The organism is Streptomyces durhamensis (assembly GCF_000725475.1).
GTDB classification, from domain to species: Bacteria; Actinomycetota; Actinomycetes; order Streptomycetales; family Streptomycetaceae; genus Streptomyces; species Streptomyces filipinensis.
Genome location: NZ_JNXR01000009.1, coordinates 1 through 112,570, shown reverse-complemented (window position 1 = coordinate 112,570; position 112,570 = coordinate 1). Strand labels below are relative to the sequence as shown.

The 112,570-nt window shown below is 71.1% G+C and carries 103 protein-coding genes, 1 tRNA gene and 4 pseudogenes (1 of these 108 cut by a window edge); 36 read left to right on the top strand and 72 right to left on the bottom strand.

The features are described 5' to 3' along the window. The 4 genes in view from IO33_RS44165 to ssd are tightly spaced (at most 37 nt apart) and all read right to left on the bottom strand, a layout consistent with a single transcriptional unit that may run on beyond the window. Window positions 1-608, bottom strand: partial view of a type II secretion system F family protein gene (locus IO33_RS44165; protein WP_031164954.1) — the 5' portion only. It extends 172 nt beyond the left edge of the window; only the first 608 of its 780 coding nucleotides appear in the window; its start codon is at window positions 606-608; its stop codon lies off the left edge, out of view. A gap of 37 nt (window positions 609-645) precedes the next feature. After that, window positions 646-1,491, bottom strand: a complete 846-nt coding sequence (locus IO33_RS0115415; protein ID WP_031164952.1) for a type II secretion system F family protein — start codon at window positions 1,489-1,491, stop codon at window positions 646-648. Between the two features lie 7 nt (window positions 1,492-1,498). Beyond that, window positions 1,499-2,722: a TadA family conjugal transfer-associated ATPase gene (locus IO33_RS0115410; RefSeq protein ID WP_051926753.1), complete on the bottom strand. Its 1,224-nt coding sequence runs from the start codon at window positions 2,720-2,722 to the stop codon at window positions 1,499-1,501. Beyond that, window positions 2,719-3,825 carry a septum site-determining protein Ssd gene (gene ssd, locus IO33_RS0115405; protein ID WP_031164948.1) on the bottom strand — a complete coding sequence of 369 codons (1,107 nt, stop codon included), beginning with the start codon at window positions 3,823-3,825 and terminating at the stop codon, window positions 2,719-2,721. The genes IO33_RS0115410 and ssd overlap by 4 nt, the downstream gene beginning before the upstream one ends. A 592-nt stretch (window positions 3,826-4,417) precedes the next feature. Between ssd and IO33_RS0115400 the strand changes: the two genes are divergently transcribed. Continuing rightward, on the top strand, window positions 4,418-5,248 hold the full coding sequence (locus IO33_RS0115400) for an HAD family hydrolase (protein ID WP_031164946.1): 831 nt from the start codon (window positions 4,418-4,420) through the stop codon (window positions 5,246-5,248). Window positions 5,249-5,608: 360 nt separating this feature from the next. On the opposite strand, the gene IO33_RS0115395 is transcribed toward IO33_RS0115400, so the two are convergent. Next, the gene (locus IO33_RS0115395) at window positions 5,609-6,433 is read right to left on the bottom strand and encodes a Fic family protein (RefSeq protein WP_031164944.1); all 825 of its coding nucleotides are present in this window, start codon (window positions 6,431-6,433) and stop codon (window positions 5,609-5,611) included. A 101-nt stretch (window positions 6,434-6,534) separates the two neighbouring features. Between IO33_RS0115395 and IO33_RS0115390 the strand changes: the two genes are divergently transcribed. Further along, window positions 6,535-7,527 carry an ATP-binding protein gene (locus tag IO33_RS0115390; RefSeq protein ID WP_209438860.1) on the top strand — a complete coding sequence of 331 codons (993 nt, stop codon included), beginning with the start codon at window positions 6,535-6,537 and terminating at the stop codon, window positions 7,525-7,527. A gap of 43 nt (window positions 7,528-7,570) precedes the next feature. Here the strand turns inward: IO33_RS0115390 and IO33_RS0115385 are convergent, their stop codons facing one another. Beyond that, entirely contained in the window at window positions 7,571-8,836 is a 1,266-nt protein-coding gene (locus IO33_RS0115385; RefSeq protein ID WP_031164940.1) for a polysaccharide deacetylase family protein, read from the bottom strand. Window positions 8,837-9,118: 282 nt separating this feature from the next. On the opposite strand from IO33_RS0115385, the gene IO33_RS0115380 reads away from it, so the two are divergent. From IO33_RS0115380 to IO33_RS52415, 6 genes are all read left to right on the top strand, one after another. Beyond that, a complete protein-coding gene (locus tag IO33_RS0115380) occupies window positions 9,119-11,464 on the top strand; it encodes a SulP family inorganic anion transporter (protein ID WP_031164938.1) in 2,346 nt (781 codons plus the stop codon). Between the two features lie 116 nt (window positions 11,465-11,580). After that, complete coding sequence (acs, locus tag IO33_RS0115375; RefSeq protein ID WP_031164936.1) at window positions 11,581-13,536, top strand: acetate--CoA ligase; 1,956 nt, start codon at window positions 11,581-11,583, stop codon at window positions 13,534-13,536. Between the two features lie 184 nt (window positions 13,537-13,720). Next, on the top strand, window positions 13,721-15,175 hold the full coding sequence (gene nhaA / locus IO33_RS0115370; RefSeq protein ID WP_031164934.1) for a Na+/H+ antiporter NhaA: 1,455 nt from the start codon (window positions 13,721-13,723) through the stop codon (window positions 15,173-15,175). Between the two features lie 126 nt (window positions 15,176-15,301). Next, window positions 15,302-15,790, top strand: coding sequence for a phage holin family protein (locus IO33_RS0115365; protein WP_031164932.1), 489 nt, complete (start codon window positions 15,302-15,304; stop codon window positions 15,788-15,790). Then, the gene (locus IO33_RS0115360) at window positions 15,787-16,719 is read left to right on the top strand and encodes an alpha/beta fold hydrolase (protein ID WP_031164930.1); all 933 of its coding nucleotides are present in this window, start codon (window positions 15,787-15,789) and stop codon (window positions 16,717-16,719) included. Before IO33_RS0115365 ends, IO33_RS0115360 begins: the two co-directional genes overlap by 4 nt. Window positions 16,720-16,891: 172 nt before the next feature. Beyond that, the gene (locus IO33_RS52415; protein WP_078963655.1) at window positions 16,892-17,071 is read left to right on the top strand and encodes a hypothetical protein; all 180 of its coding nucleotides are present in this window, start codon (window positions 16,892-16,894) and stop codon (window positions 17,069-17,071) included. 36 nt (window positions 17,072-17,107) lie between these two features. Here the strand turns inward: IO33_RS52415 and IO33_RS0115355 are convergent, their stop codons facing one another. From IO33_RS0115355 to nth, 3 genes are all read right to left on the bottom strand, one after another. Then, window positions 17,108-18,307 (bottom strand): MarP family serine protease, encoded by a 1,200-nt coding sequence (locus IO33_RS0115355; RefSeq protein ID WP_031164928.1) that lies wholly within the window; start codon window positions 18,305-18,307, stop codon window positions 17,108-17,110. 95 nt (window positions 18,308-18,402) lie between these two features. Next, a complete protein-coding gene (locus IO33_RS0115350) occupies window positions 18,403-19,128 on the bottom strand; it encodes an NUDIX hydrolase (RefSeq protein ID WP_037685484.1) in 726 nt (241 codons plus the stop codon). 54 nt (window positions 19,129-19,182) lie between these two features. Further along, the gene (gene nth, locus IO33_RS0115345) at window positions 19,183-20,175 is read right to left on the bottom strand and encodes an endonuclease III (protein ID WP_245235797.1); all 993 of its coding nucleotides are present in this window, start codon (window positions 20,173-20,175) and stop codon (window positions 19,183-19,185) included. A 276-nt stretch (window positions 20,176-20,451) separates the two neighbouring features. On the opposite strand from nth, the gene IO33_RS0115340 reads away from it, so the two are divergent. The 4 genes from IO33_RS0115340 to IO33_RS0115325 all read left to right on the top strand — a co-directional run bounded on the left by IO33_RS0115340 (window position 20,452) and on the right by IO33_RS0115325 (window position 23,616). Continuing rightward, the gene (locus tag IO33_RS0115340) at window positions 20,452-21,126 is read left to right on the top strand and encodes a Crp/Fnr family transcriptional regulator (RefSeq protein WP_030734182.1); all 675 of its coding nucleotides are present in this window, start codon (window positions 20,452-20,454) and stop codon (window positions 21,124-21,126) included. 159 nt (window positions 21,127-21,285) lie between these two features. Further along, window positions 21,286-22,110, top strand: a complete 825-nt coding sequence (locus IO33_RS0115335) for a nucleotidyltransferase domain-containing protein (RefSeq protein WP_031164922.1) — start codon at window positions 21,286-21,288, stop codon at window positions 22,108-22,110. Window positions 22,111-22,219: 109 nt separating this feature from the next. Beyond that, window positions 22,220-23,131, top strand: coding sequence for an RNA polymerase sigma-70 factor (locus IO33_RS0115330; protein WP_031164921.1), 912 nt, complete (start codon window positions 22,220-22,222; stop codon window positions 23,129-23,131). Next, a complete protein-coding gene (locus IO33_RS0115325; protein WP_051926751.1) occupies window positions 23,119-23,616 on the top strand; it encodes an SRPBCC family protein in 498 nt (165 codons plus the stop codon). The genes IO33_RS0115330 and IO33_RS0115325 overlap by 13 nt, the downstream gene beginning before the upstream one ends. On the opposite strand, the gene IO33_RS0115320 is transcribed toward IO33_RS0115325, so the two are convergent. The 4 genes from IO33_RS0115320 to sp36 form a co-directional block, all read right to left on the bottom strand. After that, on the bottom strand, window positions 23,613-24,443 hold the full coding sequence (locus IO33_RS0115320; RefSeq protein ID WP_031164919.1) for an MBL fold metallo-hydrolase: 831 nt from the start codon (window positions 24,441-24,443) through the stop codon (window positions 23,613-23,615). The genes IO33_RS0115325 and IO33_RS0115320 overlap by 4 nt on opposite strands. Next, a complete protein-coding gene (locus tag IO33_RS0115315; protein WP_031164918.1) occupies window positions 24,440-25,381 on the bottom strand; it encodes an NUDIX hydrolase in 942 nt (313 codons plus the stop codon). The genes IO33_RS0115320 and IO33_RS0115315 overlap by 4 nt, the downstream gene beginning before the upstream one ends. A gap of 78 nt (window positions 25,382-25,459) precedes the next feature. Next, the gene (locus IO33_RS0115310; protein ID WP_031164917.1) at window positions 25,460-25,924 is read right to left on the bottom strand and encodes a RidA family protein; all 465 of its coding nucleotides are present in this window, start codon (window positions 25,922-25,924) and stop codon (window positions 25,460-25,462) included. Beyond that, window positions 25,921-26,091: a Sp36 family protein gene (sp36, locus tag IO33_RS49345; RefSeq protein ID WP_107069317.1), complete on the bottom strand. Its 171-nt coding sequence runs from the start codon at window positions 26,089-26,091 to the stop codon at window positions 25,921-25,923. The genes IO33_RS0115310 and sp36 overlap by 4 nt, the downstream gene beginning before the upstream one ends. Before the next feature lie 117 nt (window positions 26,092-26,208). Between sp36 and bagA the strand changes: the two genes are divergently transcribed. Then, window positions 26,209-27,186 (top strand): ATPase BagA, encoded by a 978-nt coding sequence (bagA, locus tag IO33_RS0115300; RefSeq protein ID WP_031164916.1) that lies wholly within the window; start codon window positions 26,209-26,211, stop codon window positions 27,184-27,186. Next, on the top strand, window positions 27,183-28,550 hold the full coding sequence (bagB, locus tag IO33_RS0115295) for an ATPase BagB (RefSeq protein ID WP_031164914.1): 1,368 nt from the start codon (window positions 27,183-27,185) through the stop codon (window positions 28,548-28,550). Before bagA ends, bagB begins: the two co-directional genes overlap by 4 nt. A gap of 480 nt (window positions 28,551-29,030) precedes the next feature. Here bagB and wblA read toward each other — a convergent pair whose 3' ends face one another. After that, the gene (gene wblA, locus IO33_RS0115290) at window positions 29,031-29,369 is read right to left on the bottom strand and encodes a transcriptional regulator WblA (protein ID WP_031164912.1); all 339 of its coding nucleotides are present in this window, start codon (window positions 29,367-29,369) and stop codon (window positions 29,031-29,033) included. Window positions 29,370-29,865: 496 nt separating this feature from the next. Here wblA and IO33_RS0115285 point away from each other — a divergent pair, with 496 nt between their 5' ends. Further along, window positions 29,866-32,190 carry a transglycosylase domain-containing protein gene (locus IO33_RS0115285; protein ID WP_031164909.1) on the top strand — a complete coding sequence of 775 codons (2,325 nt, stop codon included), beginning with the start codon at window positions 29,866-29,868 and terminating at the stop codon, window positions 32,188-32,190. 35 nt (window positions 32,191-32,225) lie between these two features. Here the strand turns inward: IO33_RS0115285 and IO33_RS47320 are convergent. Then, window positions 32,226-32,675 (bottom strand): annotated as a pseudogene (locus IO33_RS47320) (GatB/YqeY domain-containing protein); the annotation flags it as partial. Window positions 32,676-32,876: 201 nt separating this feature from the next. Here IO33_RS47320 and IO33_RS0115275 point away from each other — a divergent pair. From IO33_RS0115275 to IO33_RS0115265, 3 genes are all read left to right on the top strand, one after another. Beyond that, window positions 32,877-33,803 (top strand): metallophosphoesterase, encoded by a 927-nt coding sequence (locus tag IO33_RS0115275; RefSeq protein ID WP_031164905.1) that lies wholly within the window; start codon window positions 32,877-32,879, stop codon window positions 33,801-33,803. A 288-nt stretch (window positions 33,804-34,091) separates the two neighbouring features. Next, entirely contained in the window at window positions 34,092-34,850 is a 759-nt protein-coding gene (locus IO33_RS0115270; RefSeq protein ID WP_031164903.1) for a Pr6Pr family membrane protein, read from the top strand. 65 nt (window positions 34,851-34,915) lie between these two features. Continuing rightward, a tRNA-Pro gene (locus IO33_RS0115265) sits at window positions 34,916-34,989 on the top strand. Window positions 34,990-35,105: 116 nt separating this feature from the next. Here the strand turns inward: IO33_RS0115265 and IO33_RS0115260 are convergent. From IO33_RS0115260 to IO33_RS0115240, 5 genes are all read right to left on the bottom strand, one after another. Continuing rightward, complete coding sequence (locus tag IO33_RS0115260) at window positions 35,106-36,617, bottom strand: LacI family DNA-binding transcriptional regulator (RefSeq protein WP_031164900.1); 1,512 nt, start codon at window positions 36,615-36,617, stop codon at window positions 35,106-35,108. Window positions 36,618-37,148: 531 nt separating this feature from the next. After that, window positions 37,149-38,414, bottom strand: coding sequence for a DUF3631 domain-containing protein (locus IO33_RS0115255; protein ID WP_031164898.1), 1,266 nt, complete (start codon window positions 38,412-38,414; stop codon window positions 37,149-37,151). Further along, on the bottom strand, window positions 38,411-38,827 hold the full coding sequence (locus IO33_RS0115250) for a hypothetical protein (RefSeq protein WP_245235796.1): 417 nt from the start codon (window positions 38,825-38,827) through the stop codon (window positions 38,411-38,413). Before IO33_RS0115250 ends, IO33_RS0115255 begins: the two co-directional genes overlap by 4 nt. Then, window positions 38,824-39,744 carry a bifunctional DNA primase/polymerase gene (locus tag IO33_RS0115245; protein ID WP_031164894.1) on the bottom strand — a complete coding sequence of 307 codons (921 nt, stop codon included), beginning with the start codon at window positions 39,742-39,744 and terminating at the stop codon, window positions 38,824-38,826. The genes IO33_RS0115250 and IO33_RS0115245 overlap by 4 nt, the downstream gene beginning before the upstream one ends. After that, on the bottom strand, window positions 39,741-40,442 hold the full coding sequence (locus tag IO33_RS0115240) for a DNA cytosine methyltransferase (protein ID WP_037685476.1): 702 nt from the start codon (window positions 40,440-40,442) through the stop codon (window positions 39,741-39,743). Before IO33_RS0115240 ends, IO33_RS0115245 begins: the two co-directional genes overlap by 4 nt. Window positions 40,443-40,704: 262 nt before the next feature. Here IO33_RS0115240 and IO33_RS0115235 point away from each other — a divergent pair, with 262 nt between their 5' ends. Then, window positions 40,705-41,682 (top strand): HNH endonuclease, encoded by a 978-nt coding sequence (locus tag IO33_RS0115235; RefSeq protein ID WP_031164889.1) that lies wholly within the window; start codon window positions 40,705-40,707, stop codon window positions 41,680-41,682. A gap of 26 nt (window positions 41,683-41,708) precedes the next feature. Here the strand turns inward: IO33_RS0115235 and ssb are convergent, their stop codons facing one another. From ssb to IO33_RS52410, 5 genes are all read right to left on the bottom strand, one after another. Further along, window positions 41,709-42,173, bottom strand: coding sequence for a single-stranded DNA-binding protein (ssb, locus tag IO33_RS0115230; protein ID WP_031164887.1), 465 nt, complete (start codon window positions 42,171-42,173; stop codon window positions 41,709-41,711). A 15-nt stretch (window positions 42,174-42,188) separates the two neighbouring features. After that, window positions 42,189-42,692: a hypothetical protein gene (locus IO33_RS0115225; RefSeq protein WP_031164885.1), complete on the bottom strand. Its 504-nt coding sequence runs from the start codon at window positions 42,690-42,692 to the stop codon at window positions 42,189-42,191. A gap of 19 nt (window positions 42,693-42,711) precedes the next feature. Then, window positions 42,712-42,903, bottom strand: a complete 192-nt coding sequence (locus IO33_RS0115220) for a hypothetical protein (RefSeq protein WP_031164883.1) — start codon at window positions 42,901-42,903, stop codon at window positions 42,712-42,714. A 224-nt stretch (window positions 42,904-43,127) separates the two neighbouring features. Next, window positions 43,128-45,215: a hypothetical protein gene (locus IO33_RS0115215; protein WP_031164880.1), complete on the bottom strand. Its 2,088-nt coding sequence runs from the start codon at window positions 45,213-45,215 to the stop codon at window positions 43,128-43,130. A gap of 2 nt (window positions 45,216-45,217) precedes the next feature. Further along, window positions 45,218-45,571 carry a hypothetical protein gene (locus IO33_RS52410; RefSeq protein ID WP_245235795.1) on the bottom strand — a complete coding sequence of 118 codons (354 nt, stop codon included), beginning with the start codon at window positions 45,569-45,571 and terminating at the stop codon, window positions 45,218-45,220. 30 nt (window positions 45,572-45,601) lie between these two features. On the opposite strand from IO33_RS52410, the gene IO33_RS52405 reads away from it, so the two are divergent. After that, window positions 45,602-45,913 carry a hypothetical protein gene (locus IO33_RS52405; RefSeq protein WP_245235794.1) on the top strand — a complete coding sequence of 104 codons (312 nt, stop codon included), beginning with the start codon at window positions 45,602-45,604 and terminating at the stop codon, window positions 45,911-45,913. A gap of 960 nt (window positions 45,914-46,873) precedes the next feature. On the opposite strand, the gene IO33_RS0115205 is transcribed toward IO33_RS52405, so the two are convergent. From IO33_RS0115205 to IO33_RS51185, 5 genes are all read right to left on the bottom strand, one after another. Beyond that, on the bottom strand, window positions 46,874-47,212 hold the full coding sequence (locus IO33_RS0115205; protein WP_031164875.1) for an RRQRL motif-containing zinc-binding protein: 339 nt from the start codon (window positions 47,210-47,212) through the stop codon (window positions 46,874-46,876). Beyond that, a complete protein-coding gene (locus IO33_RS0115200) occupies window positions 47,212-48,219 on the bottom strand; it encodes a hypothetical protein (RefSeq protein WP_031164874.1) in 1,008 nt (335 codons plus the stop codon). The genes IO33_RS0115205 and IO33_RS0115200 overlap by 1 nt, the downstream gene beginning before the upstream one ends. Continuing rightward, a complete protein-coding gene (locus IO33_RS0115195; RefSeq protein ID WP_031164873.1) occupies window positions 48,216-48,812 on the bottom strand; it encodes a hypothetical protein in 597 nt (198 codons plus the stop codon). Before IO33_RS0115195 ends, IO33_RS0115200 begins: the two co-directional genes overlap by 4 nt. Then, window positions 48,809-49,066, bottom strand: coding sequence for a DUF6284 family protein (locus tag IO33_RS0115190; protein WP_031164872.1), 258 nt, complete (start codon window positions 49,064-49,066; stop codon window positions 48,809-48,811). Before IO33_RS0115190 ends, IO33_RS0115195 begins: the two co-directional genes overlap by 4 nt. Window positions 49,067-49,153: 87 nt before the next feature. After that, a complete protein-coding gene (locus IO33_RS51185; protein ID WP_167349452.1) occupies window positions 49,154-49,309 on the bottom strand; it encodes a hypothetical protein in 156 nt (51 codons plus the stop codon). Window positions 49,310-49,876: 567 nt separating this feature from the next. On the opposite strand from IO33_RS51185, the gene IO33_RS0115180 reads away from it, so the two are divergent. After that, window positions 49,877-50,212 (top strand): GntR family transcriptional regulator, encoded by a 336-nt coding sequence (locus IO33_RS0115180; protein WP_245235793.1) that lies wholly within the window; start codon window positions 49,877-49,879, stop codon window positions 50,210-50,212. Window positions 50,213-50,370: 158 nt separating this feature from the next. Further along, complete coding sequence (locus tag IO33_RS0115175; RefSeq protein ID WP_031164867.1) at window positions 50,371-51,618, top strand: NsdA family TPR-like regulatory protein; 1,248 nt, start codon at window positions 50,371-50,373, stop codon at window positions 51,616-51,618. Window positions 51,619-51,947: 329 nt separating this feature from the next. Here the strand turns inward: IO33_RS0115175 and IO33_RS0115170 are convergent, their stop codons facing one another. After that, the gene (locus IO33_RS0115170) at window positions 51,948-53,531 is read right to left on the bottom strand and encodes a hypothetical protein (RefSeq protein ID WP_245235792.1); all 1,584 of its coding nucleotides are present in this window, start codon (window positions 53,529-53,531) and stop codon (window positions 51,948-51,950) included. Between the two features lie 165 nt (window positions 53,532-53,696). On the opposite strand from IO33_RS0115170, the pseudogene IO33_RS0115165 reads away from it, so the two are divergent. Then, a pseudogene (locus tag IO33_RS0115165) lies at window positions 53,697-53,924 on the top strand (hypothetical protein); the annotation flags it as partial. Between the two features lie 51 nt (window positions 53,925-53,975). On the opposite strand, the gene IO33_RS50405 reads toward IO33_RS0115165, so the two are convergent. From IO33_RS50405 to IO33_RS53790, 4 genes and pseudogenes are all read right to left on the bottom strand, one after another. Continuing rightward, window positions 53,976-54,785 carry a hypothetical protein gene (locus IO33_RS50405; protein ID WP_157857854.1) on the bottom strand — a complete coding sequence of 270 codons (810 nt, stop codon included), beginning with the start codon at window positions 54,783-54,785 and terminating at the stop codon, window positions 53,976-53,978. Window positions 54,786-54,963: 178 nt separating this feature from the next. Beyond that, a pseudogene (locus IO33_RS47310) lies at window positions 54,964-55,756 on the bottom strand (IS5 family transposase). A gap of 397 nt (window positions 55,757-56,153) precedes the next feature. Continuing rightward, window positions 56,154-56,546 carry a hypothetical protein gene (locus IO33_RS44160; protein ID WP_342448269.1) on the bottom strand — a complete coding sequence of 131 codons (393 nt, stop codon included), beginning with the start codon at window positions 56,544-56,546 and terminating at the stop codon, window positions 56,154-56,156. 60 nt (window positions 56,547-56,606) lie between these two features. After that, window positions 56,607-56,795: pseudogene (locus tag IO33_RS53790) on the bottom strand (bifunctional DNA primase/polymerase); the annotation flags it as partial. Between IO33_RS53790 and IO33_RS44155 the strand changes: the two are divergent. After that, complete coding sequence (locus tag IO33_RS44155) at window positions 56,782-57,162, top strand: hypothetical protein (protein ID WP_051926743.1); 381 nt, start codon at window positions 56,782-56,784, stop codon at window positions 57,160-57,162. The pseudogene IO33_RS53790 and the gene IO33_RS44155 overlap by 14 nt on opposite strands. 499 nt (window positions 57,163-57,661) lie before the next feature. Here the strand turns inward: IO33_RS44155 and IO33_RS50400 are convergent, their stop codons facing one another. The 5 genes from IO33_RS50400 to IO33_RS0115120 all read right to left on the bottom strand — a co-directional run bounded on the left by IO33_RS50400 (window position 57,662) and on the right by IO33_RS0115120 (window position 63,369). Next, window positions 57,662-58,051, bottom strand: a complete 390-nt coding sequence (locus IO33_RS50400) for a hypothetical protein (RefSeq protein WP_157857853.1) — start codon at window positions 58,049-58,051, stop codon at window positions 57,662-57,664. 1,445 nt (window positions 58,052-59,496) lie between these two features. Beyond that, window positions 59,497-60,297, bottom strand: a complete 801-nt coding sequence (locus IO33_RS0115135) for a DUF5707 domain-containing protein (RefSeq protein ID WP_031164853.1) — start codon at window positions 60,295-60,297, stop codon at window positions 59,497-59,499. Between the two features lie 530 nt (window positions 60,298-60,827). Then, on the bottom strand, window positions 60,828-61,598 hold the full coding sequence (locus IO33_RS0115130) for a hypothetical protein (RefSeq protein WP_031164851.1): 771 nt from the start codon (window positions 61,596-61,598) through the stop codon (window positions 60,828-60,830). A 102-nt stretch (window positions 61,599-61,700) separates the two neighbouring features. Further along, window positions 61,701-63,026 (bottom strand): diaminopimelate decarboxylase, encoded by a 1,326-nt coding sequence (gene lysA, locus IO33_RS0115125; RefSeq protein ID WP_031164848.1) that lies wholly within the window; start codon window positions 63,024-63,026, stop codon window positions 61,701-61,703. 13 nt (window positions 63,027-63,039) lie between these two features. Next, window positions 63,040-63,369 carry an SAV_915 family protein gene (locus IO33_RS0115120; RefSeq protein ID WP_031164846.1) on the bottom strand — a complete coding sequence of 110 codons (330 nt, stop codon included), beginning with the start codon at window positions 63,367-63,369 and terminating at the stop codon, window positions 63,040-63,042. A 274-nt stretch (window positions 63,370-63,643) separates the two neighbouring features. Between IO33_RS0115120 and IO33_RS0115115 the strand changes: the two genes are divergently transcribed. Continuing rightward, window positions 63,644-64,177 (top strand): universal stress protein, encoded by a 534-nt coding sequence (locus IO33_RS0115115; RefSeq protein WP_031164844.1) that lies wholly within the window; start codon window positions 63,644-63,646, stop codon window positions 64,175-64,177. Window positions 64,178-64,184: 7 nt separating this feature from the next. Here the strand turns inward: IO33_RS0115115 and IO33_RS0115110 are convergent, their stop codons facing one another. From IO33_RS0115110 to IO33_RS50395, 6 genes are all read right to left on the bottom strand, one after another. Next, complete coding sequence (locus tag IO33_RS0115110; protein WP_031164842.1) at window positions 64,185-64,868, bottom strand: response regulator; 684 nt, start codon at window positions 64,866-64,868, stop codon at window positions 64,185-64,187. A gap of 92 nt (window positions 64,869-64,960) precedes the next feature. Beyond that, a complete protein-coding gene (locus IO33_RS0115105) occupies window positions 64,961-65,593 on the bottom strand; it encodes a potassium-transporting ATPase subunit C (protein ID WP_031164840.1) in 633 nt (210 codons plus the stop codon). 24 nt (window positions 65,594-65,617) lie between these two features. Next, window positions 65,618-67,747 (bottom strand): potassium-transporting ATPase subunit KdpB, encoded by a 2,130-nt coding sequence (kdpB, locus tag IO33_RS0115100; protein ID WP_031164838.1) that lies wholly within the window; start codon window positions 67,745-67,747, stop codon window positions 65,618-65,620. Then, complete coding sequence (gene kdpA, locus IO33_RS0115095) at window positions 67,747-69,408, bottom strand: potassium-transporting ATPase subunit KdpA (RefSeq protein WP_031164835.1); 1,662 nt, start codon at window positions 69,406-69,408, stop codon at window positions 67,747-67,749. Before kdpA ends, kdpB begins: the two co-directional genes overlap by 1 nt. Window positions 69,409-69,416: 8 nt before the next feature. Continuing rightward, window positions 69,417-69,506, bottom strand: coding sequence for a K(+)-transporting ATPase subunit F (gene kdpF / locus IO33_RS46620; RefSeq protein WP_009326374.1), 90 nt, complete (start codon window positions 69,504-69,506; stop codon window positions 69,417-69,419). Continuing rightward, a complete protein-coding gene (locus tag IO33_RS50395; RefSeq protein ID WP_157857852.1) occupies window positions 69,503-69,676 on the bottom strand; it encodes a hypothetical protein in 174 nt (57 codons plus the stop codon). Before IO33_RS50395 ends, kdpF begins: the two co-directional genes overlap by 4 nt. Window positions 69,677-69,781: 105 nt before the next feature. Here IO33_RS50395 and IO33_RS0115080 point away from each other — a divergent pair, with 105 nt between their 5' ends. After that, window positions 69,782-72,937: an ATP-binding protein gene (locus tag IO33_RS0115080; RefSeq protein ID WP_031164832.1), complete on the top strand. Its 3,156-nt coding sequence runs from the start codon at window positions 69,782-69,784 to the stop codon at window positions 72,935-72,937. Between the two features lie 70 nt (window positions 72,938-73,007). Here IO33_RS0115080 and IO33_RS0115075 read toward each other — a convergent pair whose 3' ends face one another. Further along, window positions 73,008-73,802 (bottom strand): ABC transporter permease, encoded by a 795-nt coding sequence (locus tag IO33_RS0115075; protein WP_031164830.1) that lies wholly within the window; start codon window positions 73,800-73,802, stop codon window positions 73,008-73,010. Next, complete coding sequence (locus IO33_RS0115070; protein ID WP_031164827.1) at window positions 73,799-74,770, bottom strand: daunorubicin resistance protein DrrA family ABC transporter ATP-binding protein; 972 nt, start codon at window positions 74,768-74,770, stop codon at window positions 73,799-73,801. Before IO33_RS0115070 ends, IO33_RS0115075 begins: the two co-directional genes overlap by 4 nt. A gap of 159 nt (window positions 74,771-74,929) precedes the next feature. Here IO33_RS0115070 and IO33_RS0115065 point away from each other — a divergent pair, with 159 nt between their 5' ends. Then, a complete protein-coding gene (locus tag IO33_RS0115065; RefSeq protein ID WP_031164825.1) occupies window positions 74,930-76,972 on the top strand; it encodes an NAD(+) synthase in 2,043 nt (680 codons plus the stop codon). Between the two features lie 10 nt (window positions 76,973-76,982). Here the strand turns inward: IO33_RS0115065 and IO33_RS0115060 are convergent, their stop codons facing one another. Both IO33_RS0115060 and IO33_RS0115055 read right to left on the bottom strand, forming a co-directional pair. After that, window positions 76,983-77,696, bottom strand: a complete 714-nt coding sequence (locus tag IO33_RS0115060) for a TIGR03943 family putative permease subunit (RefSeq protein WP_031164823.1) — start codon at window positions 77,694-77,696, stop codon at window positions 76,983-76,985. Beyond that, window positions 77,693-78,712, bottom strand: coding sequence for a permease (locus IO33_RS0115055; RefSeq protein ID WP_031164821.1), 1,020 nt, complete (start codon window positions 78,710-78,712; stop codon window positions 77,693-77,695). The genes IO33_RS0115060 and IO33_RS0115055 overlap by 4 nt, the downstream gene beginning before the upstream one ends. Before the next feature lie 171 nt (window positions 78,713-78,883). Here IO33_RS0115055 and IO33_RS0115050 point away from each other — a divergent pair, with 171 nt between their 5' ends. After that, window positions 78,884-80,698, top strand: coding sequence for an NAD-binding protein (locus IO33_RS0115050; protein WP_031164819.1), 1,815 nt, complete (start codon window positions 78,884-78,886; stop codon window positions 80,696-80,698). 117 nt (window positions 80,699-80,815) lie between these two features. Here IO33_RS0115050 and IO33_RS0115045 read toward each other — a convergent pair whose 3' ends face one another. Then, complete coding sequence (locus IO33_RS0115045) at window positions 80,816-82,630, bottom strand: S9 family peptidase (protein WP_031164817.1); 1,815 nt, start codon at window positions 82,628-82,630, stop codon at window positions 80,816-80,818. Between the two features lie 83 nt (window positions 82,631-82,713). Here IO33_RS0115045 and IO33_RS0115040 point away from each other — a divergent pair, with 83 nt between their 5' ends. Beyond that, window positions 82,714-83,553 (top strand): class I SAM-dependent methyltransferase, encoded by an 840-nt coding sequence (locus IO33_RS0115040; protein WP_031164815.1) that lies wholly within the window; start codon window positions 82,714-82,716, stop codon window positions 83,551-83,553. A gap of 63 nt (window positions 83,554-83,616) precedes the next feature. Continuing rightward, window positions 83,617-84,411, top strand: coding sequence for an SURF1 family protein (locus IO33_RS0115035; protein WP_209438859.1), 795 nt, complete (start codon window positions 83,617-83,619; stop codon window positions 84,409-84,411). Window positions 84,412-84,460: 49 nt separating this feature from the next. On the opposite strand, the gene IO33_RS0115030 is transcribed toward IO33_RS0115035, so the two are convergent. From IO33_RS0115030 to IO33_RS0115000, 7 genes are all read right to left on the bottom strand, one after another. After that, window positions 84,461-85,525: a hypothetical protein gene (locus IO33_RS0115030; RefSeq protein ID WP_031164811.1), complete on the bottom strand. Its 1,065-nt coding sequence runs from the start codon at window positions 85,523-85,525 to the stop codon at window positions 84,461-84,463. Between the two features lie 128 nt (window positions 85,526-85,653). Continuing rightward, the gene (locus IO33_RS0115025; protein ID WP_078963645.1) at window positions 85,654-86,337 is read right to left on the bottom strand and encodes a SigE family RNA polymerase sigma factor; all 684 of its coding nucleotides are present in this window, start codon (window positions 86,335-86,337) and stop codon (window positions 85,654-85,656) included. 317 nt (window positions 86,338-86,654) lie between these two features. Further along, entirely contained in the window at window positions 86,655-87,716 is a 1,062-nt protein-coding gene (locus tag IO33_RS0115020) for an aspartate-semialdehyde dehydrogenase (RefSeq protein WP_031164807.1), read from the bottom strand. A 28-nt stretch (window positions 87,717-87,744) separates the two neighbouring features. Further along, the gene (locus IO33_RS0115015; protein ID WP_031164805.1) at window positions 87,745-89,016 is read right to left on the bottom strand and encodes an aspartate kinase; all 1,272 of its coding nucleotides are present in this window, start codon (window positions 89,014-89,016) and stop codon (window positions 87,745-87,747) included. A 348-nt stretch (window positions 89,017-89,364) separates the two neighbouring features. Beyond that, window positions 89,365-90,027, bottom strand: coding sequence for a DUF5063 domain-containing protein (locus tag IO33_RS0115010; protein WP_031164803.1), 663 nt, complete (start codon window positions 90,025-90,027; stop codon window positions 89,365-89,367). Further along, a complete protein-coding gene (gene recR / locus IO33_RS0115005; RefSeq protein ID WP_031164801.1) occupies window positions 90,020-90,619 on the bottom strand; it encodes a recombination mediator RecR in 600 nt (199 codons plus the stop codon). The genes IO33_RS0115010 and recR overlap by 8 nt, the downstream gene beginning before the upstream one ends. A gap of 51 nt (window positions 90,620-90,670) precedes the next feature. Then, entirely contained in the window at window positions 90,671-91,015 is a 345-nt protein-coding gene (locus IO33_RS0115000) for a YbaB/EbfC family nucleoid-associated protein (RefSeq protein WP_031164799.1), read from the bottom strand. 255 nt (window positions 91,016-91,270) lie between these two features. Here IO33_RS0115000 and IO33_RS0114995 point away from each other — a divergent pair, with 255 nt between their 5' ends. Next, window positions 91,271-92,020, top strand: coding sequence for an SLATT domain-containing protein (locus IO33_RS0114995; RefSeq protein WP_031164796.1), 750 nt, complete (start codon window positions 91,271-91,273; stop codon window positions 92,018-92,020). Window positions 92,021-92,074: 54 nt separating this feature from the next. Here IO33_RS0114995 and IO33_RS0114990 read toward each other — a convergent pair whose 3' ends face one another. Then, window positions 92,075-93,994, bottom strand: a complete 1,920-nt coding sequence (locus IO33_RS0114990) for a serine/threonine-protein kinase (RefSeq protein WP_031164794.1) — start codon at window positions 93,992-93,994, stop codon at window positions 92,075-92,077. 86 nt (window positions 93,995-94,080) lie between these two features. Then, complete coding sequence (locus IO33_RS54080; RefSeq protein ID WP_051926740.1) at window positions 94,081-94,353, bottom strand: hypothetical protein; 273 nt, start codon at window positions 94,351-94,353, stop codon at window positions 94,081-94,083. Window positions 94,354-94,397: 44 nt separating this feature from the next. Here IO33_RS54080 and IO33_RS0114980 point away from each other — a divergent pair, with 44 nt between their 5' ends. The 3 genes from IO33_RS0114980 (at window position 94,398) to IO33_RS0114970 (ending at window position 97,303) form a co-directional block, all read left to right on the top strand. Continuing rightward, window positions 94,398-95,753, top strand: coding sequence for an aspartate aminotransferase family protein (locus tag IO33_RS0114980; RefSeq protein ID WP_031164792.1), 1,356 nt, complete (start codon window positions 94,398-94,400; stop codon window positions 95,751-95,753). Window positions 95,754-95,908: 155 nt separating this feature from the next. After that, a complete protein-coding gene (locus tag IO33_RS0114975) occupies window positions 95,909-96,604 on the top strand; it encodes a GntR family transcriptional regulator (RefSeq protein WP_031164789.1) in 696 nt (231 codons plus the stop codon). Between the two features lie 48 nt (window positions 96,605-96,652). After that, complete coding sequence (locus IO33_RS0114970; RefSeq protein WP_031164782.1) at window positions 96,653-97,303, top strand: hypothetical protein; 651 nt, start codon at window positions 96,653-96,655, stop codon at window positions 97,301-97,303. Here the strand turns inward: IO33_RS0114970 and IO33_RS0114965 are convergent. The 4 genes from IO33_RS0114965 to IO33_RS0114950 form a co-directional block, all read right to left on the bottom strand. Continuing rightward, window positions 97,296-97,784: a hypothetical protein gene (locus IO33_RS0114965; RefSeq protein ID WP_031164780.1), complete on the bottom strand. Its 489-nt coding sequence runs from the start codon at window positions 97,782-97,784 to the stop codon at window positions 97,296-97,298. The genes IO33_RS0114970 and IO33_RS0114965 overlap by 8 nt on opposite strands. A gap of 185 nt (window positions 97,785-97,969) precedes the next feature. Further along, window positions 97,970-99,787 carry a bifunctional metallophosphatase/5'-nucleotidase gene (locus tag IO33_RS0114960; RefSeq protein WP_031164778.1) on the bottom strand — a complete coding sequence of 606 codons (1,818 nt, stop codon included), beginning with the start codon at window positions 99,785-99,787 and terminating at the stop codon, window positions 97,970-97,972. A 208-nt stretch (window positions 99,788-99,995) separates the two neighbouring features. Further along, window positions 99,996-100,208, bottom strand: coding sequence for a hypothetical protein (locus IO33_RS0114955; protein ID WP_031164775.1), 213 nt, complete (start codon window positions 100,206-100,208; stop codon window positions 99,996-99,998). A 38-nt stretch (window positions 100,209-100,246) separates the two neighbouring features. Continuing rightward, a complete protein-coding gene (locus tag IO33_RS0114950) occupies window positions 100,247-101,530 on the bottom strand; it encodes an adenylosuccinate synthase (RefSeq protein ID WP_031164772.1) in 1,284 nt (427 codons plus the stop codon). A 197-nt stretch (window positions 101,531-101,727) separates the two neighbouring features. Here IO33_RS0114950 and IO33_RS0114945 point away from each other — a divergent pair, with 197 nt between their 5' ends. Continuing rightward, entirely contained in the window at window positions 101,728-102,564 is an 837-nt protein-coding gene (locus IO33_RS0114945; RefSeq protein WP_031164770.1) for a diacylglycerol kinase family protein, read from the top strand. A gap of 150 nt (window positions 102,565-102,714) precedes the next feature. Continuing rightward, complete coding sequence (locus tag IO33_RS0114940; protein ID WP_031164768.1) at window positions 102,715-104,226, top strand: APC family permease; 1,512 nt, start codon at window positions 102,715-102,717, stop codon at window positions 104,224-104,226. Window positions 104,227-104,270: 44 nt separating this feature from the next. On the opposite strand, the gene IO33_RS0114935 is transcribed toward IO33_RS0114940, so the two are convergent. The 8 genes from IO33_RS0114935 to IO33_RS0114900 all read right to left on the bottom strand — a co-directional run. Continuing rightward, a complete protein-coding gene (locus IO33_RS0114935; protein WP_031164765.1) occupies window positions 104,271-105,491 on the bottom strand; it encodes a cytochrome P450 in 1,221 nt (406 codons plus the stop codon). 85 nt (window positions 105,492-105,576) lie between these two features. Beyond that, window positions 105,577-106,038 carry a hypothetical protein gene (locus IO33_RS0114930; RefSeq protein ID WP_031164762.1) on the bottom strand — a complete coding sequence of 154 codons (462 nt, stop codon included), beginning with the start codon at window positions 106,036-106,038 and terminating at the stop codon, window positions 105,577-105,579. A 36-nt stretch (window positions 106,039-106,074) separates the two neighbouring features. Beyond that, on the bottom strand, window positions 106,075-106,740 hold the full coding sequence (locus IO33_RS0114925) for a response regulator (RefSeq protein ID WP_031164759.1): 666 nt from the start codon (window positions 106,738-106,740) through the stop codon (window positions 106,075-106,077). Next, window positions 106,737-108,089: a sensor histidine kinase gene (locus tag IO33_RS0114920; RefSeq protein ID WP_031164757.1), complete on the bottom strand. Its 1,353-nt coding sequence runs from the start codon at window positions 108,087-108,089 to the stop codon at window positions 106,737-106,739. The genes IO33_RS0114925 and IO33_RS0114920 overlap by 4 nt, the downstream gene beginning before the upstream one ends. A gap of 156 nt (window positions 108,090-108,245) precedes the next feature. After that, complete coding sequence (locus IO33_RS0114915) at window positions 108,246-108,926, bottom strand: response regulator (RefSeq protein WP_031164755.1); 681 nt, start codon at window positions 108,924-108,926, stop codon at window positions 108,246-108,248. A gap of 76 nt (window positions 108,927-109,002) precedes the next feature. Continuing rightward, window positions 109,003-110,454, bottom strand: coding sequence for a sensor histidine kinase (locus tag IO33_RS0114910; protein WP_078963666.1), 1,452 nt, complete (start codon window positions 110,452-110,454; stop codon window positions 109,003-109,005). A gap of 13 nt (window positions 110,455-110,467) precedes the next feature. After that, on the bottom strand, window positions 110,468-111,637 hold the full coding sequence (locus IO33_RS0114905) for an acyltransferase family protein (RefSeq protein WP_037685466.1): 1,170 nt from the start codon (window positions 111,635-111,637) through the stop codon (window positions 110,468-110,470). A gap of 76 nt (window positions 111,638-111,713) precedes the next feature. Further along, a partial coding sequence (locus tag IO33_RS0114900) for an alpha/beta hydrolase (RefSeq protein WP_031164748.1) occupies window positions 111,714-112,570 on the bottom strand: 857 nt, incomplete at its 5' end.

The following is a 112,570-nucleotide window of genomic DNA, read 5'->3' as shown; positions in this document are numbered from 1 at the left end:
CGGGCGGCCGGACCGGCCGCCGGGAGCCCGGACTCGTCGGCCCGCTGCAGCAACCGCGCCAGGGCTGCCGCGTCGGGCAGATCCACCAACGAGCGCCAGGCGTCCGTCGGTTCACCGCCGAGCCGCACCTCCGCGGCGCCCCGTGCCAGCGCCTGCCCGACGGGTCCGCCGAGCGCCTCCCCCACCGCCTGGGCGGCCACCACCGGGCCGGCACCGGCCGCGATGCAGGCGGCCAGCAGGTCGGCGGCGAGCGGGAGTTGGCGCGCGGCCGCGACGGTGTCGACCCGCTCCGCCCGGCCGGCTGCCAACTGGCGGCCACGCCACCGCCACAGCACGACGCCGGCCCCCAGCCCCAGCACGGCTCCGGCCGCACCGCCGACCAGAACCCACGCCCCGCATGCGGCCCCGGCCGGTGGCAGCCACCGCCGTACCGCGGCTCCAGGCGCGAACCGCCCTCTGGTGAGCGGCACTTCACGGCCCAGCAGTCCCGCCACGCGCCGTCGCGCCTGGTGCCGCCGCCGGGCCAGATCCAACCGCCGAACCACCCAGCCGAGGACCAGCGCCGCGACCTCCACCATCCCCAGCCTGTGGACAACTTCCCCGCTCATACCGCCCACTCCCCCGAGGGCACACACCGCTGCCCGTTCACACCGCCCCCGCTCCCCGCACGATCCGCACGGCCCACCACAGCCCGGCTGCCTCGAACGCCGATCCGATCGCCAGGCAACCGAGGCCGGCGCCGGTGTGGAGGAGGACGTGGAGAGGGTCCGCCCCCATGGCCGAGCCGAGGAGCAGGCCGAGGGCGGGCAGTACGGCCAGCAGCACGGTGGTCGCCCGGGCGCCCGCCAACTGCGCGTGAAGGTCGGCGCGTTGGTCGCGCTCGGCACGCAGGGCCGCGTCCAGCCGGTCCAGGCCGGCCGCGAGTCCGGCACCCTGGTCCACGGCCACCCGCCAGCACGCGGCCAGCCCGAGGAGGCCCTCGGCGCCCGGCTGCCGGGCCGCCGCGGCGAGCGCACCAGGCACGTCCCCGCCGAACCGTGCCGCCGCGACCACGGCCGCCTGCGCCTCGCCGAGCCCCCCGGAGTCCCGCGCCGCCCGCAGCAGCGCCTCGCCGGGCTGCCGTCCGGCGCGCACCTCCCCGGCGAGGGCACCGCACAGGGCGATCACCGCGTCCGCCCGGCGCTCCCGGCCGCGCCGGGCCTGACGGGCCAGCCGTGCCCGGCGCAGCACCGGGACCCCGGCCGCCCCCGCGACGACCGGAATCAGCGAGGCCCCCAGCAGTCCGAGCAGCAGGCCGGCCGCGAGCGCCCACCACTCGGCGCCCAGCCGGTCACGCCACCGGCGCAGCTCCGCGAGCGTCTGGTCCCAGGCAGGCGGGCCGGCCGGCAGCTCCCCACCGCCCGCGAGCAGCAGCCGCGCCCGCCGGATCCCGTAGTGCCGCCCGCCCAGCAGCCAGGCCAGCGCGCCGAGACAGACCAGCGCGGCCCCCATGGACGTCTCACCGATCACTTCGCTCTCCCCTCTCGCTCGTCCCACCGGATTCCACGTCCGCTCGGACGTGCAGGAGTCGCTCCAGCCGCTCCCAGCCGCGCTCCCGTACGAAGGCCCGTCGCCCCCACCGCAGCGCCGGCACCGTGCGGACCAGCCCCGTGGCGTCCCGCTCCAGCACGTGCACCTCGGCGATCCGGCGCCGCCCGGACCGGTCCCGTGCGAGGTGCAGGACCACGGAGAGCGCGGCCGCCAACTGGCTGTGCAGCGCGGCCCGGTCGAGCCCCGCGGCCGTGGCCAGCGCTTCCAGGCGGGCGGGCACATCCGCGGCGGCGTTGGCGTGGATCGTGCAGGCGCCGCCCTCGTGGCCTGTGTTGAGAGCCGCCAACAGATGCACGACCTCGGGTCCGCGGACCTCTCCGACGACCAGCCGGTCGGGCCGCATCCGCAGCGCCTGCCGGACGAGGTCCTCCAGCGTGACCAGGCCGGCGCCCTCCTGGTTGGCGGGCCGGGTCTCCAGCCGGACGACGTGCGGGTGGTCCGGTCGCAGCTCGGCCGAGTCCTCGGCGAGCACGATCCGCTCGCCCGCACCGACCAGGCCCAGCAGAGCGCTGAGCAGGGTGGTCTTGCCGCTTCCGGTGCCGCCGCTGACCAGGAAGGACAGCCGGGCCGCCAGCAGCGCCCGCAAGACCCCCTCGCCGCCGGGAGGCACGGTGCCGGCCCCGACCAGCTCCTCCAGCGTGAACGCCCGGGGCCGTACGACCCTGAGGGCCAGGCAGGTGCAGCCGACGGCGACCGGCGGCAGCACCGCGTGCAACCGGGTCCCGTCGGGCAGCCGGGCGTCCGCCCACGGCCGGGCGTCGTCCAGCCGGCGTCCGGCCACGGCGGCCAGCCGCTGCGCGAGGCGTCGTACGGCCGCGGCGTCGGGGAAGGTCACCGTGGTCAGCTCCAGTCCCCCACCGCGGTCCACCCACACCCGGTCCGGGGCGGACACGAGGACGTCGGTGACGTCCGGGTCGGCGAGCAGCGGCTCCAGCGGCCCGGTGCCGACGAGTTCTGACCTCAGCTGCCGGGCCGCGCCGAGAACCTCGGCGTCGCCGAGCACCCGGCCCTGTTCGCGCAGGGCCTGCGCGACGTGCGCCGGGGTGGGCTCGGCACCGCTTTCCGCGAGCCGGCGCCGTACGCCGTCGAGCAGGGCCGCGCCGTCCGCGCGGTCGAGTCCGGGGAGGGTCATCGCCGGCCCCCGGCCTCGACCAGCGCGCGCTCCCAGAAGGTCACGCAGAAGCGGGCGAGCGGTCCGTGTGCGGCCACGCCCGGCGGTTTCGCGCCGCCCCGCGGGTGCAGCAGCGGCGGCTCGACCGGCACCTCGCCGGCCAGCGGGAGGCCGAGCAGCTGTGCCACCTCCTGGCCGTCCAGGCCCGGTGCGTACGGCCCGCGCACCGCCGCGCGCAGGTCGCGCACGACCATGCCGACGGCGGAGGCGACCCGCCCGGCGGCCGCGATCGCGCGCAGTTCGGCGGGGACGACGAGCAGCGCCAGGTCGAGCTGGGCGAGGGCTTCGGCGACCCCGTCGTCCAGGCGGCGGGGCAGGTCCACCACGACGGTGCCGCCGCGCCGCCGGGCTGCGGCGAGCACCGCGCGCACCGCCTGCGGCGGGATGGCGACGCAGTCCCCGCGGTCCCAGCTGAGCACCCGCAGGGAGTGCAGTTCGGGCAGCGACTCCTCCAGGGCGCCGCCGCCGACCCGCCCGCGGGAGGCGGCGAAGGCGGGCCAGCGCAGTCCGTCGGCGCTCTCGCCACCGAGGAGTACGTCGAGTCCGCCGCCGAGCGGATCGGCGTCCACGAGGAGGGTGCGCAGTCCCTCGCGCGCGGAGGTGACGGCGAGCGCGCACGCGAGCGTGGAGGCTCCGGCGCCTCCCCGGCCGCCGATCACCCCGACGGTGAGGGCCGGGCGGCCCACGCCCTCGGCGACGTCGGCGATCCGGTCGACGAGCCACTGCTCGCCGTCCGGCAGCATCAGGACGTGGTCGGCGCCGATCAGTACGGCGCGTTTCCACACGCCCGGATCGTCCTGGTCGTGGCCGACCAGCACCACGCCGGGCCGGCGCGGGGCCCCGCCGATCCGGCGTGCGGCGTCGTCGCCGACGAGGACCAGCGGGGCCGATTCCCAGCCGTCGCCGTGTTCCGGTACGCCGTGGTGGACCTGGGGTGTGGCGCCGGCGGCCGCGCACAGGCGCAGCAGGTCGTCCAGGAGTGCGGCGTCCTCGGTGACGATGAGCGGCCGGCCCGGCCGGTCTCCGGTGCCGGGCGGCGGGTCGTGGGTGACGGCTGCGGTCACGCGTGTTCCCCCTTCGCTGCGTGGGCCGCGCAGCCCCTGCGGCCACGCGATTCCCAAAGGTGTGAAGAACCGGCGAGCGGCCTCCCGTATGAGCGGCCGGCAGAAACCGGTGGTACGCGCTCCGGCAATGGGAACCGGCCATGAACTCGCCGTGGCCCGAGCGCATGGGAATCACGGTGCAGCGATCCGCGAAATCAAGTGGATCTTGGTCGAAAACTGTGGACAACTCAGGGGCTGTGAATATCGCCGTCACCCATACCGGTGACCTCTGTGCTGATGCCTGTGCGACTTCCACAGAGCAGTGTGATGATTACCCGGAGTAACGAATCACGGGCACACCGGAGCCGCGGTCGCGGCGGCGTGCCGCCATGGCCGCGGCCGCGGAAGGAAGGGGAGGGAGGGGCAAAACCCATCCGGACATGCGACGACCCCCGCCGGGGGGGAGAGCGGGGGTCGTCCCCACGGCCGACTCGGGGGGGAGGAGTCGGGCCGGGTTAGCACGGTCGCGAACGATCCGTGACTTCCATGGTGTACCCGAGAGCCCTCTCAGGCAAACCCACGCGCCCCACCTTACGCCGAATGGTGGGCGCCTATGCTCAGGGGCGTGGAAAACCACTCCTTGCCCCGCGCAGCAGCCTTCTTTGACCTGGACAAGACGGTCATTGCGAAGTCGAGCACGCTCACCTTCAGCAAGTCCTTCTACCAAGGCGGGCTGATCAACCGCAGGGCCGCGCTGCGTACCGCATATGCCCAGTTCGTCTTCCTGGCCGGTGGCCTGGATCACGACCAGATGGAGCGCATGCGCGAGTACCTGTCCGCCCTGTGCCGCGGCTGGAACGTGCAGCAGGTCCGCGAGATCGTCGCCGAGACGCTGCACGACCTCATCGACCCGATCATCTACGACGAGGCCGCCTCCCTCATCGAGGAGCACCACGCGGCCGGGCGGGACGTGGTGATCGTGTCGACCTCGGGCGCCGAGGTGGTGGAGCCCGTCGGTGAACTGCTCGGCGCCGACCGGGTGGTGGCGACGCGCATGGCCGTCGGCGAGGACGGCTGCTTCACCGGCGAGGTGGAGTACTACGCCTATGGCCCGACCAAGGCCGAGGCGATCCGGGAACTGGCCGTGTCCGAGGGCTACGACCTCGAACGCTGTTACGCCTACAGCGACTCCGCGACCGATCTGCCGATGCTCCAGTCGGTCGGGCATCCGCACGCGGTCAACCCGGACCGCGCGCTGCGCCGCGAGGCGGCCGCTCAGGGCTGGCCGGTTCTGGAGTTCCGTCGGCCGGTCCCGCTGAAGAAGCGGCTGCCCACGTTCTCCGTACCGCCCCGCCCCGCGCTGGTCGCGGCGGCGGCCGTAGGAGCGGCGGCCGCGACGGCGGGCCTCGTCTGGTACGCCAGCCGGCGCCGGAGCACCGCCTGAGCCGGAGCGCCACCCGAACGGTGCCCGTTTCACCCTCGTTTGAAGGTAAAAGTAAAGAACCGCAGGCAGGGGTTTCGCTTCTTCCCGGCTCGCGGTACAAAGGCTTTAGGCCCGCGAGACCAAAGGACATCCGCGAGGATCACCTACCACTACGCACTTGGCCACACGGACCCCGCATGGACATCGGGCACCCACGCGACGTCGACCCGTCGATTACGGGCCAGCCGCACCAGGTGACGGGCGAAGTTCCCGACCTGATGGGCACATATCGAGGACGCTTGGTAACCCGGTGAGCATGCCAGCGGCGGTACGAGCACTCGTACCGCCGCAACCCTTGTCCGGGCCCTTCCGGGAAACGAATCAGGCCGCGCCGCGCTGCAGCGCCTCGCACACCGCCGTCGACTCGCGCGCTCCCAGCTCGACCGCCCTGCCGCAGTGCGCGATCCAGGCCGCCATGCCCTCGGGGGTGCCGGAGGCGTAGCCGTCCAGCGCCGCCAGGTAGGAGGCGCGGCCCAGTTCGGCGTGCCCGACCTCGGCCGGGCAGATCGACTTCGGGTCCAGGCCGCTGCCGATCAGGACGATCCGCTCGGCCGCGCGCGCGACCAGACCGTTGTGGGACACGAAGGGCCGCAGCGCGAGCAGCTCGCCGTGCACCACCGCGGCCGTCACCAGCGCGGGCGCGGACGTGCCCGCGATGATCAGTTCCGCGAGCCCCTCCAGCCGGCCGGAGACCTCCTGGGCGTCCGGCAGCGGCAGCTCGACCAGCGGCTCGTCCACCGCCTCACCGGCCTGGCGCGGCCTGCCGACCTCCGTGCCCTGGCTCGCCGCGGCCACCAGGTGCAGCCGGGCCAGCACCCGCAGGGGCGACTGCCGCCAGATGGACAGCAGCTGTCCTGCCTCCGCCGACAGCCTGAGGGCCGCACCCACGACCTGCGCCTCGGGGTCGGCGCCGAAGTCGGTGCGCCGCCGCACCTCCTCCAGGGCCCAGTCGGCGCCCGACAGCGCCGCGGACCCGCGGGCGCCGCGCAGGGCCGCCTCGGAGGTGACCGCGGTGCCGCGACGCCGCATGATCCGGTGCCCGTAGACCCGGTCCACGGCCTTGCGCACGGACTCCACGGAGTCGGCCACACCGGGCAGCGAGCCCAGGGCCGCGAGCGGGTCGGCGTTCGCGCCTGTCGTACTCATGAGTACGACCCTACGCACCCCACCGGCCCGCCCCTCGAAGGAGTGGTCTTCTTCACTTCCACGTGACACATACAGCTATCGCCTGACTACTGTTGGTGAACATGAAAATTGCTTTCGTCGGGAAGGGCGGCAGTGGCAAGACCACGCTCTCCTCCCTCTTCATCCGCCACCTCGTGGCGACAGGCGCCCCGGTGGTCGCCATCGACGCCGACATCAACCAGCACCTCGGGCCGGCGCTCGGCCTCGACGAGGCGGACGCCGCCGCACTGCCCGCCATGGGCGAGCGGCTGCCGCTGATCAAGGACTACCTGCGGGGCGCCAACCCGCGGATCCCCTCCGCCGCCACGATGATCAAGACGACCCCGCCCGGCGAGGGCTCCCGGCTGGTCCGGGTGCGCGAGCCGAATCCGGTCTACGACGCGTGCGCGCGTCCGGTGGAACTCGACGGCGGCGCCGTCCGTTTGATGGTCACCGGCCCCTTCACGGACGCCGACCTGGGGGTCGCCTGCTACCACTCCAAGACCGGAGCGGTGGAGCTGTTCCTGAACCACCTCGTCGACGGCCCCGACGAGTACGTCGTGGTCGACATGACGGCGGGTTCGGACTCCTTCGCCTCCGGCATGTTCACCCGCTTCGACATGACGTTCCTCGTCGCCGAGCCGACCCGGAAGGGGGTCTCCGTCTACCGCCAGTACAAGGAGTACGCCCGCGACTTCGGCGTCGCCCTGAAGGTCGTCGGCAACAAGATCCAGGAAGAGGACGACATCGACTTCCTGCGTGCGGAGGTCGGGGACGACCTGCTCGTGACGGTCGGGCGCTCGGACTGGGTGCGCGCCATGGAGAAGGGCCGCCCGCCCCGGTTCGACCTCCTGGAGGAGGCCAACGCCCGCGCCCTGCACATCCTGCGGGCCACCGCGGACGCCACGTACGAGCTGCGGGACTGGGAGCGCTACAGCCGCCAGATGGTGCACTTCCACCTGAAGAACGCCGAGGCGTGGGGCAATGAGCGCACCGGGGCCGACCTGGCGGCGCAGGTCGACCCCGCCTTCGTGCTCGGCGAAGACATGGGCGTGGGGGTCACGACAGCCGTGTGAGACGCACCGCTCGTAGGTGACGCCCGCCGCTCGCGTACGACGCCTACTGCCGGACCGCCGGCGCCCCGGGCACGCCCTTCGGCGCCGGGGCCGGGCGGCCGGAGAGGAAGGACGCCCAGCCCTGCCTGGGAGCCTCGCCCACCTTCAGGGTGCGCAGCTTCTCCAGGGTCTTCGGATCCTGGGCGTCCAGCCAGTCGACCAGCTGGTGGAAGGACACACAGCGCACGTCGGGCTTGTTGCACACCTCCTTCACGGTGTCCTCGACGGCGCGCATGTAGGTGCCGCCGTTCCAGGACTCGAAGTGGTTGCCGATGATCAGCGGCGCGCGGTTGCCGTCGTAGGCCCGGTAGAAGCCCTTGATGAGGCCGTCGCGCATCTGGTCGCCCCAGTAGTCGAACTTGTCCGGGTCGCCCTGGGTCTCGGTGCCGGACTGGTTGACCATGAAGTTGTAGTCCATGGTCAACTGCTCATAGGTGTGCCCGGGGAAGGGCACCAGCTGCATGGACACGTCCCACAGTCCCTCCTTCTTCTTGGGCCAGATCTGGTCGTTGACTCCACTGGAGTCGTAGCGGAAGCCCAACTGGCGGGCCGCCTTCATGAAGTTCTGCTGGCCTTCGAGGCAGGGGGTGCGGGCGCCGATCAGCTCCTTGTCGTAATCGAAGGGCAGGGGAGCCGACTTCTTCATGCCGGCGTTGGTCTTCCAGGACTTCACGAACTGCTTGGCCTGGCTGATCTCGCTCTTCCACTCCTCCACCGACCAGGTGCCGACCCCGCCGTCGGGTCCGCAGAAGTGGCCGTTGAAGTGGGTACCGATCTCGTTGCCCTCCAGCCAGGCCAGCCGTGCCTGCTGGGCGGTGTCCGCGATTCCCTTCTCGTCGTTGAAACCGATGTCGGAGCTGCCCGGCGCGTGCTGGGGCGGCTTGTACAGGTCGCGCTTCTCCTCCGGCAGCAGGTACACGCCGCTGAGGAAGAACGTCATGTTCGCGTGGTTGTCCTTGGCGACCTTGCGGAAGTGCGAGAACAGCTTCTGACTGTCCTCACCCGCTCCGTCCCAGGAGAACACGACGAACTGCGGAGGCTTCTGACCGGACTTGAGCCGCTCGGGTCTCGGCAGGTGCGGCTGTGCGCCGGTGTACGCCGTGGATCCGTCCCCGATCAGCCGGACCACGCTCTCGGGGGCCGCCGCCCCCTTCTGCGGGCCGGACGCCCCTTCCTTCGAACCGTTGGAGCCGGTCGCGCAACCGGCGAGCGATGAGGCACAGGCCGCGGCGACCACGGCGCCGACGGCGATCCTCTGGGTGGCGGCCATGTTCCGCCCACCTTCTTCCTTCTCTCAGGCAAACGCTGACGAGGGCCGTTTTCTGGTGATGTGCCGGGCTGGCAGGCCGGCAGCGCCGCCAAGGTCGCACAGGAGCGAGAAGGAATTAGTACGACAAGCCGATCAAATGATTAGTTCACCCCGGTGAGCGATCGACTGCCCCATTTGCCCCGAAAAGTTATGCCTCATCTTTACTCTTCATTACGGTTCATTTACCGACAGTGACCCATCCCGCCCGATCCGCGACCGTGCCGCCCCGGAGGAGACAGGACCATGTCAGCCTGCGCACTCCCGCACACCCCGCCCCCGCCGCACAGGCCTTCGCCGGGCCGCCGGCGTCGCTCGCCTGTGGCGGGCGCCGATCTGTCCGCGTCCATCGCGGTCTTCCTGATCGCCCTGCCCCTGTCCCTCGGTATCGCCCTGGCCACCGGCGCTCCGCTGCAGGCCGGACTCGTCGCCGCCGCCGTGGGCGGAATCGTCGCCGGCCGGCTCGGCGGCTGCCCGCTCCAGGTCAGCGGCCCCGCCGCCGGACTCACCGTGGTCACCGCCGACTTGATCCACCGCTACGGATGGCGGACGACCTGCGGCATCACCGTCCTCGCCGGGCTCGCCCAGCTCGGCCTCGGCTGTCTGCGGGTGGCACGCGGCGCGCTCGCGGTCAGCCCGGCCGTGGTGCACGGCATGCTCGCCGGCATCGGCATCACCATCGCCGTCGCCCAGCTGCACATCGTCCTCGGCGGCAGCCCGGACAGCTCCGTCCTCGCCAACCTGCGCGCGCTGCCCGCCCAGTTGGCCCGGCTGCACCCGGCCGCCGTCTCGATGAGCGCGCTGACGCTCGCCCTGCTGCTGGCCTGGCCCCGCCTGCCCGGCCGCGCCGGCCGGCTGCTCCGGAACGTGCCGGCCGCCCTCGTCGCCGTCACCGGGGCCACCGCCACGGCGGCTCTGACCGGGCTGTCCCTGCCCCGGGTCGACCTGCCCTCCTGGCGCAGTCACGCCCTGGCCGGACTGCCCGAGGGTCCGGCACTCGGCCTCGCCGCCGCCGTGCTCACCACCACCCTGGTGTGCAGCGTGCAGTCGCTGCTCGGCGCGGTGGCCGTGGACAAGCTGATCGCGGGCCGCCCCGGCCCGGTCCCGCCGATCGCCCGTTCCGGCCTGGACCGGGAGCTGCTGGGCCAGGGCGCCGCCAACATCGTCTCCGGTGCGCTCGGCGGACTGCCGGTCGCCGGGGTGGCCGTGCGCAGCACCGCGAATGTGAAGGCAGGTGCCGTGAGCCGGAACTCCACGATGCTGCACGGCGTTCTCGTAGTAGTCGCCGCGCTGCTGATGGTCCCGGCCCTGGAGGAGATCCCGCTCGCCTCCCTCGCCGCCCTGGTCATGGCCGTCGGTATCCAGATGGTGTCCCTGCACCACATCCGCACGGTGACGCGCCACCGCGAAGTGCCGGTCTACGCCGCGACCACACTCGGCGTGGTGCTCCTCGGCGTCCTGCAGGGCGTGTTCCTCGGGGTCGCCGTGGCGGTCGCCCTCGCCCTCAGCCGCCTCGCCCGCACCCGCATCACCCACGAAGAGAAGGAAGGAGCCCATCACGTACGTGTCCGAGGTCAGTTGACGTTCCTCGCGGTCCCCCGGCTCAGCCGCGCGCTGCATCTCATCCCCCAAGGCGCCTCCGCCGTCGTGGAGTTGGACGGGTCGTTCATGGACCACGCGGCGTACGAGTCACTGCAGGACTGGCGCAGCACCCACACCGCCCGGGGTGGTACGGCCGAGCTGTCGGGCCGGCGCGGCGGAATCCGGACCGCCGGGCCGGCCTCCTCCGCAGGGTGCCGGTGCCGGCCCTGGACGCCCTGGCGCAACCACCAGTCCTGCCTCCCGGAAGCCGCCGCCCCGGCAGACCGGAAGGCGGGTCAGGGCGCGGGGCGGGAACTGGCCCGTGGGATCAGCTCGTTCCAGCGCAACACCGCGCCGCTGGTGCGGGAGGAGCTGGCGCGGCTCGCCCGGGAGGGCCAGCGGCCCACGCAGCTCTTCCTCACCTGTGCCGACTCCCGGCTCGTCACGTCGATGATCACCGCCAGCGGTCCGGGCGACCTGTTCGTCGTCCGCAACATCGGCAACCTGGTGCCGCCGCCGGGCGAGAAGCACGGCGACGACTCGGTGGCGGCCGCCGTCGAATACGCGGTGGACGTGCTCGGCGTGCGCTCCATCACCGTGTGCGGACATTCGGGGTGCGGGGCGATGCAGGCGCTGACGGCCGCGACCGACGCGGGCGAGGACCTCCCCGGCACCCCGCTGCGGCGCTGGCTGCGGCACGGACGGCCGAGCCTTGCGCGGATGACCGGGGACCGCCGTGCCCGGCCCCGGCTGGCCGGGCGGGCGGCGGCGGACGCGGTGGAGCAGCTGTGCCTGGTCAACGTCGTCCAGCAGCTGGAACACCTGCGGGCGCACGGGCCGGTGGCCCGGGCGCTGGGCAGGGGCGAGCTGGAGCTGCACGGGATGTACTTCCACGTGGGCGAGGCCCAGGCGTATCTGCTCACGCGCACAGAAGAGGGCGAGGTGTTCGTGGAGGTCACGGAAAGTGTCATGGAAGGGGTACCCGCAGGACGGGCACACAGCCCGGTCTGAGAGAGCGACGTCCAACAGGTCTAAACCAATTTACCGGTCGACCCTTGTCATCGGACCCCCGCGTCTGATGAGCTGTGGCCTGGGACACAACGGACACCCTTGGAAAGGGAGATGTCGTGAGCAACGAAAGCCTGGCCAACCTGCTCAAGGAAGAACGCAGGTTCGCGCCCCCCGCCGACCTGGCAGCGGACGCCAATGTCACAGCGGAGGCGTATGCACAGGCCAAGGCTGACAGGCTCGGCTTCTGGGCCGAGCAGGCCCGCCGGCTGACCTGGGCCAAGGAGCCTGCCGAGACGCTGGACTGGTCGAACCCGCCGTTCGCGAAGTGGTTCAAGGACGGCGAGCTGAACGTCGCGTACAACTGCGTGGACCGGCATGTGGAGGCCGGACACGGAGACCGTGTCGCCATCCACTTCGAGGGTGAGCCCGGTGACAGCCGATCCATCACCTACGCCGAGCTGAAGGACGAGGTCTCCAGGGCGGCCAACGCCCTGCTGGAACTGGGTGTGCAGAAGGGCGACCGGGTCGCCATCTACATGCCGATGATCCCGGAGACGGCGATCGCGATGCTGGCCTCGGCCCGGATCGGCGCCGCGCACTCGGTGGTCTTCGGCGGCTTCTCGGCGGACGCGCTCGCGACCCGCATCCAGGACGCGGACGCCAAGGTCGTCATCACCGCCGACGGCGGTTACCGGCGCGGCAAGCCGTCCGCGCTGAAGCCGGCCGTGGACGAGGCGATCAGCAAGGTCGACAACGTCGAGCATGTGCTCGTCGTCCGCCGTACCGGCCAGGACGTGGCCTGGAACGGCGAGCGGGACGTCTGGTGGCACGAACTGGTGGACCGGCAGTCCGCCGAGCACACCCCGGAGGCGTTCGAGGCGGAGCACCCACTGTTCATCCTCTACACCTCCGGCACGACCGGTAAGCCGAAGGGCATCCTGCACACCTCCGGTGGCTACCTCACCCAGACGGCGTACACCCACTGGGCGGTCTTCGACCTCAAGCCGGAGACGGACGTGTACTGGTGCACGGCCGACGTCGGCTGGGTCACCGGCCACTCGTACATCGTGTACGGCCCGCTGGCCAACGGCGCGACGCAGGTCATGTACGAGGGCACGCCGGACACCCCGCACCAGGGCCGGTTCTGGGAGATCGTCCAGAAGTACAAGGTCACGATCCTCTACACCGCGCCGACGGCGATCCGGACGTTCATGAAGTGGGGCGACGACATCCCCGCCAAGTTCGACCTGTCCTCCCTGCGGGTCCTCGGTTCGGTGGGCGAGCCCATCAACCCCGAGGCATGGATCTGGTACCGCAAGAACATCGGCGCCGACGCGACGCCCGTCGTGGACACCTGGTGGCAGACCGAGACCGGCGCGATGATGATCTCGCCGCTGCCCGGTGTCACGGCCGCCAAGCCCGGCTCCGCGCAGACCCCGCTGCCCGGCATCAGCGCGACCGTCGTCGACGACGAGGCGAACGAGGTGCCCAACGGCGGCGGTGGCTACCTGGTGCTGACCGAGCCGTGGCCGTCGATGCTGCGCACCATCTGGGGCGACGACCAGCGGTTCATCGACACCTACTGGTCCCGCTTCGCGGGCAAGTACTTCGCCGGTGACGGCGCGAAGAAGGACGACGACGGCGACATCTGGCTGCTGGGCCGGGTGGACGACGTGATGCTCGTCTCCGGGCACAACATCTCCACCACCGAGGTGGAGTCGGCGCTCGTCTCGCACCCGTCGGTCGCCGAGGCGGCCGTCGTCGGTGCCGCCGACGAGACGACCGGCCAGGCCATCGTCGCGTTCGTGATCCTGCGCGGTACGGCCGCGGAGACCGACGCGCTGGTCGGCGAGCTGCGCGACCACGTGGGCGCCACGCTCGGGCCGATCGCCAAGCCCAAGCGGATCCTGCCGGTGGCGGAGCTGCCCAAGACCCGCTCCGGGAAGATCATGCGCCGTCTGCTGCGGGACGTGGCGGAGAACCGTCAGCTCGGTGACGTCACCACGCTGACGGACTCCGCGGTCATGGACCTCATCCAGGCCAAGCTGCCCGCGGCGCCCAGCGAGGACTGAGCAAGTCCGCGTGAAATCCCGCGTCCCTTCGGGGCGCGGGATTTTCCTTCGCCTTGCTAACCTCCGGCGTCAAAGTCGAGTAAAATGACGATCTCAGGGTGTGCCGGGAAGTCTGGTCGGCGGCGCCGTCGGCGATCCCGCGCGACGGCGTGATCAACGCCGTACCGACCCGGAGGTCCCCGCCGTGGCCGCGCCCCGCTCCCAGGAAATCCCCGGCAAAGCCCCCCGCAAGGCACTGGGTCGCCTCTCTCTGCCCGAGCGGGCCCTCGTCGCGGACGCGCTGCGCACCGAGACCGTCGGCGGCGTTCTGCTGCTCGTCGCCGCCGTGGCGGCGCTGCTGTGGGCGAACATCCCCGCCCTCCGCGCCGGCTACGAGTCGGTCAGCCATTTCCGCCTCGGCCCCGGCGCGCTCGGCCTGAACCTGTCCGTGGCCCACTGGGCCGCGGACGGCCTTCTCGCGGTGTTCTTCTTCGTCGCCGGCATCGAGCTGAAGCGCGAGCTGGTCGCCGGAGACCTGCGCGAACCCCGGGCCGCCGTACTGCCCGTGGTCGCCGCGCTGTGCGGCATGGCCGTACCGGCACTCGTCTACACCCTCACCAACCTCACCGGACACGGCTCCCCACAGGGCTGGGCCGTGCCCACCGCCACCGACATCGCCTTCGCGCTCGCCGTCCTCGCGGTCATCGGCACCTCCCTGCCCAGCTCACTGCGCGCCTTCCTGCTCACCCTCGCGGTCGTCGACGACCTCTTCGCGATCCTGATCATCGCGGTCTTCTTCACCGACCGGCTGGACTTCGCAGCGCTGGGCGGGGCCGCCGCCGGGCTGGTGGTCTTCTGGCTGCTGCTGCGCAAGGGCGTGCGCGGCTGGTACGTGTACGTGCCACTGGCCGTGGTGATCTGGGCGCTGACCTACACCAGCGGCGTGCACGCCACCATCGCCGGCGTGGCGATGGGCCTGATGCTGCGCTGCACCACCCGGGAGGGTGAGCAGCACTCGCCGGGCGAGCACATCGAGCACCTGGCGCGGCCCCTGTCCGCGGGCCTCGCCGTGCCGATGTTCGCGCTGTTCAGCGCCGGGGTCACCCTCTCCGGCGGGGCGCTCGGGGACGTGTTCAGCAAGCCGGAGACGCTCGGTGTGGTGCTGGGACTCGTCCTCGGCAAGACGCTCGGCATCTTCGGCGGCACCTGGCTCACCGTCCGCTTCACCCGCGCCTCCCTCAGCGAGGACCTCGCCTGGGCCGACGTCTTCGCGGTGGCCTCCCTCGCCGGTATCGGTTTCACCGTCTCCCTGCTCATCGGCGAGCTGGCCTTCGCCGGCGACACCGTCCTCACCGACGAGGTCAAGGCCGCCGTCCTCACCGGGTCGCTGATTTCGGCGCTGTGCGCGACGGTGCTGCTGAAGATACGCAACGCCAGGTACCGCAGGCTGTGCGAGGCGGAGGACCGCGACGAGGACCACGACGGCATCCCGGACGTCTACGAGCAGGACGACCCCGCCTATCACCTCCGTATGGCCGAGATCCACGAGCGCAAGGCCGCCGAACACCGGCGGATCGCCGCCGAGCGGGTAGCCGCGACGCGCCACGGGCTTCAGGAAGTAGCGGGCGGGGCAGGCGAGGAGGACGACAGTCCGGCATGATCTGACGAGACGGTACAAAACAAGACGGCCACTTGATGCAGGACGGCCGGACAGGACGGCCGCGCCGCGGGGCGGCCGTACCCGACGGAACGCCTGCGGCACGAGAGATTTCTGAGGGAGAACGCGATGAGCGCACCCGACGGCAGCCCGGTCGGCGCCGAACGCAGTATCGGCCAGCTGTTCGCCTCGGCGACGACCGAATTGTCGGCACTGGTGCACGACGAGATCGCCCTGGCCAAGGCCCAGCTGAAGCAAGACGTGAAGAAGGGCGCGGTGAGCGGCGGCGCCTTCTCGATGGCGGGCGCCGTGCTGGTGTTCTCCCTGCCGATGCTCAACTTCGCGCTCGCGTACGGCATCCGGACCTGGAGCGGCTGGAACCTGGCGGTCTGCTTCCTGCTGTCCTTCGCGGCCAACGTGCTGGTCGCCGGTCTCCTCGCGCTGATCGGCGTGGCGTTCGCGAAGAAGGCCAAGAAGAGCCAGGGTCCGCAGAAGGTGGCCGCCTCGATGAAGGAGACGGCGGGCGTCCTGCAGAACGCCAAGCCGCACCCGCGCCCGGAGCTGCCCGAGGACCGGGGCCCCGCGGCCATCGAGGCTGTGGCACGCTCGTCGTCATGACGGACCCCGCCCCCTCGGCCGTACGGCTCGACCTCCCCCACGGGACAAAGGTGACGCACCGGGACGTCGCTGCCAACGGCGCGCGCTTCCACATCGCCGAACTCGGCGACGGCCCCCTGGTGCTGCTGCTGCACGGCTTCCCGCAGTTCTGGTGGACCTGGCGGCACCAGCTGGTGGCGCTCGCGGACGCGGGCTACCGGGCGGTGGCCATGGACCTGCGGGGTGTCGGCGGCAGCGACCGCACGCCCCGCGGGTACGACCCCGCCAATCTCGCGCTCGACGTCACCGGCGTGATCCGCTCGCTCGGCGAGCCGGACGCGGCACTGGTCGGCCACGACCTGGGCGGCTATCTGGCGTGGACGGCGGCCGCTATGCGGCCCAAGCTCGTACGGCGGCTCGCGGTCGTCTCCATGCCGCATCCGCGGCGCTGGCGCGCGGCCATGCTGCGCGACGCCCGGCAGACGGCCGCCAACTCCTACATCTGGGGCTTCCAGCGGCCGTGGATCCCGGAGCGTCAACTCACCGCGGACGGCGGGGCGCTGGTGGGCCGGCTCATCCGCGACTGGTCCGGGCCGCAGCCGCCGGAGGACGAGGCGGTGGAGACCTATCAGCGGGCCATGTGCATCCCGTCGACGGCGCATTGCGCGATCGAGCCGTACCGCTGGCTGGTGCGCTCGCTGGCCCGCCCGGACGGCATCCAGTTCAACCGCCGGATGAAGCGGCCGGTGCGGGTGCCCACGCTGCATCTGCACGGCTCCCTGGACCCGGTGACACGCACGCGCAGCGCCGCCGGTTCGGGCGAGTACGTCGAAGCCCCGTACCGCTGGCGGCTGTTCGACGGCCTCGGCCACTTCCCGCACGAGGAGGACCCGGCGGCGTTCTCCCAGGAACTCGTCAACTGGCTCAAGGACCCCGAGCCGGACCGGTGACCCGCACGCGCCGGCAGGCGTGTGGATTTGTGACCGTTCGGTGACGGGCTCGATGCGTGGAGTATCCGGATCGTGAACGCTTGTCCCCCGAACGGCCACATGCCTGCCGCATAGGCCAATTGGGCGGCGCTCAAGCGGTTATCGACCTTCGGGCGGGGGCACACGTCGGGGTATGGGCTGGACGCACGACTACAGTGACGCACCCCGCAACCGCCGCTCGGCCACAGGCCTGAGCACGCCTCAGCGAGGCAACCCGCAACTCGCGGAAGCGGATCTCCGGGTGGGGATCCCGCACATCCTGCGCCGCCGCGCCCGCTGGGTGTCGGTGCGCCTGCGTCACCCGCGCGGCTGACCCTTCCTGCGGAGCGTCACAGGCGCTCCGCAGGTGTCACAGGGCGCAGCTGTCGGTGTCCACCTGCTCGTTCGCCGTACGACCCTGCTCGATGTCGGGCTGGATCTCGTCGGCCGTGAGGGCGTAGCCCGTCTCGGCGTCGTCGAGTGACTTGGCGAACACCACGCCGTACACCCGTCCGGCGGGCGTGAGCAGCGGGCCACCGGAGTTGCCCTGACGGACGGTCGTGAACAGCGAGTAGACGTCGCGGCGGACCGTGCCCCGGTGATAGATGTCCGGGCCGTTGGCCGTGATGCGCCCGCGCACGCGCGCGGCGCGCACGTCGTACGAGCCGTTCTCGGGGAAGCCCGCGACGATCGCGCCGTCACCGCCGCCCGCGTCCTGCGCGGAGAACCGGAGGGCGTTCGCCTTCAGGTCGGGTACGTCGAGCACGGCGATGTCCCGCTTCCAGTCGTACAGGACGACCTTGGCGTCGTACTTGCGGCCCTGGCCGCCTATCTGCACGGTCGGCGCGTCGACGCCGCCGACCACGTGCGCGTTGGTCATGACCCGGCGGTCGGCGAAGACGAAGCCGGTGCCCTCCAGGACCTTGCCGCAGCTCTGGGCGGTGCCGGTGACCTTGACGATGGAGCGCTGCGCGCGCAGGGCCACCGGGCTGTTCGCGAGCGCCGGGTCGGGCGGCTGGACGTCCTTGATCGGCTCGTTGGCGAACGGGCTGAAGACCTGCGGGAAGCCGTTCTGCGCGAGGACGGAGGAGAAGTCCGCGAACCAGGTGTCGGCCTGCGCGGGCAGCGCCCGGGAGACGCCGAGGAGCACCTTGGAGCCGCGCACCTCCTTGCCGAGCGTCGGCAGGGTGGTGCCGGCGAGGGCGGAGCCGATCAGCCAGGCCACCAGCAGCATGGCGACGACGTTGACCAGGGCGCCGCCGGTGGCGTCCAGGGCGCGGGCCGGCGACCAGGTGATGTACCGGCGCAGCTTGTTGCCGAGGTGGGTGGTCAGGGCCTGGCCGACGGAGGCGCAGACGATGACGACGACCACGGCGACCACGGCGGCGGTGGTGCCGACGTCCGCGTTGTCGGTCACGGCGTCCCAGAGCACGGGCAGCGCGTAGACGGCGACGAGGCCGCCGCCCAGGAACCCGATCACCGACAGGATGCCGACGACGAAGCCCTGGCGGTAGCCGACGACCGCGAACCACACAGCCGCGACCAGCAACAGGATGTCCAGCACGTTCACTGCTTCAGGCCTCGCCTACTCCATTCCGCTCCCCGCGGCCCGGCCGGGGGCCCGGGGGTCGGCCCCCGGAAAGACACAGCACGGACGACACCCTGTCATGAGTGCCAGTCGAGCGGGACCTGTCTTTCCCTGTCCCAGGGGCGCTCCCAGCCCGCGAAATGGAGCAGGCGGTCGATCACTCCGGCCGTGAAGCCCCATACCAGAGCCGATTCGACCAGGAATGCCGGACCTCGGTGACCACTGGGGTGAACGGTGGTGGCGCGGTGCGCGGGGTCCGTGAGATCCGCCACGGGGACCGTGAAGACCCGTGCGGTCTCGTTCGGGTCGACGACGCCGACCGGGCTGGGCTCGCGCCACCAGCCGAGGACCGGCGTGACCACGAAACCGCTGACCGGGATGTACAGCGCGGGCAGCACGCCGAAAAGCTGGACGCCCGACGGGTCCAGGCCGGTCTCCTCCTCGGCCTCGCGCAGCGCGGCCCGGAGCGGCCCGTCGGCGTGCGGGTCGCCGTCCTCGGGGTCGAGCGCGCCGCCCGGGAAGGACGGCTGCCCGGCGTGCGAGCGCAGCGAGCCGGCACGCTCCATGAGCAGCAGCTCCGGGCCGCGCTCGCCCTCGCCGAAGAGGATCAGCACGGCCGACTTGCGGCCCGAGCCGTTCTCCGGCGGCAGGAAGCGGCTCAGCTGGACCGGCTCGACCGTCTCGGCCGCCCGCACCACCGGCCCCAGCCACTCCGGCAGCCCCTCCTTGCTCAGGGTCACCGGGCCGCGCGCCGCCGCACCGCGCGCCACCGGACCGCCCCGCGTCTCACTGGTCCTCGCCATCGCCACCCCCGTCGCTCTGCCTGTCCAACGCCCGAGGGCCCCGAGATCGTTCCGTCACGCGGCCCCCAGCGGCGGGGCCGGCTTGCCGCCCGCGTCGAGGTACGCCTGCGGGGGCTTGAGCCGCTGGCCGGGGAAGCCGCCCTTCTCGTACTTCAGGAGCTTTTTCGCCTTGTCCGGGTCGGTCTCGCCCTCGCCGTAGGCCGGGCAGAGCGGGGCGATGGGGCAGGCGCCGCAGGCGGGCTTGCGGGCGTGGCAGATACGGCGGCCGTGCCAGACCACATGGTGGGACAGGTCGGTCCAGTCGCTCTTCGGGAACAGCGCGCCGACGGCGGCCTCGATCTTGTCGGGGTCGGTCTCCTCGGTCCACTGCCAGCGCTGGACCAGCCGCTGGAAGTGGGTGTCCACGGTGATCCCGGGCCGCCCGAAGGCGTTGCCGAGCACGACGAAGGCGGTCTTGCGGCCGACACCGGGCAGCTTGACCAGGTCCTCCAGCCTGCCCGGGACCTCACCGCCGAAGTCGTCGACGAGCGCCCTGGACAGCCCCATCACCGACTTGGTCTTGGCCCGGAAGAAGCCGCAGGGGCGCAGGATCTCCTCGACCTCCTCCGGGTTGGCGGCGGCCAGGTCCTCGGGGGACGGGTACCTCGCGAAGAGCGCGGGGGTCGTCTGGTTGACGCGCAGGTCGGTGGTCTGGGCCGACAGCACGGTGGCGACCAGCAGCTGGAAGGGGCTCTCGAAGTCCAGCTCGGGATGGGCGTACGGGTACACCTCGGCGAGCTCGCGGTTGATGCGGCGGGCGCGGCGGACCAGCGCGGTGCGGGACTCGTCCCGCGGTGGCTTCGCGGCGACCTTCTTGGCGGGTGCCGCCTTCTTCACCGCCACGGCCTCGCCGGTCGCGACCACCTTCTTCGCGACGGTGGCCTTCTTCGCGGAGGTGGTCTTCTTCGCCGAGGCGGCCTTCCCGGCAGAGTCGGCCCCCTTGGCGGAGATGACCTTTTTGGCCGCTTTTCCGGTTTTCTTACCGTCACCGGACCCTTGTTCGCCCACAGCAGAATCGCGACGTGCAACCACCCGCTGAACCCCCTTGGCCTGTGCTGTCACCGGCGAATTGGACACCCGGCCAGCCTAGAGCCCGGCACCGACATCCGCCCCGGACCCTGTTGATCGGACTCCGATTGGACCCCTGACGCTTACCCCGGGACACCTGTGCGGCATCCTTGTGACAGATCACACTGTTTGGACCGTCCGGCAAAATGGGGAACACGGTCCCCTGGCACTCGGGGGAGCAAGATCCCCTGAGCAGGTCGACAAGGAGAGAACTCAGTGGACGACGTTCTGCGGCGCAACCCGCTCTTCGCGGCTCTCGACGACGAGCAGGCCGCGGAGCTTCGCGCCTCCATGAGTGAGGTGACCCTCGCACGCGGCGACTCCCTGTTCCACGAGGGCGACCCGGGCGACCGGCTGTACGTCGTCACCGAGGGCAAGGTCAAGCTGCACCGCACCTCCCCCGACGGCCGCGAGAACATGCTCGCCGTCGTCGGTCCCGGCGAGCTGATCGGTGAGCTGTCGCTCTTCGACCCGGGCCCGCGCACGGCCACCGCGACCGCGCTGACCGAGGTCAAGCTGCTCGGTCTCGGCCACGGTGACCTCCAGCCCTGGCTGAACGTCCGCCCGGAGGTGGCCGGCGCCCTGCTGCGCGCCGTCGCACGGCGACTGCGCAAGACCAACGACGCCATGTCCGACCTGGTCTTCTCGGACGTCCCCGGCCGTGTGGCCCGCGCCCTGCTGGACCTCTCGCGCCGCTTCGGCGTGCAGTCCGAAGAGGGCATCCACGTCGTCCACGACCTCACGCAGGAGGAGCTGGCCCAGCTGGTCGGCGCCTCGCGCGAGACCGTGAACAAGGCGCTGGCGGACTTCGCGCAGCGCGGGTGGCTCCGCCTGGAAGCGCGTGCGGTGATCCTGCTCGACGTGGAGAGGCTGGCCAAGCGGTCGCGCTGACGCCGTTGTCGGCCGTACGACCTGGGGTCCCGCTTCTCCCGGAGCCGGACCCCGCTGTCGTGGCCGCCCCACCCGGGGGACGCCACCCCGGACCCCCGCTTCGGCCCGGACGGGCTCGTGCGCACCCTCCGGGCAGACTGAGGCCGGCACGGACGGCCCATGGCTGAAACGATCCGTCGGCCCGGCCTCGACGACCAGGGCTTCATCGCGCGCGAAGGCTCCCTCGCGCGCGTGCCCGCCGCCTTCCGCCCGGTCGTGGCCGCCGCGCGCGACCGGCTACCGGAGGTGTTCGGGACGCGGCTGCACAGCGCCTACCTCTACGGGTCCGTCCCGCGCGGCACCGCGCGCGTGGGCCGCAGCGACCTGGACCTGCTGGTGGCGCTCCGGGACGAGCCGGCCGGCGCCGACCGGGATGCCGTCCGCGCGCTCGGCGAGGCGGTCGACGCGCGGTTCCCGCAGATCGACGGCGTCGGCATCCTGCTGTACGGCAGGGACCGGCTGCTGAGCGAGCTGGAGCGGTACGACCTGGCCTGGTTCGTCGCCTGCCTGTGCACCCCGCTGCTCGGCGAGGACCTCGCCGAGTACCTGCCGCGCTACCGCCCCGACTCCCTGCTCGCCCGCGAGACCAACGGCGACCTGGCGCGGTGGCTGCCCCGCTGGCGGGAGCGGATCGCCGGCGCGGACGCCACCGAGGAGGCCCGGCGGCCGCTCGTGCGCTTCATGTCCCGGCATCTCGTCCGCACCGGCTTCACGCTCGTCATGCCCCGCTGGAACGGCTGGACCAGCGACCTGCGCGAGATGGCCGAGGCGTTCGCCGCCTTCTACCCCGAGCGGGCCGCACAGCTGCGCACGGCGGCGCGGTACGGCTACGAGCCCGTCGGCGACGCGGACGTGCTGCGGGCCGACGTGGACGACCTGGGGCCCTGGCTCGCCGTCGAGTACGCGCGCGTGCACGGCGTGAAGAACCCGCGCCCGGAGGACTGACCGAGACCCGCAGGGATCGCACTGTGACCCGAGTCACAGCCGCGGACTGTCACGCTTCGCCGCCCGGACGTGTCTCAGTGCCGTCCCGAGAGAGGAGCCGAGGCACATCATGGCCGACGACGCCTTCACCGAGCACCGTCCGCTGCTGTTCACCATCGCCTACGAGATGCTCGGCAGCGCCGCCGACGCCGAGGACGTGCTCCAGGAGAGCTATCTGCGCTGGCGGGAGGTCGATCAGGCCACCGTCGGGCACGCACGCGCGTACCTGGTGCGCACGGTCACCCGACAGGCGCTCAACCACCTGCGCGCGGTCCGGGCCCGGCGTGAGGAGTACGTGGGCCCGTGGCTGCCCGAGCCGATCCGCACCCAGCCCGACGTCGGCGAGGACGTGGTCCTGGCCGAGTCGGTGTCGATGGCCATGATGCTGGTCCTGGAGACGCTGAGCCCGACCGAGCGAGCGGTGTTCGTCCTGCACGACGTGTTCGGCTACACGCACGGGGAGATCGCCGCTGCGGTCGGCAAGGCCGAGGGCACCGTCCGGCAGATCGCGCACCGCGCCCGCGGCCACGTCCATGCGCGGCGCCGCCGCTTCGAGCCCGACTCCGCCGCCACCGGGGAGATCGTCGAGCGGTTCCTGCGGTCGGCGGCGAACGGCGACGTACAGGCGCTGATGGACCTGCTGGCGCCCGATGTCGTGGTGATCTCCGACGGCGGCGGAAAGGCCGTGGCCGCCCGCCGCCCGGTCACCGGACGCGACGACGTCGCCCGGTTCGTCCTCGGCGTGTACGGCACCAGCGCGACGACGGCCCGCGTCGAACCCGCCCTCTACAACGGCATGCCCGCAGCACGGTTCCTCACCGGCGACGCGCTGGACTGGCTGGTGGCGTTCGAGATCCGGGACGGACGGATCACCGGCCTCTACGGCATGCGCAACCCCGACAAGCTGGACCGCGCCGACGTGGTGCGGCCACTCGACAGAGGACCACTGGGCCGAGGAGGCCGACAGACATGGAGACCATGACCGTGGAACGCGTCATCGACGCCCCCGTCGATGACGTGTTCGCCTGGCTCACGACGACCACCCACTACACCGCCTCGCCCCTGGTGCTGCGCTGCCGGCTCACCCGGCAGGGCGAACAGGCGCCCTACGGCCTCGGCGCGGTCCGCAGCCACCTGTGGCTGATCGGCTGGTTCCGGGAGCGCATCACCTTGTACGACCCGCCGTACGCCACGGAGTACGTCGTGGAGCGCAGCGTGCCGTCGGCCCGGCACGAACTCGGCCGTATGACGTTCACGCGGACCGACCGAGGCACCCTGGTCCGCTGGACCACCCGGGCGGAGATCCCGCTGCCGCTGGTCGGCCCGCTCCTGACCCGGTTCCTGGCCCGGCCGGTCATCACCCGCGCCTTCCGGAGCATCCTCGCGGCGGCCGAGGAGGCGCTGACCAGTCCCCCCGCGGCGGATCCGGCGAGGCGGGAGGGGCCGCGCCGCACCGGCGCCCGCTAGATCAGCCCGTGCTCGCTCAGGTAGTCCATCTGGGCCCGCACCGACAGCTCCGCCGCCGGCCACAGCGAACGGTCCACGTCGGCGTACACGTGGGCGACGACCTGGGCGGGGGTGCGGTAGCCGTCCTCGACCGCCGTCTCCACCTGGGCGAGCCGGTGGGCGCGGTGCGCGAGGTAGAACTCCACGGCACCCTGGGCGTCCTCCAGGACCGGCCCGTGGCCCGGCAGAACGGTGTGCACGCCGTCGTCCACCGTCAGGGACCGCAGTCGGCGCAGGGAGTCCAGATAGTCGCCGAGACGGCCGTCGGGGTGCGCCACGACCGTCGTACCGCGCCCGAGGATGGTGTCGCCCGTCAGCACCGCCTGATCGGCCGGGAGATGGAAGCACAGCGAGTCCGCGGTGTGTCCGGGGGTCGGTACGACCTTCAGCTCCAGGCCGCCGACGGAGATCACGTCGCCGGCGGCCAGCCCCTCGTCGCCCAGGCGCAGCGCCGGATCGAGGGCACGCACGCGCGTGCCGGTCAGTTCCGCGAAGCGGCCGGCGCCCTCGGCGTGGTCGGGGTGGCCGTGGGTGAGCAGGGTCAGGGCTATGCGCTTGCCGGCCTTCTCGGCGGTGTCGGCGACGGCACGCAGATGGCCGTCGTCCAGCGGACCCGGGTCGATCACCACGGCGAGATCGGAGTCCGGCTCGGCGACGATCCAGGTGTTGGTGCCGTCCAGGGTCATCGCGGAGGCGTTGGGCGCGAGGACGTTGACGGCCCGTTCGGTGGCGGGGCCGGAGAGCACCTGGCCGCGGGGCTGGCCCGGCAGGGCGCTTGCGTCGGTCATGCGGGGCCTCCACCCGTCGTCTCGGCGGTCGTCGCGGCGCCGGTACCGGTGCCCGGCGCGGCGCTCGTGCCGGTGGCCGTCGGATCCTTCGGGATGCGCTTGGTGAACTCCTCGTGCCCCGGCCAGGACAGCACAACCTCGCCGTCCCTCAGGCGGGCGCGGGCCAGCACCGGCGTCATGTCACGCGCGGGGGCCGCCGCCAGCGCCTCGGCGGCGGTGGCGTACGGCAGCAGCTGGCGCAGGGTGGCGATGGTGGGCGGCATCATCAGCAGCTCGCCCGCGTCGTAGCCGGCGGCTGCCTCCTCGGGGCGGATCCACACCGTGCGGTCGGCCTCCGTGGAGGCGTTCCGGGTGCGCTGGCCCTCGGGCAGGGCGGCCACGAAGAACCAGGTGTCGTAGCGGCGGGCCTCGAACTCGGGGGTGATCCAGCGGGTCCAGGCGCCCAGCAGGTCCGAGCGCAGCACCAGAGCGCGCCGGTGCAGGAACTCCGCGAAGGACAGCTCGCGCGCGACCAGCGCGGCCCGGTCCGCCTCCCACTCCTCGCCGGTGGTGTCGCCGACGACCGACTCCGCGTCGGGCCCGGCGAGCAGCACGCCCGCCTCCTCGTACGTCTCCCGTACGGCCGCGCAGACGATCGCCTGGGCGCCCGGCTCGTCGACGCCGAGCCGGTCCGCCCACCACGCGCGCGTGGGGCCCGCCCAGCGCACCAGACGGTCGTCGTCCCGCGGGTCGACCCCGCCTCCGGGGTACGCGTACGCGCCTCCGGCGAAGGCCATGGAGGCGCGTCTGCGCAGCATGTGGACGGCCGGGCCGGACGCGGTGTCCTTCAGGAGCAGCACCGTGGCCGCGCGTCTGGGGGACACCGGGGTGAGCGTGCCGGCCGCGAGCGCGCGGATGCGGTCCGGCCACTCCGGGGGGTACCACTGACCGTTCGCCATGGCCGGAGGCTATCCCGTGTAGGGCGAATGTTCGAGAGGTACCCGAGGTCAGCGGTGTTCCGGTGGGTTCCGGTGCGGTTACGGGACGAGTTCCACCTGGATCTCGACCTCGACCGGCGCGTCCAGCGGCAGCACCGCGACGCCGACGGCGCTGCGGGCGTGCACGCCCTTGTCGCCGAGGACCTCGCCGAGCAGTTCGCTGGCGCCGTTGACGACACCGGGCTGCCCCGTGAAGTCGGCGGCGGAGGCGACGAAGCCGACGACCTTCACCACGCGTGCGATGCGGTCCAGGTCGCCGGTGACGGACTTCACCGCGGCCAGCGCGTTCAACGCGCACGTGCGGGCCAGGTCCTTGGCCTCCTCCGGCGTGACCTCGGCGCCCACCTTGCCGGTGACCGGCAGCTTGCCCTCGACCATCGGCAGCTGCCCGGCGGTGTAGACGTACACGCCGGACTGCACGGCCGGCTGGTACGCGGCCAGCGGCGGTACGACCTCGGGCAGGGTCAGTCCCAGCTCGGCCAGCTTGGCCTCGACCGCGCTCATGCGTGCTTCTCCCGCTTCTGGCGCTTCAGGTAGGCCACGAGCTGCTCGGGGTTGTTGGGCCCGGGCACGACCTGGACGAGCTCCCAGCCGTCCTCGCCCCAGGTGTCCAGAATCTGCTTCGTGGCATGGACGAGCAGCGGCACGGTCGAGTATTCCCACTTGGTCATGGGGGCGACTGTAGCCGCTGCGGCCCGGGGAACCTCACCTGTGACCCCTGGGACAGTGACCTGCGTTATCCACAGCCTCCCGCGTGAGTGTCGGCCGGACTGGTTAGGCTCGAAGACGTGAGCAGGCTCCAGGTCGTCAGCGGCAAGGGCGGGACCGGAAAGACGACGGTCGCCGCCGCACTGGCGCTGGCCCTCGCGACCGAGGGGAAGCGGACGCTTCTCGTGGAGGTCGAGGGCCGGCAGGGCATCGCCCAGCTCTTCGAGACAGAGGCGTTGCCGTATGAGGAGAGGAAGATCGCGGTCGCTCCAGGGGGCGGCGAGGTGTACGCCCTCGCCATAGACGCCGAACTGGCCCTTCTGGACTACCTTCAGATGTTCTACAAACTCGGTGGCGCGGGCCGGGCCCTGAAGAAGCTCGGCGCCATCGACTTCGCCACCACCGTCGCCCCGGGCATCAGGGACGTCCTGCTGACCGGCAAGGCGTGCGAGGCCGTGCGCCGCAAGGACAAGAGCGGCCGGTTCGCGTACGACTACGTCGTCATGGACGCCCCGCCGACCGGTCGCATCACCCGCTTCCTGAACGTGAACGACGAGGTGGCGGGCCTGGCGAAGATCGGCCCCATACACAATCAGGCGCAGGCGGTGATGCGGGTGCTGAAATCGCCGGAGACGGCGGTGCACCTGGTGACGCTGCTGGAGGAGATGCCGGTCCAGGAGACCGCCGACGGCATCGCCGAACTGCACGCCGCGCGGCTGCCGGTGGGCCGGGTCATCGTGAACATGGTCCGGCCGGAGGTGTTGGACGCGGGCAATCTGGAACTCGTACGGACCGTGGGGCGTTCCTCGGTCGCACGGGCGTTGTCGACGGCCGGTCTGGGCGGGGCCCGGCGCGGCGGGAACGCGGAGAAGCTGGTGGACCCGCTGCTGGCGCAGGCGGCGGAGTACGCCGAGCGGTACGCGCTGGAGCAGGAGCAGCGTGCGGTCCTGGGCGAGCTGGGCCTGCCGCTGGGCGAACTGCCGCTGCTCGCCGAGGGCATGGACCTGGCGGGCCTGTACGAACTCGCCACCGAGCTGCGGAAGCAGGGGTTGTCATGAGTCCGGACCCGGCCGAGGCACCCGAGACGGGCCAGGCGCCGCAGAGGGCCGACGGGCCGGAGAAGGCCCGCCCTCTCTCCCCGGTGCGCGCCCTCGACGTCGACCCACTGCTGGACGACCCGGAGACCCGGATCGTGGTGTGCTGCGGCTCGGGCGGGGTCGGCAAGACGACGACCGCCGCGGCTCTCGGCCTCCGGGCGGCCGAGCGGGGCCGCAAGGTGGTCGTGCTGACCATCGACCCGGCCAGGCGGCTGGCCCAGTCGATGGGCATCGACTCCCTCGACAACGTCCCGCGCCGGGTGAAGGGCACCGAGGGCGAGGGCGAACTGCACGCCATGATGCTCGACATGAAGCGCACCTTCGACGAGGTCGTGGAGGCGCACGCGGATCCCGAGCGGGCGGCCGCGATCCTGGCGAACCCCTTCTACCAGTCACTCTCGGCGGGCTTCGCGGGCACGCAGGAGTACATGGCGATGGAGAAGCTGGGCCAGCTGCGCGCGAAGGACGAGTGGGACCTGATCGTCGTCGACACCCCGCCGTCCCGCTCCGCGCTCGACTTCCTGGACGCGCCCAAGCGGCTCGGCTCGTTCCTGGACGGCCGGCTGATCCGCCTGCTGACGGCCCCCGCCAAACTGGGCGGCCGCGCGGGGATGGCCTTCCTCAACGTCGGTATGTCGATGATGACCGGCACGCTCGGCAAGCTGCTGGGCGGTCAGCTGCTGAAGGACGTCCAGACCTTCGTGGCCGCGATGGACACCACCTTCGGCGGGTTCCGTACCCGTGCGGACGCCACGTACAAGCTGCTCCAGGCACCCGGCACGGCCTTCCTGGTGGTCGCGGCCCCGGAACGGGACGCGTTGCGGGAGGCGGCGTACTTCGTGGAGCGGCTGGCCGCGGAGAAGATGCCGCTGGTGGGTCTGGTGCTGAACCGGGTCCACGGCAGCGGCGCCGGCCGGCTGTCGGCCGAGCGGGCCCTCGCCGCCGCCGAAAATCTTGAGGACCCCCGCATTGTGGATCAGGGGGGCGGGAAAGCTGGACTTCGTAACTCTCCCGACTCATACGGCAGTTCACGATCCATCGCATCCGCGGCCGCACCCGACGCCCCGGCTTCCGAGGAAGGCTCCCCCGCCGACGAGGAACGCTCCGTCGACCGGCTCACCGCCGGTCTGCTGCGACTGCACGCCGATCGCATGCACCTGCTCTCCCGCGAGCGGCGCACACGGGACCGTTTCACCGCCCGTCACCCCGAGGTGGCGGTGGTGGAGGTACCGGCACTGCCCGGTGATGTCCACGACCTCGCCGGCCTGCGCGACATCGGCACCCGGCTGGCAGCGGGCGCGACAGAGCACACGGAGCTGCCGTAGCGCGGTCACGGAAGGGGCGGCGGCGCACGCCGACAGGCGGTCGTCGCAAGCGCGTGGGTGGCACACGCGTGAACGACAGGGGGACGGAACGCGCAGCCGGGATGGCTGTGCGACACCCCGGCGAGCTCGGACCGTCTCCGCGGGCGGGGCCGCAAGGCCGATCGTGGCTGCCCCAGGCGCAGACCGGACCGGCGCTTTCCGGACCCTGCAGCTCCCGGGTCCGGCTTTCCGGACCCCATAGCCTCCCGGGCCCGGCTCCCCGGACCCCGATCGCTTCCCAGGCCCGGCTTCCCGGACCTCATGGCTTCCCGGGTCCCGGGCGTACCCGCTCGGCATCCCCTGGACCTGTGTCCGACCCGCTTCCCAGCACCGCGCCCGAACCGCGCACAGGGTGTGCCGGATCGGAACGGCCAGGCCGGAACCGCGGTGCCCCGGGGATGTACCAAGGGGCGCGCCAGGAATGTGCCGGGGGAAATGCCCTCAGCTCACCGCCGCGTAGTTCTCGTACACCTCGTCGCTGTCGAGGGGCACGATGCCCGTGCCGCGCTCGTACTCCGAGCGGGCGGTCTCCAGCAGCCTGCGCCAGGAGGACACGGTGGGCCGGCGGCGCAACAGTGCGCGGCGCTCCCGCTCCGTCATGCCTCCCCACACGCCGAACTCGACGCGGTTGTCCAGCGCGTCGGCCAGGCATTCCGTGCGTACCGGGCATCCGGTGCACACCGCCTTGGCCCTGTTCTGCGCTGCTCCCTGAACGAACAGTTCATCCGGATCGGTAGTGCGGCAGGCAGCCTGCGCACTCCAGTCGGTTACCCAGCCCATACCGGCGCCGTCCTCTCCCGAATCGAGGCTCCCCCACGGCGGCAGCGGCATATTCACCGCCGCCAGTTGAGGACGTTACGGAAGGTGGGCACAGCGCAACACCCCCTTCGGGCCCAATCTTGAATGGTCCGAACGGACTATGGGTAAGCGGCAGATCACCCGCGGGAGTGAGCTGACGACATACACGACCATCCCGACAAACCGGGGCAGCTGTGATGCGCCACACCGGGCGCGGGGTGACACACAAGGCGGATTCGGACACGCCCCCACCAAAAAGTCGGGGTACTTCCGGAACGATTCGGGATCGCCAGACGTATTGATACGTGACCGCGCTGCTGTGACAGTTGAGAGCAGCTTAGGCCAAGGCCTGCGCCCGTGTCCGGGAAATGGCAACGTAGGCAGGTCAGGTTGCGCTGCCGTCACGATCCGGCACCCGAACATCCCGAGAGGGAGCCGCTCCCTCGGAACGCTCATGAGTACGGATTAGGCTGCCCCCATGCCAAAGAAGCGCTCGGGTGGTGGCCTGTCGCCCATGCAGCAGGCCGCCAAGTTCCTCGGTGTCAGTGTGCTCGCCGGAGCCGTGATGGCGGGCATCGCGCTGCCCGCGGCCGGCGCGCTGGGTCTCGCGGCCAAGGGATCGGTCAAGAGCTTCGACGAGATCCCGGCCAACCTCAAGAGTCCCCAGCTCAGTCAGCGCACGACGATCCTGGACAACCAGGGCAGGCAGATCGCCTCCGTCTACTCCCGCGACCGCACGGTGGTGGACCTCAAGGACATCTCGCCGTACATGCAGAAGTCGATCGTCGCGATCGAGGACTCGCGCTTCTACCAGCACGGTGCGATCGACCTCAAGGGCGTGCTGCGCGCCGTGAACAAGAACGCGCAGAGCGGCGGTGTCGCGCAGGGCGCCTCCACGCTCACCCAGCAGCTGGTGAAGAACTACTTCATCGAGGAGGCCGGCGACGACCCGACGAAGGTCGCCGAGGCCACCCAGCAGACGCTCGGCCGCAAGATCCGCGAGCTGAAGTACGCGATCCAGATCGAGGAGAAGCTCGGCAAGAAGAAGATCCTCGAGAACTACCTGAACATCACCTTCTTCGGCGAGCAGGCCTACGGCGTCGAGGCCGCCGCCCAGCGGTACTTCTCCAAGCACGCCAAGGACCTGAACCTCCAGGAGTCGGCGCTGCTGGCCGGCATCGTGCAGTCCCCGAGCCGCTACGACCCCGTCAACGACGACGCGGAGGCCACCAAGCGGCGCAACATCGTCCTGCAGCGGATGGCGGAACTCGGCGACATCTCCCAGAAGGAGGCCGACCAGGCCAAGGAGCAGCCGCTCGGGCTGCACCCGAGCCGGCCGAAGAACGGCTGCATCACCGCGGTCCGCGGCGCCGGCTTCTTCTGCGACTACGTCCGCGACATCGTCCTGAACGACCCGGGCTTCGGGGCCACCAAGGAGGCCCGGGCGAAGCTGTGGAACCAGGGCGGTCTGACGATCCGTACGACGCTCGACCCGCAGGCACAGGACTCCGTGCAGGCGTCCGTCAAGGACCACGTCTACAAGTCCGACGCGGTGGCGACGGCCGCCACCATCGTCGAACCGGGCACCGGCAAGATCCTCGCGATGGGCCAGTCCCGCCCTTACGGCTTCGGCAAGAACGAGACGCAGATCAACCTCTCCGTCAACTCGGACATGGGCGGCGGCGCCGGCTACCAGCCCGGTTCGACGTTCAAGCCGATCGTCGCGGCGGCCGCGATCGAGGGCGGCAAGTCCCCGACACAGGAGTACTCCTCGCCGTACGAGATGGCGTACCCGAGCCCCGTGCAGGCGTGTGACGGCAAGGTCTGGCGGAACCGGCGGATCAACCCCGAGAAGCTGACGAACGAGAACGAGTCGGAGCACGGCCCGTACGGCATGAAGGAGGCGACCGCCAAGTCGGTCAACACCTACTACGTGCAGCTGATCAAGGACATCGGCATCTGCCCCGTCACCGAGATGGCGAAGAAGATGGGCGTGGAGCGCGCGGACGGCCGCAAGATCGTCCAGGCTCCCTCCATCGCGCTCGGCACGCAGGAGATGTCGCCGCTGACGATGGCCAACGCGTACGCCACCTTCGCCTCGCGCGGCACGTACTGCACCCCGGTCGCCATCGAGTCGATCACCCAGAAGGTCGGCAGCCGGGCGAGGTCCCTGCCGGTGCCGAAGTCGATCTGCTCGCGCGCGATGTCGCAGAAGACCGCGGACACCGTCAGCACGCTCCTCAAGGGCGTGGTCGAGGACGGTACGGGCCAGGAGGCCGGCCTCGGCGACCGCCCGAGCGCGGGCAAGACCGGTACGACGGACGAGCGCTTCGCGGCCTGGTTCGTCGGCTACACCCCGAACATGGCCGGCGCGGTCTGGGTCGGCGACCCGCAGCACAAGCGCAAGATGATCAACATCACCATCGGCGGCGTACCGCACGACAAGGTCTTCGGTGGTGAGGTGCCCGGCCCGATCTGGCGCGACATGATGAACGGCGCGCTGGAGGGCAAGCCGGCCGAGGACTTCCACCTGATCGACATCCCCGACGAGGACGACCACGGCAACGGCCGGGGAAAAGGACACGGGGGGAGGAACGGCGGCAAGAACGGGGACAGCACGGGCGGGATCGGGGGACTGATCGGCGGTCTGACGGACGGGGGCACGACGGACGGCGGCACGACGGACGGCGGCACGGGTGACACCATCGGCGGCACCGTCCCGGCGCCGACCTTCTCCCTTCCTGGCAACTTCATCCAGGGACAGGGCAACGGCGGCAACGGCAACGGCGGCCGACGGGGGTGACCCCGGTGGCCGGTGATGCGCCATCCCGGTGACACGCGTACGGCGGCGGCGACGCGGCCGCCCTCGGCCAGGCCGGCCACCTGCGGGTTCACGATCTTCATGACGGCGCCCATGGCCCGCGGCCCCTCGGCGCCGGCCGCCTTCGCCTCTTCCACGGCCTGGGCGACGATCGCGGTCAGCTCCTCGTCGGACAGCTGCTTGGGCAGGTAGTCGGCGAGCACCTCGCCCTCCGCCTTCTCCCGCTCGGCCTGCTCCGCGCGACCACCCTGCGCGAAGGCGTCCGCGGCCTCGCGGCGCTTCTTCGCCTCGCGGGTGATCACCTTGAGGACCTCGTCGTCGGACAGCTCCCGCTTCTCCTTGCCCGCGACCTCCTCCTTGGTGATCGCGGCGAGGGTCAGCCGGAGCGTCGAGGAGCGGAGCTCGTCGCGCCCCTTGATCGCGGCGTTGAGGTCGTCCTGCAGCTTCGACTTGAGCGTGGTGGTCATGCGGTCGATTGTCGCAGGTGCGCCGGCCCGAACGCCCGCCGTTTTAGACGCCCGCCGTTTCAGGAGAGGCGGACAGCCGGGTGATCAAGGGAGGCGGACAGCCGCGGGGGAGAGACCGGCGCGTCCGGCGTGCGGGGCGCCGGCGGCAGCTCGGGAGCCGGCCGGTCCCGCCGTACCGCCGGGGTCTGACACGATGGCCGTATGCGCGCGCGATACGGAGTACCCCTGGGAATCATGGCGGCAGGCGCCGCCGGGCTGGCGTACGCGGCGGGCTTCGAGGCCCGCTCCTTCCGCCTGCGACGGGTGACGGTCCCGGTCCTGCCGCCGGGCATACGTCCGCTGCGCGTGCTGCAGGTCTCCGACATCCACATGGTGAGCGGGCAGCGCAAGAAGCAGCGGTGGCTGCAGGCGCTCGCAGGTCTGCGCCCGGACTTCGTGATCAACACCGGCGACAACCTCTCGGACCCCGAGGGCGTCCCCGAGGTGCTGGACGCCCTGGGCCCCCTGATGGAGTTCCCGGGCGCCTACGTCTTCGGCTCCAACGACTACTACGGCCCCAAACTGCGCAACCCCGCCCGCTACTTGCTGGAGAAGACGAGCGGCCGCCACGGCCTGAACGGCAACCCGCCGGCGGTGGGCGTCGTCCACAACCCGTGGGAGGACCTGCGCGACGGCTTCGACGAGGCAGGCTGGCTGAACCTGACCAACACCCGGGGTGTCCTGAAGGTCGAGGGCGTATCGATCGAGCTGACGGGCCTGGACGACCCGCACATCAAGCGCGACCGCTACGCCCAGGTGGCGGGCGGCCCGTCGGGGACGTACGACTTCTCGTTCGGCGTGGTCCACGCGCCGTACCTGCGCACACTGGACGCGTTCACGGCGGACGGCTACCCGCTGGTCCTGGCCGGCCACACCCACGGCGGCCAGCTGTGCATCCCCTTCTACGGCGCGCTGGTCACCAACTGCGACCTGGACACGGACCGGGTGAAGGGCCTCTCCACCCACACGGCGGACGGCCAGACCTCCTACCTCCACGTCTCAGCGGGCTGCGGCACCAACCGCTACACCCCGGTCCGCTTCGCGTGCCCCCCGGAGGCGACGCTGCTGACGCTGGTGGGACGGCAGTAGGGGGACCTCTGGGATCGGGGTCTCCGGGACGGGGGTCTCCGGGAGGGGGGTCTCCGGGACGGGGGTCTCCGCGGGAATTTCCGGGCGGGAGGCTCGGGGGCCCTCGGGACTCAGGGGGCTCGGGGGCCCAAGGGGCTCGGGGACCCAAGGGGCTCGCGGACCCAGGGGGCTCGGGGCTGTCGGCACCCTGCCCTCCCTCCCCCGTTTCGCCTCTCCCCCTCTCTTCGGCGTCACCCATCCGGCCCCCATCACATCGCCCCACCCCTCCCCCGCTCCTAGCGTGAGGGCATGACCGCCCCGATACCCAGGGACCTCCCGGATCTGCCCGCGGTCCCGAGCCCGCCCCTGCTGCTGCCCGCCCCGGTCCCGGCCGCGGCGGTGGTGGCACCGGTCCGCCGCCCCAAGGTCGCCCTCCTCCGCCTCCTGATCGCCCTAGCGGCCACAGCCGGCGTAGCCCTGGAACTCCTACTGGGCAGCCCCGCCCGCACCCTCAGCTACTTCAGCGTCCAGTCGAACATCCTGCTCGCCGTCGTCATGCTCCTGTCGGCGTACAGGGCCACGCGGGCCCGCCGCCCCCTGCCGTCCGCCGTGACAGGCGCCACACTTCTCTACGTCGTGGTCGCGGCGCTCGTCTACCACCTGCTGCTGGCCCACACGACGCCCCCGTTCTCCATGACCGGCGCGACGACGGCCCCCCAGCGCTGGCACGGCCAGTGGGCGACCCTCCAGATCCTGCACACCCTGACGCCGACGGCGGCCCTGCTGGACTTGCTGCTGCTCACCCCCGCGGCCCGCCTGCACCTGCGCCAGACGGCCGCCTGGCTCCTCTATCCCCTGGCCTACCTGATCTTCTCCCTGACCCGAGCGGCCTTCCTCGCGCCCTCGGACCCCTCCCGGTACCTCTACCCCTTCCTGGACGTGGCCGCCCACGGCTACCGCCACGCCCTGGCCAACGCCCTCCTCCTGGGCCTGGGGATCTACGCCCTGGCCGTCCTCCTCGTGGCCCTGGACCACACCCGCCCGACACCGGTCCGCCGCAGGGTCTAAACCGGATTTCGTCTACGGCCACCAGTGGGCTAAAGTAAACGTCGTCGCCGCGAGAGCAGCGACATCGGGGTGTAGCGCAGCTTGGCAGCGCGCTTCGTTCGGGACGAAGAGGTCGTGGGTTCAAATCCCGCCACCCCGACAGCCGAAATAGCAGGTCAGGGCCGGTTTCCCTTCACAGGGAACCGGCCCTGACTCGTTCTACAGGACTCCTGGGGAGTGAACGGGGAGTGGATCAAGGAATCGACTCCCCGAACGTCACCCTTGACGCGCTCTCAACAGCGCATCGAGCGTGCGCACCGGTGACCGAGGGTGCATGGCAGACCGTGCCGCCAACGCCCCTTCCCATTGCTCGGTCAGTTCGTCCATGAGTCGGTTCCTCATCCGCGCCGTGATGTGCGAGTAGCGGGCTTGCACCGAGCCATCCTCGTGTCCCATCCGTTCGTCCATGAGTTTGGGCGGGGTCCCGAGTTCCTCCATGACCGTCTTGTGGGAGTGCCTGAGCCCGTGTGGAGTGAGACCCCGTGCGATGGGCAGCCAGCAGGCGTCGGCACGGCCCGAGGCATTCCGGCCTCGCGCCGGCACGCCTGGCCAGGGATGGGCCATCACGGGTACGGGGCGTGCCTCCTGTGGGGCCTTCTTCGGGTACCACCCCGTAGTGGCCGGATGGAACAGCCAGGTCGCGAAACCGGTACGGCGCCAATGCGCGGCCGTCTCTCCTGACTGGCCCGCTCGGGCGTAGCCGAGTTCCGCAATGGCTGTCTCCACCCTGATCCGCGTTCGCTCCGCGACCATGTCCGGCCGGTTCAACACGTTCGAGACCGTGGCTGCAGAGACCTCGGCGCGGCGGGCGACGTCGACCAGCTTTGCGCCGACGTGCCGGGCGGCACCATTGGCAGGGCCGTGCCCGCGGAACACGTAAGCGTGCTCGTGGCACGGGCAAGGCGCCGAATCGGTCCGGGCGATATGGCCTGCGACCAAGCCAGACAGCCACTCAGGCGTGTCGATGGTCCGGTAAGAGTCGTCCTTGGGCGGGCAGCGCTCGAACTCTCCCGAGTCGAGTTCGTAGAGCTGCCACTCCACCCGCACCGAGGCAGGGCGGACGAACTTACGCTCCAGGCCGACGATTTCACCCCATCGCATGCCGGTGTAGCCCTTCAGAACCACGGCTACGAATTCGTCGTCACGGCCAGACAGCAGCGAAGCACGCTCAGCTGTCAGCAAGATTCCGAGAGCGTCTGTCACCACCTTCTCGGGACCGCGGTTCCGAGAGCGTCCGGCGCGCTTGCCTCGGCCGCGCCGCTTGGCTGCCGGGTTGGAATCCCGAAGTCCTTCATCCACGGCGTCGGCGAGGATGAGGTGCAACGTGCCGTGCCAGGTCTTCACGCTAGACGCGGCGTAGAGCTTCCGCTCCTTTTTCTCCCAGGCGCCGACGTCCATGGGCTGAATATCGGCGATGGCCTTGTCCTCGAAGGCAGGGAGGAGGTGCTCCTCGATGTGCCGCTTGTAGTTCTGCATAGTCGATGCGGCCAACTCCTGAGCCGCATACCAGCGGTTCACGTACTCGCCAAACGTCTCCTTCCCTGCGTTCGGATCGCGATAGCCGACCTCTCGGACCTTGGCCTCCGCATCGTTCGCTGCCTTCGCGGCCTCACGCTTGGTGGCGAATCTGATCGTGGCGCCGTTGGCGTCCACCACAGTTCGGAGCACGCCCGGTGCAATCCAGTAACGGCCTCGGTAGTAATCGGCACGCTTCTCGCCGTAGCCCATGGTTACCTCTCGCGAAAAGCGAGGGGTGGAGACCATGGCTGGCCTCCACCCCTCGTGATCGACTCTTCTGTCAAGCGGCGTTCCGTGCGCGACGCGGACGGCGCGCACGGAGACTCGCTACTGGTCGTACCGGCTGCGCCGCAGTGCGGCGTCGGGATACGGCGTCGCCCTCGATGGCGTTTGCGGGGCTCGGCCGCTCTTCGAGGATGTGGAAGATCTCTCGAACGTGATCGCTGGTGAAGCGGTACCCGCCACCGCTCCTCAGGAATGGGATGCGCCGTCGGCGGACTTGTTCCTTCACCCACCACTCCGAGCACCCCAGTGACGTCGCTACCTCAGCCGCCGAGTAGCTCAGGGGAAGCCCACTCTCCTTCGGCACCTTCGTGACTCCTCTCTGTCTTCTGGGGAATCCGCAACATCCGCCACGCCGCAACATTGCTGGTCACCGGCTTGAATCTGTGGCGGATGCCGTTTCTGTTGCGGATAGGTCCCGCCACGCAAGGTGCACGGCGGGACCGAGGGTGGGCAGCGTCAGCCGACGCTGCGGAGGGTGCGTGTGTCGGTTTCCGCGAACATGTGGCGGCTCTCGAACGGGCCTTCCGCCACAGATTCACCCAGGTTGACCTGCGGTGTTGCGGATGTTGCGGCTGTTGCGGACTTCTGGGGGTCCGGGGGGCAGTAGCGGGCCCAGGCGTCGGTGAGGTCTTCCGCGTAGTAGCCCTTAGGGGTCGTCGCACCGACCCGGATCCCGCGGGGCTTGATCGGGGTGTTGTCGGGGCGCACGTACTGGCTCAGGAGCTTGGACAGGGCCCGTGCGGTGAGTGGCTTGCTGCTCTGTCCGTCTTCGCTCATGTCGGACCAGGGAGCGTCGTCGAGCTGGAGGAGGACTTCCAGGATGGCGGCGGTCGGCATCCGGTCCACGCCGCAGAACACGCGGTCGCGCAGGTCTGTGAGTAGCTTGACGCCGAGGGATGCCTGGTCGCCCTCGGATGCGGCCTTGATGAGGGCGACGCAGGCCGCCCGGGCGCGCTCGGGCCAGTGCCCGCCTGCCGCGTCCGCGACCGCGAGCAGGGGTTCCCACACGTCCGCCGGCCGGTCGGTGACGCCCTCGGGCATTTCCGGCCACGCGGCAGCGATCTGGTCGTGAATGGTGGCGGTCCATTCCGCGAGCCGGTCCCGCAGGACGTGGCCCTGCTTCTCATGAATGCGGCGCCGGTAGGGCTCGCACTTTTCGTTGGGCGCCTTTTTGCGCATGCGGATGATGACCGACCTGGTCAGGATCGTGTCGGGCAGCGAGCCGAGTCCGGCCATGGCGACCGCGCAGAACGAGGGGAAGAAGCCTGCCTTCTGTTCCGAGCCCTCTCCGACGCAGCGCAGGGACTTGGCGCCGCGCCGGTAGCCGGAGTTGAGGAACCCGCGGACCTCTTCGTTTCCGCCTGCCTTGGGTCCGAAGACGGTGTCGATCTCGTCGAACAGCAGCGTCGGCGTTCCGGCGTCGGCCGCGACCAGCCGGAACAGGGCGTTGGCGGAGGCGTTGACGGTGGTCGCGGAGCGCGGGGTGAGGGTCTCGATGATCTCCAGCGCCCGGGACTTCCCGGAGCCCGGTTCAGGGCTCAGGAAGGCGATACGGGCGGTGCCGTCGAGCGCGTCGATCAGGTGCGCGTGTGCGTCCCACAGGGTCACGGCGACGTAAGCGTGCTCGGTGGGGAAGACGTTGAAGCGGCGGTGGAACGCTTCGACTTCATCGAGCAGGGCGGCGCCGTCGATGGACGGAGCGGACGCGGTGGTGTCGGTCATGCCGCGTTCCTCCTTTCGGTGTGCGGAGCTGACGTGCCGGTGCAGGAGTGCTTGTGAGCGGCGTAGTCGGCGACCAGGGCGGCCACGGCGTCCCGTCCTCGGGCGGTGCCGGTTTGGCCACAGGTGCAGGCGTAGGCGGCGGTGGGGGTGTCGCCGTGGCGCGTGGACCAGCGGGCGCCGTCGTAGTGGTGGCGGTAGACCGGCGGGGCGTAGATGCGGATCCCGGGCCGGTCCGGCGTCGGGTCCTCGCCGTCCTGGCGGGCGTGGCCGTGCGGGTGCGGCTCGGAACGAAGAGCTGAAAGGACGGCCTGTCGGCCGTCGCGCTTCGTGCCACAGCTCCCGTCGGCGCTACCGCCGGCCGGGCGCAAGCGCTCGGTCTTGGGTTGGGTGGGCTTTTCAGGGCGGGGGGTCATGCCGCGTCCCTGGGCCGGCAGGTGCGAATCGACCAGTCCAGGGCGCTGCGGATGGTGGCGCGGCACTCGGACGCGGACAGTCCGGCCGCCTCTCCCCCCGCCTGAAAAGCCTCCTCCACGACGTCGCGGGGGATCTCGCCCCATGCGACGAACCGCCCCAGCGCGCGGGCGCCCTTCAACAACCGCTGATTCCGGCCGCCCTCCTTCGTGGCCGCCACGGCGGCCGTCTCCCGCTCCAGCGCCGCCATGGCTCGCCGGGTGACCGCTTCCGGGATGAGCAGCGGGGCAGGCGCGACGGCGGGCGTGAGCGGCTCGACAAGTAGCGGAGTGAGCCAGTGCGGCAGCGCCGCGACCGCGACGTCCTCCAGCACCTCGTAAACGCCCTCGGGTGTCGTGCTGCCGGGGGCCACGACGTAGCCGCCCCAGGCTCGGGTGTCGATGTGCGGCCCGAGCCGGTTGACGCTGCTGGGCAGCTTCCCGCCGGGCGGGGCGGTGAAGTACAGGTGCCGTCCCCCGCTCGGGGTTCGCACCTGGTACGTGGGCGGCAGGTGCTCGCCGGCGCGCTCGCAGAGCGCCTGTAAAGAAGTGGCGCCGTCAGGCGCTCCTTCTTCCTCTCCCGGCTTGCACACATCCAGATCGATCACCAGCAGCCCGGCGGGGCCGGTGACGATGCCGACGTTGTACGGGGTGCGCGCCCATGCGGCGTGGATCAGTTCCGGGTCGGTGGTGGCGCGCTGCTCGGGGGTGCGGTGCCCGCTTGCGCACCGGCCGGTGCCGGGGCAGGAGCGTTCCGGGTGTCCGGCCGGGCGTTTGGTGCCGGGGTGCAGCGGGATGACGGGCCAGCCACGCTGCGTCGAACAGAGCGCGGATGTGAGCAGATGCAGGTTCTCCGGAGCTGCGGTCGAGGGCTGGCTCATGCGACGGCCCGCCGTTCCAGGGTCAGGAACTGTTCGCCGATCCATTGGGCGTATGCCGGGGGGATCGCCTCGCAGACGCCCTTGATCGTGGTGATCCATGGCGTGCCCATCGCCGCGGCCGCCGCGCGCTGCCAAGCGCGGGAGTGCCTGCCTCCGGTGATCGTCATGAACGGCTTCTCCGGCGTGGGCAGGTAGCCGTTTCGGGTGCACAGCGCGGTGTGCGTGGGGTGGGCGGGCGCTCGCAGCGGGAACGAGGTCTCGAAGAGCCGGTGGCGGTACATGCGCAGTCCGAACATCGGCCCGCACAGCATGACCGGCTCGCGCATCTCCGGACGGGCGGCCTCGACGTTCTCGAGCACGTACGGGCGGCCGACGGCCTGCATGGCCTCGCGAGTGGGCGCGATCAGCTCCGGATACGTCTTGTGGTTGTAGGCGTTCAGCGGGGTGTAGTGCTGGCACGGCGGGGAGCCGTGGATCAGGTCGTACTCGTGGCCGTGCGCGATCAGGTACTCGATGGCGTCGCCGTGGACGAAGGTGAAGGGGTATTCGTCGGCGCAGGCGGCGTCGAGGTCGACGCCGACGACGTCGAAGCCGGCCCGGTGGTAGCCCATGGCCATGCCGCCACGGTGGCAGTACAGGTCCAGAGCGCGCGGCCGCCGATCGGGCCGCAGTGGGAGTAAGGCGATGGGGTGGGTCATGCTGGAGACCTCCATCAGGTCAGTCCCGTTGACGGGTGGAGAAAGGGCGGCCGCCGTCTTGTGGTGAGGGGCGGCCGCCCGCCACAGCCCCGTCACAGCGCGAATCGCGCCGGCGGGGAGCTTGTAGGGGCCGTGAGTTGGGCCGGGCCGGACCTTCTCGGTGGGCGTTGTCAGTGATGCCCGCTACGTTGATCAAGGAGCGCTCGCGCCGGTGTGTCGGCGTGGGTGGCGTCTGGGGTGGCGTGATCTACGGGAGGGCTCGATGACGGCGTGGTTGGTATTGGCGAAGGCCGGAAGTAAGCGGATCAGCGAGGGCTACGACGACAACCCCGCCACCCACTACAGCTGGGACAGCACAGTGCCCAACCACGGCCGGCTGAACGTGGGCGACGTGATCGTCCTGTGGGACGGAAAGGAATTGTTGGGCCTGTCGGTGATCGAGGACATCACGGTCGGCCAGGCGACGAAGACGACCCCCTTCTGCCTCAAGTGCAAGAAGGCGGACGTGGCGGAGCGGAAGAAGAAGCTGCCCCGGTTCGTGTGCTGGAACCAGAAGTGCAAGCACGAGGACGAGAAAGCCGGCTGGAAGACCAAGCAGGTCACCACCTACCGCAGCCGGCACGAAGCCGGCTGGATCCCCGCTCGCGGCGAGCTGATGGCGCGGCGGCTGCGGCAGCTGTGCGTTCAGGAGGACTCACAGAACTCGCTGCGGGAACTGCGCTGGGACGACTTCCGGCACGCCCTGACCCATAGCGGCACGCCGTTGCCGCTGCGCATCATCGACACCGCGCAGGACGTGATCGCCAGTGGCCACACCACGGCCACCATTCGGGTCCGCAAGGGCCAGCCCGCCTTCCGTAAGCACCTGCTCGAGGTGTTCGGTGAGGTATGCGCGTTCACCGGGCCGGCCCCCGCTCAGGCGCTGGAGGCGGCGCACCTGTACAGCTACGCCGCCAACGGCAAGCACCACAAGGGTGGCGGCCTGCTGCTGCGTCGCGACCTGCACCGCCTTTTCGATCTCGGGCTGATCGCCGTTAATCCCAAGTCCAAGACTCTACATCTGGCGGACGCCCTCAAGACCTACCCGGACTACGCCAAGCTGGACGGCGCTCCGCTGACCGTGTCCGTGACGGCCGACCATCTCAAGTGGCTCGCCAGGCATTGGAACATGCACCGTGTGAACGAGCCCTCGCCCGTGATTCCCCCGCAGTCCAACGTGGTCGAAGTGGTGACTGCGTAGGTCAAAGGCTGCTCCGCCTGGCTCACCTAGAACGGCGGCTCGGCGCCCTCCACCGTGGCGTTGCCGATAGTGGGAGCGTTGGCCGCGGCCCACGGGTCATTGCCGGCCGGACTGTTCTGGGCGGGTCGCTTGCCGTTGATCTGGACGGTGGTGAAGCGGAGGGACGCGCCGATGTCGTCGATCTCGACGGCGAGCATGGAGCGCTTCTCGCCCTGGTCGTTGGTCCAGTCGTGCTGCCGCATCCGCCCCACGGCGACGACCCGCGAACCCTTGCCCAGGGACTCGGCGACGTGCTCGGCGAGGGAGCGCCAGGCGGCGCAGCGGTAGAAGGCAGTGGTGCCGTCCTTCCACTGGTTCGAGGCGCGGTCGAAACTGCGCGGGGTCACGGCGACGGTGAACTTCGCGAGCGCGGCACCGCCCTCGGTGAACTTCAGCTCCGGGTCGTCGGTCAGGTTGCCGATGAGGGTGATCGGGGTCTCTCCGAATGACATGCGGTCTCTCCTGGCTCAGCGGTTGAGTTCGTTGTGGTTACGGGTGATCAGCCCGTAAGCAGGAGCGGTGATGGTGTTGGTCTCCTGCCTGACCGGGCCGGCGTAATGGTGGTGGGCGACGGTGTGGGTGGCCCTAACGGAGCGGACGGCCGAGCCGATGGCGGTGGCGACCGCAGCCAGGGCAGCGATCGGCAGGGTGGCGAAGAGGACGCTGGTGAGGGTCACGGCGGCGAATCCTTGGCAGGCGAGCCAGATTCCGCAGCCGACACCGACACAGGTGGCGCCGACTCCGATCCCGGCGACCGCCGTGCCGGCGGCCCAGGCGGGCACGATCCGCCGGTCCGGCTGCGCAACCGGGGGTGTGGGGCCGTAGGCGGGCAGCGGGGTGGTGTCCCGGTAGGAGGTGGGCGTTGGCGGGGTGGGCCGGTAGGCCTCTTCGAGGATCCGACGGGCTTCGGCAGCGGCTTCGGTCTCGGTCATGCGCGGCTGCCATGCCGCGGGCTGGTCGTGGTCGGGCATAGCAGGCTCCAGCCGTGGGTCAGGTGAGGTGGCGGGCGGCTTCGGCGAGCGCGGCGCAGAGGGCGCGGATGGTTGCGGCGGCGCCGGTGCCGGCGGTGAAGAAGCCGAACAGGAAGAGCACGGTCGCGCTGAATGGGCCGACGTAGCGGCCGCGCAGCAGGAAGAGGGCCAGCACCCCGAAGAGGGCGACGGCGGAGAGAGTCACGATCACGAGCGGCCTCCCGGGGAACACGGAGCGGGCGGCATCCCTCTGGATACCGCCCGCAGCTTCGTTACGGTGGGTGACTGATCTAGTGGGGCGTACTGGGTAGTGGGTAGTGGGGTCCCCAGTGGGGGATGCCTGCTCAGGGCCCCTGTGCGCCCCAGTAGCGGCCTTACTGGGTAGTGGGGCGTTCCCCCACTACCCACTACTCGGTAGCGGCGTGTGAGCGCGTTTCAGGCGTGGTCGGGGTGGACGTAGACCGAGTGCGGGCCGTTGTCCCGGTAGACCAACTGGCTCCGATCGACCGCGGCCTGAAGAGCGGCGCGGACCGTCTTGCGGTCCTTGCCGACCAGTTCCGCGACTGCGGACGGCTTCATGCCTTCCGTGCCGGTCGCCTGGATCGCCTCCAGCACCGTGGGCAGCCACGCGGGACCCTGCTGCCGTTCGCGCCGCAGCGCGGACAGGTCCAGCCCGCCCCGCTCGGCCGGCGGCGCCTCCTCGTCGGTGTGCGGTTCGGATGCGGTGGCGAACTCAGCGTCGATCTGCGCCCGGAACCGCCGCAGCATCTCCTCTTCCGGCGCGGCCTGCTCGCCGGCCTGCCCGCGCAGCGCGGACAGGTTCAGCCCGCCCGCCCCACCCGCCGGAGCCTGCTCGCGCTGCTCGGCGTCGGTGAGGGTGAGGTCGCGCATCCATGCGGTGCGCTCGGCGTCCCAGCGGCGGGCGTAGGCGGGCCCGGCCGCCTTGGCGGACACCTCGTCCAGGCGGGGGTGGCGGTCGGACGTGGCGACGGTGATGTCCCGGATCTGGTTGGGCTTGATCCGCCATGCCTTGAACAGCGCGGCCGGTGACTCGGGGGTGCCGATGAACCCCGAGCCCTTGTAGGGGGCCTGCTCGACGCGCAAGCCCCGGCGGCCGGGGAACATCTTGCCCAGGTCCATGCCTTCGGTCTCCCCGCCGGTCAGGGCGACGCGGACCTTGGCCTCGCGGCGGATCATCAGGTTGCCCAGCACGCTGCCGGTGGCGCCGAGCGCGGTCAGGACGGTGCGGATGCCCATGGCGCGCAGCATGCGGATGACTTCCAGGATCTTCTTGGCCAGCTCCTTCATCTGCCGGTCGGTGCTGGTCAGGATCTCCGCGCCCTCATCGATCACCAGCAGGATCTGGGGGATCGTGGCGCTGATCGGGAGCAGGTCCGTGTTCGCCTTAGCCAGCAGGTCCTGATACGCCTTCTTGCGGTGCAGGCCGACGGCGAGCGCCGCGTCCAGCATCAGCAGGGCCTCTTCGTGGGTGGAGGCGAGCCAGTCGATGCCGGGCCGCACGGGCTTGTTGTCCGGCGTCTGCAGTTCTCCGCCCAGGGCGGGCAGGACCCAGGGCAGTCCGGCGCTGCCGGCGTTGAGGTCGATCACCCAGGTGAGCACGTCCTCGGCGCGGGCGAAGGTGCCCAGGATCCCGTGGACCAGGTTGGTCTTTCCGGATCCGGTGGGGCCGACGACCAGCGCGCACTGTTCGCGCAGGTAGACCGAGACGGTTTCCCCGTTGGTGCGCACCCCCCAGGGCAGGCCGGTCAGGACGGACAGGGGGCCGTAGTCGTCGGGGTAGGGGCAGTCCTCTTTGAGGACGTTGACCGTGGTCACGTCCAGGATGGCCCGGCCCTGGTGGATGCCCGGGGAGGCGGTGGCGGTGCAGCCGTGCGGCAGGCGGGCGTCGGCGGACAGCTGCTCGGAGAATTGGGCGATGCGGTCGTAGGTGATGCCGCCCTGCGGTTCCAGGTCCAGGGAGTACCCGGTGCCCGTGGGCCACTTCTCCACCGCGAGCACGCGAACAGTGATGCCGCAGATCCGCTGGATCCGCTCCACCCACTCCGCGGCGATCGCCCGTCGCTCGGCCGACAGCTCCCGTGCGATGGCCCGCTGCTCGGCGGCAAGGGCCTCTTCCTCCCGTGCCTCCTCGTACAGGTTGGTGGAGCGGGTGGCGGCGCTGATGCCGACGCCGATGGTGGCCAGAGAGCCGAGGGCGGCCCAGGTGAGGGGGCCGTGGGTGATGGCCCAGGTGGTCCACCCGGCGCCGACGAGCCAGGATGCGGCGCGGGTGGCCAGGGTGCGGCCGGCGTTGCGCACCCGGATGCCGGCGATGGTGTGGCCGAGGGCTCCGGCGGTGCCGACGGCGAGGGCCCAGGCGGGGGGCATGCCGGTTGCGGCGCCGGTGGTGGCGACGGCGAAGGCTCCGGTGGTGGCGGACAGGGCGCCGGTCACGGGTCCGTGACCGGCACTCCAGTCCAGCACCGGGCCACTGGGCTGCTGCTTGGTGGCGGTGGTGGCCATGGTTAGACGTTCCAGCCCTTCTCGGCCTCGTGGCCGTTGCGGGGGTCCTCGTGGCGGGCGATGTCCTGCTCGTGGACGCGGCGGAAGATGGCGGGCAGTTCCTCGGCGCCCTCGGCGGCCTTGCGCAGCAGCTCGTAGATGTCGTTGAAGCCGTTGGCGACTTCCTTCTCCAGCGGGAACTCGCTGTCGGAGCGCTCGGCGAGGATCTGCATCACGTGGGCGACCATCGCCAGCGCCTCGGGCAGGCCCTCGACCATGGCGAGGATCTCCATGCAGCCGTCCGGCTCGTAGAGCATCGCGGCGGCCTGCATCTCGGTGGCGTGGTCCTCGAACTTGAACCCGGAACCAGCGGACATGTGCTCTCCTTCACTCACTGCGGATGTGCTGTGGGCGGGAACCTCGACGGCCGGCCGCTCAACGCGCTCACCAAGACCGGCACTGCCGTCCTCGGCGGCCTCCGCGTCGGCGGCGGCTTCCTGCTCGGCCAACTCGGCGCGGATCGCGGCATCCCGCTCGGTCCGCTCATCGGCGGCGGCACCGACCAGGCGCCGGTACAGGCGGCGGCCGGGATGCATCAGCCACCGGGCATTGAGCCTGCGGCCCAGCGGCGTGGTCAGGCAGCCCAGCAGCCCGAGGGGCAGGGCGAGCAGGGCGGCGAGCAGGCGACGGCCGTGGAAGCGGGCCGCGGTACGGCGTAGCGCGCGCCGGGCCGCCCTACGAGCAGGTGCCCGACGGACCGCACCGCGCTGAGTGTCGACGGCGGCACCCGTGCGGGCGTCCCGCCGGGCTCGGTGCCGGGCGATCGCCGCATCCCGCGTCGAGCGGGCCCGACCCGCGGCAGCCGCGAGCATGCGGCGGCCCACACCGCCACGACCCCCACGGCCCCCGGGACGGTCGGGGCGGCGCGTGTCGGTGGCGCGGGCGTTGCGGCGGGCATCGGCGACCGCGCGGCGAGCGGCCGCAGTACCAGCCCTCCGATCCGCACAGGAACCGGCCGCGGCCTGCTGAGCCGCTCGCAGCGCCCTGACCTGCCCGACCCGGCCCAGCCCCCGCCCGGCAGCACCAGTAGCGCGGCTCGACAAGCTGCGGCCGGTGCCGGAACCGGTCTTGCCGGCCGCGGTGGTGGAGCCGTGTCGGTGCTGACCCGGCATCCGTCCCGCTCGGCCACCCGTGCCACCCGCACGGGATGCCTGCGAGCGGCCACCGGCACGGCCTGCTCCGCCGGCCTGCCGTTGGGACGTGGTGCGGGTCGCGGCTGCTCGGCCTGCGGCGTGTGCTGCGGCCCGCCGGGCCTGACGCCGGGGGCTGGGGTTACGGGTCCGGGCCGTTGCGAAGGTGCCCAGGACCACTGCGCCGGTCGCAGCGATGACGGCGGCGATCGGACCGCCAACCAGGGAGGCGGCGGCAACCGTGCCCACGGTCGTGTTCGCCCCGGTCAGGGCGAGCGGGACGACCGGCCACCCACCGGGCGTGTGCTCCACCTCCGCCGCGGCCGACGTCTGCTCGAGCGGTGCGGGGGCGGGAGGGGGAGGTTCGAGGGCCGGGGCCTCGACGGCTACCGGCTCGGTGCTGAGTTCCGTCATGCTGAGTGCACTCCTTATGGGGAGTAGGGCCCGGCCGGGGCCGTGGAAAGTGCCGGCCGGGCCTGCCAACAGGGCTTACGCAGTGCGCTGTTCTTCGAGGTACGCGCAGCTCGCGCATGTGCCGAGTGAGGGCGGGATGACGTATCCGGCATCCCGCCCGCACTGCGGGCAGGTGCGCCGCGCGGCGTTCGCTTTGGCAAGGGCGACCCGCTTGGCGGGCGTCATGGGGCGGACCGGCTTGGCCTGCTCGATCGAGTACAGGTAGGCGATGAGCGGGCTGCGGCGGCGCCGCGGACGCTCAATCTGGGCGACCACGTCCTGACCACCCGGCCGAAGCCCGATCGCCCGCAGTTGCCGGCGAGTGGCCAGCCCGTCAGGCGCAAGCCGCCACCGGTAGACCGGGATGGCGGCCATCACCGGCTCGCGATGGCCAGCTCAGCACCGCCCGAGCCCGGGTCGCGGTGTTCGGCGTAGCGGGCGGATACCCAGCCCACAGACCAGCCGCACAGCTCCGCCGCCGACCGCACGGACAGCTCCGCCCCGAACGCGGCCGCCACGATGGCGCGTGCCTCGCCCTCGGGCAGCTTGCCCTCAGCCGGGCCACGCGACAGCAACATCGCGCGCTCACGCTCGGCCCTCTGTTCACGCTCGGCCTGTTCACGGCGTTCACGCGCCTCGCGCTCCGCACGCTCGCACGCACGCCGGGCGGCTGCCTCCCGCTCGGCCTGTTCACGGGCCTGCTCACGCTGTTCACGCTCGCGTTCACGGCGTTCACGCTCGGCCCGCTCAGCCGCCTCAAGCGCGGCCTGGCGCTCCTGTTCCTCGCGCCAGCGCCGCTCTTCCCGCTCGGTCTGCTCACGGGCCAAAGCGGCCTCGTGCTCACGCTGTTCACGCGCCAACATCGCGGCGTGCTCGCGCTCCTCACGGGCCTGCCGGCGGGCGTCTTCGGCCCGCTCGCGGGCCGCCTGCTCGGCCGCCGCATGCTCGGTGCGCCGCTGCTCTTCCAGCCGCGCCACCGCCGCAGCGATCGCCCGGCGGTAGGCCAGGCTGGTCTCCGCGGTGACGATCAGCAGCAGCGGCGCCACCGCGTGGACAGCCACGCCCACCAGGTCTTTCTTCAACGCTGAGTCCGCTGTGTTCAGCGCCAGCGTCATCAGACCGGTCATCCACCGCAGCGTGATCGGCCAGCGGCCGCCGTGCCCGCCCAGACGGGCCAGCACGTCATCGAGCTTGACCACGATGACCACCGCGGCGTCCACCACGAGCGGCAGGATCGGCGCCGTCCAGTCCCACTGATCAGCTGTGTGCTGGGCCATCAGCGGCGTGACGGTGAGGATGGAGTACAGCATGGCTCCGGACACGATCAGCCAGGTGCCGGACGATAGGGCGCGTTCTGCTGAACGGGTCTGAACGCCGTTCATGCCGCCCCCTCGACCGGCCTCGCAGCGGGCAGGTGGGCGCGGCGGAAGCCGTTGGATGCGGCGTTGTAGATGAACGCCTCCAATCGCCACGTGAACGCGGCGGCCGGGCGTTCATCGCAGCGCCGCCACACGTGATCGGCCGGCGCGTCGTGGGTGGCCGTATCGGCGTAGGCATCCTCGCGGGAGGCGTAGATGGTGTGCGGCTCGCCGTGGTGCAGCAGCAGAGTGAGCGTCTGCCCCTCCACCGGCTTGCTCTCCAGCTGCCGGCGCAGGCGACGGATCTCGATGTCCTTCAGCAGCAGTTCCTGCTGCGCGGCGGACAGCTCCTTCACGGCGTTGGAGAGGAGCGCACCCACCTCGGACGTGGTGTCCTCCGCCTGCTCCAGGCCAGCCACGAGTTCGAAGACCTGGTCACGCAGGATTCCGACGTCACTCTCCGCCGTCTCAGCGCGCACCGTCAGGCTCACCAGCTCACGCACACGCCGGGCCCAGGCGGCATCCGCCTGCCCCTGGATCTCCCGCGCCCGCGTGCGCGCCTGCTCGGCGTCCTGCTCCAGCCCCTCAAGGCGGCGAGCGGTCACGAGGCGGATCACGCCGCCTCCCCGGCAGTCGCGCGGTTGGCCACGGCGCGCCGGGCGGCGAGCATCTTGCGCCGCGCCCGGCGAAGGCGCCGTGCATCCACCTCCGTGACCGGCCGGTCCAAGACGGCGATCCGCGCGTCGAGCAACTCGACCTCCGCCGTGATCAGCGGCATCTCGTGCTCGATCGCGTCCAGCTCCGCGGCCGTCGGCTCGCGGTCGAACTCAGCGGCGGTAACAACCGCCTGAAGTGCACCGATGTGCCTCATGGGTCGTAGCTCCTTCTGCTCTGGTACGGCCCGACAGCACCCCCGGAGTTGCCCCTCCGGGGGTGCGCCGTTAGGTGACGGGGTGGGTCAGTCCTGTTCGGAGGTGAAGCCGTAAGCGGCGTCCAGCTCCGCTTTCACGTCCGTGCACTTGCCGGCCTCGATCCGGTCGTAGACCCGCTGGCCCTTCTCGACGTTCTCCGGGGTGGTCAGGTCGATCGGCTGCTGCACGTTCTCATCGGGCATGCGGACTCCTGACGTGTCGTAGGGGGTGGACCCGGGCCGGCCGATGCCGGCGTCGCGGCTCCCCACACCCCGCCCGTACGACCAGCGCGCATGGCGTGGGTCGGACGGACGAGGGAGGCAACCGGCCGCAGCGCTAGCCGCTGCGATGGCAGGAAGAAAGCGGATCGGATTGACCGCGAGCGCACACTCCGCTCACGGGCCGGGATGGCGTACTGGCGCCCGCCGGCCGATCCACCGCGGCGGCGCCCACAGACTTCGTCGGTGCACTGGATTTCCCATCAGTCGAGGTCAACAGGGGTGAAGCACTGCAAGGGGGACCGCGTCCCCACCCTCCGGCCGTTGCTCGCGGTCGCCGGGCCACCTCGCCAGACCGGGCCGAAGCCCTGGTTGCTCCCCTGGCCTTTGACGGGATTGCAGCGTCCCCGCCCTGTGCATTCGTGCAGGTCAAGCGGCGCTCCCCGGAGGACCGAGAAGACCGCTCATTGACTAGCTTGCACTAGTCTGCTGTGGTGCACAACCTTCGTGAGGTGATGCGCGCTAGTTCGCTGTGCTGGGTACGCTCAGAGCATGACTGTCACAGGAGGGCCGAAGCCGAAAGCGGTGCAGGTCGCGGACGCACTTCGGGACGACATCAAGAAGATGAAGCCGGGGGACAAGCTCCCGTCACAGCGCGAGTTGATCGACCGCTTCGGGTTCGCGAGCCAGACCATCCAGAACGGCTTGGCAGCCCTCCGGGCCGAAGGGTTGATCGTGTCGGCTGGAAACCTCGGCAACTTCGTCAGCGACGGGACCTCCCCCAGCAGCAACGTGCGCGACGACATCAAGGAAATCCGCTCCCAGATTCAAGCGTTGACTGAACGGGTGGCAGCCCTCGAAGAACGCTCCGCCCCGAGTGGCGCGTGATCTGCAACAAGCGTGCCGTGAACGGGAGTTGTGAGGTAAGTGACAGCTTAGGGACGGCGCGGCAGAGGTGGGGACATGTCCGGTGACACCCCGGTGTCCTCTTCCCTGTCCCCCTGACTCGCGGGCGAGACTCGGAGTAGGCACTCGAAGGAGGGCGCATGACCGACGACAGGCCCGCATGGGCACGGCGCATCGCGGCTGAGCGAACGGCGCGCGACTGGTCGCAACGGGACGCAGTCAGGGCACTGCGAGCGCACGCTCCTACGGAGCTGCCTGCGGAAGAAAGCATGATCCGCCAGTGGAAGCGCTGGGAGTCAGGACAGACCCCGAACGACTTCTACCAACCGATCATCGCGGCCCTCTTCGGCACGGTGACGCGCGCGCTCTTCCCAGCACCCTCGCGGCGGGACGGAGACGGGGAAATTCTGGCAGCGTCCGGCATGGAGACGCTGGAGATCGTGAGCCGCCTCAACCGGTCCGACGTCGACAACGCCACGCTCGATGCACTGCGGATCACAACAGACCGGCTCGCCTCGGAGTACCCGTTCATGCCGAGCGAGCAGCTCCTCCTCGAGGGCCGTCAGTGGCTCCGTCGTGTCGTGGACCTCCATACGAAGAGCCTGACGCTCGCACAGCATCGAGAGGTGCTGGCACTCTCAGGTTGGCTGGCACTGCTGGTCGGCTGTGTCGAGTACGACACGGGTGACCGCCACGCAGCCGAGTCGACGCGGCAGGCCGCGCTGTCGCTCGCGACTGAGGCTGACCATGCAGAGGTCGCCGGGTGGGCACACGAGATGCGTGCATGGTTCGCGCTCACGACTGGCGACTACCGCGGCGTCATCGCGGCGGCGCAGGCCGGAGCCGAAAGGGCACAGCACCATGGCGTTGCCGTCCAGCTCGCAGCCCAGGAAGCCAAGGCATGGGCTCGGATCGGGGACCGCCGGCAGGTCGAGGTGGCCCTGGACAAGGGACGGCGCTTGCTCGAAGGTATGCCGTACCCAGAGAACCTGGACAACCACTTCGTGGTAGACCCTGCCAAGTTCGACTTCTACGCGATGGACTGCTACCGCCTTGTCGGCGAAGACAAGCTCGCGCGCACACTTGCCGAAGAGGTTTTGAGGGCTGGAACCGACTTCGACGGTACCGAGCGCTCTCCGATGCGCAACGCGGAAGCTCGCGTCACGCTGGGCGTCACGGCGGCACGCGATGGCGACTTGGAGCAGGCCTTGACGATGGGCGCTCGGGCCCTGGAGGGCGACCGCCAATCGGTGCCCTCGCTAGTCATGACCAGCCGTGAGCTTGCTGCCGAGATGCGGCGTCGCTACGCCGCAGAGCCTGCGGCGCAGGACTACCTCAACCGACTTCAGTCATTGGCACAGGAGAAGCCTGGCTTCCTGCCTCGGTGAGGCTCAGACTGGACAAGCTTCAGCCCGGGGTTAACCCCGGGCTCTTCCTTTCGGCGGAACGACGGAATCTAACAAAGTTAGTACACCTCAGCGAAAGCTTCCCTACCTCATCAAGCCCCGGCTGCGCTCCGCTCCGCCGGGCGTGCTTCCCGGCTCCGCTTCGCGCGCCGCTCCCGCCTTCGGCCCGCTCCGCGCGGGCTGCGCCGACGCGCGCCCACATATGTATAGGGCCCGACGGCCATGAGGTGAGCACTGCGGAGCGCAGCCTACGGCCAGGACAATGCCCCCGGCGGGGGATCGGCCGGCACCGGGATGGAGAGGGCGGCGACCTAACCGTGCAGTAGCTTGAGCCGATCGTGGAGCAGTGGATAGTCAGACACGGGGCGGATTGGCTTAGGTTCGGCACCATCCAGGTCGACGGGGGCAGGTTTCACGGCGGCCAAGACGTCCGCTACAAGCCTTTTGAGGTCCTCGTCATCGAGAGCAATGACGTAACCCCGCCCATCCCTGGCAGTGTCGCGGCAGCGGCGCAAGAAGAGGTCCTTGTCTTCGAATGAGCGGCACGAAAGGATACCGAACTCGCCACGGAGAGTCGAGAACCGAGAGGAGAGTTGATCAAGTTCCGGGTTGGTGACGTCTTTGCCGTAGTTCTTGCACTCAACAAACACATACCGGCTTTGAATCCTGTGCCGGGTCAGGTAGCGGAAGAACCCGTCCCTCGCGGTATTTGTGTATGTGATGTCAATCCGCTTGCGCCCATCGTGGATTTCAGTCTCCTTGTCCGACATGGAGAGTGAGGGGTAGAAGATGGCAGTCAGCAGGGCTTCGACGGCATCGTGGTAGCGCGTTGCGTCCGGTTTACCGGGCGGAACGTCTAGAACCGCCTGCAGTAGTTGCTCATAGTCAGGCATCGGAGTGTCTGCCGTGTCAGACAGCTCCCTGTGGGACAGCGGCTGGGGGGCCACTTCCCTCTTAACGGCCCGGTAGTGCTCATACACGGATGGCCGCTTAAGCGTTTCGCGCGTGACGTCAGGTTTTGTGCTGCCGTACTTCTGCTTGATCTGCTTTTTGGTGACAATTACCTTACCGCGGGAGCGAACTGTATCTGCAAGACCCCTAAGGGCAAACTTGGCCTCCTCTTCTTGGAGTACTGGCACCAGATGGTTCCGATAGTACTCGCTGCGAGACATATGCATGGAGCGGCGCACGATCATCTTGGGCACCAGGAGCAATTTATTACCATCGGGGGTCGGCAGCTCCGTGAAGCCGTTCTCCCACTCCAAGGTGTTTGGGTTCCAAACCGGTCCGCTCACGACACCCTCCTCCAGGGGGATGTCGAAGAGTTCCGCCATCTGCTGGGTGTAGGTGATGAGGGGGCCACGGATGATATTTGTCGTGATGTCGGAGACGATGTCCATGTCGACACCGTCGATGAAGAAGGCTGTATCTTCGAGGTCTTGGATTAGCCCAGTTTTCGCAGCTTCACTTTCTGCGAGCTTCTGCGCGAACGCGGCCCCCATTTTGCTTCCGAAGCCCCTGCCTGCGCTCGGGCCACGGGAGATCCCCAGGTGCGTCTCATTGGGTTCGCGGAGTTGGCTTAGCAGATAAACCGTTCGCCGCTTATCGTTCGAGCGAACAGAATCAAGCACGCTGTCGAAGAAGGTTTCGAGCATTTTGAGGCATTGCTTGCCCCAGTCGTCCTCAAGATACCGGATCAATCCAGGGTCTACGTATACCCGAATGTCATTTACAGTGTCCACGTCTACAAAATCAAGCGTGCCCTGGGTTCGTCCCAACCGGTAGTACTCGGAGACGCGCGCCATGACTTCCCCCCTGCTTTCGTTGGACTTCCCACCCCTGCGTATTTTCTCTTGGCCGGCCCCGGCTGTACAGCACGCGTCTGCTGCGCGCATCTGCCTACCGCAGGGTCGCCATCCACTGATGCTACGGCCCGCCACTGACAATGGTCTGGGGGCGCAATCGAAATAGATCACACGTTTGAATCGACCGCAGCGCTATCTCGGTGTGCAGCCTGCGCTGAGGGGGTTGAGCGGTGTGCACCGGACTGCGAGAACCAGCTGATGGCCCGCGCCTCCGCCGTCCACCACACTAGGATGCGCGAGTCCAACTCGCGGGCCCACCGGGCCAGCAGCGAGATCATGGTGGGCCTGGCCGACCAGATGATCGCCGTGTGGGACGGCCAACCGGCCCGCGGCTACGGCGGAACCGCCGACGTCGTCGCATACGCGCACCGTGTCGGCGTACCTGTGCGGATCGTGTGGCCCGAGGGCACTACCCGGGACTGACTCGGGCTCAGCCCCGGCCCGCGTCTCCACCCCGCGCACCTACGCCGACCCTCAGAGCCTTTCGCCGTCGCCCAGGCGAGTAGGCACCTCAATCTCCTCCGGCGCACGCTCCTCCGGCCTCATGAGGCGAACAGAAAATGGTCGTGTATCTCCACCTGCCCGCTCCTTCTCCTCCCAATCCAGGCAACGCTCAGTGATGAATATTTGCCAAACAAACTCGAACACGAACGCAAAGCAAGCTAGGCCGAAAGCCAGCCACCACGCCCAGTTAGCACCCCACCCAGGAAACACAGCCAATGCCAATCCGGCGAATAGGGCAAGGACGCCAAAAGTATACGCCCATTTTGCGTGACCGTGCCACTTATCGAACCCATCCCAGTGGGCTCGCTGCTCTTCAACCAGGCGGGGAAGATAGTTTCGGTGCAGCCCTTCGGGCCACCAATCCAGCATCTCTTTCGGAGTCGTGATGTAAACCCGAGCCCAGTAGGTGGCGTGCACGGCGAATATGAACATGCCTGCTGCAGCGACGAAGGCCGCTACCGACAAGCCCACCAAAGGCGGCGCTCCCGTCTTCCTCACAGTAACCAAGACGATCGCAGCGGTTAGTGAGAAGCCAGCGAGGAACGGCGATCCTACAGAGCTGGCCATAAGAACTGACTTCGGGTAGCCAAAGTGGATGGGAACTTTCCAGGTCTGCGCTCGCCGATTCTTCCAAGCTGCTGCACTGAATTCCTGTACGTCGTCTCCCCCATCACCCGGGCCAGCGCCTTCATCCTGCTCTTGGGGGGCGTCTTGGTTTAGGGTCTCCTCTTGGGAGGCGTCTATGCGTTGCGTTCGATCAGAGTTGTCATCAGCTGTCATCAGCTGCCTCCGCATTGTCCCTCTCCCTTCCAGCTTCGCGCTGCACTCGGACCAACGCACCTTGGGGAGGATCAGCTGTTCAACGACCCGCTCAGGTCTGGCCTGGGACCGAACGCTCGCCCGCAGCGAGGGTGGGAGATCGGCCACCTGGTTCCCGGTAAGCGGGGGCTTACAGCGGCTAACACAATGAGCTGAGTTGTCGGTGGGCGATCAGGCAGCAGGCAAGTTTGAGGAACGCTTCGTGGATGTCGGCTCTGCGTTCCCAGCGGATCCGCAGACGTCGGAAGCCGTGCAGCCACGCGAAGCTTCTCTCGATCACCCAGCGGTAGGTGCCCAGTCCGGTGCCGTGTCGTGTTCTGCGGCGGGCGATCGCCGGGATGATGCCGCGTTTGCGGACCTGGTCGCGGTAGATGTCGTGGTCGTAGCCCTGGTCGGCGAACAGCGAGTCGGGTTTGCGGCGCGGTCGTCCAACCCGGCCGCGGACGGGCGGGATCGCGTCGAGCAAGGGCAGGAGCTGGGTGACGTCGTGCGGTTGCCGCTGGTCAGCAGGACGGCGAGCGGGGTGCCGTGTCCGTCGGTGATGAGGTGGTGTTTCGAGCCGGCCCGGCCGCGGTCGACCGGCGAGGGGCCCGTGTGGTGCCCCCTTTTAGGGCTCTGACATGTGAGGAGTCGACCACGCAGCGGGACCAGTCCCGCCGCGAGGCTGCGTTCAGTTCGGCCAGCAGGACCTCGTGGAGCCGTTGCCACACGCCGGCCTCGTTCCAGTCCCGCAGCCGTCGCCAGCAGGTCATGCCCGAGCCGAAGCCCAGCTCCTTCAGGAGGTACTCCCACTGGATGCCGGTGTGCAACACGTACAGGATCCCGCACAGCACCTCGCGGTCCGGTAACGCCTTGCGACCCGGGTACCGAAAGCGACGCTCACGCTGCGGCAGCAGCGGCTCCAGGCGGTCCCACAGCTCATCCGACACGATCCACGGCGATGTCCCTACACCAGGCCGAACGCTCAGCTCCCGCCCCAGACACGGTCATCAGGACCGATCCACCTCATTGTGTTAGTCGTTGTTACAGGCGCACGTCAGAATGCGACGAGCAGGCCCGGACCATTCCTTAGGGAGACCTCTGGGGAGTGAGCGGGGAGTGGATCAAGGGAATTGAGATTCGCCGCACCCATGTCAACCAACGCATACCAAGGCTCTGACTTGCCCAGATACTCAGCGATCCTGGTCAGCGATCGCTCCGCACATTATTCGGGACGAAGAGGTCGTGGGTTCAAATCCCGCCACCCCGACAGCCGAAACACCAGTTCAGGGCCGGTTTCCTTTCACGGGAAACCGGCCCTGACTCGTTCCACAGGCTCCGGGCGGGGGATCATGCCGCATCCCTGGGTCGGCAGGTGCGGATCGACCGGTCCAGGGCGCTTCGGATGGTGGTCCGGCACTCGACCGCCGACAGCCCGGCCGCCTCTCCCGCCCCCTGAATCGCCTCCTCCGCCACGTCCCGCGGGATCTCGCCCCAAGCCACGAAGCGCCCCAGCGCGCGGGCGCTCACCAGAAGCTGCTTGTTCCGGCCGCCCTCCGGCCCCCCGGCCTCGGGGGTGCCCCTGACGACGGCCGCCTCACGCTCCAACGCCACCTGGGCCCGCCGGGTGGTCCGGCCGGGCACGAGCAGCGGCGCGGGCGCCACGGCAGGCTTGAGCGGCTCGATCAGCAGCGAGGTGCGGCAGCGCGGCCACGGGCGCGTCTTCCAGCACCTCGTAGGCACCCTCGGGGAGGGTGCTGCCGGGCGCGACGACGTAGCCGCCCACGCCCGGGTGTCGATGTGCGGCCCGAGCCGGTTGACGCTGCTGGGCAGCCTCCCGCCTGTCGGGGCGGCGAAGTACAGGTGCCGTCCCCCGCTCGGGGTCCGCACCTGGTAGGTGGGCGGAAGGTGCTCGCCGGCGCGCTCGCAGAGCGCGCTTAGGGATGCCGGACCCCGAGAACCTGGACAACCACTTTTGGTGGACCCAGCCAAGTTCGACTTCTACGCGATGGACTGCTACCGCCTGGTCGGCGAGGACAAGCTTGCCCGCACGCTCGCCGAAGAGGTTCTGAGGGCAGGAACGGACTTCGACGGCACCGAGCGTTCGCCGATGCGAAACGCGGAAGCGCGGGTCACGCTCGGAGTCACGGCGGCGCGGGAGGGCGACTTGGAGCAGGCACTCATCATGGGTGAGCGGGCTCTCGAAGGGGACCGTCAGTCGGTGCCGTCGCTCATCATGACCAGCCGCGAACTCGCTGCCGATATGAGGCGCCGGTACAGCTCCGAACCGGCGGCACAGGACTATCTCGCGCGGCTTCTCTCGTTGGCACAGGAGAAGCCCGGTTTCATACCACGATGAACCTGAGCACAAGAATCCAGCCCGGGGCCTAGGCCCGGGCTGTTCCTATTTCTCTCGGACAGCATGGGACACGGCTACCGCGGGCCACGTTCCTCAGAGGCCACCCTCGGAAGAGTAGATGGGGAGTGGATCAAGAAAATGAAATTAAGCCGCACCCACGCCAACCAACCCATACCGAGGCTCTGGCCTGCCCGTTAGTCAACTATCTGGGTCAGTGATCTTTCCGTACATTATTCTGGACATGGTGCGCTCGACGACCGACGCCTTCAGCATGCTCGACGGCAAGTTCAGCAGTGGCCACGCCCGGCGTGCACTGATTCAGCACCTGCACAGAGATGTCCGACCCATGGAAGCACGGCCGCGCCTGATTGAGCTAGCTCACCCATGCCATCCGGCATACCGGCCAGCCACGTCCCCCACCGGCCACGCTAGCGCCGCCGTAACCAATACAGAGCCTGGCTCAGCCACATCCCCCGTAACTGCGGAACGGTATTGCTATCTATGGACGCTGTATCCCCCGGAGCGAGTCAAGGATGTCGAGCCCCCGACGGGCGTTACGGCCATATACCAGCAAAAGCGAAAGGATCGCCGACAGGCCTGCCGCATAAACCATCAGGGCATCGGGAACACCAAACAGCTTTGCCGTTGCCACGCCGGACGTCGTCAAGACCGCCACGGCTGCCATGCGAAGCGGCTCATAATCCCTAACAGGATCGAGCCCGACTAGCTGCGCGTCATCCAGTAGCGCACCGAAGCGACCTTCAGCGCATCGATCAGAGATCTTCAAGAGCAACGACGCTAGCTCTTGTACACCTCGCTCCGGTTCGACGTGAACCTGCATCTGCGCCTTACGCAACGCCGCAATGACGAGGCCTGCATGGCGTTTCATTTCGCGTCTTTCATGACCTCTTGCGGACACAGAGCGCCTCGCCCCTCGGATAGCACCTTCAAGGGCAACTCCTGGCCGGGCAAACCTGGCGAGGTGAATTTGTTCTGCCCCCGACAAGCTGTATGCCTTAGCGCATACTGCTGCATGCCGAAGCGAAATGACCACAGGCCAGTATCTCTTTTCGGCCCATCTTGCACTGCTTGTCAGTTGATAATAGCGTAGCGAGCTTGGACTCCAGTCAAGGTAATCCATAGCGATAGCATTCCACACTGCCCTGGCAAAATGAATTGCCAACATCACCCATAGGATCAGAAGGGCGGAATGATTAAGCAATTTCTCAAGGTCTGCACGAGGTACCCCGTGCAGACCATTCCACCACTGCACCACTGGACGCCACGGACCGGGTAAAGCTACCGCCACAATCCATTTAACTACCGAATCGACAGGTGAAAACACCCATACAGGAGTCAGAGTTAAAGAAATAAAGAGAGCTGCGATAGCGGTTCGACTTACACGCAATTGGGCGCGAGCATTGAACCAGGCTTCTAGAGCGTCACGAGTGTCAGCAGGCAAACCCCTTCCGGGGTACAGAGTGTCTATTTCTTCGATCCGTGTAGCGTAACTATTCATGAGGTGGTGCGCTAGGCGTCGCACATACGTACGCACCCACGGGATCTTCATGAGGATTACCAACATGCTCGTCAGGATGCCAGCGCCACCCCCGTAGCCGCCGGTAGTCCGACCAAGAGGGGACCCATACCCCCCGCCGGCTAGTAAACCAGCAGCACTTCGTCACACCTCGTTGTCCTGTTCTATGTCCAGTGCGCCGGCGTACGCGCCCCCTCCTGAACGCCCTTGGACGCCCACGCGGACAGTTGGAAAGTGGGGGGACAACTACTCACCGGTCGAAGGCTCACACCCTCCGCTAGCGCTTCGCCGGACGCAACGCCGAATGCCCTCACCTTCGGCAGTGGGGCCGTTGTACGCATCCTGTGCCACCCTGACGGCGGACCCGGGGGAGTGAGCGGGGAGTGGATCAAGGAATCCATGCGGATCGCCACCCATCGGAACCAACTCATACCAACACCCTGACCTGCACAGGAGTGAAGCGCTTCTGGCCAGCGATCTTTCCGCGCATTATTCGGGACGAAGAGGTCGTGGGTTCAAATCCCGCCACCCCGACGCTGGTCAGAGGCCACTTACGAATTTTCGTAAGTGGCCTCTGACGTGTCTGGGGGCCAAACAGGGGCCGAAGGCTTCGATCGAGCCTCGCAGGCGGTTGCCTCGCGTCGCCGGGCAAGGATCAGGCCCATGGCTTCCGCACTCCGGCGCCGAGCTCTGCTCGCACAAGGCGCGGCGTGATCCTCGACGGCGGGGTTCCCCGCTCCCCTGTTCCTGTCAGGATTCATGTCAGGGCCCCTGTCAGGGAAGCGGGTGCCGGGTTCCTACTGGACGTTGACGAAGTCGCTGGCCGATGTCGCGGCGTCGGTGGCCGTGGTACCCGCGTAGGAGAAGCGGTAGTACCCGTCGCTCGTCGCGGTCGTGGTGGCCGTCACGGCTCCGCCGGAGCCGCTGGTGACGGCCTTGAGGGTGGTGTACGTGCTGGTGCCCGACTTGCGGAACTGGAGCTTCACCGACACGTTGCTCAGGCCCGCGTACGCGTGGGTCTCCCAGTCGGCGCGGCTGAGCGCGCCCTTGACCGTGATGGTCCGGCCATGGGCCACCGGCTCGGGCGAGGCGTTCGCGGTCAGCGTGGTGTTGCGCTTGATGTGCAGGGAGGCGGCGTATCCGTCGGTGACGGAACCGCTCGAGCGGCCGTACGCGATGGCGTACGCGTGCCAGGTGCCCGCATAGGAGTTCTTGGTCATGGCGGCCTTCGGGTCCACGGTGAAGTGGACCGTGCACGTCGAGGTCTGGTCACTGGTCGCCACGCAGGAGCCCGATCCCTCCTCGGCGGGCACCAGAACGCCGTCCCTGCCCTGGTCGTCGAAGGAGGTGCCGTGCCACAGGGCGACCCAGCCGCCGGTGACGCCGTACGGGTCGGTCGCGGTCACCGTGGCGGTGAACGACTGCTTGGCGGAGGTCCCGAGGACGATGTCCTTGCCGCCGTTGACGACGACCTTCGTGATCGTCGTGTCGTCGCCGGTCATGGGCCCCGCGTGCGCCTGCGCGGCGGCGGGGAACACCAGAGCCGAAGAGAGAACCAGGGCGCCGGACAGAGCGGCGACCGAAGCGCGTATGCGCATTTTGCATCCCCACGGTGAGAAGAAGGGCCCCCGCGGGACGGCTCCCGACAAGAGCCTATGGGCGCACGCATCGTACAGATTCGTTCGAGCCATAACGAGATGCGGGGATCCCCCGATTCCCCCGATTCCCCCGATTCCCCCGATTCCCCCGACGGCCTTACGGAACTGACGCCGCACGTTCGCTGATCCGACGGCCGTCCAGGACGGCTGGGGACCGAACACCGTTCCACGGCGTCGCGTCTCGCCCTGGCCCGTGCCCTGGCGCGACTGACTGCGCCGTTCGGACGCGCACGGATCGCTTGGCTGCCCGCGGAGGCAACTTCGAGTCGACAGCCCTCCAGGCGTCCACACGCCACCGGTCGACGCGCCTGGGGGATCCCTCACGGGCCCGCCACCGCCCAGGCCCCCCTGAGGCGATCAGTGAGGCCAGGGGGCGCGCCGGACCACAGGGGAGGCCGGGAGTGGCCGCTGCGTGGCCGGACTTCAGCCGGTCCGGCCACGTGCCGCACATCGGTGGGGCGAAGGACTGCTCAGCGCACGTCGACGAAGTCGCCGGTGGCCGTGGCGGGGGGCGTGGTGCTGGTGCCGGTGAAGGAGTAGCGCCAGTAGCCGTCGGCGGAGGCGGTGACCGTGGTCCTCAGACTGCCCGTGCTGTCCGTGGACACGGTTTTGACCGTGCTGTACGTGCTGCTGCCGGCCTTGCGGAACTGCAGTTCGACCGGCTGCCCGGTGTATCCGTGGTACTGGTGGTCTTCCCAGTTCGCCCGGGTCAGCTTGCCCGTGACCGTGAGCTTCGCGCCCTTGGCGACCGGTTCCGGCGAGGCGTTGACCGTGAGCTTGGAGTAGCGCTGGACGTGGAAGGTGCCGACGTCCGTCCGCTTCGCGGAGTCGCCGTCCTTGGCCTTCGCGTAGGCGCCGATGTGCCAGGTGCCCGCCAGCGCGTTGTAGTGCAGGTCGTACTCGGGGACCACGGTGTACGTCGACGTGCAGGTGACCGTGGTGCCCGACGTGCACACGGTGTCGGCGTCCGAGTCCTGGGTCCAGAAGGCGTCCGGGTCGCTCCACGTGCCGTGGTAGAGGTACGTCTGCCCGGACGCTATGCCGGCCGGGTCGGAGGCGGTGAACGTGACCTTGAAGGTCACCTTGTTCGTCGTACCGACGGCGACGTCCTTGCCGCCGTTCACGACCACGTGAGACACCTCGGTGTCGCCCACCACCGTGTCCGCGTGCGCCGCGGGGACGGTGAGGGCGGCGAGTGCCAGCGCACCGGACAAAGCGGTACCGATGGCGAATCTGTGCATGAGTTCCCTCAGGAAAATGGGGCCTGTTGCCTGGGTAGGCGTCGGCAGGTGAACGAACTGTAGGCGCTCCCCCTGTGCCCGTCACGCGGCTGTTCCGGGCCGCTACAGGCCCACGTCGCGACTGCGGATGTCCTCCAGGGATTCGCGGCGCACCAGGAGACGGGCGTGGCCGTCGCGTACGGCCACCACCGGCGGGCGGCCGACCAGGTTGTAGCCGGAGGCCATCGACAGGTGGTAGGCACCGGCCACCGGTACGGCGAGCAGGTCGCCGGGGTGTACGTCGGCGGGGAGTTGCGCGTCGGCGGCCAGGACGTCCCCCGCCTCGCAGTGCCGGCCCACGACGGTGACCCGGGCCGGGTCCGCCGTGCTGTGCCGGCCGATCAGGCGCGGCGCGTAGCGGACGCCGTACAGGGCCGGGCGCGGGTTGTCGCTCATGCCGCCGTCGACGGCGACGAAGACGTGGCCGCCCGTGCGCTTCACGGCCAGGACGCGGTACAGGGCGATACCGGCGGGGCCCGCGATCGCCCGGCCCGGCTCGATGATCAGGCGGGGGACGGGGAGCCCGGCCGTGGCGCAGGCGCCGGCGAGTTCCGTGCGGATCCTGCGGGCCAGCGCCGTCAGGTCCAGGGCCGCCTCGCCGGGGCGGTAGGCGATGCCGTGGCCGCCGCCGAGGTCGAGTTCGGGCAGGACCAGGCCGTGCTGCTCGTGCAGGCGGGCCATCAGGCCGACCAGCCGGCGTACGGCGACGAGGTACGGCTTGACGCTGGTGATCTGGGAGCCCAGGTGGCAGTGCAGGCCGGTGAGTTCGAGCTGCGGCTGGTCGAGGATGCGGGTGATGGCGTGCTGGGCGTAGCCGTCGGCGATGGACAGGCCGAACTTCTGGTCGTCCGTGCCGGTGCGGATCTTCTCGTGCCCGCCGGCCGCGATCGCGGGCACGACCCGGACCATGACCTTCTGGTGGCCGTCCGGGCCGACGGCGGCGGCCAGCCGCGCGATCTCGGCGGGGCTGTCGATGACGATCCGGCCCACTCCGAGGCGCAGGGCGGTGTCCAGGTCGTGCGGGGACTTGGCGTTGCCGTGCAGCACGATCCGCTCGGGCGGGAAGCCGGTGGTGACGGCGAGTTCGAGCTCGCCGGCGGAGCAGACGTCGAGGCCGAGTCCCTCCTCGGCCGTCCAGTGGGCCATGGCCCGGCACAGGAACGCCTTGGCCGCGTACAGGACCTCGGCGTCGGGGAAGGCGTTCCGATAGGTACGGCAGCGGTCGCGGACCTCGGCCTCGTCCAGGACGTAGACGGGAGTGCCGAAGCGGTCGGCGATCTCGGCGAGCGGTACGCCGCCGACGGTGAGGCGGCCGTGTGACGGTTCGGTGGTGGAGGCGGGCCACAGCGACAGGCCGCCGGCGGTGGTGGGTTCGTGCACCGTGGTCATCGTTCCCGCTCCCTCACGCGGCCCGCAGGACGGGCGATTCGGATGTGACCGGTGTGGCGGCCGGGGCGGTGAACTGCGGGTCCACCGTGAGCGTGGTGACGCCGAGCGGCGTGGTCAGCGCGCGCAGGGCGGGCTCGGCGAGCCGGATCCACGGCTGGCCGGGGCCGAGCGTGGCGGTCAGCCGGCGCTCGGCGGTGAAGCCGACGGCCGTGCGGTCGCCGAGCGGGGTGCGGAAGAGCCGGGCCGCGTATCCGGAGGGTCCCGGCCGGACCGGGACGTACAGGGGTCCGGCCGGGAACGGATCGGCGGGTTCGGGGTCTTCGCCGAGACGGAGTTCTGTCATGGGGTGCCTCCCGTAGGGCGGGGAGCGAGGGATCTGGGGTGCCCCGGACGCGGGGAGGCGGGCCGGGGCGCGGTGCCGACGTTATGCCCGGCGGCGGGGGGCCGCGGGGTCGCCCTGACGGGACGCTGACGGTGACTCGGTCGACCTTGACGGGACGCTGACGGGCGCGGGGCAGGGGCGGACACGGGCCGTCAGAGTGGTGTCAGGAAGGGATGTACCGACTGTGCGGGAGCGGGGTGAGCAGGTGTGATGGGAGGGATTTCCAGGAGGAGCCATGTCCGAGTACCGCCCCGGTTCGGCCGCCCGGGTCGTGGTGGGAGTGAGCGGCTCGCTGGACGGTGCGGCCGTCCTGAGCCGGGCCGCCGCCGAGGCCGGGCGCCGGGGGGCCGAGCTCTGGCCGGTGCTGGCCTGGGAGCCGCCCGAGGGGGATCCCGCCGCCCGCAGGTTCCCGTCCGCGACCGCCTTGGTCCCCGAGTGGGAGCGGCTGGCGCGGGAGCGGCTCGTCGGGGCGTTGCACGGGGTGTTCGGCGGCACGGACACCGGGCTCCCCGGACAGGCGCTCGTCGTACGGGGCGCGCCGGGGCCGGCGCTGGTGCGGACCGCCGGCCGCGAGGACGACGTCCTCGTCGTGGGCGCGGGCCGGCGGGGCCGGTGGCACCGGGCGCTGTGGCCGTCGGTCGGCCGGTACTGCCTGGCGCACGCCATGTGCCCCGTCCTCGCGGTGCCGCCGTCGCCGCTGCGGGCGGAGCTGGCGGCGGTGCGGCGCCGGAACGCCTGGACCCTGGGCCGCGCATGGCCCCGCGTGTGACGGCCGCTCATCCCTCGAAGCGGTAGCCCATGCCGGGCTCGGTGATCAGATAGCGGGGCCGGGAGGGGTCCGTCTCCAGCTTGCGGCGCAGCTGGGCCATGTAGACCCGCAGGTAGTTGGTCTTGTTGCGCTGCGAGACCCCCCAGACCTCCTGCAGCAGCTGTCCCTGGGTGATCAGCCGGCCGGGGTGCGTCACCAGGATCTCCAGCAGGTGCCATTCGGTCGGGGTGAGCCGGACGTCCCGGCCCTCCCGTACGGCCTTCTTGGCGAGCAGGTCGATCGTGAAGTCGTCCGTCTCGACCAGAGTCGTCTCGGGGACGAGGGGGGTGTCCCCGGTACGGCGGACGGCGGCCCGCAGCCGGGCGAGCAGTTCGTCCATGCTGAACGGCTTGGTGATGTAGTCGTCGGCGCCGGCGTCCAGCGCGGCCACCTTCTCGTCGGAGCCCTGCCGGGCGGACAGGACCAGGACCGGCACCCGGCTCCAGCCCCGCAGGCCCCTGATGATGTCGACGCCGTCCATGTCGGGCAGGCCGAGGTCCAGCAGGACCGCGTCGGGCTGGCGCGCGGCGGCGAGCCGGAGGGCCGTCGCTCCGTCGGGGGCGGAGTCGACGCCGTAGTGACGTGCCTGCAAGTTGATGACGAGGGCCCGTACGAGCTGCGGGTCGTCCTCCACCACGAGCACCCGGGTCATGGGAGTGTGCCTCTCCTGTCATGCCTGCGGGAGCCGGCGGCCCGGGGTGCTTCCCCGGACCGCCGGCTCCCGTCACGGTTCGCACGAGGACGTCACCGCTGTGCCGTGAGGTCCTTGAGCGCGATGTTGAGTTCGAGGACGTTCACGCGGGGTTCGCCCATGAAGCCCAGGGTGCGGCCGGTGGTGTGGTCCGCGACCAGCTTCTCCACCCGGGCGACGGACAGGCCGTTCCGCGCGGCGACCCGGTGCACCTGCAGCTCGGCGTAGGCCGGGGAGATGTCCGGGTCCAGGCCCGAGCCCGAGGAGGTGACCGCGTCGGCGGGGACCTGGGAGGGCCTGATGGTGTACCCGGGCACCGAGTTGTCCTTCACTACGGCGGCCTTGGCGTCCTCGACCTGCTTGACCAGCACCTCGCTGTCCGCGGAGAGGTTGGTGGCGCCGGACAGGACCAGCTTGTAGCGCGTGTTGGCGCTGTTGGTGCCGAGGCCGTTCGCGGGGCGGGACCGGAAGTACCGGAGGCCGTAACCCTGTTGTCCGATCAGGGACGAGCCGACGACCTTGCCGTCCGCCCTGACCTCGGAGCCGTTCGCCCGGCCGGCGAAGAGCGCCTGGGCCACACCGGTGACGGCCAGCGGGTAGAGGACGCCGGTGAGCACGGTCAGCACCAGCAGTGCCCGCAGGCCCGCGCCCAGCAACCGGGCTGTGTTCGCGAAGGAGTTGTTCATGGTGATCAGCACGCCTTTGAAGAGTCACAGCCCGGGGATGAGGGAGATGAGCAGGTCGATGACCTTGATGCCGATGAACGGTGCGACCAGGCCGCCGAGGCCGTAGATCCCGAGGTTGCGCCGCAGCATCCTGTCGGCGCTCATCGGCCGGTAGCGCACGCCCTTCAGGGACAGCGGCACCAGCGCGATGATGATCAGCGCGTTGAAGACGACGGCCGACAGGATCGCGGAGTCGGGCGAGGACAGGTGCATGATGTTCAGCTTGTCCAGGCCCGGGTAGACCGCCGCGAACAGCGCCGGGATGATCGCGAAGTACTTCGCGACGTCGTTGGCGATGGAGAACGTCGTCAACGCGCCCCGGGTGATCAGCAGTTGCTTGCCGATCTCGACGATCTCGATGAGCTTGGTCGGGTCGGAGTCGAGGTCGACCATGTTGCCGGCCTCCTTGGCGGCCGACGTACCCGTGTTCATGGCCACGCCGACGTCCGCCTGCGCGAGGGCCGGGGCGTCGTTGGTGCCGTCACCGGTCATCGCGACCAGCTTGCCGCCCGCCTGCTCCCGCTTGATGAGGGCCATCTTGTCCTCGGGGGTGGCCTCGGCGAGGAAGTCGTCGACGCCCGCCTCCTCGGCGATCGCCTTCGCGGTCAGCGGGTTGTCCCCCGTGATCATGACCGTCTTGATGCCCATGCGGCGCAGCTCCTCGAACCGCTCCCGCATGCCCTCCTTGACCACGTCCTTCAGGTGGATGACGCCCAGCACGCGGGCGCCGTCCGCGTCCTCGACCGCGACCAGCAGCGGGGTGCCGCCGGCCTCGGAGATCCGATCGGTCAGCTCCTGGGCGTCCGCAGCGACCTCGCCGCCCTGTTCCCCGACCCAGGCGATGACCGAGGCGGTCGCACCCTTGCGGATCTTGCGCCCGCCGACGTCCACCCCGGACATCCGGGTCTGTGCGGTGAAGGCGATCCACTCGGCGCCGGCCAGCTCGCCCTGGTGCCGCTCGCGCAGTCCGTACCGCTCCTTCGCCAGGACGACCACGGACCGGCCCTCGGGCGTCTCGTCGGCCAGCGACGACAGCTGGGCGGCGTCGGCGACCTCGGCCTCCGTCGTCCCGCGCACCGGCAGGAACTCGGCGGCCCGGCGGTTGCCGAGGGTGATGGTGCCGGTCTTGTCCAGGAGCAGCGTGGAGACGTCACCCGCGGCCTCGACCGCGCGGCCGGACATGGCGAGGACGTTGCGCTGGACGAGGCGGTCCATGCCCGCGATGCCGATCGCGGACAGCAGGGCGCCGATGGTGGTCGGGATCAGGCAGACCAGCAGGGCGACCAGCACGACCATCGTCAGGTGCGTGCCCGCGTAGTCGGCGAGCGGCGGCAGTGTGGCGCAGGCCAGCAGGAACACGATGGTCAGCGAGGCGAGCAGGATGTTCAGCGCGATCTCGTTGGGCGTCTTCTGCCGGGCGGCGCCCTCGACCAGGTTGATCATCCGGTCGATGAAGGTCTCGCCCGGCTCGGTCGTGATCCTGATGACGATCCGGTCGGAGAGGACCTTCGTCCCGCCGGTGACGGCCGACCGGTCGCCGCCGGACTCCCGGATCACCGGCGCGGACTCGCCGGTGATCGCCGACTCGTCCACGGACGCCACGCCCTCGACGACGTCGCCGTCACCGGGGATCACGTCGCCGGCCTCGCAGACCACCAGGTCACCGATGGTCAGCGCGGTGCCGGGGACCTGTTCCTCCGACGTGCCGTCCGCCAGGAGCCGGCGGGCGACGGTGTCGGTCTTGGCCTTGCGCAGGGTGTCGGCCTGCGCCTTGCCGCGGCCCTCGGCGACCGCCTCCGCCAGGTTGGCGAAGACGACCGTCAGCCACAGCCAGGCGCTGATGGTCCAGCCGAACCAGTCGCCCGGGTCCTTGAGGGAGAAGACCGTGGTCAGGACGGATCCGATCCACACCACGAACATCACGGGCGACTTGACCATCACCCGCGGATCGAGCTTGCGGAACGCCTCCGGCAGGGACCTGACCAGTGCCTTGGGATCGAAGAGGCCGCCGCCGACACGGCCCTCGGCGGGCTGGTGCAAGGTGGGCGCGTCCTGGTGGGGCGCGAGGGTGGGGGTGGACATGGAGTCCTCTGGGTTCTCTGTGCGGGTGGTCATCACGCCAGCCCTTCCGCGAGCGGGCCCAGCGCCAGGGCGGGGAAGTAGGTGAGACCGGTGATGATGAGGATCGCGCCGACCAGCAGGCCGGTGAACAGTGGCTTCTCCGTGCGCAGGGTGCCCGCGGTGACCGGGACCGGCTGCTGCTTGGCGAGCGAGCCGGCCAGGGCCAGGACGAACACCATCGGCAGGAAGCGGCCGAGCAGCATCGCGAGCCCGGTCATGGTGTTGAACCAGTCGGTGTTCGCGTTCAGGCCGGCGAAGGCCGAGCCGTTGTTGTTCGCCGCGGAGGTGAAGGCGTACAGCACCTCGGAGAACCCGTGCGCGCCGGAGTTCAGCATCGAGTGCGGCGGGGTGGGCAGCGCCATCGAGGCCGCCGTGAAGACCAGCACCAGGGCGGGGGTGATCAGGATGTAGCAGGCGGCGAGTTTCATCTCCCGTCCGCCGATCTTCTTGCCCAGGTACTCCGGCGTACGGCCCACCATCAGACCGGCGATGAACACCGCGATCACGGCCATGATCAGCATGCCGTACAGGCCCGAGCCGGTACCGCCGGGCGCGATCTCGCCCAGCATCATGCTCAGCATCGTGATGCCCCCGCCCAGCCCGGTGAAGGAGGAGTGGAAGGAGTCCACCGCACCGGTCGAGGTCAGGGTCGTGGACACGGCGAAGATCGAGGAGCCGCCGATGCCGAAGCGGACCTCCTTGCCCTCCATCGCCCCGCCGGCCGCCTGGAGCGCCGGGCCGTGATGGGCGAACTCGGCCCACATCATCAGCGCGGTGAAGCCCAGCCAGATCGTGAACATCGTGGCGAGGATCGCGTAGCCCTGCTTCACGCTGCCGACCATCACACCGAACGTGCGGGTCAGCGAGAACGGGATCACCAGGATCAGGAAGACCTCGAAGAGGTTGGTGAAGGGGGTCGGGTTCTCGAAGGGGTGGGCGGAGTTGGCGTTGAAGACGCCACCGCCGTTGGTGCCCAGCTCCTTGATCGCCTCCGTCGAGGCCACCGCGCCGCCGTTCCACTGCTGCGAGCCGCCCATGAACTGCCCGACCTCGTGGATGCCGGAGAAGTTCTGGATCGCGCCGCAGGCGACCAGGACCACCGCGGCGACGGCCGTCGTCGGCACCAGGATCCGCAGCGTGCCACGCACCAGGTCGGCCCAGAAATTGCCCAGTTCACCGGTACGCGAGCGCGCGAATCCACGCACCAGCGCGACGGCCACGGCCATGCCGACGGCGGCAGAGACGAAGTTCTGCACCGCCAGACCGGCGGTCTGCACGACGTGCCCCATGGTCTGCTCGCCGTAGTACGACTGCCAGTTGGTGTTCGTCACGAACGACACGGCCGTGTTGAACGACTGCGCCGGATTCACGGAGGCGAAGTGCAGCGAGCCGGGCAGCACGCCCTGCAGCCGCTGCAGCAGATAGAGGAAGAGGACACCGGCCGCCGAGAAGGCCAGCACCCCGCGCAGATACGCGGGCCAGGTCATCTCGGTGTCGGCGTCGGCACCGATGCCCCGGTAGATCCACCTCTCCACCCGCAGATGCCGGGTGGAGGAGTAGACCCGGGCCATGCAGGTGCCGGCGGGAATGTGGACGAGTGCCAGCGCGCCTGTCAGGGCGATCAGCTGGAGCACGCCCGCGAGTACGGGACCCATGGCAGCGCTCAGAACCTCTCCGGGAAGATCAGGGCGAGGACGAGATAGCCCAGCAGGGCGACGGCCACGACCAGGCCGACGACGTTCTCGGCGGTCACAGCTTCGTCACCCCCTTGGCGACGAGGGCCACCAGTGCGAAACCCGCGAGCACGGTGACGACGAAGGCCAGATCGGCCATCGCGAACTCCTGGAGTGAGGTTCGGTGGAACGGACGATTCGAGGAAAGCGCCCCTATGGCCGGATCCGGTCGCCCGTTGACGCCTCTCATACGTCCGCGCTCACGGCTTTGACGGGTCTCTTACGGAGACGACCGGACCTGGGGCGGTCGGCCTGCGCCGGTCGCCGGGCGGCCCCGCTGGTTAGTCTTCGGGGCGTGACGACCGAGCTGACCCTGCTGTCCCGAGTCGCCTGCCGTGGGCGGGAGATCACCGCACCCCGGCTGCGCGGGCTGCTCGCCCTGCTCGCGGCGGACCTGCGCACCGGCTGCAGCACGGGCCGGCTCGTGGAGGGGCTGTGGGCGGACGAGCTGCCCGAGCGGCCGGGCAAGGCGGTGCAGATCCTCGTGTCACGACTCAGGGCCCAGCTGGGCGCCGAGCTGGTCGTGAGCACCCCGGCCGGGTACCGGCTGGCGCTCAAGGAGACGCAGGTCGACAGTTCCGCGCTGCTGCTGCACGAAGCGGCGAGCGCCGAGCACGCCCGGGCCGGGGACCACGCGGGAGCCCTGTCCCGGGCCGAGTCCGGGCTGGCGCTGTGGGACGGGAGCGTGGGCGCCGGGGCGGGAGAGGACCTGCACGATCCGGTGGCCGCGCTGCGGGCCGACCGGGCCCGGACCCACCGTGCGCTGGTCCGCTCCCGGGCGCTCGCGCTGGCCCGGCTCGGGCGGCGAGAAGAGGCCGCGGCGCCTCTGGCCGGCCTGGCCCAGGAGCTGCCGCGGGACGAGGAGGTGCTGGCGGAGCTGCTGCGCTGCGAGGCGGCCACCGCCGGCCGGGCCGCCGCGCTGACCCGGTACGACGGCTATCGCCGGGCGCTGCGGGACGACCTGGGCACCGACCCCGGCCGCCCTCTCAAGGCCGTCTACCAGGAGTTGCTGAGCGCGGACGCGCCGCCGGTCCGGCACGGCGTGCCGCACGAGCCGAACCCGCTGCTGGGCCGGGACGCCGACCTCGCCGCCGTGACCGGGCTGCTGCGCGAGGCCCGCGTGGTCACCGTCGTCGGTCCTGGCGGGCTGGGCAAGACCCGCCTCTCCCACGCGGTGAGCCGGGCGGCCGAGCAGCCCGTGGTGCACTTCGTCCCGCTGGCCGGCGTCACCGCCGACGACGACGTGGCCGGTGAGGTGGCCTCGGCGGTCGGCGCGGGAGACGGCCGGCCGTACGCCAGCGGCGGCGACGTGCTGAGCGGCATCGTCGGCGCACTGGGCGCCGGGCCCGCGCTGCTGGTGCTGGACAACTGCGAACAGGTCGTCGCGGGCGCGGCGGCCCTCGTCCAGGCGCTGGTGTCGCGGTCCAGGGAGCTGCGGGTCCTGGCCACCAGCCGGGCCCCGCTCGGGCTGACGTCGGAGTCGGTGTACGCCCTGCCGGAGCTCTCCCAGGCCACCTCCGTCGAGCTCTTCGTGCAGCGGGCGCGGGCCGCGCGACCCGGCGTGGAGCTGCCCGCGGCACTGGTCGGCGAGATCTGCCGGCACCTGGACGGGCTGCCGCTCGCCGTGGAACTGGCCGCGGCCCGGGTGCGGGTGCTCTCCGTGGCCGACATCTCCCGCAGGCTGCGGGACCGGTTCTCGCTGCTGCGCGGCGGCAGCCGCGACGCACCTGAGCGGCATCGCACCCTGCGCGCCGTGGTCGACTGGAGCTGGAACCTCCTGGAACCCGACGGCCGGGCCGCCCTGCGCGCCCTGTCCGTGTTCCCCGGCGGCTTCACCGAGGACGCGGCGGAGTACGTGCTCGGCGACACCGGGGACGCGCTGGCGCTGCTGGAGCAACTGGCCGGGCAGTCCCTGATCAAGGTGGGCGAGAGCCCTTCCGGGGTGCGGTTCCACATGCTGGAGACGCTGCGCGAGTTCGGTGCCGACCAGCGGGCCGCGGCCGGTGAGGAGGAGACGGTGACGGGCCGGTTCCTCGCCTGGGCGCGGGACTTCGGCCGGGCCCACCACGACCTGCTCTTCAGCCGTGATCCGGTGCCCGCCTGGGCCCGGATCCGCGCCGAGCAGGACAACCTCGTGCTCGCCCTGCGGCACGCGCTGACCCGCGCCGACGGACCCACCACCGCCGCCGTCACCGCCGTACTGTCGTCCCTGTGGTCCACCGGCTCCAGCTACGCCCGGCTGGCCTCGCTGGCCGCCGACACCGCGGGCCCCCTGTCCCACTTCCGGCCCGAGGACCCCGAGGACGTGGAACCGGCCCGCAGCGCGGCGGCGATGTGCGCGGCGAGTCTCTTCATGGGCCACGGCCCGCACGCCGTACGCCAGTTGGTGACGCTGCGTCGGCTGCCGCCCGCCCCGCCGGACACCGTGGTACGGGCTCTGTCCACCGTGCTGTGCGCCGTACCGGAGATACGGCCGCCGGAGTTCGCCCGGCTCCAGGAGCTGTGCGAGGCCGACGAGCCGATGCTGGCGGGCATGGCCGCGGGCGTCGCCAGCTATGTCTGGGAGGCCGGGCACGACACGGAGCGGGCGCTGGACAGCGCCCGCCGGATGGTCGACGCGCTCGCCCCGCTGGACAACCCGGCCATGCGGCTGCTCAGCCACGGCCGGGTCAGCGAGCTGTGCCTGCAATCCGAGCGGGGTGCGGAGGCGTACGACCATCTGCGGGCCGCCCTGGGCGCGCTGGACGCGTTCGGCGACTGGTCGGACTCGATCGGCGTCCGCTGGGGGCTGGTGCTGGCCTGTCTGCACCGGGGCGAGATCGACGAGGCCGAGCACTGGCTGGGCCTCGCCGCCCTGGACCAGCCGCCGGAGTCGGACGGGATGTACAGCCCGGAGCTGGCGGCCAGGGCGGAGATCGCGCTGGCCCGGGGACTGACCGAGGTCGGGCTCGGGCTGTGGCGCCGGGCGGCCGAGCATGTGCGGAAGATCAGTGCGCGGTACGCCGCCGACGACCCGTTCGTGGACCCGTGGGCGCTGCAGGTGCAGGCGGCCGCCGTGGCCGCGCACGCGCTGCACGGCCGGCCGGAACCGGTCGCCGGGCTCACCGGGGAGTTGCGGACACGGCTGCTCGGGCTGTTGTCCGGTGTCCCGGCCGGCGGCTCGCCGGTCGACGGGTCTCCGGTGGAACTGCCGGTGTACGGCACGGTGTTGCTGGCGCTCGGGCACGCCGGGCTGGCCCAGGGCGACCCGGCGGCCGTACGGCTGGTGGCGCTGGCGGAACGGATGCCGGTGGTACGGGAGTTCCCCACCCTGTCACTGACCCGGTCCCGAAAGGCGGCCGAGAACGCCGACGGGGCGGCGTACGCCGACGCGAGGTCGAGGTACGCCGCCCTGGGGCGGGAGGAACTGCGGGCGGAGGCGCGGCGGGAACTGGTGAACGCCGGGGGCTGATCGCGCCCGCAGGGGCGCGGGGAACTGCGCGGACAACCGCGAGGGACCCGCGCCCGCCGTCCGGCCGGACTCACCGCTTCTGTTCACGGTTGAACTGCGCCTTGGACCACAGGTAGCCCAGCACCGACAGCACCGCCCACCACGCCAACGTCAGCAGCGCGTTCTTCGTGCCGATCCCGCTGCCCAGCAGCAGCCCGCGCAGCGTCTCGATGGCGGGCGAGAACGGCTGGTACTCGGCGAACCAGCGGAACCAGCTCGGCATGGCGTCCACCGGTACGAACGCGCTGGACAGGAACGGCAGCATGACCAGCGGGGTCCCGATGTTGCTGGCCCCCTCGGGGTTGGGGCTCACCAGACCCATGCCGACCGCCATCCAGGTCAGCCCGAGGCTCACCAGCGCCATCAGCCCGACCGCCACGATCCACTCCACCGGCGTCGCGTCGGGCCGGAAGCCGATGGCCAGTCCGATGCCCAGGACGATCAACAGAGCCGTCAGCGTCTTGATCACGCTGCCGACCACATGGCCGATCAGCACGGAGGCGCGGGAGATCGCCATGGTGCGGAACCGGGCCATGATGCCCTCGGTCATGTCGGTGCACACGGACACCGCGGTGCCGAGCGAGGTCATGGCCACGGTCAGGAAGAGAATGCCGGGGACGAGGTAGGCGACGTAGTCGGCCCGGTCGGCGTGGCCGCCGTTGATGCCCGCGCTCATCACGTCACCGAAGACGTAGACGAAGAGCAGCAGCAGGATGACCGGGGTGAGCAGGAGGTTCAGGGTGAGGGAGGGGTAGCGGCGCGCGTGCAGGAGGTTGCGGCGCAGCATGGTGAGGTTGTCGCGGAACGCGTAGCCGGCGGTGCTCATCGGACGGTCTCCTTGTCGGTGGTCTGAGCGGGTACGGAGCTGCCGGTCAGGGCGAAGAACACGTCGTCCAGGTCCGGGGTGTGCACGGACAGCTCGTCGGCCTCGATGCCGGCCGCGTCGAGCCAGTCGAGGATGGCGCGCAGTTCGCGCTGGCTGCCGTCGCTGGGGATCTGCAGGGTCAGCGCCTCGTCGTCGCGCACGGTCTCGCGCAGCGCGGTCGCCGCGCGCTCGTACGCCCCCGGCTCGGCGAACCGCAGCCGCACATGGCCGCCGGGGACCAGACGCTTCAGCTCGGCGGCGCTGCCCTGGGCGACGAGCTTGCCGCCGTTGAGCACCGCGATGCGGTCGGCCAGCTGGTCGGCCTCGTCCAGGTACTGGGTGGTGAGGAAGACGGTCGTGCCGGCGGAGACCAGCTCGCGGATGATCTGCCACATGGTGTGGCGCGAGCGCGGGTCGAGGCCGGTGGTCGGCTCGTCGAGGAAGATGATCCGCGGGTCGCCCACCAGGGTCATGGCGATGTCGAGGCGGCGCTTCATGCCGCCGGAGTAGGTCGAGGCGGGCTTCTTCGCAGCCTCCACCAGGTCGAAGCGCTCCAGCAGCTCGGCGGTGACCCGCCGGCCCTCCCGGCGGGAGAGGTGCTGCAGGTCGGCCATCAGCAGCATGTTCTCCTCACCGGTGATCAGTCCGTCCACGGCGGAGAACTGGCCGGTGACCCCGATCGCCGCGCGGACCGCCTGGGCCCCGGCGATCACGTCGTGTCCGGCGATCCGGGCCTGGCCGCCGTCGGCGCGGATCAGGGTGGACAGGATGCCGACCGCCGTGGTCTTGCCCGCGCCGTTCGGCCCGAGGAGGGAGAAGATCGTGCCGGCGGGCACCTGGATGTCGATGCCGTCGAGGACGGTCTTGTCCCCGTAGGACTTGCGCAACCCGGTGGCTGCGATCGCGAGTTCGTGGTCCGTCGTCGTCATGCCGCAGAGACTGCCGACCGGGCGGTTCAGCACGGCTTCAGCCGGGTTTCAGCCCGCGGGGGAACGGCTTCAGCGCAGTGAAACCCGCAGGTGGGCGGTGGGTGGCGGGCCGCCCTTTACGCTTCCTCTGTGGGAAAGTCGCTTCGGAAAGAGGTCCCGTTGAGCTTCTGGTCGATCTACCAGCACGGCTTCGCGCGCGTCGCCGCGTGCACGGGCCACACCGTCATCGCCGACCCGCCCGCCAACGCGGAGGCGGTCCTGCGCCATGCCCGCCGGTGCGCCGAGGAGGGCGTCGCGGTCGCCGTGTTCCCGGAGCTGTGCCTGAGCGGGTACGCCATCGACGACCTGCTGCTGCAGGACGCCATGCTCGACGACGTCGAGACGGCGCTCGCGACGATCGTGGCCGAGTCGGCGGAGCTGCTGCCGGTCCTGGTCGTCGGCGCCCCGCTGCGCCACCGCGACCGGATCTTCAACTGCGCGGTGATCGTGCACCGCGGCCGGATCCTGGGCGTCGTACCGAAGTCGTACCCGCCGAACTACCGCGAGTTCTACGAGCGCCGGCAGATCGCCGCGGGCGACGACGAGCGCGGCGGAACGATCCGGCTCGGCGGCGCGGACGTGCCGTTCGGGGTGGACCTGCTGTTCGCGGCGACGGACCTGCCCGGACTCGTGCTGCACGCCGAGATCTGCGAGGACATGTGGGTGCCGGTGCCGCCGAGTTCGGAGGCCGCACTGGCCGGTGCGACCGTCCTCGTCAACCTCTCGGGCAGCCCCATCACGGTCGGCCGCGCCGAGGACCGCAGGCTGCTGTGCCGCTCGGCGTCCTCGCGCTGTCTGGCCGCGTACGTCTACGCGGCGGCCGGCCTCGGCGAGTCGACCACCGACCTGTCCTGGGACGGCCAGACCCTGATCTACGAGAACGGCGTGCTGCTGGCCGAGACGGAGCGGTTCCCGCTCGGCGAGCAGTACGCGGTCGCCGACGTGGACCTCGACCTGCTGCGGCAGGAGCGGCAGCGGATGGGCACGTTCGGCGAGAACCGCCGCACGCACGCCGCGCGCACCGCCGACTTCCGTACGGTGTCCTTCGCACTGGCCCCGCCGGCCGCCACCGACCTCGGCCTGCGCCGGCGCGTCGAGCGCTTCCCGTTCGTGCCCGCCGACGCCGAACGCCTCGCCCTGGACTGCTACGAGGCGTACAACATCCAGGTCGCGGGCCTGCAGCAGCGGCTCGCGGCGATCGGCGGCCCGAAGGTGGTCATCGGTGTCTCCGGCGGCCTGGACTCCACGCACGCGCTGATCGTCGCCGCCCGGGCGATGGACCGCGCCGGCCGCCCGCGCAGCGACATCCTCGCCTTCACCCTGCCCGGCTTCGCCACCAGCGACCACACCAAGGACAACGCCCACAAGCTGATGCGGGCGCTCGGCGTCACCGCGGCCGAGCTGGACATCACGCCGACCGCGCGGCTGATGCTGAAGGAGATCGGCCACCCCTTCGCCTCCGGCGAGCCGGTCTACGACATCACCTTCGAGAACGTCCAGGCGGGCCTGCGCACCGACTACCTGTTCCGCCTCGCCAACCAGCGCGGCGGCATCGTGCTCGGCACCGGCGACCTCTCCGAGCTGGCGCTCGGCTGGTCCACGTACGGCGTCGGCGACCAGATGAGCCACTACAACGTCAATTCCGGGGTGCCGAAGACGCTGATCCAGCACCTCATCCGCTGGGTCATCAGCAGCGGGCAGTTCGACGAGGAGACCGGCAAGATCCTCGCCGCGATCCTCGACACCGAGATCAGCCCCGAGCTGGTGCCGGGCGAGGAGATGCAGTCCACCGAGTCGAAGATCGGCCCGTACGCGCTGCACGACTTCACCCTGTTCCATGTGCTGCGCTACGGCTTCAGGCCGTCGAAGATCGCCTTCCTCGCCTGGCACGCCTGGCACGAGAAGGAGGCCGGGGCCTGGCCGCCCGGTTTCCCGGAAGCCGACCGCGGCTCCTACGACCTCGCGCAGATCCGGCACTGGCTGGAGGTCTTCATCCGCCGCTTCTTCGCGTTCTCCCAGTTCAAGCGCTCGGCCATGCCGAACGGCCCGAAGGTCTCGGCGGGCGGTTCGCTTTCGCCGCGCGGCGACTGGCGGGCCCCCTCCGACGGCAACGCCCACGCCTGGCTGCGGGACCTGGAGCGCTTCGACCTGACGGAGTCCTAGGCCGGGGCGGTCAGTTGTTCCAGGTCTCGTCGTACGGGTCGTGCGGCACCGGGACCGGCCTGGCCGAGGTGACCTTCAGATACGGGACGGGACCGTTGTTCACCGGGTCCCTGGTCAGCCGGGGGCTGTAGGTGCCGGTGACCTCCAGCCAGGCGTCCGGCCGCAGGACCGGCGGCAGGGTGCCGGTCAGGGCGATCTTGACCGGCTGGGCGTCCGCCGCACAGCAGTTGAGGGCCATCCGGACCAGGTAGGGCGCGCCCGCGTGGTCCAGGGCGAGGAAGCCGGTGACGCGGACCGGGCGGCCGTGCAGGGACCGGCCGTGGCCGTAGGCCGCGCGGGACGCGTAGTCGACCACGGACAGCGGGGCCGGGTCGCCGGCGGGCAGCGGCCCCAGGGCGTACGGCTTCTGCAGGGCCGTGCCGGCGCGCAGGGCGCTGTAGGAGCCGAGGGCGGGCGGGGCGATGAGGATGAGGGCGAGGAGGGGGAGCAACAGCAGCCAGGAGGTGCGGGGTTCGGGGTGGCCGTGCTCCTCGGTGGCGGTCTTCGCGCGCCGGCGCTCGTACCAGACCGTCGCCAGCGCCCCCGCGACCAGGACCACCCCCGAGGCCAGCAGCAGCGGCTGCAGTCCTGCCTTGACGTAGCGCAGGTACAGGCCGGTGCCGCCCGCGTGCAGCAGGGCGGCGCCGAGCAGGAACATGACGGCGGCCTGGGCCTGGCGGTTCACAGCAGCACCGCCGAGGTCAGTACGGCGCCCGTGACGGCGAGTGCGAAGGTGGCCGGGGCGAAGCGGAGGGCGAAGCCGCGGCCGAAGGTGCCGGCCTGCATCGCGAAGAGCTTGAGGTCGATCATCGGGCCCACCACCAGGAACACCAGCTTGGCCGTCGGCGAGAACTGGGTGAGGGAGGCCGCGACGAACGCGTCCGCCTCCGAGCAGATGGACAGCAGCACGGCCAGGACGGCGAGGGCCAGCACGGAGAAGGCGGGGTTTCCGGCCGCCGTGCGCAGCCAGTCCGCCGGGACCGCCGCCTTCAGCGTGGCCGCGGCCATCGCGCCGAGCACCAGGAATCCGCCGGCGTGCATGGTGTCGTGCCGTACCGAGTTCCAGAACGTCTCCCCCTTCGTCGCGCCCTCGTGCGCGCCGTGGGCCGGCGGGCGCAGCCAGTCGGTGCGGCCCAGCCGCTGCCACAGCCAGCCCATCACGCACGCCACCAGCAGGCTCGCCAGGAACCGGGCCAGGACCATCGCCGGGTCGCGCGGGAAGGCGACGGCGGTCGCGGTCAGCACGATCGGGTTGATGGCGGGGGCGGAGAGGAGGAAGGCGAGGGCCGCGGCCGGGGTGACTCCCCTGCGGACGAGGGCGCCCGCCACCGGCACCGAGGCGCACTCGCAGCCGGGCAGGATCGCCCCCGCGACCCCGGCGACGGGGACGGCGAGGGCGGGGCGGCTCGGCAGGGCCCGGGCGAAGAACGACGGCGGCACGAACACCGCGATGGCCGCCGACAGCAGCACGCCGAGCACCAGGAAGGGCAGCGCCTGCACGGTCACCGCGACGAACACCGTCATCCAGCTCTGCATCGGCGGGGTGCCGAGCAGTCCGCGGATCGGCGACTGGGCGAGCACGGCGAGCAGCAGCGTCAGCGTCAGCACCAGTGGGGAGCTGAGCCGGCGGCCGTCCTGGCCGGCGACGGCGTCAGCGGGGGCGGCCTCCGCGGCGGGCGGGGCGTCTTCGGTGATGGCCACGGGTGGATACCTCCGGCTGTGCTGGCTCCCTCACTCCCTCCCCGTCAGTACGCGGGGCGGGGTGCGGGCGTTCACGGGACTGCTGGAACCACCCGTGTCCTTGGGGCAGTCTTTTCCCTCGTGGCGAGCGTTCCGTATCAAGGGGGGCCGGGTGCGGCCCCGCCGGCGCACATGGTGGTGTGCGGCGACGACGGGCTCGCGCACCGGCTGGCGGCCGAGTTGCGCGGGGTCTACGGCGAGCGGGTCACCCTCGTGGTGCCGCCGAACGGGCGCACCGCCGGGCCGCCGGTGGTCGGCCGCGCCCGGGCCGCGTCGGCCGCCCTGTTCGACCGGGTGGTCAGTGCCGCGGTGGGCCGCGGCGGCACCGGGCCGGCGGCCGCCGCGAGCGCCCCGGCCACCGGCGGCGCAGGCAACGGCGGTGACGGCGCACGGGTGCTGGAGGCCGCCGAGGTCACCGAGGCGGTGCTCGCCGAGGCCGGGGTGGAACGGGCCGCCGCGCTCGCCCTCGTCTTCGACGACGACGAGACCAACATCCGGGCCGCGCTGACCGCCCGCCGGCTCAACCCCCGGCTGCGGCTCGTCCTGCGCCTCTACAACCGCCGGCTGGGCCAGCACATCGAGGAACTCCTCGACCAGGCGGCCGCGTTGGCCACCGGTGACGGCGGCTCGGACGCGTCCACCACCGTGCTGTCCGACGCCGACACCGCGGCACCCGCGCTGGCCGCCACCGCCGTCGCCGGCACCAGCAAGGTCGTGCAGACCGAGGGGCTGCTGCTGCGGGCCGTCGAACGGCCGTCGGCGGGCTCCGGACTGTGCACCCTCGCCCTGCTCTCCCCGAACGGCGCCGACGCCGCCGGCGGGGACGGGCCGGAGGGCGGCGGGGAGCAGGAGCCGCGGCTGCTGCCGGACGACGAGGAGGTGCGGCAGGCCGCCGGGCGGCCGGCCGTGGTGCTGGAGCAGGTGTCGTCCGCGGGCGGCGGCGAGTCAGCCGCGCCCGGTCGCGGCGGGGTACCGCCGCTGGCCTCGCTGTTCTCCCGGCGGTTGCGGTGGTCGCTGGCGGGCGCGACGGTCTGCGTGGTCGCGCTCGCCGTCGCGCTGTGGGTGGTCACCCCCGGGATCCATCCGCTGCGCGCCTTCTACCTCACGCTGCTGGACCTGTTCGCGATCGACGACCCCGCCATCGGGGCGCCCCTGGGCCGGCAGATCCTCCAACTCCTCTCCGGACTGGTCGGGTTGCTGCTGCTCCCGGTGTTGCTGGCGGCCGTACTGGAGGCGCTGGGCACCTTCCGCACCGCCTCCGCCCTGCGGAAACCCCCGCGCGGCCTCGGCGGGCATGTGGTGCTGCTCGGGCTCGGCAAGATCGGCACGCGGGTGCTGACCCGGCTGCGCGAGCTGAACATCCCCGTCGTGTGCGTCGAGTCCGACCCGGAGGCGCGGGGACTGGCGACCGCGCGGCGGCTGCGGGTGCCGGTGGTCTTCGGGGACGTCACCCAGGAAGGGGTGCTGGAGTCCGCCAAGATCCACCGGGCGTACGCGCTGCTCGCCGTGACCAGCGCGGACACGACCAACCTGGAGGCCGTGCTGTACGCGCGGTCCGTACGGCCCGATCTGCGGGTGGTGCTGCGGCTGTACGACGACGACTTCGCCACCGCGGTGTACCGGACACTGCGGGCGGCGTATCCGCAAGCGCTGACCCGGAGCCGCAGCGTCACGCATCTGGCCGCGCCCGCGTTCGCCGGGGCGATGCTCGGGCGGCAGGTGCTGGGCGCTGTCGCGGTGGGGCGGAGGGTGCTGCTGTTCGCCGCGGTCGACGTGTCCGGGCATCCCCAGCTGGAGGGACGGACGGTACGGGACGCCTTCCGGGCCGGGTCCTGGAGGGTGCTGGCGCTGGAGGGACGGACCGACACGGCGCCGGACCATGTGCTGTCGAAGGGGGACCGGGTGGTCGTCGCCGCGACCCGCAGGGGGCTCGCGGAGCTGCGCTGACCCTCAGGGCCCCACCCCTCGGCCCCCGTCTGCCCGTCCCCGCCCACCGGGCCCGGTCGGGCCCCCGCCCGGTCGGTGCCCGCCGGCCGGGCGGGGGGCCCGGCCGGCCGGCGGCGGCTATCCGCCCAGATGCCGGGCGGCGAAGTCCATCTCCAGTCCCACCTGCCTGATCCGCTCGTCCACCACCAGGGACCCGTGCCCGGCGTCGTAGCGGTACACCTCGTGGGTCGCGCCTCTCGTCTCCAGGCGCTTGACGTAGTTGTCGATCTGCCGGATCGGGCAGCGCGGGTCGTTGACACCCGCCGAGATGTAGACCGGGGCCTTGACCTCGTCGACGTAGGTCAGCGGGGACGAGGCCTCGAAGCGCTCGGGGACCTCCTCCGGGGTGCCGCCCAGCAGGGTGCGGTCCATGGCCTTCAGGGCCTCCATCTCGTCGTGGTACGCGGTGACGTAGTCCGCGACGGGCACGACCGCGATGCCCACCGTCCACGCCTCGGGCTGGGTGCCGAGGCCGAGCAGGGTGAGATAGCCGCCCCAGGAGGCGCCGGTGAGGATCAGCCGGGCGGGGTCGGCGAGGCCCGAGGACACCGCCCAGTCGCGGACCGCGGCCACGTCCTCCAGCTCGATCAGGCCGACCCGGTGCTTGAGGGCGTCGGTCCAGGCGCGGCCGTAGCCGGTGGAGCCCCGGTAGTTGACGCGGATCACGGCATAGCCCTGGTCGACCCAGGCGGCCGGTCCCGCGGCGAAGGCGTCGCTGTCGTGCCAGGTCGGGCCGCCGTGCAGGTCGAAGACCGTCGGCAGGGGGCCGGTCGCGCCCGCCGGCTTCTGGATCAGGGCGTGGATGCGGCCGCCGGGGCCCTCCACCCAGGCGTCCTCCACCGGCACCGACGGCGGGCACTTCAGCCCGGGCGGGTCCAGGACGACACGGCCGGAGGTGGACCGCACCGCCGGGGGCTCGGCGGCCGACGACCACAGGTACTCCACGCTGCCGTCGGGGCGGGCCGTCGCGCCGGAGACCGTGCCGGGCGGGGTGGGGATGCGGGTCAGCTCGCGGGCCGCCAGGTCGTAGCGGAACAGTTCGCTGCGGGCCTCGAAGCCGTGGGCGATGAGCAGGGCCGAGCCGTCCGGGTACCACTCGGCGCTGACGTCGCCGGGGAGGTCCAGGGCGAGGTCGGTCTCCTCGCCCGTCGCCACGTCCCACACCAGCGGCTCCCAGCGGCCCCGGCGCTGATGCCCGATGAGCAGCCGGGTGTCGCCGTCGACCGGCGCGAAGCCCAGCACCTCCAGGCCCAGCTCCTCGGTGCCGCCCTCGGTGTCGTCCAGCTCGGCGACCGGTGTGCCGTCCGGGCGGAGCACGCGCAGCGCCGCGTGCATGGCGTCACCGTGCTCGGTGTGCTCGACGGCGATCAGGGAGCCGTCGTGCGAGAGGTCGCCGACGCCCGCCGACTCGCGGTGCCGGTAGATCTCGGCCGGGTCCTCGCCCTCGCGGGCCAGGTGGATCGTCGTGCCCTCCTCGTCCGTGGAACGGCCGACGACCGCCGTGCGGCCGTCGCGGGCCAGGGCGAGACCGGCCGGATAGGAGGGTTCGAGGCCGGGGACGGCGGGCTCGTCCGCCCCTCCCCCGAAGGGCTGGCGGCGCCAGACGCCGAACTCGTCACCGTCCTTGTCGTCGAACCACCAGATCCAGGCGCCGTCCGGGGAGAGCACGCCGTCCGTCGTGCCGTTCGGCCGGAACGTCGCCTGCCGCTGCTCGCCCGTCGCACGGTCCCAGGCGTACAGCTCGTACGTGCCCGTCGCGTTCGACACGAACAGGGAGCGGTCCGGCGCGTCCTCCGCCCAGTCGGGCAGCGACACGCGCGGTGCCCGAAACCGCTTCTCCCAGTCCGGCATGCCGGCCGCGTCACGCGTGCCCGGCTCGTTGCTCTCACTCATGGCCCCAGTCATGCGCCCATAGTGCCTGGCCGCGCCGACAATTGGGTGGCGGGTGTGCGCAGGCTGTGGATAACTTCGCGACCATGAGCACTTCCGGCACCACCCCGTCCGCCCCCGAAGGCTGGCGCGAGGACAACCAGGCCATGTGGGACGAACGGGTCCCCGTCCACGTGGCCGGCGAGTTCTACGACCTCGACGGCTTCCGGGCCCGCCCGGACGTCCTGCGGGACTTCGAGAAGGACGAGGTCGGTGACGTCACCGGCAGGACACTCCTGCACCTGCAGTGCCACATCGGGACCGACACCCTCTCCTGGGCGCATCGCGGTGCCGCCCGCGTCGTCGGCCTGGACTTCTCCGCGCCGGCCGTCGAGGCCGCCCGCTCCCTCGCGGCCGACCTCGGCCACGGCCCCGAGCGCGCCGCTTTCGTCACCGGCGACGTGTACGACGCGGCGCGGGTGGTGCCCGAGCCGTCGTACGACATCGTCTACACGGGGCTCGGCGCGCTGTGCTGGCTGCCCGACATCCGCCGCTGGGCCCGGACGGCCGCCTCGCTCGTCGCGCCCGGCGGGTTCCTGTACCTCGCCGAGTTCCACCCGATCACCGAGGCCCTGGACGACGCGACCGGCTCGCGGGTCGTGCGCGACTACTTCGCCCGCGACGCCCAGGTGTGGGAAGAGCCCGGCACCTACGCCGACCAGAGCGCCACCACCGTCCACAACCGCAGCGTGCAGTGGCAGCACACCCTCGGCGACGTCGTCTCCGCGCTCGCCGGGGCCGGGCTGCGCATCGAGTTCCTGCACGAACACGACGTGTCGCTCTTCCCGCGCTTCGAGAACTTCGAGGTCCAGGGCGGCTACCACCGCTTCCCCGCGGACCACCCGCGCATCCCGCTGATCTATTCGCTCAGGGCCACCAAGGGCTGAACCCTGGGGCCAAGGGCCGCCCCGCGGGCGGGGCACCGGCGGTGGCGCCGTACCGTGGAGGGCGTGTACCGGTTTCTGCTGACACCCCGCTGGTGGGGCATCAACGTCTTCGTGCTGCTCGCCATCCCGTTCTGCGTCTTCATGGGGTCCTGGCAGCTGAGCCGGTTCGAGGGGCGGGTCCAGGACCACCGGGCCGCCACCGAGCAGGCCGCGTCCGACCGGCACGAGAGAGCGCGTCCGCTGGAGACGATGCTGCCCGTCGACAAGGCCACCTCCGGCCGCCGGGTCAGCGCGCGCGGGCACTACGGCACGCAGCTGCTGGTGCCGGGCCGGCAGCTCGACGACAGGAACGGCTTCTACGTCCTCACCCTGCTGCGCACCGGCTCCGGCAAGGCGCTGCCGGTGGTGCGGGGCTGGCTGCCGGGCACGGCGGACGCGGCGAAGGCGCCCGCGCCGCCGCGCGGTGAGGTCACCGTGACCGGCGCGCTGCAGGCGTCCGAGACGCCCGGGGACAACGGGGTCAGCGCGCAGGGCGGACTGCCGGCGGGGCAGACGGGGGCGATCAGCTCGGCGTCCCTGGTGAACCTGGTGCCGTACCAGCTGTACGACGCCTGGATCACGCTCGACACGGCCGACGCCGGGATGCGGGCCGTGCCCGCGACGGCGCCGGACGGTACCGGGCTGGATCTGAAGGCGTTCCAGAACCTCGGCTACACCGGGGAGTGGTTCGTCTTCGCCGGGTTCGTGGTGTTCATGTGGTTCCGGCTGCTGCGGCGGGAGGCGGAAGCCGCGCGGGACGCCACGCTGGGCCTGGTCCCCGCGGCGGAGGACGCCCCGGCGCCGGTGGTCAGCGGCTGACCGCTGCCGGCACGGGCCGGGGCCGCCCGCCCGAGGCACGACGGCGCCGCTACGAACCCGCCAGCACCCCGGTGTAGATCACGGTCCCCGCGCACTCCCCGGTCACCGTGGCCGTGGCCGACGGTGAGCCGCCCTGCGCCGTGTGCGTGATCTGCACGCTTCCGTCAGCCGTGCCGTCCTCGGCCGTCAGCTGGGTCGTGGTGCCCGTGCCCGTCGAGCCCCCGCTGTCCGCCGTACCGCCGGAGGCACTCGCGTCCTGCGTGGGCGTCGGATCCGGCGTCGGGTCGGCCGGGTCCGTACCGCCGGTGGTGCTGTCGCCGCCCGCCGCGGGACAGGTCTCCGAAGGGACGAAGGCGAACTTCTCCTCATACGCCGCGCCCGGCTGCACGAGCAGCCCGGTGACCTCCAGCGAGGGGTCGGGCAGGTCGGTCGCCGCGTCCCCGGCCACATGCCGGGCGGTGCCGATCTTGGCCTGGTCGGCCGCGCCCGTCGCGGTGGGGGTGATGGTGCCCGCACCGGCGACGGTACAGGCGGTGGAGGAGGTGTTGACGACGCGGAACGTGCCGTAGACCACGCCCGCGGAGTTGGGGACGTCGGCGGTGCCGGTGGCGGAGCCCAGCTGGGCCGCCGTGCACACCGGTGCGCCGCCCGCGGTGAGCGTGGCGGACGGGTTGGCGCCGCCGCCGGAGCCGGTGGCGCCGGCGCCGGGCCTGTCCCCCTTCTCGCCGGGCTTGCCGGACTGCCTGCCGGGCTTGGCGCTCGCGGTGCCGGCGTCCCTCGGGGAGCCCTTGCCGCCGCCCTCGTCCTTGGTCTGCCCGGTGCCGCCCTGGGCCTGGGACGACTGGCCGGCCATGGCGGTGTTGGGGTCGGAGCCGTCGGCCTGGGAGACGTGGACGAGGGCGGGGATCGCGGTGCCGATGAACAGGGCGGCGGCGGCCATGCCGACGGCTGCCTGCCGCTTGCGGGCCCGCCGCGCGGGGACGGCCCGGCGCAGGTGGTCCAGCGTGCCGGCGCGCGGCTCGATGTCGTCGACGACGGAGTGCAGCATCCGGCGCAGGGCCGGCTCGTCGCCGTCGAACCCCTCGGGGCCCTTCTCGTCGGGGCCGTGGTTCACAGTTCCGTTCCCAGCGTGCGATTGCGTGTGCTCTTGCTCGTCCCGCTTCGTCGGTTCGTGCCAGGCGAAGGGCTCGTGACGTTCGTGGGAGTGGCGTTCATCGGAATCGCCCCCTTCGGCTCGCTCGCTCATGCCGGCGCCTCCATGGCCACCCGCAGCGCGGCGATGCCGCGCGAGCCGTACGCCTTCACCGAACCCAGCGAGATCCCGAGGGTCTCGGCGACCTGGGCCTCGGTCATGTCCGCGAAGTAGCGCAGGACCAGGACCTCGCGCTGGCGGCGCTGCAGGCCCTTCATCGCCTTGATGAGGTCGCGCCGCTCCAGCTGGTCGTAGGCGCCCTCCTCCGCGCTCGCCATGTCCGGCATCGGCTTGGAGAGCAGCTTCAGGCCGAGGATGCGGCGGCGCAGCGTGGAGCGGGAGAGGTTGACGACCGTCTGCCTGAGGTAGGCGAGGGTCTTCTCGGGGTCGCGGACGCGCTTGCGGGCCGAGTGCACGCGGATGAAGGCCTCCTGGACGACGTCCTCGCAGGAGGCGGTGTCGTCGAGAAGCAGCGCGGCGAGGCCGAGCAGCGAGCGGTAGTGCGCCCGGTAGGTTTCGGTGAGGTGGTCGACGGTCGTACCGGCGGCCTCGGTCACCGCGGGGGCCGCGGCCTCCTCGGCACCGTCACGCTGACTGGGTATGCGGGCCGGCCGCGCTGCGGGCATGGGCGCGATCACCGGCATGCCGCCGGACGTGCGGGGCCGGAGCGCCGCACGGGGCGGCCGCAGGGACGCAGTGCCGCGGACCGCGCTGAGTTCGAGTACCTCTGCCACGCCAGTTGGACACGCCTGCCCCCGCCAAGGTTGTACGTGCCGGCCGTCACATGTGCGACAACCGGCCGTGCCTCAAGTGCCGTCATGCGCCCCGCTCTTCCCTTATGTCCGATATATGGGAGGGTGCCCCCACACCTCACCCGATCACGGCGCCCCCACGCCCCGAAGAGTGACCGCAAAGACGCTCCCCGTCCGCCGCGAGGTTGCGGGGACGGGGAGGGAAATCTTCTGTTGCCTTGAGCAATGGTTTCAAGTGGTTCGGACCATGCTTCTGGCCACACTTCTTACACAGATCCTACAAACCCTGTCTTGACGGCCTACGCCCGGTCGGCCCAGTCCGCCGCGACCAGCTCCGCGATCTGCGCCGTGTTCAGCGCGGCGCCCTTGCGGAGGTTGTCGCCGCACACGAACAGTTCGAGCGCGGTCGGGTCGTCCAGGGCCCGCCGCAGCCGGCCCACCCAGGTCGGGTCGGTGCCCACGACGTCGGCGGGGGTGGGGAACTCGCCGGCGGCCGGGTCGTCGCACAGCACCACACCGGGCGCGGTCGCGAGGATCTCCCGGGCACGGTCGACGGTCACCTCGCCCTGGAAGCGGGCGTGCACGGTCAGCGAGTGGGTGGTGATCACCGGGACGCGGACGCAGGTCACGGCGACCGGCAGCTGCGGCAGCCCGAGGATCTTGCGGGCCTCGTCGCGGACCTTCATCTCCTCCGAGGACCAGCCGTCCTCCCGCAGCGACCCGGCCCACGGGACGACGTTCAGCGCGACCGGCTCCGGGAACGGCCCGGTGTCCTCCCCGACGGCCCGCCGCACGTCACCGGGCTTGGTGCCCAGCTCGGTACCGGCCACCAGGGACAGCTGGGCCCTGAGGGTCTCCACGCCGGCCCGCCCGGCACCGCTCACCGCCTGGTACGACGACACCACGAGCTCGCGCAGCCCGAACTCGGCGTGCAGCGCGCCCAGGGCGACGATCATCGTCAGGGTCGTGCAGTTGGGGTTGGCGACGATCCCGCGCGGCCGGGTCCGTACGGCGTGCGGGTTGACCTCGGGCACCACGAGCGGCACCTCGGGGTCCAGCCGGAAGGCGGCGGAGTTGTCGACGACGACCGCGCCGCGGGTCACGGCGACCGGCGCCCACTGCGCGGCGACCTCGTCCGGGACGTCGAACATCGCGACGTCGACCCCGTCGAAGGCCTCTTCGCTCAGGGCCGTCACCTCGATCTCCTCGCCGCGCACGGCCAGCTTGCGGCCGGCCGAGCGCGGGGAGGCGATCAGGCGGATCTCGCCCCAGACGTCCGCACGCTGGGACAGGATCTGGAGCATGACCGCGCCGACGGCCCCGGTCGCTCCCACGACCGCGAGCGTCGGCTTGCCGGTCATCGTCGTACGCCTCCGTACGCGGAGACGGTCATCGGCCGGTGCCGCCGTAGACGACGGCCTCGTCGGTGTCGGAGTCGAGCCCGAAGGCCGTGTGCACGGCACGGACGGCCTCCGGCACGTCGTCCTTGCGGGTGACGACGGAGATGCGGATCTCGGAGGTGGAGATCAGCTCGATGTTCACGCCCGCGTCGCTCAGCGCCTCGAAGAACGAGGCGGTGACTCCCGGATTGGTCTTCATGCCGGCGCCGACCAGCGAGATCTTGCCGATCTGGTCGTCGTAGCGCAGCGAGTCGAAGCCGATGCCCGACCGGCTCTTCTCCAGCGCGTCGATCGCCTTGCGGCCCTCGGTCTTCGGCAGCGTGAAGGAGATGTCCGTCAGCCCCGTGGAGGCGGCGGACACGTTCTGCACGACCATGTCGATGTTGATCTCGGCATCGGCGATGGCCCGGAAGATCGCGGCGGCCTCACCCGGCTTGTCCGGCACACCGACGACCGTGATCTTGGCCTCGGAGGTGTCGTGCGCGACACCGGAGATGATGGCCTGCTCCACCTTCTTGTCCCCAATCGGCTCACTGCTGACCCACGTGCCCTGCAACCCGCTGAAGCTGGAGCGGACGTGGATCGGGATGTTGTAGCGGCGGGCGTACTCCACACAGCGGTGGAGCAGCACCTTGGAGCCGGAGGCGGCGAGCTCCAGCATGTCCTCGAAGGAGATCCAGTCGATCTTCTTCGCCTTCTTCACCACGCGCGGGTCGGCGGTGAACACGCCGTCCACGTCGGTGTAGATCTCGCAGACCTCGGCGTCGAGCGCGGCGGCGAGCGCCACGGCCGTCGTGTCGGACCCGCCGCGGCCCAGCGTGGTGATGTCCTTCTTGTCCTGGCTGACGCCCTGGAAACCGGCCACGATCGCGATGTTGCCCTTGTCCAGGGACTCGCGGATCCGGCCCGGCGTGACGTCGATGATCCTGGCTTTGTTGTGGACCGAGTCGGTGATGACGCCTGCCTGGCTGCCGGTGAAGGACTGGGCCTCGTGGCCCAGGTTTTTGATCGCCATCGCCAGCAGGGCCATGGAGATCCGCTCTCCGGCGGTCAGCAGCATGTCGAATTCCCGCCCGGCGGGCATCGGAGAAACCCGCTCCGCGAGATCGATCAGCTCGTCCGTCGTGTCGCCCATCGCGGAAACGACGACGACAACCTGGTTGCCGTTCTTCTTCGCTTCCACGATCCGCTTGGCGACGCGCTTGATGCCTTCGGCATCGGCTACGGAGGAACCTCCGTACTTCTGCACGACAAGGCCCACGTGCGCTCCTCGCTCGGTTCGTTTGTGTCGGCTCAGTCTAACGAGCGCCCGAATTCCACCACCCTGCTCCCGCATGGTGAGACGTCGGCCGCCGTGTTCCGGAAGGGCTCTTGCCCACCGCGCGGGGGACCACGCAGAAAGTGCCCCGGGTCACAGCGGACGCCGCTGGCGTTCCGCGATGAGGGGGGGCATGACATGACAGAAGTACTGCTCGCCGGCATCGTCCTGCTCGGCGGATGCGCGCAGTGGCGGGCCTGGCGGGCGGCGCGACGGCGATGACGACGGGGCTGTGGGGGGGTGTGGACGGGGTGAGCCGGGCCCGGCCGCCGTCGGCCCCGTGATCCGGCGCTACTTCCCCGGCCGGATCCCCAGCGGCCCGCCGATCTCCTCCGCCATGACCCGCCCCGCCTCGAACTCCAGGGTCTCGTCGCCCATGGTGGCCTGGTCGGTGTCGAGGCCGTCCAGCTCCTCCAGGGGCTGGTTCAGCCGGACGTGGATGAGGACCGACTGCAGGGCGCGCAGGACGGCGGAGGCCGTGGGGCCCCAGTTGGAGAAGTAGGAGAACTGCCACCACCACAGGGCCTCCGTGGTGCGGCCCGCGCGGTAGTGGGCCATGCCGTGGCGCAGGTCGGTGATGACGTCGGCGAGGTCGTCGGAGATACGCGCCGGGACGGGGGCCTTGCGGGGCTCGTACGGGTCGAAGACCTCGGAGTAGACGTCGACGGGTTCGAGGAGCCGGGCCAGGTTCTCGCGCAGCCCGTCGACGTCCGGCTCGGGGCCCGGGTCGGGCTCGTAGCGCTCATCGGGGACGATGTCCTCGTGGGCGCCCAGGCGGCCGCCGGCCAGCAGCAGCTGGGAGACCTCCAGCAGGAGGAAGGGGACCGTCGAGCCGGGCTCGTCGCCCTTCGCCACCTCGGTGACCGCCACCAGGAAGCTCTCGACCTGGTCCGCGATCTGGACCACGAAATCGTCCGGGTTCTGCGTCGAGTCGTGCAGTGTGGCGTCAGACATCTAGGAGTCGTCTCCCCTCGAAGGCGCGGCCGAGGGTCACCTCGTCCGCGTATTCCAGGTCGCCACCCACCGGGAGGCCGCTGGCCAGGCGGGTGACCTTCAGGCCCATGGGTTTGATCATGCGGGCGAGGTAGGTGGCCGTGGCCTCGCCCTCCAGGTTGGGGTCCGTCGCCAGGATCAGCTCCGTGACCGTCCCGTCGGCCAACCGCGCGAGAAGTTCTCGTATACGCAGGTCGTCGGGACCCACGCCCTCGATCGGGCTGATGGCGCCGCCGAGCACGTGGTAGCGGCCGCGGAACTCGCGGGTGCGCTCGATGGCGACGACGTCCTTCGGCTCCTCGACCACGCAGATGACCGACGGGTCGCGGCGCGGGTCACGGCAGATGTTGCACAGCTCCTCCTGCGCCACATTGCCGCAGGTCGCGCAGAAACGGACCTTCGCCTTGACCTCCAGGAGCGCCTGCGCGAGCCGCTTCACGTCGGTCGGCTCCGCCTGCAGGATGTGGAAGGCGATGCGCTGCGCGCTCTTGGGACCGACGCCGGGCAGCCGCCCCAGCTCGTCGATGAGGTCCTGGACCACGCCTTCGTACACCGGACCGCCCTTCCTGGAGACCTTTCGGTACGTACCGTAGTTGGCCCGGGCTCAGAACGGCAGACCGGGGATGCCCGTGCCGCCGCCGAGACCCTGGGCGAGCGGGCCGAGCTTCTGCTGCTGGAGCGTCTGCGCGTTCTCGTTGGCCGCCTGTACGGCGGCCACGATCAGATCGGCGAGCGTCTCGGTGTCCTCCGGGTCGACCGCCTTCGGGTCGATCTTCAGCGCGCGCAGTTCACCGGCGCCGGTCACGGTGGCCTTCACCAGACCGCCGCCCGCCTGCCCGTCGACCTCCGTGTTCGCCAGTTCCTCCTGCGCCCGCTGCAGATCCTGCTGCATCTTCTGGGCCTGCTGGAGCAACTGCTGCATGTTGGGCTGGCCACCACCGGGGATCACGATCAGCTCCTCTACGTTCTTCTCGTTGAGCACGAGCCTACGTGGTCCACGTCCCCATCGCCCCGCCACTCTTTCGAGTGAGAACAACGGCAGTCCTATACCTGATCAAGACGCTCTTCCGAGCGGAAAAGCCGGGAAAGCTCCTTCGCCGCCACCCATTGGGCGGTAGGAAAGGTGCCGCGCGTCGGCATGGAATCGGCATGGTATGTCACGCAACGTGACCGGTCGTGATCAGTGATCAGTAGGGAGTGCCGGGTGGGTCAGCCGGAGATGCAGCCCGAGGGTCCGCCACAGGACGGGCGGGGCGAGGGTGCGGCCGGGCTGCGGCCGGGCGATCTGAGCGGGCGGGCCCTTCCGCTCGGGGACTGGGGGGAGCCCGCCGAGCGCCTCGACGAGCTGTACCGATGGGTCGAGCGCGGGGCGCTGGAGACGGCGTCCTGGTATCTGCGGGACCGGGTGTGGAAGCGGCGTGGCGCCCGGGTGCTGCGTTCGGGCGCGGCGGCGGGCGTGGTGACCGGTGCCGCGCTGCCGCTGCTGGATCTGGCGGGGGCGGCCGAAGGGGCGGCGCCCTGGGGCTGTATGGCGCTGCTGGTCGCGGTCGCCTGTGTGGGCGTCGACCGGTACTTCGGCATGACGTCCGGCTGGATGCGGGACGTGGCCACCGCGCAGGCGGTGCAGCGGCGGCTGCAGGCGCTGCAGTTCGACTGGGCCTCCGAGAGCATCCGGGAGGTGCTGGGCCCGGCGGAGGGCACGGCCGGGGAGGCCGCCGAGCGCTGCCTGGGGGTGCTGCGGCGCTTCACCGAGGACGTCACGGAGCTGGTGCGCGCGGAGACGACCGACTGGATGGTGGAGTTCCGCACGGGGTCCGCGCCGCTGGGCATCCAGGCGGCGGTGGCGTACGTCCCGCGCCAGGAGGCGGGCGGTTCCGGCGCGCGTTTTCCGCTGCCGCCGGCCAACGGGTCCCGTCCGAACATGCCCCGGCAGCGACCGCCGGAGCCGCGCTAGGGCTCTGCCGGGGGCAGGGGCGCTCGCCGGCCAGGCCGGCGGCACCGCGCAGCCTCACTGCTTGGTGTACGTCAGGCTCTCCGCGCCGTCGGCCTTCGCCCGCCTCAGCCGGCCGTCCGGCAGCAGGGTGACCTCGGTGGCCTCGCCCGGGGTGCAGGAGGAGGCGGGTGCGCCGCTGGTCACGGTGGACGGCCCGATCTCCAACGGGCCGTCGGCGGCGGGTTGCTGGACGAGCTTGGCGGCGAAGACACAGTGGTACGTCCCGCCGTCGCTGGTCGGCCCGTCCGCCACCAGCGTCAGCACGCTGTCGCCCAGCTTGCCCTGCCGGATGGTCAGTTGGCGGGTGTTGGCCCCGTTGGTGTTGTCGATCGCCGACTCCCAGGTGCCCAGGTAGCCCGCCGGGACCAGCCCGTCCGAGGAGGCGGAGGCGGAAGCAGAGGCGGAGGCGGAGGCGGACGGCGTCGGCTCGGCCGGGCTGGGCGCCCCCGAGTTGCCGTCGGCCGTTCCCGAGCCGGCACCGGTCGCGGGACCGGCGGCGCCGCTTCCCTTGTCGTGCCCGCCGTCGCCGTTCATCAGCGCGTACACCGAGCCGCCCGCGCCCAGCGCCACCACCAGCGCGATCACGACGAGGAGCGCGGTCGACCGCCCGCTGCGCCGCTCCGGCTCGGGCGCCGGGCCGGTCGCCGACGGCCCGTACGGTGGCGTCGTCCCGGGCCCGCCGCCGTAGGGGTGGTACGACTGCTGCGGGTACCCGTAGCCGCCGCCCGCGGGGGGATAGGCCTGCGCGGCGGGCTGGGGGTGCTGCTGCGCGTACCCGAATCCGGGAGGCACCGGCGGCACGGGCGGCGGAGCCTGCCCCGGCACGGCGGTGGGCGGCTGGTTCACCCCGGCGCCGGCGCCGGTTCCCGCGTCGGAGACGGCCGCGTGCTCGGGCGACACCTCACCGGCGCCGCTTCCCGGCGGCACACCCCCGCCCACAGCGTCCGCCGCCCCACCGAACCCACCGGCACCCGCACCCGCGGGCGCGCCCGCCCCCGGAGACGTCCCCTCCGGATCCTCGGCCTCCAGCAGCTGCACCGCGTGCCGCCCGAGTTGGGCGACCAGCGCCCCAGGCAGCCAGGGATCCCGTGACCGCCCCCCGGTCACCGTGTCCCCCGCCCCCGTCCGCTCCAGCAGCGCGTCCAGTGACGGCCGGGCCGCCGGATCCTTGCGCAGGCAGTCCCGCACCAGGTCGGCGATCCCCTCCGGCACCCCCACCAGATCCGGTTCCTCCTGGGCGATCCGGAACATCAGCGCGTGCACCCCGCTGCCGGCGGTCCCGAACGGCAGCGCTCCGGTCGCCGCGTAGGCGAGCACGGACCCGAGGCAGAAGACGTCGCACGCCGGTGTGATCCGGTCCCCCCGCACCTGCTCGGGTGCCATGAACCCCGGTGATCCGACCAGCGAGCCGGCCCGGGTCAGCTCCTCCCCGGCCAGCGAGGCCGTCTCCAGCGCCCGGGCGATCCCGAAGTCGATCACGCGCGGCCCGTCGATGGTGACGAGCACGTTCGACGGCTTCAGGTCCCGGTGCACGATCCCCGCCGCGTGGATGTCCTTCAGCGCGTGCGCGAGCCCCGCCGCGAGGATCCGTACCGACCGCTCCGGCAGCGCCCCGTGATCATGGCCGACGACCTGCTGCAGGCTGGGTCCGGCGACGTACCCCGTGGCCACCCACGGCACCGCCGCCTCGGTGTCGGCGTCCAGCACGGGCGCGGTCCAGTACCCGCCGACCCGCCGCGCGGCCTGCACCTCCTGCCGGAACCGGGCCCGGAACTCGTCCTGCGCGGCGAGCTCCTCGCGGACCAGTTTCACGGCGACGGTGCGGCCCCGGTCCGACCGGGCGAGATACACCTGCCCCATGCCGCCCGCACCGAGCCGCGCCAGCAGCCGGTATCCCCCGATGCCCTGCGGATCCGCCGTCCCCAGCTTCTCCATGGCCGCCCTCCCCCAGACACGTACCGCATACGTGTGCAACGGACCGAGAATAATCCGGCCCTGTGGACGGGCGCGCGGCCCGCTGTCTACGGTTCCGTAACGGGCTTGCCCAGCTCTTCCCGTCCCGCCGACAGCCGTTCCAGCAGCCTGACCGCCTCGGCGAGTTCGGTCTCCCCCATCACCTGGGCCGGCCGGTCGGCGAAGACCGCGTGGCCGGGGCCGATCCGGGACGCCCGGGCGAAGGGGGCGAGGCCGGGCTGGATGCGCGGTCCGCCGATGCTCGTGACCGGGTCGGTGGTGGGCCCGACGGGCAGGCGGCGTCGACAACCTGTCGTGGATTGCCCCCGTCCACGGAACAAGACGCCGATATCTCTTCCGCATCGCGGACATTTACCCTCGGCCCATGACCCCTCAGCCCCATCCCGGAGCCGGCGCCGCAGTGAAGGCCGCGGACCGTGCGCACGTCTTCCATTCCTGGTCCGCGCAGGACCTCATCGACCCGCTCGCCGTCGCCGGCGCCGAGGGGTCGTACTTCTGGGACTACGACGGCAAGCGGTACCTGGACTTCACCAGCGGGCTCGTCTACACGAACATCGGCTACCAGCACCCCAAGGTCGTCGCGGCCATCCAGGAGCAGGCGGCGAAGATGACGACCTTCGCGCCCGCCTTCGCGATCGAGGCCCGCTCCGAGGCGGCCCGGCTGATCGCCGAGCGGACCCCCGGCGACCTCGACAAGATCTTCTTCACCAACGGCGGCGCCGACGCCGTCGAGCACGCGGTGCGCATGGCCCGGCTGCACACGGGCCGCCCGAAGGTGCTCTCGGCGTACCGCTCGTACCACGGCGGCACCCAGCAGGCGATCAACATCACCGGTGACCCGCGCCGCTGGGCCAACGACGGCGCCGCGGCCGGCGTCGTCCACTTCTGGGCGCCGTTCCTCTACCGCTCCCGCTTCTACGCCGAGAACGAGGAGCAGGAGACCGCACGCGCCCTGGAGCACCTGGAGACCACGATCGCCTTCGAGGGGCCGGGCACGGTCGCGGCGATCATCCTGGAGACCATCCCGGGCACGGCCGGCATCATGGTGCCCCCGCCCGGCTATCTGGCCGGTGTCCGCGAGATCTGCGACCGCCACGGCATCGTCTTCGTCCTGGACGAGGTCATGGCCGGCTTCGGGCGCACGGGTGAGTGGTTCGCCGCCGATCTCTTCGGGGTCGTCCCCGACCTGATGACCTTCGCCAAGGGCGTGAACTCCGGGTATGTGCCGCTCGGCGGCGTCGCCATCTCGGGCGCGATCGCCGAGACCTTCGGCAAGCGGCCCTACCCCGGCGGGCTGACCTACTCCGGGCACCCGCTGGCCTGCGCCGCCGCCGTCGCCACGATCAACGTGATGGCGGAGGAGGGAGTGGTCGAGAACGCCAGGCGGCTCGGCGAGACGGTCGTCGGTCCGGCGCTGGCCGAACTGGCCGAGCGGCACCCGAGCGTCGGCGAGGTGCGCGGTGTCGGCATGTTCTGGGCGCTGGACCTCGTGAAGAACCGCGAGAGTCGCGAGCCGCTGGTGCCGTACAACGCGGCCGGAGAGGCGAACGCCCCCATGGCTGCGTTCGCGGCCGAGGCCAAGAAGCACGGCGTCTGGCCCTTCGTGAACATGAACCGCACCCATGTGGTCCCGCCGTGCAATGTCACCGAGGCCGAGCTGAAGGAGGGCTTCGCCGCCCTGGACGCCGCGCTGAGCGTGGCCGACGAACACACGGTGTAGCCCCACCGCCCCTGCCGCCGGGCCGATCCGAACGCGTAAGGTGACGTGCTCGTAAGACATGGATACCCGCGTAGATCACACCGACCCCAGGTCGCCGATCACACAGCGCGGGTACGGACGAGTACGTCACCCGACGCGTGAGGAGAGGCCCGAGCATGCCCGGCACCGGCGCCGTGACCCGCAGCACCCTGCGCCAGCAGATCGCGGACGCGCTCCGCGACGAGGTGCTGGCGGGGCGGCTGCGACCCGGCCGGGCGTTCACGGTCAAGGAGATCGCCGAGCAGTACGGCGTCTCCGCCACCCCCGTCCGCGAGGCGCTGGTCGACCTGTCCGCACAGGGCATCCTGGAGGCCGACCAGCACCGGGGCTTCCGTGTCCCGGAGTACTCCGTCGCCGACTACCGGAACATGATCGAGGCCCGCAGCCTGGTCACCGACGGCATGTTCCAGGCCCTCAGCACCGGCCACCCGGCGTTCCGCACCCCGCCGGAGGACCCCCGTACGGCCACCGCCCTGGCCACCGTGCGCCGCCGCGGCGAGGAGGCCCAGCGGGCGGCGGCGGCCGGCGACCTGACCATACTCATCGGCTACGACCTGCGCTTCTGGCGCGAGCTGAGCGCCCTGTTCGGCAATCCCTACCTCGGTGACTTCCTCAACCGCCTGCGGGTGCAGTCGTGGGTGTGCGCGGTGCAGCATCTGCTGCGCCTGCCCGACCTGCGCGGCCGCCTGTGGGCCGGGCACACCGACCTGGTCGACGCGCTGGCCCGACGCGAGGCCGAGACCGCCCGCTCGATCGTCGCCGACGCCAACGCCCACTCACTGGCGCTGCTGGAACACCTGACCAACGGGTAGGTGACCGGTAGCCTTCCCTGACCACCTTCTGTGTGTGAGGAGCTCTCTTTGGCCTGTGACCTGTGGCTGGTACCGCTCGTGGACGTGTTGTGCCACACCCCGGACAACCCGTTCGCCGAGGAACTCGCGCAGTACAACAACGCACTCGCCGAGGCCGGGCTGCCACCGGTGCCGGTGTACCAGTACATGCCGGGCCTGTCCGGCGAGGTCGCGCCCGTGGCCGGCTTCGACTACGACGCCCTCCACTTCCTGCGCCGCGCCTACCTCCTCCAGGTCTGCGGTCTCGCGGTGACGCCGGTGGACGAACTGGGCGGGGACTACGAACAGTTGCTGGAGATGTTCGAGGCCACGGCCCAGCAGTCCCATCTGGTCTGGCACTACGACCACGCGGGCGCGTACGTTCCCGTCGAGTTCCCGCACCCGCTGTCGAACGACGAACTCCTCGCGGGCGGAGGTCCGCTGGGCAGCTCCCAGACCCTGCTGCGCGAGCTGGAGCAGGTCGCCGCCGCGATCGGCATCGACCCGGCCAACCCGCCGGCGCCCCCGGCCCCGCCCACGGCTCCCACGGAGCTGGAGGAACCGGCCGTCCCGGCCCCGTACGACCCCAGCCCCTTCGCCCGTGAACGGCACGTGTGGCTGGGCCTGCACGCGGCGGCGACCCGCTCCCTGGCACAGGGTTCGATGATCGTGTTCAGCTGACGCCCGCGAGGCGCCTCGTGTACGACCAGCTCACCGCCGTCAGCAGGAACGGAACGGCGAGGAGCGGGCCGTACGCGAGGGCCCAGACGACGCGTACGGTGCCGGGCGCCAGATAGGTGTGGCTGTGCGCGGTGCAGGCGACCACCACCTGCCACACCGCCACCAGGACCAGAACGGCCGAGGCCGTCCAGGCCAGCCCGGCGAGCGCACGGGGCCGTGCCGGCCGCCACCGCTCGCTGACGAGCAGCAGGGGGAACAGCGCGGCCAGTTCGCACCCGACCGACAGGCCGACGACATAGGCGATGCCCCAGCCGGGGATGGCGTAGACGTCGTGGAGCACCCGGTCGCTGTAGCCGACGTAGACGCCGGAGGCCATGGCCAGGCGCCACAGGCCGGACGGCACCGCGCACCAGGCGATGGCGTGGGCGGCGCGGCGGGCCCAGGCGGGGGCGGGCAGGGGCGCGGCAGTCGTTGCGGTCATGGCCTACATGCTGGCCAACGGCACGCCGGCCGCGCGTCCTGCGCGGCGCCCGGTTCCCGCCCGGTCCTCTCCGCCACGTGGCGGAGGACCCTCTCGTCCGGCCGGCTCCCCGCACCGGGCACCACCTGACACCGCGGCAGGGCCGCCGGGGCGAACCCGGCGGCCCTCGCGCGGTCGGCGCCCGGTCAGAAGACCGGTGTGCCGGCCTGCGTCAGCTTCCAGTTGGCGGCCGCGAAGTCGGCCGGGTCGAGGGTCTTCTTCGCCGTCACGTAGTCGATCATCAGCTGGCGGATCTCGTTGGTCGAGCTGTAGGCGATCGGCGCCGCGGCGATGTGCGGGTAGCCGGAACCGCCGTTCGCGCGGTAGTTGTTGACCGCCACGACGAAGACCTGGTCGTCGGCGACCGGGGCGCCGTTGTAGGTGAGGTTCTTGATCCTCGACCCCTCGGCCTGCGCGATGTCGATCTCGTATTCGACGCCCGCCGCCGTGTCGTACATGTAGTCCCAGAAGCTGTTGGCGTTCGTGAGGGTGGCGGTGTCCACCTTCGTGCCGGCCGGGACCTGGTGGTAGTACTTCGCCGCGTACTCCAGGTAGTCCTTGAGCTGGGCGCCCGTCAGCTTCTTGCCGTACAGGGTGTTGTCGTAGATGTAGAGGCCGGCGATGTCCTTGATGGTGACGTTGCCCTGCGGGATGTCGGCCGTGCGGGAGAAGGGCGCCGCGACCGAGATCAGCGGGAGGGCGGCGTCCGAGGCCGACAGCCCCGCCTTGACGCTCTCCGCCTGGACCTTGTGGATGAAGTCCATGATCGGCACGTCCTTCCAGCAGGAGTCCGCCGCCGAGAGGTCCTGCGTACAGGTGCCGACCGCCGTGTTGACGTACTTCACCACCAGCTCGTGGTCGGCCTGCAGGAGCTTCTTGATCTCCGGGTCCTCGTCCACCGTGTTGGGGTTGAGGGTCTGCGCCTTCTTGCTCGTCACCTTCCACTGGCCGTGGTGCAGTTCGAGTTCGAAGTCGAAGACGCTGAGGCGGTAGCCCCAGCAGTACGGCTCGGAGAGGAGGACCTCCTCGCCGGTCTGCTCGTTCTTCACCGTGTAGGACGGCACCTCCACGTGCGTGTGGCCGACGAGGATCGCGTCGATGCCGGGCACCTGCTCGGCGACCAGGTTCGACGCGTTCTCCACGTACGGCAGCTCGTCCCCGTACGACGACGAGCCGTCCAGGCCCGAGTGGTCGGTGAGGAAGACGACGTCGCAGCCCAGCGCGCGCAGCCTCGGCACGTACTTCTTCGCCTGCTCCACCAGGCCCGGGAACACCATCTTCCCGCTGACGTTGTCCTTGTCCCACAGCGCGATACCGGGGTTGGTGAGGCCCAGGATGCCGACCTTGATGTCGGGGGCGCCCGGCACCCGGATGCGCTTGACGGTGTACGGCTCGAAGGCGGGGCGCAGGGTCTTCGCGTCCAGCGCGTTCGCGCCGAGCAGCGGGAAGTGGCACTGGCTCTCGAACCTGCGCAGCACCTCGATGCCGTAGTTGAACTCGTGGTTGCCGAGGGCGGCGGCGTCGTAGCGCATGTGGTTCATGGCCACGGCCATCGGGTGCTTGGGACCCTTCTTGCCGTCGGTGCCGGTGATCGGGTCGACGCGGGCGAAGTAGTAGGCCAGGGAGGTGCCCTGGATGATGTCGCCGGCGTCCACGAGCAGGACGTGGTCCTCGCCCTTGGCCTCGCGCTGCTGCTTGATGAGGGTGGCCACGCGCGCCACGCCCACCGAGTTGCCCGCCTTGTCGCTGTAGGCGGCGTCCTTGTAGTAGTCCCAGTCGAAGACGTGGCTGTGCAGGTCGGTCGTGCCGAGGATGGAGAACGACCAGGTGCGGGGGTGGCAGTCCCGCTTCTGCTCGGCCGCCTGGGCGGGAGCCGCCGCGACGCCGCCGGCCGCGGCCACCGCCGCCCCGGTGACGGCCGACTTCTTCACGAATTCCCGGCGGTTCATGGGACTGAGGGGCATGCGAGGCTCCTGGTGAGGCTGGCGTTGACGCGAGCAGAGGGACGTGAGGTGACGTCCTGTGCGGGGGCTACCCGCGTAGATCGTGCTCGGGCCCGCCAGCGCCGGGAACCAGGAAACGGTCATGTCCGGGTCAAAGATGGGTCAGTTCGCCGCCTTGGGGAACAGCGGGGAAACAGCCGGTGTCAGCGCCGGCCGGAGGCGCCGGCGCTCACAGACGGCCGATCAGCCGGATCTCCGGCGGCCACAGCACCCCGCTCGCCATCAGCAGCGAGGGGCCGAGATGCACCGGGCACACCTGGAGCGGGGGCAGCTGGTAGCGGGCGACCTCGAACACCGCCGGGTCGGAGCAGTCCGTGCCGTCGGCCCTGTCGCCCTCACCGCCGTACGGTCCCCGGCACCGTGCGTTCCGGTGGACGCTCATACGTCGATTGTCCACCGGAAAGCACGGCTGTGGATCCTCTACAGGAACGAGTTGATCTCGATCGTCTCGTCCCGGCCCGGGCCCACGCCGATCGCGGAGATCGGGGCGCCGGACATCTCCTCCAGCGCCTTGACGTAGTTCTGGGCGTTCTTGGGGAGGTCGGAGAAGGACTTGGCCTTCGTGATGTCCTCGGACCAGCCGGGCAGCGTCTCGTAGACCGGCTTCGCGTGGTGGAAGTCGGTCTGGGAGTACGGCAGTTCCTCGACACGCCTGCCGTCGATCTCGTAGGCGACGCAGACCGGGATCTGCTCCCAGCCGGTGAGGACGTCCAGCTTGGTGAGGAAGAAGTCGGTCAGGCCGTTCACGCGGGTCGCGTAGCGGGCGATCACCGCGTCGAACCAGCCGCAGCGGCGGTCACGGCCGGTGGTCACGCCGCGCTCGCCGCCGATGCGGCGCAGTGCCTCGCCGTCCTCGTCGAACAGCTCGGTCGGGAACGGGCCGGCGCCGACACGGGTCGTGTACGCCTTGAGGATGCCGATGACGCGGCTGATCTTCGTGGGGCCCACGCCGGCGCCGGTGCAGGCACCGCCCGCCGTGGGGTTGCTGGAGGTCACGAACGGGTACGTGCCGTGGTCGATGTCCAGCAGCGTGCCCTGGCCGCCCTCGAAGAGCACGACCTTGTCCTGCTCCAGCGCCTGGTTCAGGACCAGGACGGTGTCGGCGACGTACGGCTTGATCTGCTCGGCGTAGCCCAGCAGCTCCTCGACCACCTGGCTCACGGCGATGGCGCGCCGGTTGTAGAGCTTGGTGAGGATCTGGTTCTTGACGTCGAGGGCCGCCTCCACCTTCTGGGTGAGGATCGACTCGTCGTACAGGTCCTGCACCCGGATGCCGACACGGTTGATCTTGTCGGCGTAGGTCGGGCCGATGCCGCGACCGGTGGTCCCGATCTTCCGCTTTCCGAGGAAGCGTTCCGTCACCTTGTCGACCGTCACGTTGTACGGCGTGATGATGTGCGCGTTACCGCTGATCATGAGCTTGGACGTGTCGACGCCACGCTCGTTCAGACCGCTCAGCTCGGAGAGCAGGACCGACGGGTCGACGACGACGCCGTTGCCGATGACCGGAACACACGTGGGCGAGAGGATTCCGGAAGGGAGGAGATGCAGTGCGTACTTCTGGTCGCCTACGACGACCGTGTGGCCGGCGTTGTTGCCGCCCTGGTAGCGCACTACATAGTCCACCGAGCCACCGAGCAGGTCGGTCGCCTTTCCCTTGCCTTCGTCACCCCACTGAGCACCGAGCAGCACAAGTGCGGGCACGCGCGTACACCCCTTCCGGGTGGGGCATGTCCATGGTCGGGGGCGTGGGCGTAAGGTTCACCGCCGCGTGCCACAGCGACCGCCGTTGGTCGCACAACCGTCGGACCGGATGCCCCGGAATAGACGAAGCCCCTGGCGCAATAGCGCAAGGGGCTCTTGCACAAAGATGCTACCCGAGGAAGCGAGGCAGGACCGAGGTGGCGACTTTCGCGACGTCCGATCAGCTGCTGGTGATCATCGATCCGGCGGCACGGCAGGCGGACGGGGAGTCCGTACGGATCGCGAAAGACGTGCTCAGCGCGGGTGCGGCGGCCAAGGTGTGTCTGCCGGACGGGCCGGAGGAATTCGCCCGCGCGCTGGGCCGCAGGGGTTCGAGGCGGCCGGTGGTGGTGGGGGACGACCGGGCGCTGGTCCGGACCGTGACCCTGCTGCACCGGCAGCGGGAGCTGGCCGGATGTGCGCTGTCGGTGGTCCCGGTCGGCGACAGCGGCCTCGCCGAGTCGCTGGGCGTGCCGGGCGGGACGGTGGCGGCGGCCCGGGCCGTGCTGGACGGGGCCGAGCGGCGCCTGGACCTGCTGGTCGACGACAGCGACGGGGTCGTGCTGAGCGCGCTGGGCATTCCGCCGGAGCCGGTACGGGCCGCCGTCGCCACGCCGGTGCCGGCGGCCGCCGGCCGGGCCTGGTACCGCTCCCTGGTCCGCACCCTCGCCCCCCGCCCGCCCCGGCTGCCCGCCGTGCCGGCGCCGGGGCCCTCCCGGCTGCGGATCGAGGTCGACGGGGAGGCGGTGGTGGATCTCGGCCAGCCCCTGGAGGCCGTGGCGGTGACGCCGGGCACGGGCGGCCTGGCAGAGGTGCGGGTACGGCCGCTGTCGGTCGGCGCGGAGGCGACGCCGCTCAGGGCTTTCGGGCGGACGGTGACGGTGTTCGGCGCGGACTTCCGCTACCGCGCGGACGCGGCGGTGTCGGGGCCGGTCCGGCGGCGCACCTGGCGGGTGGCGGAGGACGCCTGGGGGCTGGTGCTGCCGTCGGCGTGAAGCCGCCGCAGTGCGCCCACACCACCCCGCCAATGGTCTGGTGACAAATATTTAACAGCGCCGACCCCTTCCCGTGCCCCCCTTTCGTCCACCATCCTGCTCCATCAGGACCCGCAGGACTCATGGACCGGACACGGAGGGGGCCACCCGATGGCAGTGGACGAGGGCGTCGCCCCGGCGGCGGGCACAGAGGACGGTGAGCCGGTCCACCGGCTGAAGGCCAACGCGGTGGGCCTGCTGGGCGTGGTGTTCATGGCCGTCGCCACCGCCGCGCCGATCACCGCCATGACCGGCAATGTGCCGTTCATGGTGTCGGCCGGCAACGGCGTCGGAGCACCCGCGAGCTATCTCGTGGCAATGGTCGTCCTGGCAATCTTTTCCGTGGGTTTCACGTCGATGGCGAAGCACATCACGTCCACCGGCGCGTTCTACGGATTCATCTCGTACGGGCTCGGGCGGACCGTCGGCCTGGCCTCCGGACTGCTCGCGACCTTCGCGTACGTCGTCTTCGAACCCGCCCTCATCGGGATCTTCTCCACCTTCGCGACGACGACCCTGCGGGACCAGACCGGGATGCACGTGCCCTGGTGGGCCTTCGCGGTCCTGATGCTCGCGATCAACGCCACCGGCACCTGGTTCGGGGTGAGCGTCGCCGAGAAGCTGCTGGTGGTGCTGCTGGCGACCGAGGTGACCGTGCTGGCGGCCATGGCGGTGTCCGTCGCCTTCCACGGCGGCGGCCCGCACGGGCTCACCTTCGCGCCGGTCGACCCGGTCAACGCCTTCAAGGGCACCTCCGCCGGCCTCGGGCTCTTCTTCGCCTTCTGGTCCTGGGTCGGCTTCGAGTCGACCGCGATGTACGGCGAGGAGTCCCGCGACCCGAAGAAGATCATCCCCAAGGCGACGATGATCAGCGTCCTGGGCGTCGGTGTCTTCTACGTCTTCGTGTCCTGGATGGCCATCATCGGCAACGGCGAGGCCGAGGCCGTGAAGGCGGCCTCCTCCGCGAACCCGCTCGCGATGTTCTTCGACCCCACCGAGCGCTACGTCGGCCACTGGGCCGTCGACGTCATGCAGTGGCTGATGATCACCGGCTCGCTGGCCTGCGGCATGGCCTTCCACAACTGTGCCGCCCGCTATCTGTACGCCCTCGGCCGGGAGGGCGTCCTGCCCTCGCTGAAGCACACCGTCGGGCGCACCCACGCACGGCACGGCTCGCCGCACATCGCCGGGCTGGTGCAGACGGCCGTCAGCGCGGTGCTGATCGGCGCCTTCTGGATCGCGGGCAAGGACCCGTACACCGGCACGTACGTGCTGCTCGCCATTCTCGGCACCATGGCGATCCTGGTCGTCCAGGCCGTGTGCTCCTTCGCGGTGCTCGCCTACTTCCGCTCCCACCACCCCGAGAGCCGCCACTGGTTCCGCACCTTCACCGCGCCGCTCGTCGGCGGCATCGCGATGCTCGCCGTCGTGGTGCTGCTGGTGTCCCACATGAGTGCCGCCGCGGGGCCGGAGTCCGGATCCCTCGTGCTGAAGGCGACGCCATGGCTGGTGGCCCTGGTCGCGGCGACCGGGGTCGGCTACGCGCAGTACCTGAAGCGGCGGTCCCCCGAGCGGTACGCGCTGCTGGGGCGGACGGTGCTGGAGGAGACGAAGGAGCGGTAGCGCGGCTCAGGGCCCCGCACCGCGGGGCCCTGCCCAGCCGGAGATCAGCGCACCTCCACCCGCAGCCCCTCCAGGCCCCTGATCACGAAGTTCGGCTTGCGCACCGGCTCCGCCGCCAGGGCCAGGGTGGGAGCCTGCTTCAGCAGGGCCGTCATGGAGGCGGCCAGCTCGATGCGGGCCAGGGGCGCGCCGATGCAGTAGTGGATGCCCGCGCTGAAGGAGATGTGCGGGTTGTCCTCGCGGGTCAGGTCCAGGCGCCCGGGGTCGGCGAAGACGGCCGGATCGTGGTTGGCGGAGCCGAAGAGCATGGCGATCTCCGAACCCCTCGGAACCGTCGTGCCGCCGATCTCGATGTCGTCCAGGACCCAGCGTTCGAAGAGCTGGAGGGGGGTGTCGTAGCGCATCAGCTCCTCGATCGCGGCCGGGACGAGGCCGTGGTCGGCGCGCAGGGCCGCCAGCTGGGCGGGGTTGCGGAACAGCGCCCACCAGCCGTTCACCGTGGCGTTGACCGTCGCCTCGTGCCCCGCGTTGAGCAGCAGGACCGCCGTGGAGATCATCTCCTGCTCGGTCAGCCGGTCGTCCTCGTCGTGGGCCGCGATCAGCCCGGAGATCAGGTCCTCCCCCGGCTCCTTGCGGCGGGCCGCGATCAGCTCGCGCAGACAGTCCGAGAACTCCACCGATGCCCGCACCGCCCGCGCCGCCGTCTCCTCGGACGGGTTCAGCTCGTACATCCCGCAGATGTCCGCCGACCAGGGCCGCAACTGCGCCCGGTCCCCCTCGGGGATGCCGAGCATCTCGGCGATCACCGCCACCGGAAGCGGCTCCGCGACATCGGTCAGCAGATCACCGCCGCCGTCGCGGACGAGCGCGGCCACCAGGTCCCCCGCCAGTCCGTCGACGTACGGCTTGAGCCGCTCCACCGTGCGCGGGGTGAACGCCTTCGACACCAGGCGCCGGATCCGGGTGTGGTCCGGCGGCTCCAGATCGAGCATCCCGTGGTCGTTGAGCGTGTGGAACGGCTCGTGCTCGGGCGGGGGCGCGGTCCGCCCGAACTCCTCGTGCGAGAACCGGTGCTGGTACGTCCGTCCCAGCCGACGGTCCCGCAACAGCGCCGCGACGTCCGCGTGCTGCGGGACCAGCCACTGGTCGGTCCTCTCGTACCGGATCACCCTGCCGCGTGCGCGCAGCTCGGCGTAGGCCGGGTACGGGTCGGCCACGAACGCCGGGTCCCAGGGGTCGAACGCGAGGTCACTGGAGCCAGCCATGCGGGGACGCTAACGCGCCGGACGGGCGGCTGACCAGGGTTCTCCGCTCCCGAGGCGCTCGGCTCCCCCGGAAGGGAACCGTCCGTCATATCCAGTCCGCGAGCAGAACGTAGTCGTAGGGGAGGGGGCCCGCCCCGGCGTCCACGGGGTGCTCGTGGCTGCCCCGGTGGGCGAGGATCATGTTCAGCTCCGGCAGGGCGTCGAAGCCGAGGTCGTTCTCCTCGACGGCGTGGCCCCGTTCCGCGAGCTGCTCCAGGAGGTCCCCGCTCGGGGTGCGGAAGACGTCGAGCCCGTCGAACAGCACCCGCACATCGGCGTCCTCGTTCTGGAAGCGGAACAGCTCCACCCCGCTCAGCGCGCCCTTCGTGAACCCGAGCACGACGTCCATCCGGGCGTCGTCGTGCGTCAGGACGATCTGCCCCGGCCGCTCGTCGCCCGGCACGGCCCGCAAGAGCCGCTGCCGCTGGACCATGTCCCGTACCTCGGCGGCCGGCATACCGAGCTGGAACGGCCCTACGCCGGCATGCGGTCGGATCTCAGCTTCCATGGGTGCTCCGTGCTCCTTGCGTGGTCCGGCATACCGTCAGCCCGGCGTCACCAGGCGCGCCTCGTAGGCGAAGACCGCCGCCTGGGTGCGGTCTCGCAGGCCCAGCTTCACCAGGATCCGGCTCACATGGGTCTTGATCGTCGACTCGGCCACCACCAGCCGTCCGGCGATCTCCGCGTTCGACAGGCCCTGCGCGATCAGGACCAGGACCTCCGTCTCCCGTTCCGTCAGCTCGCCGTAGGCCGCCTGCGCCGCCGGCATCAGCCGCGGCGTCTCCGACAGGCGGGAGAACTCCGTGATCAGGCGTCTGGTGACCGAGGGGGCGAGGAGGGCCTCGCCCGCCGCCACCACCCTCACCCCGTCGGCCAGCTGCCGGGCCGAGGCGTCCTTCAGGAGGAAGCCGGAGGCTCCCGCACGCAGGGCCTGGTACACGTACTCGTCCAGGTCGAAGGTCGTCAGGACCAGCACCTTCGCCGCCGCGTCCGCCGCCACGATCTCCCGGGTCGCCTCGATGCCGTTCAGCTCGGGCATGCGGATGTCCATCAGGACGACGTCCGGGCCGAGTTCCCGAACCCGCCGCACCGCCTCCCTTCCGTTGACGGCCTCGCCGACGACCTCGATGTCCGGCATCGCGTTCAGCAGGACCGAGAAGCCCTCGCGGACCATCATCTGGTCGTCCGCGATCAGTACGCGGATCGTCATGCCTCACCCTCGATCGCCGAACCGGCCGCCGGTACCGGCAGGAACACCGTCACCTCATAGCCGCCCTCCGCGGTCGGGGTCGTCGTCATCTCGCCGTTCAGCATGGAGACGCGCTCCCGCATGCCCGTGATGCCGTGCCCGGCGCCCGGCGAGGGTTTGATGAGGTGCGGCGCGGGCGGCGGGCCGTTGACTATGCGCAGCCCCAGCCCGCCGAGGACATAACCGATCTCCACGCGGGCGCTCGCTCCCGGCGCGTGCCGCAGGGCGTTGCTGAGGGCCTCCTGGACGATCCGGTACGCCGACAGCTCCACGCCCTGCGGCAGTTCGCGCACCGCGCCGGTCACCGCCTTGTCCACCGTGAGGCCCGCCTGGCGCACATTGGCCAGCAGCCCGTCCAGATCCGCCAGCGTCGGCTGCGGGGCGTCCGGGGCCGCGTAGTCCTCTGCGCGGACCACCCCGAGCACCCGGCGCAGCTCGGTGAGGGCCGCCACCGCGTTCTCCCGGATGGTCACGAACGCCTTCTCCAGCTCCTCCGGCGGATTCTCCACCCGGTAGGGCGCGGCCTCCGCCTGGATGGCGACCACCGACATGTGATGGGCGACCACGTCATGCAGCTCCCGGGCGATGGTCGTGCGCTCCTCCAGCAGCGTGCGCCGCGAACGCTCGTGCTCGGTCACCGTCTGCTGCGCCGTCACCTCCCGCTCCGCCTCCCGGCGTATGTGCCGGACGGTGACCGCCAGCAGGATGAGAGCGGACAGGAGCAGCATGGGCGCCACATCGGTGTCGTAGTGACCGAAGCCGAAGGCCGCGCCGGCCCAGAAGCCGTACACCGCGGTCAGCAGCCACATCCAGGCCGCCGTGCGTGGGCGGGTGCGGGCCGCCACCACGGCGAGCACCACCACGTGGGAGATGAAGCTGCTCGGCAGCCAGGGCCAGGTGTCCCAGTCGCTGCCGATGACCGCCGTGAACGTGGTCGCCACGAACGACAGCCAGAGCGCCCCGACCGGACGCACGAGGGTCAGCAGCACCGGGACCAGCGCCAGCAGCGCGCAGAACAGGGCCGTGAGCCCCAGCTCGCTGTCCGCGAGGCCGACGAGCGCCGCCAGCACGCCCAGGGCCGCCACCGTCGCGTGCGGGGCCCAGGCCGCGTACTCCTTCAGGCGGCCCGGCAGGCGGCGGGCGACCGGGCCGTCCACGGACATGGGGAGCAGCGGCCGGTAGGCGAAGGCATGCTGGAACAGGTCCTGCCGCAGCCCCCGCAGCGCGTCCGCGGCGAACCGGAACTCCGGGCTGCGCTGCCGGCCGGCCGGGCCGGGCGGCGTCGTCTGCGTGTGCGTCGTCTGGGTCACGTACGCAACGGTAGGCGCGGGCGGGGGTCTCGGTCGTCCCCTTGCAGAGGGGTCCTCGGGGGTCCCTCTCAGGTACTACGGGTCGGCGGGGGTCCGCGGATCCGGGGAGGGCGGGGCCGGGGGCCGGTGGGGGCGGCCGGTGAGGGAGCGGCCGGCTCAGCGTCCGCCGGGGCGGACCAGGCCGGACTCGTAGGCGAAGACCGCCGCCTGGGTACGGTCGCGCAGGCCCAGCTTCACCAGGATGCGGCCCACATGGGTCTTCACGGTCTGCTCGGCCACCACCAGCCGCTCGGCGATCTCCGCGTTCGACAGGCCCTGCGCGATCAGCGCCAGCACCTCCGTCTCCCGTTCGGTGAGGTCGCCCACGCGCTGCTTGAGCGGGGCCCGGGGACTGCCGTCCAGGCGGGAGAACTCGGCGATGAGGCGGCGGGTGATGCCGGGCGCGAGCAGGGCGTCGCCCGCGGCCACGACCCGCACCGCCTCGGCCAGCTTGTCCGCGGAGGCGTCCTTGAGCAGAAAGCCGGAGGCCCCGGCGCGCAGCGCCTCGTACACGTACTCGTCCAGGTCGAACGTGGTCAGCACCAGCACCCTGACGGCCGGATGGTCGACGGCGATCCGGCGGGTCGCCTCGATGCCGCCGAGTTCGGGCATCCGGATGTCCATCAGCACCACGTCCGGGGCCAGTTCGGCGGTCTTGGCGATCGCGTCGAGGCCGTCCACCGCCTGCCCGACCACCTCGATGCCGGGCTGGGCGTTGAGCAGCACGGTGAAACCCTGCCGGACCATCTGCTGGTCGTCGGCGATGAGTACGCGGATGGTGCCGGCGCCGCTCGTCATGGGGGTGGTTCTCCTGTCAGGGCTCAGGTCGGGGCTCAGGTCGGGGCTCAGGGCTGCGCAGGGCTGCTCAGGGCGCTCAGGGCTGCTCGGGACGGTGCGGGTCGGCTGCGAAGGGCTCGGGGTCGCCGCCCCCTCGGGGCAGGAACGCCGTCACCATGAAGCCGCCCTCCCGGGTCGGTTTCGCCTCGACGTTCCCGCCCAGCATCGCCGCGCGCTCCCGCATGCCCAGCAGACCGTGACCGCTGCCCGGGGACGGCTGGACCGGACGGCTGGGGCGGGAGTTGCTGATGCTCAGGTATATCCCGTTCGGGAAGTGGGCGATGTCCACCCGAACCCGCGCACCCGGCGCGTGCCGCAGGACGTTGCTCAGGGCCTCCTGGACGATCCGGTACGCGGACAGCTCCACCCCCGGCGAATAGCCGCGGGCATCGCCCTCCTCGGCCTTCACGACGTCCACGCCGGCCGCCCTGGTGTTCTCGAGCAGGGAGTCCAGACGGGCGAGGTTCGGCTGCGGGGCGTCGGGGGCCGGGCCGGTGCCGGGCGCGGACAACCGCGGTGTGTCCGCACCGGCCTCGGGTTCGTCCGGGCTCTCGGAACGCAGGACGCCGAGCACGCGGCGCAGCTCGGTCAGGGCCTCCAGGGCGTTGTTGCGGATGCCCGTGAGGTTCTCCTTCAGCTCCTCCGTGGGGTTCTCCACCAGGTGGGGAGCCACCTGGGCCTGGATGGAGATCACCGACATGTGGTGGGCGACCACGTCGTGCAGCTCCCGGGCGATACGGCTGCGCTCCTCCAGGAGGGTGCGGCGGGCCCGCTCCTCGGCGGTGATCGTCGTCTGCTGGACCAGTTCGGTGCGGGCCTCGCTGCGGCTGCGCAGGGCGGTGCCGATGAGGACGGCGACGGCGAACAGGGCGATGGACACGTACCCCGTCGGGGAGTACCGCAGCGCTCCCAGGACGCCTTCGATGACGGAGGTGACCACGGCGGTCACGCCGAGCGCGGCAAGGGTGCCGCGGGCGCGGACACGCAGGGCGAGGAGCAGCAGTACGGCCATGTGGGCCAGCAGAACGGGCGTGGACCAGGGCCAGTTCGGGCTGGGCAGCCGACGCATGGGCGACAGCATCTGCTCCCGGGCGAGCAGCGCGGTGACGGTGGCGCCCGCCAGCGACAGGGCCCAGGCGGGGACGGGCCGCCAGAGGGCCAGGACGATGGCGCCGGCCTGGAGCAGCGTGCACAGAAGGGCGACGCCGATGGTGAGGCCGTAGCTGTGGGACAGCTCGTCGGCGCCGGCTCCGAGGATCGCCAGGGCCGCGTAGAAGGTCAGCAGGTAGGTGAGGAGACGGAGCCAGCGGTACTTGGAGAAGGGGGGCGACTGGGAGGAGGGGTTGTCGCCCAGCCAGGCGCGGAAGCGGGCGGCACGGGAGGGCGTGGGCGCGACGGGCTCGTCCTCGGCCCGGACCGGGGAGGCGGGTGACGTCACGGACGGGGCGTCGCCGGGGTGGCCGGCCGGGTTCTCGGGTTCCGCGGACATCACGGACGTCACTCTAGGCATGGTGCGGGGACCTCGCTGGCGGCACATGGCGGCGGACCACGCGCGACGTACGGTTCCGGGAGCGGCGGGGGCCCTGCTCGTGATGCCGGAAGGCCGCCCAGCACAGGGCCAGGACCAGGGTGAGGACAGGAAGCCAGAGCAGGCGGGAGGCCACCCAGGCGACGGAGTCCGGTGCGGTGTGCAGGCCGGGCAGGCGGCCGGCCAGCAGGCCCGTCGCCGTGGTGGCCATCAGGGCCGTCTGGTGCCAGAGGAAGATCGTCATCGCGGAGAGGTTGACGAAGGCCGTCGCCGCCCAGGCCAGGGGCCGGGCCATCGCACGGCGCAGCCGGTCGCGGAGCAGCAGGGCGAGACCGCACTGCGCGAGGCCGAAGGTGACGGCCGCCAGGGTCGGGGGGTTGAGGTTGGATATCGCGGCGCCGGGGACGCCGACCATGGAGGCCGGGTAGCCCGCGCAGGTGACGAGCAGGGCCGTGGCCGCCGTACCGCCGAGCAGCAGTGCCCAGGCCGAGCGGCGGGTCTGCACCTCGCCCCGGGCCCAGGCGGCGCCCAGGGCGTACGGGACCAGCCAGCCGGCCGGCAGGTTCGCCCAGTCGAGCCAGGACGGGCCGAGGTGCAGGCCGAAGCGGAGGACGTCCACATGCAGGACGACGGCGAGCGGCCAGAGGGGGTTGAGGCGGGCGACGAGCGGGGTGGCGGCCGTGAGCGCGGCGAAGACCAGCAGGAACCACAGCGGGGACAGCGCCAGTTTGAGCAGCGTGTGGATCGTCGCCAGGGGCGTGCCGGTGGCGAGCAGGATCACGGCCACCACCGACCACAGCGCGAGCAGCGCGGCCACCGGTCGCAGGAGGCGGGACAGACGGGCGCGCAGCCAGGCGCCGTAGCTGTCGCCCCTGTCGCGGGCCGAGGCCAGACCGCGCGCCGCCACATGGCCGCCGACCAGGAAGAACACGGCCAGTGTCTGGAAGAGCCAGGAGACCGGGGCCAGCCAGGGCATGTGCTGCAGCGGGCTCGCCGTGTGCAGACCGCCGTCCTGCGCGACCAGCGCCGTCACCAGCCAGTGGCCGAGGACGACTCCGAGGATCGCGAGGGCCCGCAGGGCGTCGATCGCGCGGTCCCGGGAGGGCGGAGTGGCGGTGTCGACCTGGTGGGCGGCCCGGCGCAGGGCGGTGCGGAGGGCGAGACGACGCGGGGCGGGGTGCGGGACGTGGTGGGCGGGGTGCGGGGCGCTTGCGGTCTGCTCAGGCACGGGTCACCTCCGAGGTCTCGCCGAGGGTGATCCGGGCCAGGTTGGCGAGGGAGGCCGAGCCCGGGGTGAAGTAGCCGCTGTGCTGGGCGTCGGCCGCGTCGAAGACCCGGGCGCCGAAGGCACGGGAGACCGGGTCGGTGCCGAAGCCGAGGGTGGTGCCGATGAGGGGGGCGCGGAGGTGCGGAACGCGCCTCACCCAGTCGCCGCTGCCGCGGGCCGCCCAGATCCTGGCCCGGGTGTGCAGGGCGGCGGCCGAGTCCGCGCCGGTGCCGGGGCTGCCGACCAGGGCGATGTCGTCGGCGTCCAGGCCGGGGGCGGCGCGGCCGCACACGACCGAGCCGTAGGAGTGGCAGAGCAGGGACAGGTGTGCCTGGGCAGGGGTTGCCGCGCGCAGCCGGCGTACGAAGGTGCGCAGGTGGGGGGCGGCTTCGTCGGCGCGGGTGGGTGTGGTCACCGTGGTGCTGACGGTGGCCGGGGTCGCGTAGCCGAGCCAGGCGATGACGGCGGTGCGGGTGTGCCGGGGGGCGCGGTGGGTGAGGTCGGCGTAGAGGGCGGCGGCCGCCTGGTGGAAGCGGGCGTAGGTGTCCAGGGAGGTGTCCGAGCCGGGGACCAGGACCGCGATGCGGTCGGCGCGGGCGAGGTCGCCGAGGACCTCTGTGGCCTGGCCTGCGCCTCGGCCGTCGAAGGTGAGGAGGTGGCGGGACGGGGAGGCCAGTGTCCGGTCGGCGGCCGCGCGGTGGCTGTCGCCGTCGGTGGCGGCCATGCGGGCGGCCCGGGCGGCATCGGCCCGGTTGGTCTCGTAGGTGGTGCGGAGGGTGGTGGCGGTGAGTGGGGGGAGCGCTGCGGGGG

Bases quoted from the DNA above. Each gene is read 5' to 3' on its own strand.
- IO33_RS0115415 (WP_031164952.1), bottom strand. From the start codon at position 1,491: ATGGGGGCCGCGCTGGTCTGTCTCGGCGCGCTGGCCTGGCTGCTGGGC.
- IO33_RS0115410 (WP_051926753.1), bottom strand. From the start codon at position 2,722: ATGACCCTCCCCGGACTCGACCGCGCGGACGGCGCGGCCCTGCTCGAC.
- IO33_RS0115400 (WP_031164946.1), top strand. From the start codon at position 4,418: ATGCTCAGGGGCGTGGAAAACCACTCCTTGCCCCGCGCAGCAGCCTTC.
- IO33_RS0115395 (WP_031164944.1), bottom strand. From the start codon at position 6,433: ATGAGTACGACAGGCGCGAACGCCGACCCGCTCGCGGCCCTGGGCTCG.
- IO33_RS0115390 (WP_209438860.1), top strand. From the start codon at position 6,535: ATGAAAATTGCTTTCGTCGGGAAGGGCGGCAGTGGCAAGACCACGCTC.
- IO33_RS0115385 (WP_031164940.1), bottom strand. From the start codon at position 8,836: ATGGCCGCCACCCAGAGGATCGCCGTCGGCGCCGTGGTCGCCGCGGCC.
- IO33_RS0115380 (WP_031164938.1), top strand. From the start codon at position 9,119: ATGTCAGCCTGCGCACTCCCGCACACCCCGCCCCCGCCGCACAGGCCT.
- IO33_RS0115365 (WP_031164932.1), top strand. From the start codon at position 15,302: ATGAGCGCACCCGACGGCAGCCCGGTCGGCGCCGAACGCAGTATCGGC.
- IO33_RS0115360 (WP_031164930.1), top strand. From the start codon at position 15,787: ATGACGGACCCCGCCCCCTCGGCCGTACGGCTCGACCTCCCCCACGGG.
- IO33_RS52415 (WP_078963655.1), top strand. From the start codon at position 16,892: ATGGGCTGGACGCACGACTACAGTGACGCACCCCGCAACCGCCGCTCG.
- IO33_RS0115350 (WP_037685484.1), bottom strand. From the start codon at position 19,128: ATGGCGAGGACCAGTGAGACGCGGGGCGGTCCGGTGGCGCGCGGTGCG.
- IO33_RS0115335 (WP_031164922.1), top strand. From the start codon at position 21,286: ATGGCTGAAACGATCCGTCGGCCCGGCCTCGACGACCAGGGCTTCATC.
- IO33_RS0115330 (WP_031164921.1), top strand. From the start codon at position 22,220: ATGGCCGACGACGCCTTCACCGAGCACCGTCCGCTGCTGTTCACCATC.
- IO33_RS0115325 (WP_051926751.1), top strand. From the start codon at position 23,119: ATGGAGACCATGACCGTGGAACGCGTCATCGACGCCCCCGTCGATGAC.
- IO33_RS0115320 (WP_031164919.1), bottom strand. From the start codon at position 24,443: ATGACCGACGCAAGCGCCCTGCCGGGCCAGCCCCGCGGCCAGGTGCTC.
- IO33_RS0115315 (WP_031164918.1), bottom strand. From the start codon at position 25,381: ATGGCGAACGGTCAGTGGTACCCCCCGGAGTGGCCGGACCGCATCCGC.
- IO33_RS0115310 (WP_031164917.1), bottom strand. From the start codon at position 25,924: ATGAGCGCGGTCGAGGCCAAGCTGGCCGAGCTGGGACTGACCCTGCCC.
- sp36 (WP_107069317.1), bottom strand. From the start codon at position 26,091: ATGACCAAGTGGGAATACTCGACCGTGCCGCTGCTCGTCCATGCCACG.
- bagB (WP_031164914.1), top strand. From the start codon at position 27,183: ATGAGTCCGGACCCGGCCGAGGCACCCGAGACGGGCCAGGCGCCGCAG.
- wblA (WP_031164912.1), bottom strand. From the start codon at position 29,369: ATGGGCTGGGTAACCGACTGGAGTGCGCAGGCTGCCTGCCGCACTACC.
- IO33_RS0115285 (WP_031164909.1), top strand. From the start codon at position 29,866: ATGCCAAAGAAGCGCTCGGGTGGTGGCCTGTCGCCCATGCAGCAGGCC.
- IO33_RS0115275 (WP_031164905.1), top strand. From the start codon at position 32,877: ATGCGCGCGCGATACGGAGTACCCCTGGGAATCATGGCGGCAGGCGCC.
- IO33_RS0115270 (WP_031164903.1), top strand. From the start codon at position 34,092: ATGACCGCCCCGATACCCAGGGACCTCCCGGATCTGCCCGCGGTCCCG.
- IO33_RS0115260 (WP_031164900.1), bottom strand. From the start codon at position 36,617: ATGGGCTACGGCGAGAAGCGTGCCGATTACTACCGAGGCCGTTACTGG.
- IO33_RS0115255 (WP_031164898.1), bottom strand. From the start codon at position 38,414: ATGACCGACACCACCGCGTCCGCTCCGTCCATCGACGGCGCCGCCCTG.
- IO33_RS0115250 (WP_245235796.1), bottom strand. From the start codon at position 38,827: ATGACCCCCCGCCCTGAAAAGCCCACCCAACCCAAGACCGAGCGCTTG.
- IO33_RS0115245 (WP_031164894.1), bottom strand. From the start codon at position 39,744: ATGAGCCAGCCCTCGACCGCAGCTCCGGAGAACCTGCATCTGCTCACA.
- IO33_RS0115240 (WP_037685476.1), bottom strand. From the start codon at position 40,442: ATGACCCACCCCATCGCCTTACTCCCACTGCGGCCCGATCGGCGGCCG.
- IO33_RS0115235 (WP_031164889.1), top strand. From the start codon at position 40,705: ATGACGGCGTGGTTGGTATTGGCGAAGGCCGGAAGTAAGCGGATCAGC.
- ssb (WP_031164887.1), bottom strand. From the start codon at position 42,173: ATGTCATTCGGAGAGACCCCGATCACCCTCATCGGCAACCTGACCGAC.
- IO33_RS0115225 (WP_031164885.1), bottom strand. From the start codon at position 42,692: ATGCCCGACCACGACCAGCCCGCGGCATGGCAGCCGCGCATGACCGAG.
- IO33_RS0115215 (WP_031164880.1), bottom strand. From the start codon at position 45,215: ATGGCCACCACCGCCACCAAGCAGCAGCCCAGTGGCCCGGTGCTGGAC.
- IO33_RS52410 (WP_245235795.1), bottom strand. From the start codon at position 45,571: ATGTCCGCTGGTTCCGGGTTCAAGTTCGAGGACCACGCCACCGAGATG.
- IO33_RS0115205 (WP_031164875.1), bottom strand. From the start codon at position 47,212: ATGGCCGCCATCCCGGTCTACCGGTGGCGGCTTGCGCCTGACGGGCTG.
- IO33_RS0115200 (WP_031164874.1), bottom strand. From the start codon at position 48,219: ATGAACGGCGTTCAGACCCGTTCAGCAGAACGCGCCCTATCGTCCGGC.
- IO33_RS0115190 (WP_031164872.1), bottom strand. From the start codon at position 49,066: ATGAGGCACATCGGTGCACTTCAGGCGGTTGTTACCGCCGCTGAGTTC.
- IO33_RS51185 (WP_167349452.1), bottom strand. From the start codon at position 49,309: ATGCCCGATGAGAACGTGCAGCAGCCGATCGACCTGACCACCCCGGAG.
- IO33_RS0115180 (WP_245235793.1), top strand. From the start codon at position 49,877: ATGACTGTCACAGGAGGGCCGAAGCCGAAAGCGGTGCAGGTCGCGGAC.
- IO33_RS0115175 (WP_031164867.1), top strand. From the start codon at position 50,371: ATGACCGACGACAGGCCCGCATGGGCACGGCGCATCGCGGCTGAGCGA.
- IO33_RS0115170 (WP_245235792.1), bottom strand. From the start codon at position 53,531: ATGCGCGCAGCAGACGCGTGCTGTACAGCCGGGGCCGGCCAAGAGAAA.
- IO33_RS50405 (WP_157857854.1), bottom strand. From the start codon at position 54,785: ATGACAGCTGATGACAACTCTGATCGAACGCAACGCATAGACGCCTCC.
- IO33_RS50400 (WP_157857853.1), bottom strand. From the start codon at position 58,051: ATGAAACGCCATGCAGGCCTCGTCATTGCGGCGTTGCGTAAGGCGCAG.
- IO33_RS0115135 (WP_031164853.1), bottom strand. From the start codon at position 60,297: ATGCGCATACGCGCTTCGGTCGCCGCTCTGTCCGGCGCCCTGGTTCTC.
- IO33_RS0115130 (WP_031164851.1), bottom strand. From the start codon at position 61,598: ATGCACAGATTCGCCATCGGTACCGCTTTGTCCGGTGCGCTGGCACTC.
- lysA (WP_031164848.1), bottom strand. From the start codon at position 63,026: ATGACCACGGTGCACGAACCCACCACCGCCGGCGGCCTGTCGCTGTGG.
- IO33_RS0115120 (WP_031164846.1), bottom strand. From the start codon at position 63,369: ATGACAGAACTCCGTCTCGGCGAAGACCCCGAACCCGCCGATCCGTTC.
- IO33_RS0115115 (WP_031164844.1), top strand. From the start codon at position 63,644: ATGTCCGAGTACCGCCCCGGTTCGGCCGCCCGGGTCGTGGTGGGAGTG.
- IO33_RS0115110 (WP_031164842.1), bottom strand. From the start codon at position 64,868: ATGACCCGGGTGCTCGTGGTGGAGGACGACCCGCAGCTCGTACGGGCC.
- IO33_RS0115105 (WP_031164840.1), bottom strand. From the start codon at position 65,593: ATGAACAACTCCTTCGCGAACACAGCCCGGTTGCTGGGCGCGGGCCTG.
- kdpB (WP_031164838.1), bottom strand. From the start codon at position 67,747: ATGACCACCCGCACAGAGAACCCAGAGGACTCCATGTCCACCCCCACC.
- kdpA (WP_031164835.1), bottom strand. From the start codon at position 69,408: ATGGGTCCCGTACTCGCGGGCGTGCTCCAGCTGATCGCCCTGACAGGC.
- IO33_RS50395 (WP_157857852.1), bottom strand. From the start codon at position 69,676: ATGAGAGGCGTCAACGGGCGACCGGATCCGGCCATAGGGGCGCTTTCC.
- IO33_RS0115075 (WP_031164830.1), bottom strand. From the start codon at position 73,802: ATGAGCACCGCCGGCTACGCGTTCCGCGACAACCTCACCATGCTGCGC.
- IO33_RS0115070 (WP_031164827.1), bottom strand. From the start codon at position 74,770: ATGACGACGACGGACCACGAACTCGCGATCGCAGCCACCGGGTTGCGC.
- IO33_RS0115050 (WP_031164819.1), top strand. From the start codon at position 78,884: ATGGTGGTGTGCGGCGACGACGGGCTCGCGCACCGGCTGGCGGCCGAG.
- IO33_RS0115045 (WP_031164817.1), bottom strand. From the start codon at position 82,630: ATGAGTGAGAGCAACGAGCCGGGCACGCGTGACGCGGCCGGCATGCCG.
- IO33_RS0115040 (WP_031164815.1), top strand. From the start codon at position 82,714: ATGAGCACTTCCGGCACCACCCCGTCCGCCCCCGAAGGCTGGCGCGAG.
- IO33_RS0115020 (WP_031164807.1), bottom strand. From the start codon at position 87,716: ATGACCGGCAAGCCGACGCTCGCGGTCGTGGGAGCGACCGGGGCCGTC.
- IO33_RS0115010 (WP_031164803.1), bottom strand. From the start codon at position 90,027: ATGTCTGACGCCACACTGCACGACTCGACGCAGAACCCGGACGATTTC.
- IO33_RS0114990 (WP_031164794.1), bottom strand. From the start codon at position 93,994: ATGGAGAAGCTGGGGACGGCGGATCCGCAGGGCATCGGGGGATACCGG.
- IO33_RS0114980 (WP_031164792.1), top strand. From the start codon at position 94,398: ATGACCCCTCAGCCCCATCCCGGAGCCGGCGCCGCAGTGAAGGCCGCG.
- IO33_RS0114975 (WP_031164789.1), top strand. From the start codon at position 95,909: ATGCCCGGCACCGGCGCCGTGACCCGCAGCACCCTGCGCCAGCAGATC.
- IO33_RS0114965 (WP_031164780.1), bottom strand. From the start codon at position 97,784: ATGACCGCAACGACTGCCGCGCCCCTGCCCGCCCCCGCCTGGGCCCGC.
- IO33_RS0114960 (WP_031164778.1), bottom strand. From the start codon at position 99,787: ATGCCCCTCAGTCCCATGAACCGCCGGGAATTCGTGAAGAAGTCGGCC.
- IO33_RS0114955 (WP_031164775.1), bottom strand. From the start codon at position 100,208: ATGAGCGTCCACCGGAACGCACGGTGCCGGGGACCGTACGGCGGTGAG.
- IO33_RS0114940 (WP_031164768.1), top strand. From the start codon at position 102,715: ATGGCAGTGGACGAGGGCGTCGCCCCGGCGGCGGGCACAGAGGACGGT.
- IO33_RS0114935 (WP_031164765.1), bottom strand. From the start codon at position 105,491: ATGGCTGGCTCCAGTGACCTCGCGTTCGACCCCTGGGACCCGGCGTTC.
- IO33_RS0114930 (WP_031164762.1), bottom strand. From the start codon at position 106,038: ATGGAAGCTGAGATCCGACCGCATGCCGGCGTAGGGCCGTTCCAGCTC.
- IO33_RS0114925 (WP_031164759.1), bottom strand. From the start codon at position 106,740: ATGACGATCCGCGTACTGATCGCGGACGACCAGATGATGGTCCGCGAG.
- IO33_RS0114915 (WP_031164755.1), bottom strand. From the start codon at position 108,926: ATGACGAGCGGCGCCGGCACCATCCGCGTACTCATCGCCGACGACCAG.
- IO33_RS0114910 (WP_078963666.1), bottom strand. From the start codon at position 110,454: ATGTCCGCGGAACCCGAGAACCCGGCCGGCCACCCCGGCGACGCCCCG.